The sequence below is a fragment of the Pseudomonas sp. FFPRI_1 genome (assembly GCF_055384485.1).
Window position 1 is genome coordinate 1,237,739 of sequence record NZ_AP029168.1, and the last position, 113,767, is coordinate 1,351,505.

103 protein-coding genes and 3 tRNA genes (2 of these 106 cut by a window edge) are annotated in these 113,767 nt (G+C 62.1%); 63 read left to right on the forward strand and 43 right to left on the reverse strand.

Annotation, left to right across the window (positions count from 1 at the left end; genetic code table 11):
• From ftsH to ACZ5BO_RS05595, 17 genes are all read left to right on the forward strand, one after another.
• Nucleotides 1-1,675 carry the 3' portion of an ATP-dependent zinc metalloprotease FtsH gene (ftsH, locus tag ACZ5BO_RS05515; RefSeq protein ID WP_029978716.1) on the forward strand. 230 nt of this gene lie to the left of the window's left edge, so the window shows 1,675 of its 1,905 coding nt (coding positions 231-1,905); the start codon falls outside the window, past its left edge; the stop codon is at nt 1,673-1,675.
• 8 nt (nt 1,676-1,683) lie between these two features.
• Nucleotides 1,684-2,535, forward strand: coding sequence for a dihydropteroate synthase (gene folP, locus ACZ5BO_RS05520; RefSeq protein ID WP_025131415.1), 852 nt, complete (start codon nt 1,684-1,686; stop codon nt 2,533-2,535).
• Nucleotides 2,536-2,551: 16 nt separating this feature from the next.
• The gene (gene glmM, locus ACZ5BO_RS05525; protein ID WP_464698651.1) at nt 2,552-3,889 is read left to right on the forward strand and encodes a phosphoglucosamine mutase; all 1,338 of its coding nucleotides are present in this window, start codon (nt 2,552-2,554) and stop codon (nt 3,887-3,889) included.
• 66 nt (nt 3,890-3,955) lie between these two features.
• The gene (tpiA, locus tag ACZ5BO_RS05530) at nt 3,956-4,711 is read left to right on the forward strand and encodes a triose-phosphate isomerase (protein WP_464698653.1); all 756 of its coding nucleotides are present in this window, start codon (nt 3,956-3,958) and stop codon (nt 4,709-4,711) included.
• Nucleotides 4,712-4,715: 4 nt separating this feature from the next.
• The gene (secG, locus tag ACZ5BO_RS05535) at nt 4,716-5,099 is read left to right on the forward strand and encodes a preprotein translocase subunit SecG (RefSeq protein WP_081818720.1); all 384 of its coding nucleotides are present in this window, start codon (nt 4,716-4,718) and stop codon (nt 5,097-5,099) included.
• Between the two features lie 29 nt (nt 5,100-5,128).
• A tRNA-Leu gene (locus ACZ5BO_RS05540) sits at nt 5,129-5,214 on the forward strand.
• A gap of 96 nt (nt 5,215-5,310) precedes the next feature.
• A tRNA-Met gene (locus ACZ5BO_RS05545) sits at nt 5,311-5,387 on the forward strand.
• Nucleotides 5,388-5,517: 130 nt separating this feature from the next.
• A complete protein-coding gene (gene rimP / locus ACZ5BO_RS05550; RefSeq protein WP_025131411.1) occupies nt 5,518-5,976 on the forward strand; it encodes a ribosome maturation factor RimP in 459 nt (152 codons plus the stop codon).
• Nucleotides 5,977-6,023: 47 nt separating this feature from the next.
• Entirely contained in the window at nt 6,024-7,505 is a 1,482-nt protein-coding gene (gene nusA / locus ACZ5BO_RS05555; RefSeq protein ID WP_025131410.1) for a transcription termination factor NusA, read from the forward strand.
• A 27-nt stretch (nt 7,506-7,532) separates the two neighbouring features.
• Nucleotides 7,533-10,052: a translation initiation factor IF-2 gene (gene infB / locus ACZ5BO_RS05560; protein WP_025131409.1), complete on the forward strand. Its 2,520-nt coding sequence runs from the start codon at nt 7,533-7,535 to the stop codon at nt 10,050-10,052.
• 159 nt (nt 10,053-10,211) lie between these two features.
• Nucleotides 10,212-10,613 (forward strand): 30S ribosome-binding factor RbfA, encoded by a 402-nt coding sequence (rbfA, locus tag ACZ5BO_RS05565; protein ID WP_025131408.1) that lies wholly within the window; start codon nt 10,212-10,214, stop codon nt 10,611-10,613.
• A gap of 3 nt (nt 10,614-10,616) precedes the next feature.
• Nucleotides 10,617-11,534 (forward strand): tRNA pseudouridine(55) synthase TruB, encoded by a 918-nt coding sequence (gene truB / locus ACZ5BO_RS05570; RefSeq protein ID WP_025131407.1) that lies wholly within the window; start codon nt 10,617-10,619, stop codon nt 11,532-11,534.
• A gap of 140 nt (nt 11,535-11,674) precedes the next feature.
• A complete protein-coding gene (gene rpsO / locus ACZ5BO_RS05575; protein WP_011059205.1) occupies nt 11,675-11,944 on the forward strand; it encodes a 30S ribosomal protein S15 in 270 nt (89 codons plus the stop codon).
• 194 nt (nt 11,945-12,138) lie between these two features.
• The gene (gene pnp / locus ACZ5BO_RS05580; RefSeq protein ID WP_025131406.1) at nt 12,139-14,244 is read left to right on the forward strand and encodes a polyribonucleotide nucleotidyltransferase; all 2,106 of its coding nucleotides are present in this window, start codon (nt 12,139-12,141) and stop codon (nt 14,242-14,244) included.
• Nucleotides 14,245-14,363: 119 nt separating this feature from the next.
• Nucleotides 14,364-14,439: transfer RNA gene (locus ACZ5BO_RS05585), tRNA-Thr, on the forward strand.
• 419 nt (nt 14,440-14,858) lie between these two features.
• Nucleotides 14,859-15,389: a hypothetical protein gene (locus ACZ5BO_RS05590; protein ID WP_464698657.1), complete on the forward strand. Its 531-nt coding sequence runs from the start codon at nt 14,859-14,861 to the stop codon at nt 15,387-15,389.
• Between the two features lie 321 nt (nt 15,390-15,710).
• A complete protein-coding gene (locus ACZ5BO_RS05595; protein ID WP_464698659.1) occupies nt 15,711-16,007 on the forward strand; it encodes a DUF6388 family protein in 297 nt (98 codons plus the stop codon).
• Nucleotides 16,008-16,078: 71 nt separating this feature from the next.
• On the opposite strand, the gene nadC is transcribed toward ACZ5BO_RS05595, so the two are convergent.
• Entirely contained in the window at nt 16,079-16,927 is an 849-nt protein-coding gene (nadC, locus tag ACZ5BO_RS05600; protein WP_025130745.1) for a carboxylating nicotinate-nucleotide diphosphorylase, read from the reverse strand.
• A 362-nt stretch (nt 16,928-17,289) separates the two neighbouring features.
• Here nadC and ACZ5BO_RS05605 point away from each other — a divergent pair, with 362 nt between their 5' ends.
• The 5 genes from ACZ5BO_RS05605 to ACZ5BO_RS05625 all read left to right on the forward strand — a co-directional run bounded on the left by ACZ5BO_RS05605 (nt 17,290) and on the right by ACZ5BO_RS05625 (nt 23,860).
• Nucleotides 17,290-19,518: a DUF1631 domain-containing protein gene (locus ACZ5BO_RS05605; RefSeq protein WP_025130746.1), complete on the forward strand. Its 2,229-nt coding sequence runs from the start codon at nt 17,290-17,292 to the stop codon at nt 19,516-19,518.
• A 64-nt stretch (nt 19,519-19,582) separates the two neighbouring features.
• On the forward strand, nt 19,583-20,143 hold the full coding sequence (gene ampD / locus ACZ5BO_RS05610) for a 1,6-anhydro-N-acetylmuramyl-L-alanine amidase AmpD (RefSeq protein ID WP_464698661.1): 561 nt from the start codon (nt 19,583-19,585) through the stop codon (nt 20,141-20,143).
• Entirely contained in the window at nt 20,140-20,976 is an 837-nt protein-coding gene (ampE, locus tag ACZ5BO_RS05615; protein ID WP_464698663.1) for a regulatory signaling modulator protein AmpE, read from the forward strand. Before ampD ends, ampE begins: the two co-directional genes overlap by 4 nt.
• Nucleotides 20,977-22,585: 1,609 nt before the next feature.
• The gene (locus tag ACZ5BO_RS05620; protein WP_371261348.1) at nt 22,586-23,290 is read left to right on the forward strand and encodes a methyl-accepting chemotaxis protein; all 705 of its coding nucleotides are present in this window, start codon (nt 22,586-22,588) and stop codon (nt 23,288-23,290) included.
• Between the two features lie 198 nt (nt 23,291-23,488).
• Nucleotides 23,489-23,860, forward strand: a complete 372-nt coding sequence (locus ACZ5BO_RS05625; protein WP_025130750.1) for a hypothetical protein — start codon at nt 23,489-23,491, stop codon at nt 23,858-23,860.
• Here the strand turns inward: ACZ5BO_RS05625 and ACZ5BO_RS05630 are convergent.
• Both ACZ5BO_RS05630 and cra read right to left on the reverse strand, forming a co-directional pair.
• On the reverse strand, nt 23,846-24,637 hold the full coding sequence (locus ACZ5BO_RS05630; protein ID WP_464698665.1) for a TatD family hydrolase: 792 nt from the start codon (nt 24,635-24,637) through the stop codon (nt 23,846-23,848). The genes ACZ5BO_RS05625 and ACZ5BO_RS05630 overlap by 15 nt on opposite strands.
• 3 nt (nt 24,638-24,640) lie before the next feature.
• Nucleotides 24,641-25,636 (reverse strand): catabolite repressor/activator, encoded by a 996-nt coding sequence (gene cra, locus ACZ5BO_RS05635; RefSeq protein ID WP_464698667.1) that lies wholly within the window; start codon nt 25,634-25,636, stop codon nt 24,641-24,643.
• Between the two features lie 297 nt (nt 25,637-25,933).
• On the opposite strand from cra, the gene ptsP reads away from it, so the two are divergent.
• From ptsP to ACZ5BO_RS05660, 5 genes are all read left to right on the forward strand, one after another.
• Nucleotides 25,934-28,795, forward strand: a complete 2,862-nt coding sequence (gene ptsP / locus ACZ5BO_RS05640) for a phosphoenolpyruvate--protein phosphotransferase (protein WP_464698669.1) — start codon at nt 25,934-25,936, stop codon at nt 28,793-28,795.
• The gene (gene pfkB / locus ACZ5BO_RS05645; protein WP_464698671.1) at nt 28,795-29,736 is read left to right on the forward strand and encodes a 1-phosphofructokinase; all 942 of its coding nucleotides are present in this window, start codon (nt 28,795-28,797) and stop codon (nt 29,734-29,736) included. Before ptsP ends, pfkB begins: the two co-directional genes overlap by 1 nt.
• An 11-nt stretch (nt 29,737-29,747) precedes the next feature.
• A complete protein-coding gene (locus ACZ5BO_RS05650; protein ID WP_464698673.1) occupies nt 29,748-31,490 on the forward strand; it encodes a PTS fructose-like transporter subunit IIB in 1,743 nt (580 codons plus the stop codon).
• 258 nt (nt 31,491-31,748) lie between these two features.
• Entirely contained in the window at nt 31,749-32,042 is a 294-nt protein-coding gene (locus ACZ5BO_RS05655; RefSeq protein ID WP_464698675.1) for a hypothetical protein, read from the forward strand.
• Nucleotides 32,043-32,146: 104 nt separating this feature from the next.
• Nucleotides 32,147-33,688, forward strand: coding sequence for an alkaline phosphatase D family protein (locus tag ACZ5BO_RS05660; RefSeq protein ID WP_464698677.1), 1,542 nt, complete (start codon nt 32,147-32,149; stop codon nt 33,686-33,688).
• 433 nt (nt 33,689-34,121) lie between these two features.
• Here the strand turns inward: ACZ5BO_RS05660 and ACZ5BO_RS05665 are convergent, their stop codons facing one another.
• Entirely contained in the window at nt 34,122-36,653 is a 2,532-nt protein-coding gene (locus ACZ5BO_RS05665) for a PepSY domain-containing protein (protein WP_464698679.1), read from the reverse strand.
• A 242-nt stretch (nt 36,654-36,895) separates the two neighbouring features.
• A complete protein-coding gene (locus ACZ5BO_RS05670) occupies nt 36,896-39,193 on the reverse strand; it encodes a TonB-dependent receptor (RefSeq protein ID WP_464698681.1) in 2,298 nt (765 codons plus the stop codon).
• A 208-nt stretch (nt 39,194-39,401) separates the two neighbouring features.
• Between ACZ5BO_RS05670 and ACZ5BO_RS05675 the strand changes: the two genes are divergently transcribed.
• From ACZ5BO_RS05675 to ACZ5BO_RS05690, 4 genes are read left to right on the forward strand one after another with little or no spacing between them, the layout of a single operon-like run.
• Nucleotides 39,402-40,082 (forward strand): Fe2+-dependent dioxygenase, encoded by a 681-nt coding sequence (locus ACZ5BO_RS05675; RefSeq protein ID WP_025132038.1) that lies wholly within the window; start codon nt 39,402-39,404, stop codon nt 40,080-40,082.
• A 3-nt stretch (nt 40,083-40,085) separates the two neighbouring features.
• A complete protein-coding gene (locus ACZ5BO_RS05680) occupies nt 40,086-40,871 on the forward strand; it encodes a tetratricopeptide repeat protein (RefSeq protein WP_464698683.1) in 786 nt (261 codons plus the stop codon).
• 55 nt (nt 40,872-40,926) lie between these two features.
• On the forward strand, nt 40,927-41,190 hold the full coding sequence (locus ACZ5BO_RS05685; RefSeq protein WP_025132036.1) for a CopG family ribbon-helix-helix protein: 264 nt from the start codon (nt 40,927-40,929) through the stop codon (nt 41,188-41,190).
• Nucleotides 41,187-41,465: a type II toxin-antitoxin system RelE/ParE family toxin gene (locus ACZ5BO_RS05690; protein WP_081818739.1), complete on the forward strand. Its 279-nt coding sequence runs from the start codon at nt 41,187-41,189 to the stop codon at nt 41,463-41,465. Before ACZ5BO_RS05685 ends, ACZ5BO_RS05690 begins: the two co-directional genes overlap by 4 nt.
• A gap of 84 nt (nt 41,466-41,549) precedes the next feature.
• Here the strand turns inward: ACZ5BO_RS05690 and ACZ5BO_RS05695 are convergent, their stop codons facing one another.
• From ACZ5BO_RS05695 to ACZ5BO_RS05715, 5 genes are all read right to left on the reverse strand, one after another.
• Entirely contained in the window at nt 41,550-42,713 is a 1,164-nt protein-coding gene (locus ACZ5BO_RS05695) for a type III PLP-dependent enzyme (RefSeq protein ID WP_025132035.1), read from the reverse strand.
• A 634-nt stretch (nt 42,714-43,347) separates the two neighbouring features.
• Nucleotides 43,348-44,505, reverse strand: a complete 1,158-nt coding sequence (locus tag ACZ5BO_RS05700) for an osmoprotectant ABC transporter ATP-binding protein OsmV (protein ID WP_025132034.1) — start codon at nt 44,503-44,505, stop codon at nt 43,348-43,350.
• Nucleotides 44,502-45,155 (reverse strand): ABC transporter permease, encoded by a 654-nt coding sequence (locus ACZ5BO_RS05705; protein ID WP_025132033.1) that lies wholly within the window; start codon nt 45,153-45,155, stop codon nt 44,502-44,504. Before ACZ5BO_RS05705 ends, ACZ5BO_RS05700 begins: the two co-directional genes overlap by 4 nt.
• A gap of 12 nt (nt 45,156-45,167) precedes the next feature.
• Nucleotides 45,168-46,061, reverse strand: coding sequence for a glycine betaine ABC transporter substrate-binding protein (locus tag ACZ5BO_RS05710; protein ID WP_464698686.1), 894 nt, complete (start codon nt 46,059-46,061; stop codon nt 45,168-45,170).
• A gap of 24 nt (nt 46,062-46,085) precedes the next feature.
• Nucleotides 46,086-46,802 carry an ABC transporter permease gene (locus ACZ5BO_RS05715; RefSeq protein WP_025132031.1) on the reverse strand — a complete coding sequence of 239 codons (717 nt, stop codon included), beginning with the start codon at nt 46,800-46,802 and terminating at the stop codon, nt 46,086-46,088.
• A gap of 350 nt (nt 46,803-47,152) precedes the next feature.
• Here ACZ5BO_RS05715 and ACZ5BO_RS05720 point away from each other — a divergent pair, with 350 nt between their 5' ends.
• Both ACZ5BO_RS05720 and ACZ5BO_RS05725 read left to right on the forward strand, forming a co-directional pair.
• A complete protein-coding gene (locus tag ACZ5BO_RS05720) occupies nt 47,153-48,736 on the forward strand; it encodes a peptide chain release factor 3 (RefSeq protein WP_025132030.1) in 1,584 nt (527 codons plus the stop codon).
• A 373-nt stretch (nt 48,737-49,109) separates the two neighbouring features.
• On the forward strand, nt 49,110-49,355 hold the full coding sequence (locus tag ACZ5BO_RS05725; protein ID WP_025132029.1) for a hypothetical protein: 246 nt from the start codon (nt 49,110-49,112) through the stop codon (nt 49,353-49,355).
• 123 nt (nt 49,356-49,478) lie between these two features.
• Here the strand turns inward: ACZ5BO_RS05725 and ACZ5BO_RS05730 are convergent, their stop codons facing one another.
• From ACZ5BO_RS05730 to ACZ5BO_RS05780, 11 genes are all read right to left on the reverse strand, one after another.
• Nucleotides 49,479-50,450 carry a peptide ABC transporter ATP-binding protein gene (locus ACZ5BO_RS05730; RefSeq protein ID WP_025132028.1) on the reverse strand — a complete coding sequence of 324 codons (972 nt, stop codon included), beginning with the start codon at nt 50,448-50,450 and terminating at the stop codon, nt 49,479-49,481.
• Nucleotides 50,450-51,418, reverse strand: coding sequence for an ABC transporter ATP-binding protein (locus tag ACZ5BO_RS05735; protein WP_025132027.1), 969 nt, complete (start codon nt 51,416-51,418; stop codon nt 50,450-50,452). The genes ACZ5BO_RS05730 and ACZ5BO_RS05735 overlap by 1 nt, the downstream gene beginning before the upstream one ends.
• A 10-nt stretch (nt 51,419-51,428) precedes the next feature.
• Complete coding sequence (locus tag ACZ5BO_RS05740; protein ID WP_025132026.1) at nt 51,429-52,340, reverse strand: ABC transporter permease subunit; 912 nt, start codon at nt 52,338-52,340, stop codon at nt 51,429-51,431.
• An 11-nt stretch (nt 52,341-52,351) separates the two neighbouring features.
• Complete coding sequence (locus ACZ5BO_RS05745) at nt 52,352-53,362, reverse strand: ABC transporter permease subunit (RefSeq protein WP_025132025.1); 1,011 nt, start codon at nt 53,360-53,362, stop codon at nt 52,352-52,354.
• Nucleotides 53,363-53,435: 73 nt separating this feature from the next.
• The gene (locus ACZ5BO_RS05750; RefSeq protein WP_025132024.1) at nt 53,436-55,031 is read right to left on the reverse strand and encodes an ABC transporter substrate-binding protein; all 1,596 of its coding nucleotides are present in this window, start codon (nt 55,029-55,031) and stop codon (nt 53,436-53,438) included.
• Between the two features lie 78 nt (nt 55,032-55,109).
• On the reverse strand, nt 55,110-56,516 hold the full coding sequence (locus tag ACZ5BO_RS05755) for an OprD family porin (RefSeq protein ID WP_025132023.1): 1,407 nt from the start codon (nt 56,514-56,516) through the stop codon (nt 55,110-55,112).
• Nucleotides 56,517-56,681: 165 nt separating this feature from the next.
• Nucleotides 56,682-58,283, reverse strand: a complete 1,602-nt coding sequence (locus tag ACZ5BO_RS05760; RefSeq protein WP_464698689.1) for an ABC transporter substrate-binding protein — start codon at nt 58,281-58,283, stop codon at nt 56,682-56,684.
• 308 nt (nt 58,284-58,591) lie between these two features.
• A complete protein-coding gene (locus tag ACZ5BO_RS05765) occupies nt 58,592-60,217 on the reverse strand; it encodes an ABC transporter substrate-binding protein (protein ID WP_025132021.1) in 1,626 nt (541 codons plus the stop codon).
• Between the two features lie 113 nt (nt 60,218-60,330).
• Nucleotides 60,331-60,768 (reverse strand): hypothetical protein, encoded by a 438-nt coding sequence (locus tag ACZ5BO_RS05770; RefSeq protein ID WP_464698691.1) that lies wholly within the window; start codon nt 60,766-60,768, stop codon nt 60,331-60,333.
• A 264-nt stretch (nt 60,769-61,032) separates the two neighbouring features.
• Nucleotides 61,033-61,596: a helix-turn-helix domain-containing protein gene (locus tag ACZ5BO_RS05775; RefSeq protein WP_025132020.1), complete on the reverse strand. Its 564-nt coding sequence runs from the start codon at nt 61,594-61,596 to the stop codon at nt 61,033-61,035.
• Nucleotides 61,597-61,817: 221 nt separating this feature from the next.
• Nucleotides 61,818-62,534: an SIMPL domain-containing protein gene (locus ACZ5BO_RS05780; protein WP_025132019.1), complete on the reverse strand. Its 717-nt coding sequence runs from the start codon at nt 62,532-62,534 to the stop codon at nt 61,818-61,820.
• A gap of 260 nt (nt 62,535-62,794) precedes the next feature.
• On the opposite strand from ACZ5BO_RS05780, the gene ACZ5BO_RS05785 reads away from it, so the two are divergent.
• The 3 genes from ACZ5BO_RS05785 to ACZ5BO_RS05795 all read left to right on the forward strand — a co-directional run bounded on the left by ACZ5BO_RS05785 (nt 62,795) and on the right by ACZ5BO_RS05795 (nt 66,435).
• Nucleotides 62,795-64,057 carry an ATP-binding protein gene (locus ACZ5BO_RS05785; RefSeq protein ID WP_464698693.1) on the forward strand — a complete coding sequence of 421 codons (1,263 nt, stop codon included), beginning with the start codon at nt 62,795-62,797 and terminating at the stop codon, nt 64,055-64,057.
• Complete coding sequence (locus tag ACZ5BO_RS05790) at nt 64,050-64,610, forward strand: response regulator transcription factor (RefSeq protein WP_025132017.1); 561 nt, start codon at nt 64,050-64,052, stop codon at nt 64,608-64,610. The genes ACZ5BO_RS05785 and ACZ5BO_RS05790 overlap by 8 nt, the downstream gene beginning before the upstream one ends.
• A gap of 97 nt (nt 64,611-64,707) precedes the next feature.
• Nucleotides 64,708-66,435 (forward strand): ABC transporter ATP-binding protein/permease, encoded by a 1,728-nt coding sequence (locus ACZ5BO_RS05795; protein WP_025132016.1) that lies wholly within the window; start codon nt 64,708-64,710, stop codon nt 66,433-66,435.
• A 176-nt stretch (nt 66,436-66,611) separates the two neighbouring features.
• Here ACZ5BO_RS05795 and ACZ5BO_RS05800 read toward each other — a convergent pair whose 3' ends face one another.
• The gene (locus tag ACZ5BO_RS05800; RefSeq protein ID WP_025132015.1) at nt 66,612-66,803 is read right to left on the reverse strand and encodes a hypothetical protein; all 192 of its coding nucleotides are present in this window, start codon (nt 66,801-66,803) and stop codon (nt 66,612-66,614) included.
• Nucleotides 66,804-66,816: 13 nt separating this feature from the next.
• A complete protein-coding gene (locus ACZ5BO_RS05805) occupies nt 66,817-68,448 on the reverse strand; it encodes a phospholipase (protein WP_464698696.1) in 1,632 nt (543 codons plus the stop codon).
• A gap of 302 nt (nt 68,449-68,750) precedes the next feature.
• Between ACZ5BO_RS05805 and ACZ5BO_RS05810 the strand changes: the two genes are divergently transcribed.
• Nucleotides 68,751-69,692, forward strand: a complete 942-nt coding sequence (locus tag ACZ5BO_RS05810) for an AEC family transporter (protein WP_025132013.1) — start codon at nt 68,751-68,753, stop codon at nt 69,690-69,692.
• Nucleotides 69,693-69,746: 54 nt separating this feature from the next.
• On the opposite strand, the gene ACZ5BO_RS05815 is transcribed toward ACZ5BO_RS05810, so the two are convergent.
• The 6 genes from ACZ5BO_RS05815 to gatC all read right to left on the reverse strand — a co-directional run bounded on the left by ACZ5BO_RS05815 (nt 69,747) and on the right by gatC (nt 75,014).
• Nucleotides 69,747-70,127: a carboxymuconolactone decarboxylase family protein gene (locus ACZ5BO_RS05815; protein WP_464698698.1), complete on the reverse strand. Its 381-nt coding sequence runs from the start codon at nt 70,125-70,127 to the stop codon at nt 69,747-69,749.
• Complete coding sequence (locus tag ACZ5BO_RS05820; protein ID WP_464701192.1) at nt 70,124-71,188, reverse strand: calcium/sodium antiporter; 1,065 nt, start codon at nt 71,186-71,188, stop codon at nt 70,124-70,126. The genes ACZ5BO_RS05815 and ACZ5BO_RS05820 overlap by 4 nt, the downstream gene beginning before the upstream one ends.
• A 50-nt stretch (nt 71,189-71,238) precedes the next feature.
• Nucleotides 71,239-71,613, reverse strand: coding sequence for a septal ring lytic transglycosylase RlpA family protein (locus tag ACZ5BO_RS05825; RefSeq protein WP_025132010.1), 375 nt, complete (start codon nt 71,611-71,613; stop codon nt 71,239-71,241).
• Nucleotides 71,614-71,802: 189 nt separating this feature from the next.
• Complete coding sequence (gene gatB / locus ACZ5BO_RS05830) at nt 71,803-73,248, reverse strand: Asp-tRNA(Asn)/Glu-tRNA(Gln) amidotransferase subunit GatB (RefSeq protein WP_464698700.1); 1,446 nt, start codon at nt 73,246-73,248, stop codon at nt 71,803-71,805.
• Between the two features lie 10 nt (nt 73,249-73,258).
• Nucleotides 73,259-74,710 carry an Asp-tRNA(Asn)/Glu-tRNA(Gln) amidotransferase subunit GatA gene (gatA, locus tag ACZ5BO_RS05835; RefSeq protein ID WP_025132008.1) on the reverse strand — a complete coding sequence of 484 codons (1,452 nt, stop codon included), beginning with the start codon at nt 74,708-74,710 and terminating at the stop codon, nt 73,259-73,261.
• Nucleotides 74,711-74,726: 16 nt separating this feature from the next.
• Nucleotides 74,727-75,014 carry an Asp-tRNA(Asn)/Glu-tRNA(Gln) amidotransferase subunit GatC gene (gene gatC, locus ACZ5BO_RS05840; RefSeq protein WP_464698702.1) on the reverse strand — a complete coding sequence of 96 codons (288 nt, stop codon included), beginning with the start codon at nt 75,012-75,014 and terminating at the stop codon, nt 74,727-74,729.
• A 211-nt stretch (nt 75,015-75,225) separates the two neighbouring features.
• Here gatC and mreB point away from each other — a divergent pair, with 211 nt between their 5' ends.
• The 8 genes from mreB (at nt 75,226) to tldD (ending at nt 86,399) form a co-directional block, all read left to right on the forward strand.
• Entirely contained in the window at nt 75,226-76,263 is a 1,038-nt protein-coding gene (gene mreB, locus ACZ5BO_RS05845) for a rod shape-determining protein MreB (RefSeq protein WP_002555108.1), read from the forward strand.
• 141 nt (nt 76,264-76,404) lie between these two features.
• The gene (mreC, locus tag ACZ5BO_RS05850; RefSeq protein ID WP_464701194.1) at nt 76,405-77,499 is read left to right on the forward strand and encodes a rod shape-determining protein MreC; all 1,095 of its coding nucleotides are present in this window, start codon (nt 76,405-76,407) and stop codon (nt 77,497-77,499) included.
• Nucleotides 77,499-77,990: a rod shape-determining protein MreD gene (gene mreD, locus ACZ5BO_RS05855; RefSeq protein ID WP_011059252.1), complete on the forward strand. Its 492-nt coding sequence runs from the start codon at nt 77,499-77,501 to the stop codon at nt 77,988-77,990. The genes mreC and mreD overlap by 1 nt, the downstream gene beginning before the upstream one ends.
• Before the next feature lie 43 nt (nt 77,991-78,033).
• Nucleotides 78,034-78,639, forward strand: coding sequence for a Maf family protein (locus ACZ5BO_RS05860; RefSeq protein ID WP_025132005.1), 606 nt, complete (start codon nt 78,034-78,036; stop codon nt 78,637-78,639).
• A gap of 56 nt (nt 78,640-78,695) precedes the next feature.
• Entirely contained in the window at nt 78,696-80,153 is a 1,458-nt protein-coding gene (gene rng, locus ACZ5BO_RS05865) for a ribonuclease G (protein ID WP_025132004.1), read from the forward strand.
• A 75-nt stretch (nt 80,154-80,228) separates the two neighbouring features.
• The gene (locus tag ACZ5BO_RS05870) at nt 80,229-84,032 is read left to right on the forward strand and encodes a YhdP family protein (protein WP_464698703.1); all 3,804 of its coding nucleotides are present in this window, start codon (nt 80,229-80,231) and stop codon (nt 84,030-84,032) included.
• 58 nt (nt 84,033-84,090) lie between these two features.
• Nucleotides 84,091-84,930 carry a carbon-nitrogen hydrolase family protein gene (locus ACZ5BO_RS05875; RefSeq protein WP_464698704.1) on the forward strand — a complete coding sequence of 280 codons (840 nt, stop codon included), beginning with the start codon at nt 84,091-84,093 and terminating at the stop codon, nt 84,928-84,930.
• A 26-nt stretch (nt 84,931-84,956) separates the two neighbouring features.
• Nucleotides 84,957-86,399: a metalloprotease TldD gene (gene tldD / locus ACZ5BO_RS05880; protein WP_025132001.1), complete on the forward strand. Its 1,443-nt coding sequence runs from the start codon at nt 84,957-84,959 to the stop codon at nt 86,397-86,399.
• Nucleotides 86,400-86,447: 48 nt separating this feature from the next.
• Here the strand turns inward: tldD and yjgA are convergent, their stop codons facing one another.
• Entirely contained in the window at nt 86,448-86,969 is a 522-nt protein-coding gene (yjgA, locus tag ACZ5BO_RS05885; protein WP_025132000.1) for a ribosome biogenesis factor YjgA, read from the reverse strand.
• A 108-nt stretch (nt 86,970-87,077) separates the two neighbouring features.
• On the opposite strand from yjgA, the gene pmbA reads away from it, so the two are divergent.
• The 6 genes from pmbA (at nt 87,078) to ACZ5BO_RS05915 (ending at nt 92,432) form a co-directional block, all read left to right on the forward strand.
• Nucleotides 87,078-88,424, forward strand: a complete 1,347-nt coding sequence (gene pmbA / locus ACZ5BO_RS05890; RefSeq protein ID WP_025131999.1) for a metalloprotease PmbA — start codon at nt 87,078-87,080, stop codon at nt 88,422-88,424.
• A 226-nt stretch (nt 88,425-88,650) separates the two neighbouring features.
• Nucleotides 88,651-89,046 (forward strand): hypothetical protein, encoded by a 396-nt coding sequence (locus ACZ5BO_RS05895; protein ID WP_025131998.1) that lies wholly within the window; start codon nt 88,651-88,653, stop codon nt 89,044-89,046.
• Nucleotides 89,039-90,415, forward strand: a complete 1,377-nt coding sequence (locus ACZ5BO_RS05900) for a class II fumarate hydratase (protein ID WP_025131997.1) — start codon at nt 89,039-89,041, stop codon at nt 90,413-90,415. The genes ACZ5BO_RS05895 and ACZ5BO_RS05900 overlap by 8 nt, the downstream gene beginning before the upstream one ends.
• A 27-nt stretch (nt 90,416-90,442) precedes the next feature.
• A complete protein-coding gene (locus tag ACZ5BO_RS05905; RefSeq protein ID WP_025131996.1) occupies nt 90,443-90,892 on the forward strand; it encodes a hypothetical protein in 450 nt (149 codons plus the stop codon).
• A gap of 1 nt (nt 90,893) precedes the next feature.
• Entirely contained in the window at nt 90,894-91,505 is a 612-nt protein-coding gene (locus ACZ5BO_RS05910) for a superoxide dismutase (RefSeq protein WP_464698706.1), read from the forward strand.
• Nucleotides 91,506-91,538: 33 nt separating this feature from the next.
• Nucleotides 91,539-92,432, forward strand: a complete 894-nt coding sequence (locus ACZ5BO_RS05915; RefSeq protein ID WP_464698708.1) for a ZIP family metal transporter — start codon at nt 91,539-91,541, stop codon at nt 92,430-92,432.
• A gap of 33 nt (nt 92,433-92,465) precedes the next feature.
• Here the strand turns inward: ACZ5BO_RS05915 and ACZ5BO_RS05920 are convergent, their stop codons facing one another.
• The 10 genes from ACZ5BO_RS05920 to ACZ5BO_RS05965 form a co-directional block, all read right to left on the reverse strand.
• Nucleotides 92,466-92,738, reverse strand: coding sequence for an HPr family phosphocarrier protein (locus ACZ5BO_RS05920; RefSeq protein WP_025131993.1), 273 nt, complete (start codon nt 92,736-92,738; stop codon nt 92,466-92,468).
• Nucleotides 92,739-92,754: 16 nt separating this feature from the next.
• Entirely contained in the window at nt 92,755-93,612 is an 858-nt protein-coding gene (gene rapZ / locus ACZ5BO_RS05925; RefSeq protein ID WP_025131992.1) for an RNase adapter RapZ, read from the reverse strand.
• A 2-nt stretch (nt 93,613-93,614) separates the two neighbouring features.
• Complete coding sequence (ptsN, locus tag ACZ5BO_RS05930) at nt 93,615-94,079, reverse strand: PTS IIA-like nitrogen regulatory protein PtsN (RefSeq protein WP_011059267.1); 465 nt, start codon at nt 94,077-94,079, stop codon at nt 93,615-93,617.
• A 12-nt stretch (nt 94,080-94,091) separates the two neighbouring features.
• Nucleotides 94,092-94,397 carry a ribosome hibernation-promoting factor, HPF/YfiA family gene (gene hpf, locus ACZ5BO_RS05935; RefSeq protein WP_011059268.1) on the reverse strand — a complete coding sequence of 102 codons (306 nt, stop codon included), beginning with the start codon at nt 94,395-94,397 and terminating at the stop codon, nt 94,092-94,094.
• Between the two features lie 136 nt (nt 94,398-94,533).
• A complete protein-coding gene (locus ACZ5BO_RS05940; RefSeq protein ID WP_025131991.1) occupies nt 94,534-96,027 on the reverse strand; it encodes an RNA polymerase factor sigma-54 in 1,494 nt (497 codons plus the stop codon).
• A 181-nt stretch (nt 96,028-96,208) separates the two neighbouring features.
• Nucleotides 96,209-96,934 carry an LPS export ABC transporter ATP-binding protein gene (gene lptB, locus ACZ5BO_RS05945; protein ID WP_025131990.1) on the reverse strand — a complete coding sequence of 242 codons (726 nt, stop codon included), beginning with the start codon at nt 96,932-96,934 and terminating at the stop codon, nt 96,209-96,211.
• Entirely contained in the window at nt 96,934-97,479 is a 546-nt protein-coding gene (gene lptA, locus ACZ5BO_RS05950; protein ID WP_025131989.1) for a lipopolysaccharide transport periplasmic protein LptA, read from the reverse strand. Before lptA ends, lptB begins: the two co-directional genes overlap by 1 nt.
• Nucleotides 97,466-98,038: an LPS export ABC transporter periplasmic protein LptC gene (gene lptC / locus ACZ5BO_RS05955; protein WP_025131988.1), complete on the reverse strand. Its 573-nt coding sequence runs from the start codon at nt 98,036-98,038 to the stop codon at nt 97,466-97,468. The genes lptA and lptC overlap by 14 nt, the downstream gene beginning before the upstream one ends.
• Nucleotides 98,039-98,047: 9 nt before the next feature.
• Nucleotides 98,048-98,572, reverse strand: a complete 525-nt coding sequence (locus ACZ5BO_RS05960; protein WP_025131987.1) for a KdsC family phosphatase — start codon at nt 98,570-98,572, stop codon at nt 98,048-98,050.
• Nucleotides 98,572-99,546 carry a KpsF/GutQ family sugar-phosphate isomerase gene (locus ACZ5BO_RS05965; protein ID WP_025131986.1) on the reverse strand — a complete coding sequence of 325 codons (975 nt, stop codon included), beginning with the start codon at nt 99,544-99,546 and terminating at the stop codon, nt 98,572-98,574. Before ACZ5BO_RS05965 ends, ACZ5BO_RS05960 begins: the two co-directional genes overlap by 1 nt.
• Before the next feature lie 264 nt (nt 99,547-99,810).
• Here ACZ5BO_RS05965 and ACZ5BO_RS05970 point away from each other — a divergent pair, with 264 nt between their 5' ends.
• From ACZ5BO_RS05970 to hisC, 10 genes are all read left to right on the forward strand, one after another.
• Nucleotides 99,811-100,620, forward strand: coding sequence for an ATP-binding cassette domain-containing protein (locus tag ACZ5BO_RS05970; protein WP_025131985.1), 810 nt, complete (start codon nt 99,811-99,813; stop codon nt 100,618-100,620).
• Nucleotides 100,620-101,417, forward strand: a complete 798-nt coding sequence (mlaE, locus tag ACZ5BO_RS05975; protein ID WP_025131984.1) for a lipid asymmetry maintenance ABC transporter permease subunit MlaE — start codon at nt 100,620-100,622, stop codon at nt 101,415-101,417. Before ACZ5BO_RS05970 ends, mlaE begins: the two co-directional genes overlap by 1 nt.
• On the forward strand, nt 101,417-101,884 hold the full coding sequence (mlaD, locus tag ACZ5BO_RS05980; RefSeq protein WP_011059277.1) for an outer membrane lipid asymmetry maintenance protein MlaD: 468 nt from the start codon (nt 101,417-101,419) through the stop codon (nt 101,882-101,884). The genes mlaE and mlaD overlap by 1 nt, the downstream gene beginning before the upstream one ends.
• A gap of 11 nt (nt 101,885-101,895) precedes the next feature.
• Complete coding sequence (locus ACZ5BO_RS05985) at nt 101,896-102,549, forward strand: MlaC/ttg2D family ABC transporter substrate-binding protein (protein ID WP_464698714.1); 654 nt, start codon at nt 101,896-101,898, stop codon at nt 102,547-102,549.
• Complete coding sequence (locus tag ACZ5BO_RS05990; protein WP_025131982.1) at nt 102,546-102,851, forward strand: STAS domain-containing protein; 306 nt, start codon at nt 102,546-102,548, stop codon at nt 102,849-102,851. The genes ACZ5BO_RS05985 and ACZ5BO_RS05990 overlap by 4 nt, the downstream gene beginning before the upstream one ends.
• 193 nt (nt 102,852-103,044) lie before the next feature.
• Nucleotides 103,045-103,284, forward strand: a complete 240-nt coding sequence (locus ACZ5BO_RS05995) for a BolA family protein (RefSeq protein ID WP_011059280.1) — start codon at nt 103,045-103,047, stop codon at nt 103,282-103,284.
• 22 nt (nt 103,285-103,306) lie between these two features.
• Nucleotides 103,307-104,572, forward strand: coding sequence for a UDP-N-acetylglucosamine 1-carboxyvinyltransferase (gene murA / locus ACZ5BO_RS06000; protein ID WP_025131981.1), 1,266 nt, complete (start codon nt 103,307-103,309; stop codon nt 104,570-104,572).
• A 128-nt stretch (nt 104,573-104,700) separates the two neighbouring features.
• Nucleotides 104,701-105,336, forward strand: a complete 636-nt coding sequence (gene hisG, locus ACZ5BO_RS06005) for an ATP phosphoribosyltransferase (RefSeq protein ID WP_025131980.1) — start codon at nt 104,701-104,703, stop codon at nt 105,334-105,336.
• Nucleotides 105,337-105,490: 154 nt separating this feature from the next.
• Entirely contained in the window at nt 105,491-106,819 is a 1,329-nt protein-coding gene (gene hisD, locus ACZ5BO_RS06010) for a histidinol dehydrogenase (protein WP_025131979.1), read from the forward strand.
• A 2-nt stretch (nt 106,820-106,821) separates the two neighbouring features.
• Nucleotides 106,822-107,874: a histidinol-phosphate transaminase gene (gene hisC / locus ACZ5BO_RS06015; RefSeq protein ID WP_464698718.1), complete on the forward strand. Its 1,053-nt coding sequence runs from the start codon at nt 106,822-106,824 to the stop codon at nt 107,872-107,874.
• Nucleotides 107,875-107,936: 62 nt separating this feature from the next.
• Here the strand turns inward: hisC and ACZ5BO_RS06020 are convergent, their stop codons facing one another.
• From ACZ5BO_RS06020 to algW, 3 genes are all read right to left on the reverse strand, one after another.
• Nucleotides 107,937-108,665: a DUF4198 domain-containing protein gene (locus ACZ5BO_RS06020; RefSeq protein ID WP_464698720.1), complete on the reverse strand. Its 729-nt coding sequence runs from the start codon at nt 108,663-108,665 to the stop codon at nt 107,937-107,939.
• A gap of 12 nt (nt 108,666-108,677) precedes the next feature.
• Nucleotides 108,678-110,783, reverse strand: a complete 2,106-nt coding sequence (locus ACZ5BO_RS06025; protein WP_464698722.1) for a TonB-dependent siderophore receptor — start codon at nt 110,781-110,783, stop codon at nt 108,678-108,680.
• A gap of 85 nt (nt 110,784-110,868) precedes the next feature.
• Nucleotides 110,869-112,023, reverse strand: a complete 1,155-nt coding sequence (gene algW, locus ACZ5BO_RS06030; RefSeq protein WP_025131975.1) for a Do family serine endopeptidase AlgW — start codon at nt 112,021-112,023, stop codon at nt 110,869-110,871.
• A 102-nt stretch (nt 112,024-112,125) separates the two neighbouring features.
• Between algW and ACZ5BO_RS06035 the strand changes: the two genes are divergently transcribed.
• Both ACZ5BO_RS06035 and cysD read left to right on the forward strand, forming a co-directional pair.
• Nucleotides 112,126-112,884: a Nif3-like dinuclear metal center hexameric protein gene (locus ACZ5BO_RS06035; RefSeq protein WP_464698724.1), complete on the forward strand. Its 759-nt coding sequence runs from the start codon at nt 112,126-112,128 to the stop codon at nt 112,882-112,884.
• Between the two features lie 247 nt (nt 112,885-113,131).
• Nucleotides 113,132-113,767 carry the 5' portion of a sulfate adenylyltransferase subunit CysD gene (gene cysD / locus ACZ5BO_RS06040; RefSeq protein ID WP_025131973.1) on the forward strand. Its footprint extends 282 nt past the window's final position, so 636 of the gene's 918 nt are visible here — the first part of the coding sequence; the start codon lies at nt 113,132-113,134; its stop codon lies beyond the right edge, outside the window.

Here is a 113,767-nt window from a genome sequence, read left to right on the forward strand (position 1 = left end):
GATCGGAGACCTGGTGGATAACCATGTTGTGGTCGAAGGCAAGCAGCCTGAACAGCAAAGCATCTGGACTCAACTGCTGGTGGCCAGCTTCCCGATTCTGGTGATCATTGCGGTCTTCATGTTCTTCATGCGCCAGATGCAAGGCGGTGCCGGTGGTAAAGGCGGGCCGATGAGTTTTGGCAAGAGCAAGGCGCGCCTGCTCTCCGAAGACCAGGTGAAGACTACTTTGGCTGACGTTGCCGGTTGCGACGAGGCTAAGGAAGAAGTGGGCGAGTTGGTTGAGTTCCTCCGTGATCCGGGCAAGTTCCAGCGTCTGGGCGGTCGTATTCCTCGCGGTGTGCTGATGGTGGGCCCACCAGGTACCGGTAAGACCCTGCTGGCCAAGGCCATTGCTGGCGAAGCCAAGGTGCCGTTCTTTACCATTTCCGGTTCCGACTTCGTCGAGATGTTTGTCGGCGTCGGCGCGAGCCGTGTTCGTGACATGTTCGAGCAGGCCAAGAAGCACGCGCCTTGCATCATCTTCATCGACGAAATCGATGCGGTAGGCCGTCACCGTGGTGCCGGCATGGGCGGCGGTCATGACGAGCGTGAGCAGACCCTCAACCAGTTGCTGGTAGAGATGGATGGCTTCGAAATGAACGATGGCATCATCGTTATCGCCGCGACCAACCGCCCTGACGTACTGGACCCTGCGCTGCTGCGTCCGGGCCGTTTCGACCGTCAGGTAGTGGTGGGGTTGCCGGACATCCGTGGTCGCGAACAGATTCTCAAGGTGCACATGCGCAAAGTGCCAATGGGTGATGACGTTGCTCCGGCCGTTATTGCCCGTGGTACCCCGGGTTTCTCCGGTGCCGACCTGGCTAACCTGGTGAACGAGGCCTCGCTGTTTGCGGCTCGTACCGGCAAGCGCATCGTCGAGATGAAAGAATTCGAACTGGCCAAGGACAAGATCATGATGGGCGCCGAGCGCAAATCCATGGTCATGTCCGAGAAGGAAAAGCAGAACACCGCTTATCACGAAGCAGGCCACGCCATTGTCGGTCGCGTCGTGCCAGAGCATGACCCGGTCTATAAGGTGTCAATCATTCCTCGTGGTCGGGCATTGGGTGTAACCATGTTCCTGCCGGAAGAGGACCGTTACAGCCTTTCCAAGCGCGCCTTGATCAGCCAGATCTGTTCGCTCTACGGTGGCCGTATCGCCGAAGAGATGACCCTGGGCTTTGACGGTGTAACCACTGGCGCCTCCAACGACATCATGCGTGCCAGCCAGATTGCCCGGAATATGGTCACCAAGTGGGGGCTTTCCGAAAAGCTGGGCCCGCTGATGTATGCCGAGGAAGAAGGCGAGGTGTTCCTGGGTCGCAGTGCGGGCAGTCAGCATGCCAGCCTGTCTGCCGAAACGGCGAAGCTGATCGATTCTGAAGTGCGCAGCATCATTGACCAGTGCTATGGCACTGCCAAGCAGATCCTGACCGACAACCGTGACAAGCTGGATGCCATGGCGGACGCCTTGATGAAGTATGAAACCATCGATGCCGATCAGATCGACGACATCATGGCTGGTCGTCCCCCGCGTGAACCTCGTGATTGGGAGGGCGGCTCGGGTACTACTCCTCCAGTAGTGCAGAACGAACGTCCGGAAACACCCATCGGCGGCCCTGCTGCCGACCATTAAGGTTTTAAATGACTTCAGTTCCTGTCTCCACCCGGTTGCCTTGCGGCAACCGGGTTCTTGATTTGGCCCATGCGCATGTCATGGGCATCCTGAATGTAACCCCAGATTCCTTTTCCGATGGCGGGCGCTTCAGCCAGGTGGATGTCGCGTTGCGGCATGCCGAAGCCATGGTTGTGGCCGGTGCTACGCTGATCGATATCGGTGGTGAGTCGACTCGGCCTGGTGCACGTGCGGTATCGCCCCTGGAGGAGTTGGAGCGTGTTGCGCCTGTCGTTGAGCGGATTAACCGCGAGTTGGATGTGATCATCTCCGTTGATACGTCGACGCCTGCGGTGATGCGTGAAACCGCCCGCTTGGGTGCTGGCTTGATCAATGATGTGCGCTCGCTACGTCGTGATGGCGCCCTGGATGCGGCGGCTGCCACTGGTTTGCCGGTGTGCCTGATGCATATGCTCGGGGAGCCGGGAGATATGCAGGACAATCCGCATTACCAGAATGTCACTCAGGAAGTGGCGGCGTTCCTGCTCGAGCGCATGGCCCAGTGTGCCGCGGCCGGCATCGGTGCCGAGCGGATAGTCCTCGATCCCGGTTTTGGTTTCGCCAAGACCCTGCAGCACAACCTGAGCCTGTTCAAGCATATGCAGGAGTTGCATGGCCTTGGGCGACCGCTGCTGGTTGGTGTGTCGCGCAAGAGCATGATTGGCCAGGCGTTGAATCGCCCGGTGGCCGAGCGACTGCATGGAAGCCTGGCGTTGGCGGCACTGGCAGTGACCAAGGGGGCGAAAATTATCCGCGTCCATGATGTTGCCGAGACGGTGGATGTAGTGCGAATGATTGCGGCAGTGGAATCCGCCGAATAAGAATGATGGAGTACTTATGACTAAGAAATATTTTGGCACCGACGGCATTCGTGGTCGTGTGGGCGAATTCCCTATTACTCCTGATTTCATGCTCAAGCTCGGTTGGGCGGCGGGCATGGCCTTTCGCAGCATGGGCGCCTGTCGGGTGCTGGTGGGCAAGGACACACGTATCTCCGGGTACATGTTCGAGTCTGCACTGGAAGCCGGGCTGTCGGCTGCCGGTGCCGATGTGCTCCTGCTGGGACCGATGCCGACTCCGGCCATTGCCTATCTGACGCGTACCTTCCATGCGGAAGCCGGCATCGTCATCAGCGCCTCGCACAATCCCCATCATGACAACGGCATCAAGTTCTTTTCGGGCGAGGGCACCAAGCTGCCTGACGAAGTCGAGCTGATGATCGAAGAATTGCTGGATGCGCCAATGACCGTGGTGGAGTCGAGCAAGCTCGGCAAGGTGTCCCGGATCAATGATGCCTCTGGACGCTACATCGAGTTCTGCAAGAGCAGCGTGCCCTCCAGCACCAGCTTTGCGGGTTTGAAGGTCGTGCTCGACTGTGCTCACGGTGCAACCTACAAGGTGGCCCCCAGCGTTTTCCGGGAGCTGGGCGCACAAGTGACCGTGCTCTCTGCTCAGCCCGATGGCTTGAATATCAACGAAAACTGCGGCTCGACCCATATGGGGCAGTTGCAGGCTGCCGTCCTGGCTGAGCATGCTGACCTGGGCATTGCCTTTGACGGCGATGGTGATCGGGTGTTGATGGTCGATCAGACCGGCGCGATTGTTGATGGTGACGAGTTGCTGTTCATCATCGCTCGGGACCTGCATGAGCGTGACAAGCTGCAAGGCGGCGTAGTAGGCACTCTGATGAGTAATCTCGGCCTGGAGCTGGCGCTGGCGGACTTGGGCATTCCTTTTGTCCGGGCCAATGTTGGCGACCGTTATGTAATCGCTGAATTGTTGGAGCGTAACTGGCTGGTGGGGGGCGAGAACTCCGGGCATATCGTGTGCTTCCGTCATGCCACCACGGGTGATGCGATCATCGCCGCACTGCAGGTGCTGATGGCACTCAAGTCCCGTGGTGAAAGCCTGGCCCAATCACGTCAGGGGCTGCGCAAGTGCCCTCAGGTGCTGGTCAACGTGCGTTTTGGCGGGGGCGACAACCCGGTTGAGCATCCTGCTGTGAAAGAGGCTTGCGAGCGCGTTACTGCTGCTATGGCGGGGCGTGGCCGGGTTCTGTTGCGCAAGTCTGGCACCGAGCCTTTGGTCCGCGTCATGGTCGAAGGTGATGATGAGGCACTGGTTCGCGCTTATGCCGATGAGCTGGCAAAACTGGTTGCAGAAGTTTCTGCCTGATTTCGGCTTGCCAGTGTTGTTTTGGTTGGGTAACATCTGCGCCCACTTTGACCGACGAGGTACAGCATGCGTCGCCCTATGGTAGCTGGTAACTGGAAGATGCACGGTACCCGCGCCAGCGTCGCTGAGCTGATCAATGGCCTTCGTCATCTGGCCTTGCCAAGCGGTGTTGATGTCGCGGTATTCCCGCCTTGCTTGTATATCAATCAAGTGATTGATGGCTTGAAAGGCAAGTCGATTTCGGTCGGCGCGCAAAATTCTGCGGTGGAGTCCATGCAAGGTGCACTGACGGGTGAGATTGCCCCGAGTCAATTGGTGGATGCAGGTTGTTCCCTGGTGCTGGTTGGGCACTCCGAACGCCGCCTGATCATGGGCGAGCGTGACGCGACTCTCAACCGCAAGTTCGCGGCCGCACAGGCTTGTGGCTTGAGGCCGATTCTGTGTGTAGGGGAAACCCTCGAGCAGCGTGAGGCCGGGAAGACTCTTGAGGTTGTCGGGCGTCAGCTGGGCAGCATCATCGAAGAGTTGGGTGTTGGTGCGTTCGCCAATGCTGTTATTGCTTACGAGCCGGTCTGGGCCATTGGTACCGGGCTGACTGCGACACCGCAACAAGCGCAGGATGTGCATGCAGCCATTCGCGCACAGTTGGCGGCAGAGAATTCTGAAGTGGCACGAGGTGTGCGGCTTCTATACGGCGGCAGCGTGAAGGCGGCCAATGCGGTCGAACTGTTCGGCATGCCGGATATCGATGGGGGGCTCATTGGTGGAGCTTCCCTGAACGCAGATGAGTTCGGTGCGATTTGTCGCGCCGCGGGAAACTGAAAAAATGCTGGAAACAGTCGTAGTCGTTTTTCATCTGCTGGGTGCCTTGGGCGTAGTTGCTCTGGTTTTGCTGCAGCAGGGTAAAGGTGCGGATGCTGGCGCGTCTTTCGGTGCAGGTGCTTCAAATACTGTGTTCGGAAGCCAAGGTTCCTCTACCTTTCTTAGTAAGTTTACTGCTATACTTGCCGCCGGTTTCTTCATAACCAGCTTGGGGTTAGGTTACTTTGCTAAAGAGAAAGCTCATCAGCTGACTCAAGTAGGTTTGCCAGATCCAGCAGTGTTGGAAGTACCAAAGCAAAAACCGGCTTCTGATGATGTCCCGGTGCTTCAAGAGCAAAAGTCGGCAACCAGTGCGACTGACGTACCTCCAGCTCAAGAGCAGAAGTAAGAAGAGTTTCACGCAGTAATGCAGTCTATGCCGAGGTGGTGGAATTGGTAGACACGCAACCTTGAGGTGGTTGTGCCCATAGGGTGTAGGGGTTCGAGTCCCCTTCTCGGTACCAATTATCAGGAGAGCCCGCTGTTGCGGGCTTTCTTGTAGGTGGAAGGTTACATTGACCCTAAAAGGGATCGGTCGTATACTTCCGCCCCAGCTTTGTCGCGGGGTGGAGCAGTCTGGTAGCTCGTCGGGCTCATAACCCGAAGGTCGTCGGTTCAAATCCGGCCCCCGCAACCAGTTTTAGCGGAGCCCCTTTTCAGGGGCTTTTTGTTAGCTGGACTCTTTATAACGCCGCTATTCGACGGCGTTTCCGGGATGGGCGTTTCGCCCATTTTTTATTTGCACAAGCATGCACGAGGGGGTTCAGGTGTCGAGCAAGCTAGAACAGTTGCAGGCCTTGTTGGCCCCGGTGGTCGTGGCCCTTGGCTATGAATGCTGGGGTATTGAGTTTTCGGCTCAGGGTCGCCACTCAATGTTGCGCGTTTATATCGATAAAGAAGGCGGTGTACTGGTGGACGATTGCGCCATCGTCAGCCGCCAGATCAGTGGTGTTCTCGACGTAGAAGATCCGATCTCCGTTGAATACACCCTTGAAGTTTCCTCTCCAGGCATGGAACGCCCGCTGTTCACCCTTGAACAGTTTGCCAAGTATGTCGGTGAGCAAGTGAAGATCAAGCTGCGCTCGCCTTTCGAAGGCCGGCGTAACTTCCAGGGCCTTCTCCGCGGGGTGGAGGAACAGGACGTCGTGGTGCAGGTGGATGACCACGAGTTCCTGTTGCCGATCGATATGATCGACAAGGCCAACATAATTCCCAGTTTTGACTGAGACGCGGATCCCGCGGATCCAATGGCTTGCGAAAGGCGAGGCGTACGATGAGCAAAGAAGTACTGCTGGTTGTTGAGTCGGTATCCAATGAAAAGGGCGTACCGGCAAGCGTGATTTTTGAAGCGCTGGAGCTGGCCCTGGCCACTGCTACCAAAAAGCGTTTTGAAGACGAAGTGGACCTGCGTGTGGAGATCAATCGCCACACCGGTTCCTACGAGACTTTCCGTCGCTGGACGGTGGTCGACGAAGCCGACCTGGATGATCCAGCGGTTGAGACCTGGTTGAGCAAGGCTCGCGAGACTCATCCCGATGCGAAAGTCGGTGATGTGATCGAAGAGAAGATCGAATCCATCGAGTTCGGCCGCATCGCTGCCCAGACTGCCAAGCAGGTCATTGTGCAGAAGGTTCGCGAGGCCGAGCGCGCGCAGGTGGTTGACGCCTATCGCGAGCGCCTGGGAGAAATCATCTCCGGCACCGTGAAAAAAGTGACCCGTGACAACGTGATCGTCGATCTGGGCAACAACGCCGAGGCGCTGCTGGCCCGTGAAGACATCATCTCCCGTGAGACTTTCCGGGTTGGCGTGCGTCTGCGTGCGCTGCTCAAGGAAATCCGCACCGAGAACCGCGGCCCGCAGTTGATCCTGTCGCGTACCGCACCGGAAATGCTGATCGAGCTGTTCCGTATCGAAGTGCCGGAAATTGCCGAAGGCCTGATCGAAGTCATGGCCGCCTCCCGTGATCCGGGTTCGCGGGCCAAGATCGCCGTCCGTTCCAAAGACAAGCGCATCGACCCCCAGGGCGCGTGCATTGGTATGCGCGGTTCGCGCGTCCAGGCCGTTTCCGGCGAGTTGGGTGGCGAGCGTGTGGACATCGTCCTGTGGGACGAGAACCCCGCGCAGTTCGTGATCAACGCCATGTCGCCGGCTGAAGTCGCGGCAATTATCGTCGACGAAGATGCCCATGCCATGGACATCGCCGTAGGCGCAGACAATCTGGCTCAGGCCATCGGTCGCGGTGGTCAGAACGTGCGTCTGGCTAGCCAGTTGACTGGCTGGACCCTGAACGTGATGACCGAATCGGACATCCAGGCCAAGCAGCAAGCAGAAACCGGCGATATCCTGCGCAACTTCATCGACGAGCTGGAAGTCGACGAAGAGCTGGCGCAGGTGCTGGTGGATGAAGGCTTCACTAGCCTGGAAGAGATTGCCTACGTACCGCTGGAAGAAATGCTCAACATCGACGGCTTTGACGAAGACATCGTCAACGAGCTTCGCGCTCGGGCCAAGGATCGCTTGTTGACTAAAGCCATCGCTACTGAGGAAAAGCTGGCAGACGCCCATCCGGCCGAAGACCTGCTCTCGCTTGAGGGTATGGACAAGGATTTGGCGATGGAACTGGCGGTGCGCGGCGTAATTACCCGCGAAGACCTGGCCGAGCAGTCTATTGACGACCTGCTCGACATCGACGGCATTGACGATGATCGTGCCGGCAAGTTGATCATGGCCGCCCGAGCCCACTGGTTCGAGTAATTAGGCGCGGCCTGAGGAGAGAAGTGCATGACGCAAGTCACGGTGAAACAACTGGCCGATGAGGTCAAAACACCGGTAGAGCGCCTGCTGCAGCAGATGCGTGAGGCAGGTCTGCCGCACACCGCCGCCGAGGAACATGTGAGCGACAGTGAGAAGCAATCCTTGCTGACTCATTTGAAGAGCAGCCACAAGGCGAAAGTGGAAGAACCACGCAAGATCACTTTGCAGCGCAAGACCACCAGCACCCTGCGTGTTGCCGGCAGCAAGAGCATCAGCGTTGAAGTGCGCAAGAAGAAAGTCTTCGTGCAGCGCAGCCCGGAAGAAATCGAAGCCGAGCGTCAACGTGAACTGGAAGAACGTCGCGCAGTAGAGAATGCTGCCCGTCAGAAGGCTGAAGAAGAAGCCAAGCGTCGCGCCGAAGAAGAAGCGCGTCGCCAGCCAGCAGCTGCTCAGCCAGCAGTGGCCGAAGCAGTGGCAGCTCCTGCTCCTGTGGCTGCTGAACCTGTGCAAGACGCACCGGCAGCGGCACCTGCTCCAGCAGCGGACGCCCGCAAGCGCGAAGAACCACGTCGCCCTGACAAGCCTCGCAGCGACGATAGCAATCGTCGTGGCAACAGTGACGGTGAGCGCAAAAACGCTCCGCACCGTGCTTCGGTCAAGGAAAAGGCGCCTGCGCCACGCGTGGCTCCACGCACTACCGACGAAGAAAGCGACGGTTTCCGTCGTGGTGGTCGCGGCAAGGCCAAGCTGAAGAAGCGCAACGCCCACGGTTTCCAGAGCCCTACCGGCCCTGTCGTGCGTGAAGTGAAGATCGGCGAGACCATCACTGTGGGCGATCTCGCCCAGCAGATGTCGGTCAAGGCTGCTGAAATCATCAAGTTCATGTTCAAGCTGGGTACTCCAGCCACCATCAACCAGGTACTGGATCAGGAAACTGCCCAGTTGGTTGCTGAAGAACTGGGCCACAAAGTGACCCTGGTCAGCGATACCGCCCTGGAAGATTCCCTGGCCGAGTCCCTGAAGTTCGAAGGTGAAGCGGTTGCCCGTGCGCCGGTCGTGACCGTAATGGGCCACGTTGACCACGGTAAGACCTCGTTGCTGGACTACATCCGTCGCGCCAAAGTGGCCGCGGGCGAAGCCGGTGGCATTACCCAGCACATCGGTGCCTACCACGTAGAAACCGAGCGTGGCATGGTCACCTTCCTCGATACCCCTGGTCACGCCGCGTTTACCGCGATGCGTGCCCGTGGTGCCAAGGCGACTGACATCGTGATCCTGGTGGTTGCAGCGGACGACGGCGTGATGCCGCAAACCGTTGAAGCCGTTCAGCACGCTCAGGCCGCTGGCGTACCGCTGGTTGTCGCAGTGAACAAGATCGACAAGCCGGGCGCCGACCTGGACCGTATCCGCAGTGAGCTTTCGGTTCACGGCGTAACGTCCGAGGATTGGGGTGGCGATACTCCATTCGTACCGGTTTCCGCGAAAATGGGTACAGGTGTCGACGACCTGCTGGAAGCTGTACTGCTGCAGGCCGAAGTCCTGGAACTCAAGGCCACTCCTTCGGCTCCTGGCCGTGGTGTGGTGGTTGAGTCCCGCCTGGACAAGGGCCGTGGCCCGGTTGCCACCGTTCTGGTTCAAGACGGTACCCTGCGCCAAGGCGACATGGTGCTGGTCGGTTCGAACTATGGCCGCGTGCGCGCCATGCTCGACGAGAACGGCAAGCCAATCAAGGAAGCCGGTCCTTCCATCCCGGTCGAGATCCTCGGCCTGGACGGTACCCCGGACGCTGGCGACGAGATGAGCGTAGTGGCCGACGAGAAGAAAGCCCGTGAAGTGGCTCTGTTCCGTCAAGGCAAGTTCCGCGAAGTCAAGCTGGCCCGTGCTCACGCCGGCAAGCTGGAAAACATCTTCGAGAACATGGGCCAGGAAGAGAAGAAGACGCTTAACATCGTCCTCAAATCTGACGTCCGTGGTTCGTTGGAAGCGCTGCAAGGCGCTCTGAATGGCCTGGGCAACGACGAAGTGCAAGTGCGCGTAGTCGGCGGCGGCGTCGGTGGTATCACCGAGAGCGACGCCAACCTGGCACTGGCCTCCAACGCAGTACTGTTCGGCTTCAACGTGCGTGCCGATGCTGGCGCACGCAAGATCGTCGAGCAGGAAGGTCTGGATATGCGTTACTACAACGTGATCTACGACATCATCGAAGACGTCAAGAAAGCCCTGACCGGTATGCTGGGCAGCGACGTTCGGGAGAACATCCTGGGTGTTGCCGAAGTTCGCGACGTGTTCCGCTCGCCGAAGTTTGGCGCGATCGCCGGTTGCATGGTCATCGAAGGTGTCGTGCACCGTAACCGTCCAATCCGCGTACTGCGCGAAGACATTGTTATCTTCGAAGGCGAGCTGGAATCCCTGCGCCGCTTCAAGGATGACGCGTCCGAAGTGCGTGCCGGCATGGAATGCGGTATCGGCGTGAAGAGCTACAACGACGTCAAAGTCGGCGACAAGATCGAAGTCTTCGAGAAGGTCCAGGTTGCTCGCAGCCTCTAACTCGCGCACTTCAAGAGCCCTGGTGGTCAGCCCCATGCAATTGCACGGCGCCTCCAGCGGATTCTAAACGCAACGCCCGGTCTGGCTTCCGTCAGGCCGGGCGTTTGCCGCTTTCAGACCACACGGGTTTCACCGTGGGGCAGTAACAGGTAACAAGACATGGCAAAAGAATACAGCCGTACCCAACGTATCGGTGATCAGATGCAGCGTGAGCTGGCGCAACTGATCCGTCGTGAAGTCAAGGATCCACGCGTCGGCCTGGTGACCATCACCGCTGTGGAAGTCAGCCGCGACGTCGGTCACGCGAAGATCTTCATCACTGTGATGGGCCAGGAAAACGCCGAAGAGATCGCCCAGAGCATCAAGGTGCTGAACTCGGCCGCAGGCTTCCTGCGCATGCAGTTGGCCCGCGAAATGAAGCTGCGCAGTGTGCCGCAACTGCACTTCCATTACGACGAGAGCGTGGCCCGCGGGGCGCACCTGTCGGCCCTGATCGAGCGTGCCGTGGCTGAAGACAGCCAGCATGGCGACGCGCCAGCCCCTGAAGACGCCAAGGAGTAAGCGGTGGCTCAGGTCAAGCGTATCCGTCGTAACGTCAGCGGCATCATCCTGCTGGACAAGCCCCTGGGCTTCACTTCCAACGCGGCGCTGCAAAAGGTCCGTTGGTTGCTCAATGCCGAGAAGGCCGGTCATACCGGCAGCCTCGATCCCTTGGCTACCGGCGTGCTGCCGTTGTGCTTTGGTGAAGCCACCAAGTTCTCGCAATACCTGCTCGATTCCGACAAGGGTTATGAAACCCTGATGCAGATGGGCAAGACCACCACCACCGCCGATGCTGAAGGCGAAGTTTTGCTGGAACGGCCGGTGACCGTTGGTCGTACCGATATTGAAGCGGTATTGCCGGAATTTCGCGGTGAAATCAAACAGATACCGCCGATGTACTCCGCCCTCAAGCGTGATGGCCAGCCGCTGTACAAACTGGCTCGCGCAGGGGAAGTAGTGGAGCGCGAACCGCGTTCTGTTACTATTGCGCGCTTGGAATTACTCGCCTGTGAAGGCGACACTGCCCGCCTGGCGGTGGACTGCAGCAAAGGCACCTATATCCGCACCCTGGTGGAGGATATTGGTGAAAAACTCGGCTGCGGTGCCTACGTTGCAGAGCTGCGACGGACCCAGGCCGGACCTTTCAGCCTGGCCCAGACGGTCACTCTGGAAGAGCTTGAAGCTGTACATGCCGAAGGCGGCAACGAAGCGGTAGATCGCTTCCTCATGCCATCGGACAGCGGCTTGCTGGATTGGCCGCTGCTGCAGTTCTCGGAACACAGCGCGTTCTATTGGCTCAACGGCCAGCCAGTTCGCGCTCCCGATGCCCCGAAGTTCGGCATGGTTCGGGTACAGGATCACAACGGTCGCTTCATCGGTATCGGTGAAGTGAGCGAAGACGGGCGCATCGCGCCGCGTCGCTTGATTCGGTCAGAATGACCGGAACCAGCCTGTGTCATAGCAGGCTGGAGAGGGTGGCTGTTAGCAGGCACGGTCACTACTCATTTTTAGATACAGGGATTTGTCCCTGGCCTGTTGAAACTGTTCTTGAACAGTTTCCTGATATAAGGAATGCCCACATGGCACTCAGCGTTGAAGAAAAAGCTCAGATCGTAACCGACTACCAGCAAGCTGTTGGTGACACTGGTTCGCCAGAAGTGCAAGTTGCACTGCTGACCGCCAACATCAACAAACTGCAAGGTCACTTCAAGGCCAACGGTAAAGACCACCACTCCCGTCGTGGCCTGATCCGCATGGTAAACCAGCGTCGTAAGCTGCTGGACTACCTGAAAGGCAAGGACCTGAGCCGTTACAGCACCCTGATCGGTCGTCTGGGTCTGCGTCGCTAATCAGCGATTGCGCTATGAGGTTGGTTGTTTGCCATGCGTCAGCGGTTTTTCCGCCGGCGTATGGCAGGCTCCCAGCCTCAAGTTTTATCTGCAGCACCGTTTTACCTGGACAAAGGCTGGGCCGATTCCCCGCATTGCCCAAGAATTTCGCAAGAAGCAAGTTTCCCCAAGAGCCACAAAGAAGGTAGGACACCGTGAACCCGGTAATCAAAAAATTCCAGTTCGGTCAGTCGACCGTTACCCTCGAGACTGGCCGCATCGCCCGTCAGGCCTCCGGCGCAGTATTGGTCACCGTTGACGACGACGTCAGCGTATTGGTGACCGTGGTTGGCGCCAAGCAAGCCGATCCAGGCAAGGGTTTCTTCCCTCTGTCTGTTCACTACCAGGAAAAGACTTACGCTGCCGGTAAGATCCCTGGCGGTTTCTTCAAGCGTGAAGGCCGTCCTTCCGAGAAAGAAACCCTGACCTCGCGTCTGATCGACCGTCCGATCCGCCCTCTGTTCCCAGAAGGCTTCATGAACGAAGTGCAGGTTGTCTGCACCGTGGTTTCCACCAGCAAGAAGACCGATCCGGACATCGCTGCGATGATCGGTACCTCGGCTGCCCTGGCGATCTCCGGCATTCCTTTCGACGGCCCGATCGGTGCCGCTCGCGTGGCATTCCACGAAAGCACCGGCTACCTGCTGAACCCGACCTACGAGCAGCTTCAGGCATCTAGCCTGGACATGGTCGTGGCCGGTACCGAAGAAGCCGTACTGATGGTTGAATCGGAAGCCAAAGAGCTGACCGAAGACCAGATGCTGGGCGCGGTACTGTTCGCCCACGACGAATTCCAGTCGGTGATCAAGGCTGTCAAAGAGCTGGCCGCCGAAGCTGCCAAGCCGACTTGGGACTGGGCTGCTGCTCCAGAAGCCACCGCACTGCTGGGCGCTATCCGTGCCGAGTTCGGCGAAGCCATCTCCCAGGCCTACACCATTACCGTCAAGGCCGATCGCTATGCCCGTCTGGGCGAGCTGAAAGACCAAGTGGTCGCCAAGCTGTCCGGTGAAGAAGGCCAGCCTTCCGCCAGCGAAGTCAAAGCGGCTTTCGGCGAGATCGAATACCGCACCGTTCGCGAAAACATCGTTAACGGCAAGCCACGTATCGACGGCCGCGACACTCGCACCGTACGTCCGCTGAACATTGAAGTCGGCGTTCTGCCGAAGACTCACGGTTCGGCCCTGTTCACCCGTGGCGAAACCCAGGCCCTGGTCGTTGCGACCCTGGGTACTGCCCGTGACGCACAGCTGCTGGACACCCTGGAAGGCGAGAAGAAAGACCCCTTCATGCTGCACTACAACTTCCCTCCGTTCTCGGTGGGCGAGTGTGGTCGCATGGGCGGCGCTGGTCGTCGTGAAATTGGCCACGGCCGTCTGGCTCGTCGTTCGGTCCAGGCCATGCTGCCAGCCGCTGACGTGTTCCCGTACACCATCCGTGTGGTTTCGGAAATCACCGAGTCCAACGGTTCCAGCTCCATGGCTTCCGTTTGCGGTGCTTCCCTGGCCCTGATGGACGCGGGTGTACCGATGAAGGCGCCGGTTGCCGGTATCGCCATGGGCCTGGTTAAAGAGGGCGAGAAGTTCGCCGTCCTGACCGACATCCTGGGTGACGAAGACCACCTGGGCGACATGGACTTCAAGGTAGCCGGTACCGCCAAAGGCGTGACCGCGCTGCAGATGGACATCAAGATCAAGGGCATCACCGAAGAAATCATGGAGATCGCCCTGGGCCAGGCCCTGGAAGCTCGCCTGAACATCCTCGGCCAGATGAACCAGATCATTGGCCAGTCGCGTACCGAACTGTCGGCCAACGCTCCGACCATGATCGCGATGAAGATCGACACCGACAAAATCCGTGATGTCATCGGTAAAGGCGGCGCCACCATTCGTGCGATCTGCGAAGAGACCAAGGCTTCGATCGACATCGAAGACGACGGCTCGATCAAGATCTTCGGCGAAACCAAGGAAGCTGCAGAGGCCGCGCGTCAGCGCGTTCTGGGCATCACCGCGGAAGCCGAGATCGGCAAGATCTACGTCGGCAAGGTTGAGCGCATCGTCGACTTCGGCGCCTTCGTCAACATCCTGCCGGGCAAGGACGGTCTGGTGCACATCTCGATGCTGAGCGACGCTCGCGTTGAGAAAGTCACCGACATCCTCAAAGAAGGTCAGGAAGTGGAAGTGCTGGTACTGGACGTGGACAACCGCGGCCGTATCAAGCTGTCCATCAAAGACGTGGCAGCAGCCAAGGCTTCGGGCGTTTAATCGCTCTTTGACCTTACGCTGAACAAGCAAACGCCCCGACTGGTTCGGGGCGTTTTGCTATCTGCGCTAAAAGCCTCTCGGTTGCCGGCCCAGGGGACTGGTGCTAGGTTTTAGCCCACGCCGGTGTAGCTCAGTCGGTAGAGCAGCGCACTCGTAACGCGAAGGTCGCAGGTTCGATTCCTGTCACCGGCACCACATTTCAGCTTTGGAGCAGTTTATGGCTGCCTCCACCCTCCCAACAAAACTTGTCAGGCTTTGAGTGAGCGCCATTGAAAGGCAGAGGGCGACGAAGCGCTGGCAGAAGTGTGCTCTGGAAGTTTCAGAGGTCCTCGGTACTACTCAATTGAGCGCTCTTGTAGTTGTTGGTTGAAGCGTGGCTCATTGTTTATGGGGAATTGGCTGTCAGAGAGATTTGTCTCAACGAAAACCTTCCACGTCTGTATTCAGCATCCTGTACTGAGTTTCTGGCGGTTTGCTCGGCGCTATCTGGTTTCGGTTTTTTGTGGCTGGACGAGGTTGGTGCCGGTTGTTCACGCCTGCGCGAGTCATGAGCCGGGTAGTACCAGCCAGGGGCATTGCGCATAATGACGCCCGAAAATCATGGAGTGACCGCGGTGAAGAAGTGGAAGTTGGTTTTGGCCGGCGTAGTGTCGCTGTCCCTTGCAGCCTGTGAGAAAGGGCCCTCTTATGAGTTTGAGGGGGAATATTTTGCCGCTGAAGGCGAAGACTGCACGACACCAACGAATACGAAAGACCTGGAGCAATATTTCTTAAGAATAACCAAGCAGGTACAGGGTGGAAGTGTGTTGTATTCCGCTGAGTTTCCTTCCGCTTCAAAGGCACGGCTGCCTGTTGTCAGCGCGCAAAGCGTTTCACCAAGCGATGATAATGAACTGACTTTCAATTTCTCTGAAACCAAGGCTCCGGAAAGTCGTCCACAGGACCCGACATTAAATATCGTCGTGACTGTCATCCCTAATCAAAGCAAGGAAGGTTATCTATGGCTGACTAAAGCCGGGATCCTCATCGCTAAGGATGGAGAAGTAAAGGAGTTCGATATTCTCGATAATCTGAGAAGGCTTATCGATGTCGGGCAGACAGGAGCTTGCTTGAGAAAAGGAACAGATACGGCTGTGGGTTCCTAGCTCAGGAACCTGGGGAAACACCGGCATGAAATATCGCCACGGCAGTATCTGCGAAATCTCGCTCTCTGAGGGTTCTGCCGGGTTGGCGTTTGCCGATGGCTGGGAAAACCTGCGGTTTTTCTCCAATGGGTGCATCAGGTCATATAAATCGTGGGCCAAAGGTCCTATATTCGGTCCCTGTCTGAGTACCAGCATGCTGTTTTCAGATGATCCAGAATGGTTCTGAAGGCCAGATAAATCGAAGCTCACAACGGTTTTTTGCGGCAGAGAGATCCCAACGATCCAGATCCATCTTCCATTCCCACGATCAGAGAGAACGAGATGATTCCTAAAGAGGCAAGAATCGACGTAGCGCTTGAAAGGTACCTGGCTGCCACGCCTTCCTTGCAAGAAGAAATCAGCGCCCTGAGCCCGGAAGAGCAGAAGCAGCAGGCGCAATGGGCGTTCGAGGACGAGGCGGAGTCCCGCGGCATCGAGCCGTGGGAGTTGGTGCTCGATCTGGTGGCCGAGACACCGGAAGAACTGAAGGCCATGCGCCTGGAGGTGCATCAGGAGGTCGCTGAAGCGCTGGGCATGGACCTTGAGGATTATCTGCAGCTCAACGAAATCGAAGGTTGAGGGCAGTTACAAGGCGCAAGCTTCAAGCTGTATGACACTTGAAGCTTGCGGTTTTAGGCCTGCCGCTGTTTTCAGATGCTCAGGCGCATCGACAGGTCGAGAGCCTTGACGTCCTTGGTCATGGCGCCAATGGAGATGTAGTCCACCCCGGTTTCGGCGATCGGACGCAAGGTGCTTTCGTTGATCCCGCCACTGGCTTCGAGCTTGGCCTTGCCGGCATTCAGGCGCACGGCTTCGCGCATGTCATCCAGGCTCAATTCGTCGAGCATGATGATGTCGGCCCCGGCAGCCAGGGCCTCTTTCAATTCCGCAAGACTTTCCACTTCCACTTCCACGGGCTTGCCCGGGGCGATCTTGTGGGCGGCGCTGACGGCCTGGGCGATGCCGCCACAGGCGGCGATATGGTTTTCCTTGATCAGGAAGGCGTCATACAGGCCGATCCGGTGATTGTGGCAGCCACCGCAGGTGACGGCGTACTTCTGGGCCAGGCGCAGGCCGGGCAGTGTCTTGCGGGTATCGAGCAGCTTGACCTGGGTATCGGCGACAAAGTCGGCCAGGTAACGGGCGCGGGTGGCCACGCCGGACAGCAGCTGCAGGAAGTTCAAGGCGCTGCGTTCGCCGGTGAGCAGCGAGCGGGCCGGGCCTTCGAGGTGGAACAGCACCTGGTTGGGCGCTACCCGCTCTGCGTCGGCCACCTGCCAGTGCACCGCGACCCGGGGATCCAACTGGCGGAATACCGCGTCGACCCAGGCGGTACCGCTGATCACTGCAGCTTCGCGAGTAATGATGGTGGCTTTGGCCAGACGTTCGGCCGGGATCAATTGCGCAGTGATGTCGCCGCTGCCGATGTCTTCGAGCAACGCACGGCGTACGTTGGCTTCGATTTCGGCGGTCAGGTCGGCGAGGCGTAGATTCGGCATAACGGGCTCCACAAACAAGGTGCGCCGATTATAGGGCCATGGGATCAGCGAACCCAAGGTGGCAAATGCCTGGGAGATCTGGGCGAACCTGTCCTTGGTCGTTTTGTCTGATGGGATGCAAAGACTTTTCTTTATTTGTTCAGGGTTATTTCAGGAGGGGCGACAGAGTCTGCTGGCGCAAGAGGGGGCTTTTACAAGATAATATGCCTTGTAATTGACGTCATAGCTTTGACGTATCTTTGGCCCCCCTTGAATGAAGTGCAGTGGCGTGCATCTGCCTCCGCTGAGAGCCGACTGTGAGCGTCGCCGGCTTGACTGAACCTTGATACCGAACCGAAGAAACACCTTTCCAGGAGGCTTGGATGCACAACGACGGGAATGTAGTGCCTTTGCACAAGGCCGCTACAGATCAGGCGACCGCGTCGCCGCTAGCCCGCCTGCCTGTGATTCTGCTTCAGGTTCGTGACAAGGCGGCCCAGCAATTGCGCCACGGCTTGCAGGAGCTGTTCGATAACGCCGACGACACTCTGTTCGAAATGGCCGACCGGGCACAGAACAACGTCGAGCAGAACACCTTGTTCGAAGCCATGCGCGACCTGCGCCTGAAGCGCAAGAGCATCGAGCGCGGCTTCATGGAAGCCTACTTCCAGGCTTTTGCCAGCCTGGTCCAGTACGACCCGGCCCTGGTCATACCCCATGCCGTCGCGTACGACCCCTCCCTTGATCCGTCCAGTGACGACCTGGAAAAGACCGTGGCGGTGGATGCCATGGTGGCCAAGGTGCTCAACCGTGACGGCTTCGTCCTGGGGCAATTGACCGCGCGCCTGGCGGCCTTGCTGGGCAGGCGCCTGCTGGATGCGGAGAACCCCTTGGGGCCAGCGCTGTTGTGTGGGTACTTTCTCCAGGCCGGGCGCAGCCTGGGGGTCGAGATCAAGGTCAAGCTGATCATCCTCAAGCTCTTTGAGCGCTATGTGCTCCGCGAAGCCGAGCAGTTGTATGCCGAAGCCAACCAGTTGCTGATCGCTACCGGGATCCTGCCGGAGCTGATGCCGGCACCGGCGCGACGGGCTACGGACCGGCCCCCGGCTGATGCGCAGGCAGCGCCAGCCGAGGGGGGCTCGGCCAAGCCCGGCCAGTACCCGCTCGATGAGAGCGTGCAGGAAGTGTTCGCGGCCCTGCAGACCTTGCTCCTGCACGTGCGCGGCAGTGTGGCGCCGACCCTGGAAGCCAGTGCCGAAACCCAGCCGATCTCGACCCGCGACCTGATGCGCCTGCTGTCGCACTTGCAGCAATACGTGCCGGCACCCAGTGCCCAGGACGATTTCGACCTGCGCAACCAGCTCGAACAGCTGCTGACCCGGGTCAGCGTCAAGAGCGGCAAGTCCCGAGTGGTAGGGGTGGCCGACGAGGACGTGATCAACCTGATCGCCATGCTCTTCGAGTGCATCCTCGATGACCGCAACCTGCCGGACTCCCTCAAGGCGCTGATCGGGCGTCTGCAGATTCCCATGCTCAAGGTGGCGGTGCTGGACAAGAGCTTCTTCAGCCGCAGCAACCATCCAGCCCGGCGCCTGCTCAATGAAATCGCCGCCGCAGCCCTGGGCTGGGGCGGCTGCGACGACCACCAGCGCGACAGCCTGTACCTGCGCATTGAACAGGTGGTGCAGCGTCTGCTGAGCGAGTTCAGCGACGATCCGGCGATCTTTTCCGAGCTGTTGGCCGACTTTCTCGCCTTCACTGCCGACGAGCGGCGCCGGGCCGAGCTGTTGGAACAGCGCACCCGTGATGCCGAGGAGGGCCGGGCCAAGGCCGAGCTGGCCCGGCGCCGGGTGGAACAGGCATTGAACGACGCACTGTTGGGCAAAGTGCTGCCGCAGAAGGTGGTGGACTTTGTCCGCGATGCCTGGAGCCAGGTCCTGCTGCTCAGTTGCCTCAAGCACGGTGACCAGTCCGTCGAATGGCAGACCGCCGAGCAGACCATGGCCCAATTGATCTGGAGCGTGCAGCGCCACGAGCAGCCGGACACCGCCATGCGCTTGCTGGCACTGGTGCCGGGGCTGCTCAAGGGCCTGCGTGAGGGCCTGAGCAGCGCGGCCTTCGACCCCTTCGCCACCAGCGAGTTTTTCAGCCAGCTGGAGGCCCTGCACCTGCAGGCGTTCGAGCACGAGGCCCTGGCTCCGCAGCAACGCGTGGTGGCCCTGGCGGCCGAGCGCGCAGAGATGATCGTGGTGGCCCAGGAGATCGTCCTGTCATCTGCCGAAGAAGGGCCGCTGGAGGCGGCGCCCCTGGCCCTGCCGGCGAACGACCCCAGTGTGCTGCTGGTCGATCAGTTGCGATTGGGCGCCTGGGTCGAGTTCCAGGAAGACGAAGACAACACCCTGCGCTGCAAGCTGGCGGCGATCGTTGCTCATCCGGTGGCCAAGTACGTGTTCGTCAACCGTACCGGGATGAAGGTGCTGGAACGCACGCGGATGGGCCTGGCCCTGGAGTTTCACCGCGGCGCCGTGCGTGCCCTGGACGATCGATTGCTGTTCGACCGGGCTCTGGAGTCGGTGATCGGCAACCTGCAACGGCTCAATCACGGCAAGTGATCGCAACCTGAGGGGGTAACGCGGCATACTGGGTCACTCAAGGCTTTCAGTTGAAGGAATCGGTATGCGGCTGGACCCTGCCACGGGGTGGTGTCATGGCGTAAGGCACTGCCCGTCACCCAATTTCAATCAACGCCCGGCACACGAGATCTCGCTGCTGGTGATCCATAACATCAGCCTGCCGCCGGGGCAGTTTGGCACCGGCAAGGTGCAGGAATTCTTCCAGAATCGCCTTGATGTCACCGAGCATCCCTATTTTGCCGGGATCGCCGACTTGCGCGTGTCTGCGCATTTCCTGATCGAGCGTGACGGTGTGGTCACCCAGTTTGTTTCCTGTCTGGACCGGGCCTGGCATGCCGGGGTATCGAGCTTCGAGGGGCGCGAGACCTGCAATGACTTTTCCCTGGGTATCGAACTGGAAGGCACCGACGAGTTGCCCTTCACCGACGCCCAGTATCGATCCTTGAGTGCCTTGACCGAGCAATTGCAGGCAGTTTTCTGCGCCATCACGCCACAACGGATTTGTGGTCACAGCGACATCGCACCCGGGCGCAAGACCGACCCGGGCCAGGCTTTCGACTGGGCACGCTATCGTGCCGCCTTGGAGAAGGGGGAAGGACAATGAGTTTTCTGGTGTTGCTGCTGGCGGTGTGGATCGAGAAGTTCTCGGCCTTGCGCCAGCGGGTGCAGCGCGACGGCGCCTGGCTGGGGCAACTGGCACGCCTGGAGTCGAACCCGCGCATGGCTGGCCACCCCTGGTGGGTGCTGATGCTGCTGGTGTTGCTGCCAGTGGCCTTGCTGGGAGGGCTGCTGTTGCTGCTGGAGCCGCTGGCCTATGGCTTGCTGGCCTGGCCGGTGCACCTTTTGGTGGTGATCTATGCCCTGGGCCGAGGTGACCTGCTGGGCGGCCTGGGGCCGTTTCGCGATGCCTGGCGACGCGAGGATCTGCAAGCCGCGGCCCATGTCGCCAAGCGTGACCTGGACATCTGCGCCGACAGCGGCGAGCAGTTGCTGGAAGGCGTCCAGAGCCACCTGCTGTGGCAGGCCTACCAGAGCTTCTTTGCGGTGATCTTCTGGTACTTCCTGCTGGGGCCGGTGGCGGCCCTGAGCTATCGCCTGCTGGCCCTGGCTGCCGAACACAGCAAGCAGCCGGCCCTGGTGGAACGTGCCGCGCAACTGCGTCACGCCTTCGACTGGCTGCCGGTACGCCTGCTGGCGGCAAGCTTCGCCCTGGTGGGTAACTTCGTGGCGGTCAGCCGGGTGATGCTCCATGAGCTGCTCAACTGGCACATCAGTGCGGCGCAACTGGTGGAAAAGGTCGGGCGGGTGGCCGGTGAAATTCCGCCGCCGGTGGCGGGGCCCGAAGGCATCAACAGCCTGGATCGCATCTGGGAATTGCTTTTACGGGCCGCAGTGCTCTGGTATGCCGGGTTTGCCCTGTGGACCGTTCTGGCCTGAGGCGACAACCAAACCTGCTCCCTCGGGGCTGCCCAGCGGCCCCAACCCGACAGCCCGGCGCAGGAGTTGCGATGGCGGCGTCGCCGAACGGGGGCAAGCGCCCTCGCCACATGGGTCTTGTGCCATCCACTGAAGAAGCGCCTCTGCGGGGCGCTCTTTAGCGGTTAACTTTAAGTTACAAAGCCTCCCCCAAAATTGAGCTATACAGACGAAGCGCCGAATAGTGGCTTTGTGCTGCCTTCGTCTGCCTGCCAATAACAATAAAGAAAAGGGAGACTTCTTTGTGAAGAGCTTGCTCTATCCCGCTGTCGCGCTGATGAACCGCCTGAGCTTCGGCATGAAGTTCAGCCTGATCAGCGTGCTGTTCTTTCTACCCATGCTGGTGACCAACTTCTATCTGGTACGCGACTCCTATCGCGAGTTCCAGGGCACCCGGGTCGAGCTGCAGAGCCTCGACCTGCTGGGTAGCAGCCTGGCCTTGCGCCGGGACCTGGAGACCCTCAACAACCTGGTGCAGATCAACGCCAGCCTCGGCCAGTCCGGCAAGGCCGGGGACCTGGAAGGCAAGATCGTCGCCCTGGAAGCGTCGGTGCTGGAGCGCTTGCAGGCCATGCAGGCGGTGACCGTGGATCCCCAACAGGTGGAAGCGTTCAACGCCAAGCGCGATGAGTTGATCGCCGCCTTCAAGATCCAGCAGGTGGAAAGCTCGCTGCTGAACAAGAGCGGGCTGATCGGCAAGCTGCTGGGCAGCGCCCAATTGTTCAGCCAGATCATCGCCAGCCAGTCGGGCCTGAGCCGCGATGGCCAGGGTGATATCCGCCAGCTCAGCGAGTTGATCACCAGCGTCACTCCGCAGGTCACCCAGACCCTGGGCGAAGGCCGGGCCATGGGCGCCTACTCCCTGGGTCAGGGATTTCTCAACTCATCCTCCAGCACCCGCTTTGACGAACTGCTGGTGCAGATCGAAAAGCTGCAGGCCGAATACGGACTCAAGCTCCAGGATGCCCTGGGCTCCAGCCGTGCAGCCCACGATGCCCTGGACGGCCAGGCCGTCAGCAGCAAGGGCAGCCTCAAGCAGGCCAGTGAACTGTTCGAGGAGCAGGTGGTGATGGCCGACACCCTGGACGCCCCCTGGCAAGGGTTCTACGACCAGGTCAGCGGCCTGATGGCGCAAACCTACCAGCTCAACGAAGCCACCTTGAAGTTTCTCGATGTCGAGTTGCAAACGCGCCTGGAGCAGAACCGCCGGCACATGGTGCTGCTGGTGGCGGCCCTGGCCCTGGTGTTCTTGTCGATCGTCTACCTGTATGGCGGTTTCTACGCCTCGACCCGCACCACCCTGCGCCGTCTCGGCGCGATGATGGACAAGGTGGCAGCGGGGGACATGACCGTCACCTTCACCGCCCACAGCCGTGATGAGTTGGGTGAGCTGGGGAGCGTGTTCAATGGCACGGTGCTGAAGATCCACGACCTGATCGAGCGAGTCGGCCAGACCGTCAGCGAGGTCGAGCGCCAGGCCGGGCAGGTGGAAAACGTCTCGGCCCAGAGCAACCAGGCGGTGGCCGGCCAGCGCAGCCAGATCGAGCAGGTGGCCACGGCGATGAACCAGATGTCCGCCACCTCCCAGGAAGTGGCCCGCAGTGCTGCCGCAGCGGTCAGCAGTGCCCACAGCGTCAATGATGAGACCATCAGCGGCCGCGGGCTGGTGGAGTCCCAGCAGGGCAGCATCGCCCGGTTGGCCAGCGAGATCGACCAGTCGGTGCTGGTGATCAACCAGTTGGCCGATGACAGCCAGTCCATCAGCCGGGTGCTGGAGGTGATCAAGAGCATCGCCGAGCAGACCAACTTGCTGGCGCTCAACGCCGCCATTGAGGCGGCCCGGGCCGGGGAGCAGGGGCGGGGCTTTGCGGTGGTGGCCGATGAGGTGCGGACCCTGGCCAAGCGCACTCAGCAGTCCACCGAGGAAATCGAGCAGATGATCGGCAAGCTCCACGGCGGCGTCAGCGCGGCGGTCAAGGCCATGGGTAGCAGCCACGCCATGGCCAATGGCACGGTTGGGCAGTCGGAAAAGGTCCAGCAGGCCCTGGAAAACATCCTTGGCGCCGTCGGCATGATCGTCGACCAGAACCAGCAGATTGCCGCGGCGGTGGAGCAGCAGACCGCAGTGGCCCACGATATCGACCAGAACATCGTCGAGATCAACCGGGCCGGTGAACGCACTGCCGAGGGCGCGCACCAGACCGAGGATGCCAGCCGCCAACTGTCGGCCCAGGTGGTGCAGCTCAAGCAATTGATCGGTGCCTTCCGGGTCTGATCAAGCCAGGACGGCAGGTCGGCAAAGCCCCTGACCCATCGGGGGCTGCGTTGTCTTGCACACAATCGGTAGTCAATAAGTGCTTTGTTTACAGCGAGTTTCCTGTTTTCCTGCGCGTCTGTTTTTGCAGCCCCGTTAATCCCGGAGGCTGTTCGACCCGTCGGCCATGCCCCAGCATGGCCCCGAGGAAATTTGCTGATGACTGTCACCTCTGGAGTCCAGGGCCGCTGCGCCCATTGCCAGACCCTTCTGGACCTCGAACCCTGGCAACTCAATGCCATGGCCATGCAGGAACACTTCAACTGCAAGCATTGCCAGCGCCCCCTGAAGCTCAGCTGCCCGGAGCAGATCAGGCGCTTCAAGGCCCTGGGGTCGCTCGCCACCGTGCGTGCGACGATGATCGTGCTGTGTGCCACGGTGCTGTTGGTGACCCTGGTGCTGGAGTGGGTCGGGTTGGTGAGCCTGGCCCAGCAATTGAGCATTTCGGCACTGATGCTGGCGAGCTACTTGCTGGTCATGGGGATTGCCCGCCGCCGGCTGCGTCGGCCGTTGCTGCTACAGGTCGCCTGACGACCAGCCGAACAGCTCGCAGGCGTTGCGGGTACTGGCGCTGGCCAGTTGCTCGGGAGCGATACCGATGATTTCGGCCAGGGCGGCGCAAATCGCCGGCAGGTGCTGGGGGCTGTTGCGCTGGTTGGGGAACATGGCAGGCGCCATGTCCGGCGAGTCGGTTTCCAGCACCAGGGATTCCAGGGGCAGGTCGGCAAGCACCTTGCGCAGCCGCAGGGCCTGAGGCCAGGTGGCAGCCCCGCCCAGGCCCAGCTTGAACCCCAGCTTGAGGTACTCCCGGGCCTCCTCGCGGCTGCCGGCGAAGGCATGGATGATGCCGCCACGCCGGGGCTTGAAGCGCTTCAAGGTGGCGATCACCGCCGCGTGGCTGCGTCTTACATGGAGCAGGGCGGGCAACTGGAAATCCACTGCCAGCTGCAATTGGGCTTCAAACAGCGCTTGCTGGCGCGGGCGGTCCAGGTGCTCGAGAAAATAGTCCAGGCCGATCTCGCCCACTGCACAGAGCTGTGGATGGCCGGCCAGCCGCGTCAGCCAGTCGCCCAATACCTTGAGATCGGCAGGCTGATGATCGTCGAGGTAGACCGGGTGCAGGCCAAAGGCTGCGTACAACTGCGCATCGCTCTGCACCAGGTCCCAGACCCGCTGCCAATTGGCCTCATAGACCCCCAGCACCACCATTCGCTTGACCCCGCGGGCGCGGCTATCACTCAGCAGCGCCTCGCGGTCGGCATCGAAATCCGCAAAATCCAGATGGGTGTGCGTGTCGATCAGCTCCACGGCTCAGCCCTGCTGGATGCGCTGTTTGAAGGTCCGAGGAATGGCCTGTACGCCAGGCTGGTAATGGGACTCCTCAATGGCCGCCAGGGCCAGTTGCAGGGCCTTTTCGGCGATCAGTTGATGCTGCTGGGCCATGGCGTTGACCGGCAGCGGCAGGAAATCCAGCAACTGGGTATCGCCAAAGGTGCCCAGGCGCAGTGGCCGGGACTTCAGCGGGAAGTCGTGGAGCGCGTCGAACACCCCTTGCAGCAGCACATAGGAGGTGGTCACCAGGGCGTCCGGCAGATGGCCCAGGCGCTGCAGCAACTCTTCCATGAGTTGCCGGCCGCAGTCGCGGCTGAAGGCATCACCCTGTTCGATCAGCACATCACCGCTGAAACCTTGCAAGGCCTGGCGGAACCCCGCGGCCCGTTCCTGGCTGATGCTCAGTTCCGGGCGGGCGCCAATCAGCGCGATCTGCCTGGGCTGCGGTTGCAGCAGGCTCTGGGTCAGGTGCAGGCTGGCCTGCAGGTCATCGCTGATTACCGAGCAGAACAGCTCGGGCGGCATCACCCGGTCGATGGCGATGATCGGCAGCCCCTGTGCCTGCAGCTGTCGATAGCTGTCATCTTCGGCTGGCAGGCAACTGGCGACGAACAACGCATCGCAGCGCCGGGCACGGAACAGCTGGAGCAATTGTCGCTCGCTGTCCGGGGCGTCGTCGGAGCTGGCGATCAGCAACTGATATCCCCGGGCCCGGGCACCTTGTTCCAGCAGTTTGGCGATGCGCGCGTAGCTGGGGTTCTCCAGGTCAGGGAGAATGAAGCCCAGGGTACGGGTGTGCCGGCTGCGCAAGCCGGCGGCCTGGGGATTGGGCGTGAAGCCATGCTCCTCGACCACCGCCCGCACCCGTTCCACGGTGGCGTTGCTGATGCGTTGTTGTTCGGCCTTGCCGTTGATGACGTAACTGGCGGTGGTGACGGACACACCAGCCAGGCGAGCGATATCACTGAGTTTCAACCCGGGATTTCCTTGTTATTGATGCTTGCCCCGACATTTTCGCCAATCCTACCCGATCTGGGCAGGCGACCATTGTCGGAATCTGCAAACGACCGGAAGGGCTTCAAGGATGGAAGATTATCGAGTAACGTGCCAAACATTCTAGATTAAACGTTTCAGCAGGCGTATTTTCTGGACTTGAAGACAAGCGCCGATCTGCCCCTGCCGGGCATTGGGTCCCGTTTGTGGCGTTTAAGACGCCTAGGCTGACTATTTAAAACAATACCTAGCGCCGCCCCGCGCTAAATAGGAGAACGCATGCTCGAGCTCACTGTAGAGCAGATATCCATGGGCCAATCGGCTGTGGACAAATCTGCGGCGCTGCATTTGCTGGCCGACAGGCTGGTGGCGGACGGCCTGGTGGCCGAGGGTTACCTGGCCGGCCTCCAGGCTCGCGAAGCCCAGGGCTCGACCTTTCTCGGGCAAGGTATTGCCATCCCCCATGGCACCCCGGAAACCCGCGACCAAGTGTTCGCCACCGGTGTGCGCCTGCTGCAGTTCCCGGACGGCGTGGATTGGGGCGACGGCCAGATCGTCTACCTGGCCATTGGCATTGCCGCCAAGTCCGACGAGCACCTGCGCCTCCTGCAATTGCTGACCCGGGCCCTGGGTGAGACCGACCTGGGTCAGGCTCTGCGTCGCGCCAGCTCTCCCGAGGCCTTGTTGAAACTGCTGCAGGGGGCGCCCCAGGAACTGGCGCTGGATGCTCAGATGATCAGCCTCGGGGTGGCCGCGGAAGATTTCGAAGAGCTGGTATGGCGTGGTGCGCGCCTGCTGCGCCAGGCCGAATGCGTGAGCAACGGTTTTGCCGCGGTGCTGCAACAGGTGGAGGCCCTGCCCCTGGGGGATGGCCTGTGGTGGCTGCACAGCGAGCAGACCGTGCTGCGCCCCGGGCTGGCCTTCGTCACCCCGGACAAACCCTTGCGTTACCTGGGCCAGCCGCTGAACGGGCTGTTCTGCCTGGCCAGCCTGGGGGAAGCCCACCAGGCCCTGCTGGAGCGCCTGTGCGCACTGCTGATCGAAGGCCGTGGCCATGAACTGGGTCGCGCCACCAGCAGCCGCGCGGTGCTGCAAGTGCTCGGTGGTGAAGCGCCGGCGGACTGGCCCAGCGCGCGCATCGCCCTGGCCAACGCCCACGGCCTGCATGCCCGGCCGGCCAAGGTACTGGCGCAGTTGGCGAAGCAATTTGACGGTGAGATCCGCATTCGCCTCGCCGAGGGCAAGGAGTCTGCGGTTTCGGTAAAAAGCCTGAGCAAGCTGCTGAGCCTCGGTGCCCGGCGCGGTCAGGTGCTGGAGCTGATCGCTGAACCGAGCATCGCCGCCGACGCTTTGCCCGCGTTGCTGGCCGCTATCGAGGAAGGCCTGGGCGAGGAAGTCGAGCCCTTGCCGGCTGTCAGTGCCCCTCGGGAGGAGCCGCAAGCAGTCGTCGAGCCGATCAGCGCCCCGGCTTCCGGCAGCCTGATCCAGGCCATCGCCGCTGCCCCCGGCATCGCCATCGGCCCGGCCCATGTCCAGGTTCAGCAAACCATCGATTACCCACTGCGCGGCGAGTCCACCGCCATCGAGCGCCAGCGCTTGCAGCAGGCCCTGGCCGAGGTGCGCGAGGACATCCAGGGGCTGATCCAGCGCAGCCAGGCCAAGGCCATCCGCGAGATCTTCATCACCCACCAGGAAATGCTCGACGACCCCGAGCTGAGCGACGAAGTGGACACCCGCCTCAAACAGGGCGAAAGCGCCGAAGCGGCCTGGATGACCGTGATCGAGGCCGCGGCCAAACAACAGGAAGCCCTGCAGGACGCCTTGCTCGCCGAGCGCGCCGCCGACCTGCGGGACATCGGCCGCCGGCTGCTGGCCCAACTCTGTGGCGTCGAAACCCCGGCTGAACCGGAGCAGCCCTACATCCTGGTAATGGACGAAGTCGGCCCTTCGGATGTGGCGCGCCTGGACCCGCACCGCGTGGCCGGGATTCTCACCGCTCGCGGCGGTGCCACCGCCCACAGCGCTATCGTTGCCCGGGCCCTGGGCATTCCGGCCCTGGTGGGCGCCGGCGCCTCGGTGCTGCTGATCCAGCCCGGCACACCGCTGCTGTTGGATGGCCAGCGTGGCCGCCTGCACGTCGACGCTGACCTGGCGACCCTGCAGCGCGCCACGCAAGAGCGCGACAGCCGCGAACAACGCCTCAAGGCCGCCGCCGAGCTGCGCCATCAACCGGCCCACACCACGGATGGCCACGGGGTCGAGGTGTTTGCCAATATCGGCGAAAGCGCCGGCGTCGTCGCCGCCGTGGAAAACGGCGCCGAAGGCATCGGCCTGCTGCGCACCGAACTGATTTTCATGGCCCATCCCCAGGCGCCGGACGAAGCCACCCAGGAAGCCGAATACCGCCGTGTGCTCGACGGCCTCGCCGGGCGTCCGCTGGTGGTGCGCACCCTGGATGTGGGCGGCGACAAACCGCTGCCTTACTGGCCGATCGCCAAGGAGGAAAACCCCTTCCTCGGCGTGCGCGGCATCCGCCTGACCCTGCAACGGCCGCTGATCATGGAAGCGCAGTTGCGTGCCCTGTTGCGCTCGGCGGACAACCGCCCGCTGCGCATCATGTTCCCCATGGTCGGCAGCGTCGAAGAGTGGCGCCAGGCCCGGGACATGACCGAGCGCTTGCGCCGGGAAATCCCCGTGGCCGACCTGCAGCTGGGGATCATGATCGAAGTGCCGTCCGCCGCCCTGCTGGCGCCGGTGCTGGCCAAGGAAGTGGACTTCTTCAGCGTTGGCACTAACGACCTGACCCAATACACCCTGGCCATCGACCGTGGCCACCCGACCCTTTCCGCCCAGGCCGACGGCCTGCACCCGGCGGTGCTGCAACTGATCGACATCACCGTGCGCGCCGCCCATGCCCATGGCAAATGGGTCGGCGTGTGCGGCGAGCTGGCGGCCGACCCGCTGGCGGTGCCGGTGCTGGTGGGCCTGGGGGTGGATGAACTGAGCGTCTCCGGCCGCAGCATTGCCGAGGTCAAGGCGCGGATCCGCGAACTCAGCCTGGGCCAGGCCCAGACCCTGGCTCAACAGGCCCTGGCCGTCGGCAGCGCTCACGAAGTGCGTGCCCTTGTGGAGGCCATGTAATGGCGAAGATTCTCACCCTGACCCTCAATCCGGCCCTGGACCTCACCGTCCCGCTGGCCCATCTGGAAGTGGGGCAGGTCAACCGCAGCGAGGCCATGCACAGCCACGCCGCCGGTAAGGGCGTGAACGTGGCCCAGGTGCTGGCTGACCTAGGCCATCAACTGACCGTCAGCGGCTTTCTCGGCGCCGACAATCCCCAGGCGTTCGAGGCCTTGTTCGCCAGCCGCGGGTTTGTCGATGCCTTTATCCGCGTGCCCGGCGACACCCGCAGCAACATCAAGCTGGCCGAAAGCGACGGCCGCATTACCGATATCAACGGCCCCGGGCCCCAGGTCAGTGAAGCCGCGCAACAGGCCCTGCTCGAGCGCCTGGAGCAGATCGCACCCGGGCATGACGCGGTGGTGGTGGCCGGCAGCCTGCCGCGTGGGGTCAGCCCCGAATGGTTCCAGGCCCTGCTGCTGCGCTTGAAAGCCCTGGGCCTGAAAGTCGCCCTCGACACCAGCGGCGCCGCCTTGCGTGCCGGCCTGGCGGCGGGCCCCTGGCTGGTCAAGCCCAACACTGAAGAGTTGGCGCAGGCCCTGGGCAGCCCGGTGGTTTCAGTGGCCGGGCAGGCCGAAGCCGCGCGCCAGTTGCACGCCCAGGGCGTGGAGCACGTGGTGGTGTCTCACGGCGCCGAAGGGGTCAACTGGTTCAGCGCCGCGCCATCCCTGCAGGCCCTGCCGCCCAGGGTCAGCGTGGTCAGCACCGTGGGCGCCGGCGACTCGTTGCTGGCGGGCATGCTCCACGGCCTGCTCAGTGCCCAGCCTTTCGAGCAGACCCTGCGCACCGCCACGGCGATTGCCGCCCTGGCCGTGACCCAGATCGGTTTCGGCATCAGCGACAGGGCGCAACTGGCCCGGCTGGAGCAGGGGGTGCGCGTGCACCCCCTCATAGAACAATAAGAGGGTTGCCCATGAAGTTAGCCATAGTTACCGCCTGCCCCAACGGCATGGTCACCAGCGTGCTCTGCGCCCGCCTGCTGGACGCCGCGGCCCAGCGCCAGGGCTGGAGCACCAGCGTTGAAGTACATGATGCGGCGCACCCTGAGCGGCAATTGTCGGCGGCCACCATCGAGGCTGCCGAGTGGGTGCTGGTGGTCAGCACCGGGCCGCTGGATCTGTCGCGTTTTGTCGGCAAGCGGGTGTATCGCAGCACGCCGTCCCAGGCCCTGCAGGATGTCGATGCGGTGCTACGGCGCGGCGCCGAAGAAGCCCAGGTATATGCCGCGGCCGAGGCCAGTGCCGAGCCCGTGGTCGAGACCGGCAAGCGCGCCCCGCGGCTGGTGGCGATCACCGCCTGCCCGACCGGCGTGGCCCACACCTTCATGGCCGCCGAGGCCTTGCAGCAAACCGCCAAGCGCCTGGGCTACGACCTGCAAGTGGAAACCCAGGGCTCGGTGGGGGCGCGCAATCCCCTGAGCCCCGAGGCCATTGCCGAGGCCGATGTGGTGCTGCTGGCGGCGGACATTGAAGTGCCCACTGAGCGGTTTGCCGGCAAGCGCATTTATCGCTGCGGCACCGGCGTGGCCCTGAAACAGTCCGAAGCGACCCTGAACAAGGCCCTGGCCGAGGGCCAGCTGGAGTCCACCGCCACCGGCGCCCAGCCCCCGGTCAAGCAGGACAAGACCGGGGTCTACAAGCACCTTCTGACCGGCGTGTCGTTCATGCTGCCGATGGTGGTGGCGGGCGGCCTGATGATTGCCCTGTCTTTTGTCTTCGGCATCACCGCGTTCAAGGAGCAGGGCACCCTGGCCGCGGCGCTGATGCAGATCGGTGGCGAAACCGCCTTCAAGTTGATGGTGCCGTTGTTGGCCGGCTACATCGCCTATTCCATCGCCGACCGTCCGGGGCTGGCGCCAGGGATGATTGGCGGCATGCTCGCCAGCACCCTGGGCGCGGGTTTTATCGGCGGCATCGTCGCCGGTTTCCTGGCGGGCTATGCGGCCAAGGCCATCAACAAATATGCGCGCTTGCCACAGAGTCTGGAGGCACTGAAACCGATCCTGATCATCCCGCTGCTGGCCAGCCTGTTCACCGGGCTGGTGATGATCTACGTGGTGGGCAAGCCGGTGGCGGGCATGCTCGAAGCCCTGACCCACTTCCTCGACAGTATGGGCACCACCAACGCCATCCTCCTGGGGGTACTGCTGGGCGGGATGATGTGCGTCGACCTGGGCGGGCCGATCAACAAGGCCGCCTACGCGTTCTCGGTGGGGCTGCTGGCCTCCCAGAGCTATGCACCGATGGCCGCCACCATGGCCGCCGGCATGGTGCCGCCCATTGGCCTGGGCATCGCCACCTTTATTGCCCGGCGCAAATTTGCCCAGACTGAACGCGAAGCCGGCAAGGCCGCCCTGGTATTGGGCCTGTGTTTTATCTCCGAAGGCGCGATCCCATTCGCTGCCAAAGACCCACTGCGGGTGATCCCGGCGAGCATTGCCGGCGGCGCCCTGACTGGCGCCCTGTCGATGTACTTCGGCTGCAAACTGATGGCGCCCCACGGCGGCCTGTTCGTCATGCTGATCCCCAATGCCATCAACCATGCGCTGCTGTACCTGCTGGCGATTATTGCCGGCAGCCTGCTGACCGCCGTGGTGTATGCACTGGTAAAACGGCCTGAAACGGCGGAACTGGCCCTGCAACCCGCCGCCTCGTAGGAGCCGGCTTGCCGGCGAAGAGGCCCTCAAGCCTTGCGCCGTTCTGGCCGACGCCTTCGCTGGCAAGCCAGCTCCTACGGAGCAGGCGGCAGCACCGCAGCCCTGTAGGAGCCGGCTTGCCGGCGAATAGGCCCTAAGCCTTGCGCTGTTCTGGCCGACGCCTTCGCTGGCAAGCCAGCTCCTACGGAGAAGGCGGCAGCACCGCAGCCCTGTAGGAGCCGGCTTGCCGGCGAATAGGTCCTTAAGCCTTGCGCTGTTTTGGCCGACGCCTTCGCTGGCAAGCCAGCTCCTACGGAGGAGGGCCAGCACCCCACCGCCGCTGGCCCCGCGGGCAGCGACTCGCTCTACACCGTCCGCCCTGGCATCAGCGCCGAGAAAGCCTTGCTCCACGTTTCCATGCTGCTCAAAGCTGCCGAGGAGGTGTCCGACGAGATCACCGAACACGCCAGCGGCATCGAGCGCGGGCTGATCTGGTCGCTGGTGCATTCGGTGGAAATGGCCCGTGGTGTGGTGGATGTCTTGCTCGACGGTCATCGTCACGCTCCCGGTTGAGCAAGTAGCTGGCCACTACGCCACCGAGTTCGCCAGCGGCCTGTCACACCCCCTTCATCCCCGCTGTCTAAGGTGGGCTTTTTGACCATTGTCAGGGAGTCACCATGAGCGAGTTCAACCTCGGCCGTCGTCGGATCATGCAAATCGCCGGGGCGGGGCTGTTGATGCCGAGCCTCGCGCCGGCGGTGATCGCTTCGGTCAAGGATCGGCCGCAGCTCACCGATGGGGTGCAGTCCGGGGATCTGCTGGGAGATCGGGCGATGATCTGGAGTCGCAGTGACCGTCCGGCGCGGATGGTGGTGGAGTGGGACACCCGCAGCGTGTTCAGCAACCCCCGGCGTTCTGTTTCGCCCCTGGCCGATGCCCGCACCGACTTCACCGCGCGGGTCGAGTTGACCGGGCTGCCGGCCAACCAGGCGATCTTCTATCGGGTGACCTTCGAGGATGCGCAGTCCGGTGTGGCCAGTGAGCCTTGGTTCGGCCATTTGCGCAGTGCGCCGTCGCAACGCCGGGACATTCGTTTTGTCTGGAGCGGCGACACGGTGGGCCAGGGTTTCGGCATCAATCCTGATATCGGCGGGATGCGCATCTATGAGGCGATGCGCCTGCGTCTGCCGGACTTTTTCATCCACAGCGGCGACACCATCTACGCCGACGGCCCGGTGCCGGCGCAGTTGACCGTGGAAGACGGGCGCATCTGGCGCAACCTCACCACCGAGGCCAAGAGCAAGGTGGCCGAGACCCTCGATGAATACCGGGGCAACTACCGCTACAACCTGATGGACGAGAACCTGCGCCGTTTCAATGCCCAGGTGCCGCAGATCTGGCAGTGGGACGACCACGAGGTGGTCAACAACTGGTCGCCGAGCAAGCAGCTGGACGAGCGCTACGTGGTCAAGGACATCCAGACCTTGGTGGGCCGCGCGCGCCAGGCGTGGCTGGAGTATTCGCCGATGCGCCGGCAGAGCGCCGATGGCGGCGGGCGCATCTATCGCAAGCTCAGTTATGGGCCGTTGCTGGATGTGTTCGTGCTGGACATGCGCAGCTATCGCGGGCCCAACGATGACAACCTGGGTGGCGAGAAACCCTTCCTCGGTCGTGAACAGTTGGATTGGCTCAAGCGTGAGCTCAAGGATTCTTCAGCCCAGTGGAAGGTGGTGGCCGCCGACATGCCCATTGGCCTGGGTGTACCCGACGGTGAGGTCAGCCCTGGCGTGCCGCGTTGGGAGGCGATTGCCAATGGCGATCCGGGCCCGGCCCAGGGGCGCGAGCTGGAGATTGCCGAGCTGCTGGCGTATTTGCGCAAGCATCGGGTGCGCAACCATGTGTGGCTGACGGCGGATGTGCATTACTGCGCCGCTCACCATTACCACCCGGATCGGGCGGCGTTTCAGGATTTCGAGCCGTTCTGGGAGTTTGTCGCCGGCCCCTTGAATGCCGGGAGCTTCGGGCCCAATGCACTGGACAAGACCTTCGGCCCCGAGGTGGTGTTCCAGAAGGCGCCGCCAACTCAGAACGCCTCGCCCTTCGCCGGCTTCCAGTTCTTCGGTGAGGTGCAGATCGATGGGCAGACGGCCGAGTTGAAGGTGATCCTGCGGGACCTGGATGGGGTGTCTGTGTACGAGCACAATCTGCAGCCGGTGTAACCCTTGCCGGCGAAGAGGGCCTTGAGTCTTGCGCCGTACTGGCGGGTGCCTTCGCTGGCAAGCCAGCTCCTACGGGGGGGCGATATGAGTGGTGTAGGAGCCGGCTTGCCGGCGAAGAGGACCTTGAGCCTTGCGCCGTGCTGGCGGGCGCCTTCGCTGGCAAGCCAGCTCCTACGGGGGGGGCGATATGAGTGGTGTAGGAGCCGGCTTGCCGGCGAAGAGGGCCCTGAGCCTTGCGCCGTACTGGCGGGCGCCTTCGCTGGCAAGCCAGTTCCTACGGGGGGCGATACGAGCGGTGTAGGAGCCGGCTTGCCGGCGAAGAGGGCCCTGAGCCTTGCGCCGTACTGGCGGGCGCCTTCGCTGGCAAGCCAGCTCCTACGAGGTGCGATACGAGCGGTGTAGGAGCCGGCTTGCCGGCGAGGCGTTCGGCTGGTCAGTAGACGTCGCGGCGGTAGCGGCCCTGTTCGATCAGGCGCTCCACCTGCTCGGCACCGAGGAGGTCGTTGAGCACCTGGTCCACTCCTGACGCCATGCCTTGCAGGCTGCCGCAGATGTAGATCGATGCGCCCTCGGCCAGCCACTTGTGCAGCTCATCGGCGGCGGCCCGCAAGCAGTCCTGGACGTAGATCTTCTGTGCCTGGTCCCGGGAGAACGCCAGGTCCAGGCGGCTCAGGTCGCCTCGGGTCAGCCACTCTTGCAGTTCATCCTTGAAGTAGAAGTCGTGCTCGGCATTGCGTTCGCCAAAGATCAGCCAGTTGCGTTGCTGGTCGTCGGCGATCCGTGCCTTGAGCAGGCTGCGCAGGCCGGCGAGGCCGGTGCCATTGCCCAGCAGGATCAGCGGGCAAGGCTCGGCCGGCAGGTGGAAGCCGCTGTTGCGCCGCACCCGCAGGCTGATGGCAGCGCCTTGCGGTGCGTGCTCGGTGAGCCAGCCGGAACCGATGCCCAGGCTGCCGTCGGGGTGACGCTCCTGGCGCACCAGCAATTCCAGGCAGCCGTCGGCGGCGATCGAGGCGATGGAGTATTCGCGCATGTTCAGGGGCACTAGGGCATCCAGCAGGGCCTGGGCGTGCAGCCCCACCAGGTGGGCGCGGTTCTCCGGCAGTTGGCGGCTGCCCAGGGCCTGTTCGAGGCTTTCTTCCAGGCCGTCGAGCTGCACCTGGGTAGCGCCGGAAAGTCCCAGGCCATCGAGGAAGTACTCGACCGCCCAGGGGCTGTTGCGTGGCATGACTTCCACCAGATCGCCCGCCAGCCAGCTGCTGGCGCTCGGGGCCTGCAGTTGCAGCAGGTAGACCCCGGAGCCGCTGCTTTCAGGGTTGAGCAGGGTGCGTTGGGTCAGGGTCCAGTTGTCGAAGGCCGGGGCCTGCCACAGGTCCACCGGTGCATGGCCGGTGAGCTGGCCAAGTTGCTGCTGCCAGTGGCGCAGGGCGTAGGTGTCGCCGCTGTCCACTTCGATGGGCGCGAACAGGGTGTGGCCCCCCTGGCTCGACAACCAGTCGTGCAGGCGCCGGGCAAAGCCGCAGAAGTGCGGGTACTGGCGGTCGCCGAGACCGAGCACGGCGTATTGCAAGCCAGGCAGTGACAGTTCTCGGCCCAGCAGTTTGCGTTCGAAAGCCCGGGCACTGTCCGGGGCTTCGCCGTCGCCGAAGGTGCTGACCACGAACAGCGCCCGCTGGGCGTCGCGCAGGTCCTGCTCGCTGAGGCTGCCCAGGGGCAGGACCTTGGCGCCGACCCCGGCGGCCTGCAATTGCCCGGCGGTCTGCCAGGCCAGTTGCTCGGCAAAACCGCTCTGGCTGGCGAACCCGATCAGCCATGCCGACGCATTCTCGGCAGAAGCCTCCAGGCCCCGGCGGGCGTGCTTGATCTGGCGCTTCTTGCGCCGCCGGTCCAGGTACAGCAGCCAGCCGGTGATGAAGAACAGCGGCATGCTCAGGGACGCGAGGGCCAGCACGATGCGGCCGATCAGGCCGAAGTAGCTGCCCACGTGCAGGGCGTAGACGCTGGTGAGCAATTGCGACTTGAAGCTCTTGTCGGCGTAGCGATCGTGGCGGCTGATGGCCCCGGTGACGGGGTCCAGGGTGATCTGGTTGAAGGCCCGCTCGTGGGGCGAGGTCTTGAGCAGATAGAACACGGTCGCCGGTTGCCCGGCCACTGGCGGCATGCGCACGTTGTAGGCATTGAGGTCCTTGCCGGCGGCGCTGTAGAGGCTGCTCCACAGGGCGTTGTAGTCCGCCACCGGGGCCGGGCCCTTGGGCGCCGGGCCGCCGCGGCCGCCACGCTGGCGTTCGCTGTGCGGCGCATCGGAGAGCAGCTTGGTTAGGCCCTCGCGGTACCAATCGTAGGACCAGTACAGGCCGGTGAGGGCGAACAGCAGGTAGAACAGCAGGCACCAGGTGCCGAATACCGCGTGCAGGTCCCAGTTGAAGCCGCGGCCTTTCTTGGCCCAGTCCAGGGTCAGCCACACCCGCCAGTTGCCGACCTGGCGCGGCCAGCGCAGGTACAGCCCGGACAGGCAGAAGAAGATCAGAATCAGGGTGCAGGCGCCGGTGATCTGCCGGCCGGTGTCACCGATGGCCAGGAAGCGGTGCAACTGCAGCATGAAGCCGAAGAAGTCCTGGCCGACGGCGTCGCCCAGCAGTTGCGCGGTGTAGGGGTCGAAGTAGCGCATCGGCCCGCGACGCTCACCCGGCGCTGGGGTGAAGAACACCCGCGCAGCGTTGCCGCTGTCGGTTTCCACCCAGAGCATGGACACCGTCTTGCCTTCGGCGGCCTGGATCTTCTCCACCAGTTCGGCAGGTGGCAGTGCCCCGGCGGGGAGTTTCTGGACTTGCAGCACCGATGGGTTGAGGGCACGCAGGATCTCGTCCTCAAACGAGACCGTCGCGCCGGTAATGCCCATCAGGGCCAGGATCAGCCCCGCGCTGATGCCGAAGAACCAGTGCAGCTGGAACAGGGTTTTCTTCAACACGTCACTCGCCTTGTTCGTCCAGAGAGGTGAAACACGGCGCGCATTATGCCGTGTGTTGTCGAGAAGCATTCGTTTTTACATGCAAAAGCCCCAGGCATTCAGATGCGTGGGGCTGGGTGCTGTAGCGGCTACCGAGGGCACGGGCTGTATCCGCAGGGGCGGGTTTGCAGAGTCTTCGGCAAAGCCAAGACCCTGCCCCGGTGCCCGGGTGAATGCAGCCTGCCGGCGGCCACAGGCCGGCGTCAGAAGTGGAAGTTGGCACTCATCAGCGCGGTACGGCCGGCCGCCTGGTTGGCGAAGTGCGCCGCATAGGCCTTGTCGTAGTAGGTCTTGTCGGTCAGGTTTTGCACGTTCAACTGCAGGTCGACGTTCTTGGTCAGCTTGTAGCTGGCCATGGCGTCATAGCGGGTGTAGGACGGCACGTAAACCGTGTTGGCGGTGTCGCCGTACACTTCGTCGACGTAGAAGGCGCCACCACCCACAGTCAGTTTCGAGGTGATGTCGTAGGTGCTCCAGAGGCTGAAGGAGTTCTTCGGCGTGTTCGGCATCTGATTGCCGCTCGCCGATGCAGCGCCTGCGGTGATGGCCCCGTTGCGCCCCGTCAGGCCGGCGTCCACCAGCTCACTCTTGAGGTAGCTGTAGCCGGCGAAGACTTGCCATTTGTCGGTGATCTTGCCGCTGGCGCCCAACTCCAGGCCATCGACACGGGACTCGCCCGCATTCTGATAGGTCATGGCATCAACCAGGACCCGGGTGTTCTTCTTCTCTGTACGGAATACCGCAGCGGTCAGCGCCAGGCGATCGTTGAACACGTTCCACTTGGTACCCAGCTCGTAGTTGACGGTTTCTTCAGGCTGCAGATCGCTGGTGCTGGCGCCGGCCGCCAAAGGATTGCCTTCCGCACCTTCACCCACCAGAGCGCCGGCTGGAGTGGCCGAGGTCGCGTAGGAGGCATAGACGCTGCCGTTCTCCATTGGCTTCCACACCAGGCCTGCCTGCCAGTTCCAGAACTGGCTGCTGTCCTTGAGCTTGCTCCTGGCCTTGACCGTCGCAGTCGGCACGGCATTGGTGTTGGCCACGGTGTCGAAGGTGTCGTAGCGCAGGCCAACGTTGAGCAGCCATTGCGGGTCGAGTTCGATGGTGTCGAAGACGTAGGCGGCGCGGCTGGTGGCTTTGGTGTTGGTGCCGTTGTAGTTGCGCGTGATGCTGCCGGTCCACGGATCGTTGGGGTTCGGGTTGCTCAGCGAAGTACAGCTGGGCGTCGCGCCCGGGTTGCACACCTGGCTCGAGTTGCCGGCAATGTTGTAGCTGCTGACGCGGGTTTCTTCACCGGTGAACTCGAGCCCGGTGGAGTAGTTGTGCTTGAAGCCCAGTGCATGGAACTCGCCAAACAGATCGGTCTGGTTGGTGGTGGTTTCCGTGGTGGAAACGCGGCTGTTGGCACGGCGCCAAACAGTGCCGAACTGGCTGACGTTGTGCTGGCTGTCATCCGGTTGGGTGAGGATGTAGTCCTGGCCGGTGTTGCCATGACGCAGGGTGTTTTTCAGCGTCATGTTTTCGTTCAGGTCGTGCTCGATGGAAACGGTGCTGATGTCTGCACGAGTCTTGCGATAGTCACGGTCCTTCAGGCCGTAGAAGTTGTTGCTGTCGCCGCCATCGGTGGGTTTGTCATGGACATGCGGAGCCTTGGGGGCGTTCGAGCCGTAGCCGTAGGGAATGCCCGAATCCGGCAGGTCGTCGCTTTCCATGTGGTAGTAGCTGACGTTGACCCGGGTCGGAGTGCCAAGACCGAAGGTCAGCGAAGGCGCCACGCCCCAGCGGTCGTAGTTGACGGAATCCCGACCGGCCACGTTCTGCTCGTGGCTCATCAGGTTCAGGCGGAACGCCGCACCTTCGAGGAACTGACGGTTGACGTCCAGGGTGTAGCGGCGGGTCTGGTCGGAACCGTAGGTGAACCCGCCATTGAGGAAGTCTTGCTGCTTGGGCAGCTTGCTCACCAGGTTCAGGCTGCCGCCTGCCGAACCGCGTCCGCCGAAGGAGGAGTTCGGGCCTTTGCTGACCTCTACCGATTCGATGTCGAAGATTTCACGGCTCTGGCCGCCGGTGTCGCGCACGCCGTCGAGGTAGGTATCGCCCTGGGCGTCGAAGCCACGGATGAACGGACGATCGCCCTGGGGGTTGCCGCCTTCACCGGCACCGAAGGTAATCCCCGGAACGGTACGCAATGCATCTTGCAAGGAGGTTGCAGCGGTGTCCTTGAGCACTTGCTGGGGAATCACCGTGACCGACCTGGGGGTATCCACCAGCGGAGCGGTGTACTTCTGCGAGGATGCCTTCTCCACCTGATAGGACGTCGAGTCCTGCGCTTCACCGGTAATGCTGGTGGCGTCCAGGGCAATCGCCTTGCTCGGGGCTTTCGGGTTGGTGTCTTCGGCGGCCTGGACCATATGGCCTGCGGAGCCGGCGGTGATCGCCACGCCAATCGCAGAGGCCAGCAGGCGCGGTGAACTGACAGCGGACAGTGGTTGTTGACGTGACATTTTTATTCCCCTCCCCAGGGATTTGAGGCGGCGGAATATAGGGGATGAAAGTATTGGTTATCAATTGCGAAACATTACTATTCGCACCAAATTTACATTCTTTACAATTTATCTTTACGGTTTTTTCAGTCTCGTTCGTCCCTTGGGTTTTACACAGTCAATAAGAATCAATATCATTGGCGGTCTTTTGGTTCTCAGGTACCTGGCCATGCTGCTGCACATTCCTGGCGTATTCACCCGTGATGAAGTGGGGCGCATTCGTGAAGCCCTGGAGCAGGCCGATTGGGCGGATGGCAAGATCACCGCCGGGTACCAGTCGGCCAAGGCCAAGCACAACCTGCAATTGCCCGAAGGGCACCCGCTGGCCCAGGAGATCGGCGCGGCGATGCTGGACCGGCTGTGGAAGAACCCGTTGTTCATGTCCGCCGCCTTGCCGCACAAGGTGTTCCCGCCGCTGATCAACTGCTACACCGCCGGTGGCAGCTTCGACTTCCACATCGACAACGCCGTGCGCCAGCCCAAGGGCAGCCCGGAGCGGGTGCGCACCGACCTGTCGTCGACCCTGTTCTTCAGCGACCCCGAGGACTACGACGGCGGCGAGCTGGAGATCCAGGACACCTACGGCCTGCAGCGGGTCAAGCTGCCGGCGGGGGACATGGTGCTGTACCCCGGCACCAGCCTGCACAAGGTCAACCCGGTGACCCGCGGCGCCCGCTACGCTTCGTTCTTCTGGACCCAGAGCCTGGTGCGCGAGGACAGCCAGCGGGCCTTGCTGTTCGAAATGGACGGGGCGATCCAGGAACTGACCCGGGACATGCCCGACCATCCTTCACTGATCCGCCTGACCGGCACCTACCACAACCTGCTGCGTCGCTGGGTCGAGGTGTAAGCCGTGACTTTTCAACTTCGCCGCGAGGAATTCCTCGACGGCGCGCAACTGAGCGCCATGCTCGAAGAGAGCCCGGCCCGTGCCGCCCAGGCAGTGCTGGTTGCCGCTTCCGAGGGCTTGCTGGAGGCCCAGGCATTGCTGGGGCAGATCCTCCTCGACGGTCGGGGCATTCAGCAGGACCCGCCCCTGGCCGTGCGCTGGTTCGAGATCGCCGCGCAGCGCGGGCACCTGATGGCGCGCAACATGCTCGGGCGCTGCCTGGAGCATGGCTGGGGCTGTACGGCGGATGCCGCCTTGGCTGCCGGGCATTATCGCCAGGCGGCCGAAGGGGGGCTGGACTGGGGCTTGTACAACTACGCCAACCTGCTGGCCACCGGCCGCGGCGTGGCGCAGAACCATGTCCTGGCCCTGGCCTGCTACCGCCGTGCGGCGGACCTTGGGCATGCCAAATCGATGAACCTGCTGGGGCGCTACCTGGAAGAAGGTCTGGTCTGTCCGGCGGACCCTGATGCGGCCCGGGACTGGTATCGGCGCTCGGCCGAAGGCGGGGATTTTCGCGGGCAGTTCAGTTACGCCGCAGTGCTGGCCGATGCCGGGCGTGTTGGCGAGGCGGTGGAGTGGCTGCAACGGGCCCTGGCCGGCGGCAACCTGAATTTCCTCCGGGTGGCCTGCGCCGCGCTGCTCAATGCCACGCACCCGGAGATTCGCGAACTGGCTCTGGCCTATCATCAGCGCGCAGCGCAATTGGGTGATGAACGGGATGTAGAGCGGCTTGCTGTCTTGGCTTAAATCACTATGATTCAAAACAAATCGCTTTTAATCATTCTGATGCAGGTCTTGCCTCATGCCCTCGACAAAAGTACTGACCGCTCATATTCCCTTGGATCTGGCTGATAAGGTCGATCAACTGGCTTCTCGCCTGGAGCGCTCCCGTGCCTGGATCGTGAAGCAAGCGTTGGTGGCCTGGGTTGACCAGGAAGAAGAGCGCCGCCGACTGACGCTTGAGGCCTTGGCAGATGTTGATGCTGGAAGGGTTGTCGATCATCAGTCAGTGCAGGCTTGGGCGGAGAGTCTGTCTGGGGACAACCCTCTACCGTTACCGCAATGAGACAGCTGCAATGGACGAGCAAGGCCTTGTCCGATCTGGCTCGGCTTTTTGAGTTTCTCGCTCAGGTCAATCGCTCCGCTGCTGCTCGGACCGTGCAATCTCTCGTACAGACTCCAGATACTCTTCTATATAACCCTCGATTGGGGGAACAGTTGGAGGAGTTCAAACCAAGGGATGTTCGACGACTGCTGGTGGGGCATTACGAGATACGTTATGAGATTCAAGGCATGACCTTGTCCATCCTGCGTATTTGGCATACCCGGGAAGATCGTTGAACCGTTGAGCCACGCTTATAAAAAAGCCCATGACACGTCATGGGCTTTTTCTTACCGCTGGCAGTTCAAGGCTTGCCGCTGCCGTCAGACGTAGAAGGCCTTCAGCGGTGGGAAGCCGTTGAATTCCACGGCGCTGTAGCTGGTGGTGTAGGCACCGGTGGACAGCCAGTACAGGCGGTCGCCGATGGCCAGGTTCAGCGGCAGGCCGTACTTGTAGTTCTCGTACATGATGTCAGCGCTGTCGCAGGTCGGACCGGCGATCACCACTTCTTCCACTTCACCTTTCTTCTCGGTCCAGATCGGGAACTTGATGGACTCGTCCATGGTTTCGATCAGGCCGGAGAACTTGCCCACGTCGGTGTACACCCAGCGCTCCACGGCGGTGCGGGATTTGCGCGCCACCAGCACCACTTCACTGACCAGGATGCCGGCGTTGGCGATCAGCGAACGGCCAGGCTCAAGGATGATTTCCGGCAGTTCGTCGCCGAAGTCTTCCTTGAGGAAGCGGATGATTTCCTCGGCATAGGTTTCCAGGCTGTTGGTGCGGGTGATGTAGTTGGCCGGGAAGCCGCCACCCATGTTGATCAGCTTGAGGTGGATGCCGTCTTCTTCCTTGAGGCGCTCGAAGATCACCTTGACCTTGGCGATCGCCGCGTCCCAGACGCTGATGTCGCGCTGCTGGGAGCCGACGTGGAAGGACACGCCGTAAGGCACCAGGCCCAGGTCGCGGGCGAGGATCAAGAGGTCCATGGCCATGTCGGTCTGGCAGCCGAACTTGCGCGACAACGGCCAGTCGGCGGTGGTCGAGCCTTCGGTGAGGATGCGCACGTAGACCTTCGAGCCCGGGGCGGCCTTGGCGATGTTGCGCAGGTCGGCTTCGGAGTCGGTGGAGTACAGGCGCACGCCCTTCTCATAGAAGTAGCGGATGTCCTTGGATTTCTTGATGGTGTTGCCGTAGCTGATGCGGTCGGGGCTGACGCCCTGGTTCAGCACTTTGTCCAGTTCGTAGATCGAGGCGATATCGAAGCTCGAGCCCTTGTCACGCAGCAGGTCGATGATCTCGACGGCCGGGTTGGCCTTGACCGCGTAGTAGACCTTGGCGAATTCGAAACCGGCGCGCAGGTCGTCGTAGGCCTGGGCGATCATCTGGGTGTCGATGACCACGAACGGGGTTTCTTGCTGGTCGGCGAAGGCTTTCATCTTTTGAAAGGTTTCGCGCGCGAAATAGTCTTCGACGTTAATCGACATGCGTTGGAAGCTCCTACTGGCAAACATTGATCATCAATGGGTGTAAGGAGGTGTCATGAATGACTCCTCCTAGTGAACGTCCTCCGTATCCCCACTTTGGTTCGCCTACTTCCCAAGGCATGTCGCCGAAAGCAAAAAGGCCATGGGAAATCTGCCCTTGGCCTTGCTGTCTCGTCGTCAGTACTTGAGCCGGATGGATCGTTTCCAGCATGGACGTTCGGCGCGAACTTTAGGCGGTGAGGGGGCTGAGATCAACAAAAAATGTCGCGTTTTTGCACTTGTCTGACGTGCGTTATCGACACCTCTCTTTGTAGCCGACTCAGATGACGGACAGATGTTCCCGAAGAATTCCCGGGTGTTAAAAATACCTGCACGTTCGACGCCTTTGTCTACCTGATCACCGTAAACAACGAAGTCGCCAACATCGGCGACGTTGCCTGCGAAACGCTCCATCAGAGGGTCATTTTGATCATTGCGGCCCCTGCTTGACGTGGCCGCGACAGGTCCGGGTGTTCATATTTCTTGCCGCCCCCGTAGGTGCCGGCTTGCCGGCGAAAAAGGCCCTTGAACCTTGCGCAGTTCTGGCGGGCGCCTTCGCTGGCAAGCCAGCTCCTACGGGGGAGGGCTGTGGCTATCAGGCAGAGGCTGTTTCCGCGGGGGAAACGATGCTGGTCTTGGCCCCTCGCGAACGCCCGGAGCTCAGGTAGGCCGCAATGGATTCCTGGGTCACCTCGCCGAGGAACACCCGCTCGGCGTCCATTACCGGCAGCCATGAGCGGTTGAACTCGTACATGCGCGACAGCAGGATGCGCAGGTGTTCGTCGTAGGCTGCGGTGGCGTTGAACTCGCGCAGGTACTGCTGGCAGGTGCCGGTCTGACGATGCAGGTCACGGCGGCGTACATAGCCCAGGGCCTTGTTCTCGGCGCAGGTCACCACCACGTAGCGGCGGTCGTGCTCGTCCATCAGTTCCAGGGCCTCGGCCACCGGGGTTTCCGGGCTCACCGACGGCGCGTTGTCGGCGGCGTCCTCGGCCTTGACCAGCAACAGGCGTTTCAAGGTGCTGTCCTGGCCGACGAAGTTGCTGACGAAGTCGTCCGCCGGGTGCGCCAGCAGGGTGTCCGGGTGGTCGATCTGCAGCAGTTTGCCGGCACGGAAGATGGCGATCTTGTCCCCCAGCTTGATGGCTTCGTCGATGTCGTGGCTGACCATGATCACGGTCTTGTTCAGCGCCCGCTGCATCTCGAAGAACTCGTTCTGGATCATCTCGCGGTTGATCGGGTCCACGGCGCCAAAGGGCTCATCCATCAACAGCAACGGCGCGTCGGCCGCCAGGGCGCGGATCACCCCGATGCGTTGCTGCTGGCCCCCGGACAGCTCCCGTGGGTAGCGGTGCAGGTACTGCTTGGGTTCGAGCTTGATCATGCTCATCAGCTCGCGGGCTCGGTCGTGACATTTCTGCTTGTCCCAGCCCAGCAGCTTGGGCACCACCACGATGTTTTCCTCGATGGTCATATTGGGGAACAGGCCGATCTGCTGGATCACGTAGCCGATGTTGCGGCGCAGGGTCACTTCATCCAGGTCGGTGGTGTCTTCGCCGTTGATCAGTACCTTGCCCGAGGTGGGCATGATCAGGCGGTTGATCATCTTCAGGGTGGTGCTCTTGCCGCAGCCCGAAGGTCCGAGGAACACGCAGATCTCGCCTTCGTTGACGGTCAGGCTTACCGAGTCGACGGCTTTGACATCTTTGCCGTTGCTGCGAAAGGTCTTGGTCAGGTTTTGAAGTTCGATCATTTCAGGAGTCCTTTTGGAGTCAGCGTGCGTTGCAGCCATTGCAGAAGCAGGTCGGCGAAGATGGCCAGGAGACTGACCAGCACCGCGCCGACGATCAGCATCGACATGTCGCTGCGGCTGATGGAAGCAAGAATGAGTACGCCCAGGCCGCCGGCGCCGATGGTGGCGGCGATGGTCATGACGCCGATGTTCATCACCACCGCGGTGCGGACCCCGGCCAGGATTACCGGCACCGCGATCGGCAATTCGACCATGCGCAGGCGCTGGCCGAAGGTCATGCCGATGCCCCGGGCGGCTTCACGGATGCCCGGTTCGACGCCGGTCAGTGCCAGGTAGGTGTTGCGCATGATCGGCAGCAGGGAATAGAGGAACACCGCGGTGATCGCCGGCAGCGGGCCCAGGCCTTGGCCGAACTTGGAATAGAACGGCAGCAGCAGGCCGAACAGGGCGATGGACGGAATAGTCAGCAGTACGGTGGCGCTGGCCTGCAGAGGGCCGGCGAGGGCCGGGAAGCGGGTCATCAGCACGCCCAGCGGTACGCCGAAGACGATGGCCAGGGTCACGGCGATGCCCACCAGGGTGATGTGCTGCCAGGTCAGTTGCAGGACTTGGGCCCAATCGAGATGGGAAAAGGCGTTCAGGAATTCCATGTCTTCTCCTCTTTAGTTGATCGGGTGCTGGCGCAGGAAATCTGCGGCCACGGCGGAGGGGCTTTCATGGTCGACGTCGACCCGCGCGTTCAGCTGGCGCATGGTTTCATCGTCGAACAGCGCCGCCAGCGGCTTGAGCTCGGCAGCCAGTTGCGGGTGGGCGTCGAGGTAGACCTGACGCACCACGGGAGCGGCGGTGTAGTCCGGGAAGTAGTGCTTGTCGTCGTCCAGCAGTTTCAGCTTGAAGGCGTTCAGGCGCCCGTCGGTGGTGTACACCAGGCCGGCAAACACCTGGCCATTGCGCAGGGCGGTGTAGACCAGGCCGGCGTCCATCTGCCGGGTGTTCTTGCGGGTCAGGGCCATGTCGTAGAGCTTGACCATCCCCGCCATGCCGTCGGAACGGTTGGCGAACTCGGTGTCCAGGGCCACCAGACGGTTTTCCTTGGTGTTTTCGGCCAGGGCCTGGGTCAGGTCGCTGATGCTGTTGATCTGTGGATATTCCTTGGCCACGTTTTCTGGCAGCGCCAGGGCGTAGGTGTTGCTGAACTTGGACGGCGACAACCAGACCAGGCCTTTTTTCGCGTCGAGTTCTTTCACTCGGGCGTAGGACTGTTCGCTGTCGAGTTTTTCGTCCACATGGTTGTAGGCCACCAGGGACACACCGGTGTATTCCCAGATGAGGTCCAGTTGCCCGCTTTCCTGGGCGCTACGCGCCAGGTTGCTGCCCAGCCCGCCGGTGACACGGGTGTCATAGCCCTTGCTGCGCAGGTACTGGGAGGTGATTTCCGCCAGCAGGGTCTGTTCGGTGAAGACCCGGGCACCAATGCGGATCAGCGGTTTTTCCGCGGCTTGAGCCAGTCCGGCGAGGAGCAGGACGCAGCCGAGTATCAGGCTTGTTTTCTTCATGTCATTTCCTTGGCTGAGGCCGGCTTAAGAAGGTCGCAGACCACGTTCCAGCCAGAGGCGGCTGGCCAGGGTCACCAGGCCGTCGAGGAGCAGGGCCAGCAAGGCGGTACAAGCGGCGCCGAGCAGCAGTTGCGGCTGATTGTTCAGGGCGATGCCGGGGAAGATCAGGCTGCCCAGGCTGTTGGCACCGATCAAAAAGGCCAGGGGCGCGGTGCCGACGTTGATCGCCAGGGCCACCCGCACGCCACCGACGATGATCGGCACGGCGTTGGGCAGTTCAACTTTCCACAGCACCTGGCGCGGGGTCATGCCGATGCCGACGGCAGCTTCCTTGAGTGAACCCTGGACGTTTTTCAGACCTTCGAAGGTGTTGCGCACGATGGGCAGCAAGGAGGCGAGGAACAAAGCGAAGATGGCCGGCCCGGCGCCGATGCCAAGGATCCCCAGGGCGATGGCCAGGACGGCCAGAGGGGGAACGGTGTTGCCAATGTTGAAGATTTGCATGAAACGTTCGGCGCGCCCGACCATCGAGGGTCGGCTGAGCACAATGCCGGCGGGGACTCCCACCACCAGGGCGGCGAACATTGAAGCGAGTACCAGGTACAGGTGGGCTTGCAGGTAAAACAACAGATCGTCGCGGTAATGTTCGATCGTACTGATGCCGATCCAGTGGACCAGCAGGGCCAGGAGGGCGATTACCGCAGCGCCTCCTATCAGCCCTTTGCCATAGCGAATAGCCACAGGCGGACTCCTTTTTGTCGGTCGGCGGGCACTTTCCCGTGTGGCAGGGCCATTCCTGGCTGCCGGGAAAATACGCGCGAAAAGCAGCTCGTCGAGCGCCGGCAGAGCGGCGGGTGAACGAGCCATGAGCGCAGCTTCGTCAAGCTAACTTGCTGATATTTCAGCCCCTGACGACAGCGCGTGACAGGGGAGTGGACGTCTCCACGTTTTAAAAGGTTCCATAATTGGCAGCATTTAGCCACCGTTAATCTGCCGTCCGGTCGCCCGGGCGACGGGGGCAGCTGTGGCCCGCAAGGCTATGTCTGGGCTATAATCTGCGCCCTTTTTTGATCACCGCCAGGCGATTTCCCATGACCCAACAGGCCGCCGAAGTCGCGAAACGCCGCACTTTCGCCATTATTTCCCACCCGGATGCGGGTAAGACCACCATCACCGAGAAGCTGTTGCTGATGGGCAAGGCCATTGCGGTGGCGGGTACGGTCAAATCGCGTAAGTCCGACCGCCACGCCACTTCCGACTGGATGGAGATGGAGAAGCAGCGGGGTATTTCCATTACCACGTCGGTCATGCAGTTCCCCTACCGCGAACACATGATCAACCTGCTGGACACCCCCGGCCACGAAGACTTCTCGGAAGACACCTACCGCACCCTGACCGCGGTGGACTCGGCGCTGATGGTGCTCGACGGCGGTAAGGGCGTTGAGCCACGGACCATCGCCCTGATGGACGTCTGCCGCCTGCGGGACACGCCGATCGTCAGCTTCATCAACAAACTCGACCGGGACATTCGCGACCCGATCGAACTGCTGGACGAGATCGAAGCGGTCCTGAAGATCAAGGCTGCGCCCATCACCTGGCCGATCGGTTGCTACCGCGACTTCAAGGGTGTGTACCACCTGGCAGGCGACTACATCATCGTCTACACCCCGGGCCACGGCCACGAGCGCACCGAAACCAGGATCATCGAGAAGCTCGATTCCGACGAAGCCCGCGCCCACCTGGGTGACGAATACGAGCGCTTCATCGACCAGCTGGAGCTGGTACAGGGCGCCTGCCACGAGTTCAACCAGCAGGAATTCCTCGACGGTCACCTGACCCCGGTGTTCTTCGGTACCGCCCTGGGCAACTTTGGTGTCGATCATGTGCTCGACGCCGTGGTCGACTGGGCGCCGTTGCCGTTGCCGCGGGTGGCCAACGAGCGCACCGTGGCGCCCCAGGAAGAGAAATTCAGCGGTTTCGTGTTCAAGATCCAGGCGAACATGGACCCCAAGCACCGCGACCGTATCGCCTTCATGCGCATCTGCTCGGGCAAGTACGAGAAGGGCATGAAGATGCGCCACGTGCGTACCGGCAAGGACGTGCGCATCGGTGACGCCCTGACCTTCTTCTCTTCCGAGCGTGAGCAGTTGGAAGAGGCCTATGCCGGCGACATCATCGGCCTGCACAACCACGGCACCATCCAGATCGGCGACACCTTCACCGAAGGCGAGGCCCTGGGGTTCACCGGGATCCCGCACTTTGCCCCGGAACTGTTCCGCCGCGTGCGCCTGAAGGACCCGCTCAAGTCCAAGCAGTTGCGCCAAGGCCTGCAACAGCTGGCCGAAGAGGGCGCGACCCAGGTGTTCTTCCCGGAGCGCAGTAACGACATCATCCTCGGCGCCGTCGGTGTGCTGCAGTTCGATGTGGTGGCCAGCCGCCTGAAAGAAGAATACAAGGTCGAGTGCTCCTACGAGCCGATCACCGTGTGGTCAGCACGCTGGATCGACTGCAGCGACAAGAAGAAGCTGGAGGAATTCTCCAACAAGGCGGTGGAGAACCTCGCCCTCGACGGCGGTGGCCACCTGACCTACCTGGCCCCGACCCGGGTCAACCTGGCGTTGATGGAAGAGCGCTGGCCGGACGTGAAATTCCGCGCCACTCGCGAACACCACTAAGTTCGCCGGTCACCCCGAGCCCCGCTGTGCAGACAGCGGGGCTTTTTTTTACCCGATGGATTCCCCGATCGGTTTGGCACCTCTCGCTGTAGGCGCTGGCTTGCCAGCGAAAAGGGCCAACGGGACGCAACACAAGCCATGGCCTGTAAAGGCAATGGCCGCGGGTCTTTCGCCGACAAGCCGGCTCCTGCGGGTTGCGGTGTTTTCAGGGGCTGGACGCCGTTAGTCGGAAGGGCCTGGCAGGTTGGGCTATCGATAGCCTGCTATCTGGAAAAGCCGGGATATCGAGACTAGGTTTCAGTCAGTGCTGCGGCCACTGCAGGGCAGGGCTAGCAGCCTTCGATGATTCACCTACGTAAGGATGGAATCGGCTATGAGAATTTTCCAACGCGTTGTGCTGCTGATCAAAGTGCTGGTGATGCTGTCGTTGGGCACCTCGGCGGCCTGGGCCCATAACCTGATGCAGGTCAGCGAGCCCGGTTACTCCTCTACCAAGAGCATGCCGGTGCAGATGTTGGCCAAGTCCGAGTCGGAGCCGGGCGATGAAGGGCAGGGCGGCAGCAAGGGCGACGATGACCAGACCACCGATGATGACGATGATGGTGAAAGCCAGGGCTGAGAGGGTTTTCGGAGGTAAAAAAACCTCTCCAGCCGGACTGATGCGCAATCCTGAAGGAGAGGGGGTTGGAACAGGCTTCAAGCGCCTTCGGCGGTTCTGCGAAGGCGCTTTTTCATTGGCGCTTCAGACGACGAACTGCTCGGCGAAATGGCAGGCCACCTGACGGCTGTCGAGCTGGCGCAGGGCCGGCTCTTCCTTGCTGCACAGCTCGGTGGCATAGGGGCAGCGCTTGTGGAAGGCGCAGCCGGGCGGCGGGTTCAGCGGGTTGGGCAGCTCGCCGACGATCTTGATCTTCGGCTTGTCCGGGTCCGGGTGAATGGTCGGGGTCGCCGACAATAGCGCCTGGGTGTAAGGGTGCAGGGGCCGGGTGTAGATGTCCTCCTTGGGGCCCATTTCCACCGGCCGGCCGAGGTACATCACCAGCACCTGGTCGGCGACGTGGCGCACCACTGCGAGGTTGTGGGAGATGAACACGTAGGCAGTGTTGAACTCCTGCTGCAGGTCCATGAACAGGTTCAGCACCTGGGCCTGGATCGATACGTCCAGGGCCGAAGTGGGCTCATCCGCCACCAGCACCTTGGGTTGCAGCATCATGGCCCGGGCCAGGGCGATGCGCTGGCGCTGGCCGCCGGAAAACATGTGGGGGTAGCGCTGGTAGTGCTCGGGGCGCAGACCCACTTGCTTCATCATCGCCTGGACCTTTTCCCGCCGCTCGGCCGCCGACAGCTTGGTGTTGATCAGCAGCGGCTCGGCCAGCTGATCGCCAATCTTCTGCCGTGGGTTGAGCGAGGCGTAAGGGCTCTGGAACACCATCTGCACATCTTTGCGCAGTTGCTTGCGCTGGGCCTTGTCAGCGCCGGCGACTTCCTGGCCGGCGATTTTCAGCGAGCCCGACGAGGGTTCTTCGATCAGGGTCAGGGCCCGCGCCAGGGTCGACTTGCCACAGCCGGACTCGCCGACCACGGCCAGGGTCTTGCCGGCTTCCAGCTCAAAGGACACGCCGTTGAGGGCGCGCACGGTGGCGTGGCCCTTGAACAGGCCTCGGGACACTTCGTAGTGACGGGTCAGGTCGCGGGCGGTAAGAACGACGGCCATTACGCCACCTCCTGATTGAGCGGATAGAAGCAGCGCACCAGGCTGGCGGCTTTCGGATCAAGGCTGGGGCGCTGCTGGCGGCAGCTGTCCTGCACATAGGGGCAGCGCGGCGACAGCAGGCAGCCCTGGGGCCGGTCGTAGCGACCGGGAACGATGCCCGGCAGGGTCGACAGGCGCGAGGCGCCCAGGCTGTGCTCGGGAATTGCCGCCAGCAAGGCTTCGCTGTAGGGGTGGGCCGGGATGTCGAACAGTTCTGGCACCTGGCCCACTTCCACGGCCTGGCCGGCGTACATCACGCACACCCGCTGGGCGGTCTCGGCGACCACGGCGAGGTCGTGGGTGATCAGCACCAGGCCCATGTTCTGCTCTTTCTGCAGGTTGAGCAGCAACTCCATGATCTGCGCCTGGATGGTCACGTCGAGGGCGGTGGTGGGTTCGTCGGCGATCAGCAGCTTGGGTTCGCCGGCAATCGCCATGGCGATCGCTACCCGTTGGCTCATGCCGCCGGACAGTTGGTGCGGATAGGCATCCATGCGGCTCGCGGCGCCGGGGATCTCGACCTTCTCCAGCAGTTCGATGGCGCGCTTGCGGGCTGCCTTGCCGGACATCTTCAGGTGCAGGCGCAGCACTTCCTCGATCTGGAAGCCCACGGTGTAGCTGGGGTTGAGGGCGGTCATCGGGTCCTGGAAGACCATGGCCAGGTCCTTGCCGACGATCTGCCGGCGCTGGCGGGCGCTGAGCTTGAGCATGTCGCGGCCGTCGAAGCTCAAGGCATCGGCGGTGACGATGCCGGGGTGCTCGATCAGGCCCATCAGGGCCATCATGGTCACCGACTTGCCGGAGCCGGACTCGCCGACGATGGCCAGGACTTCGCCCTTGTCGACCTTGAGGTCGAGGCCGTCGACTACTGGCACGGCGGTGGCGTCGCCGAAGCGGACATTGAGATTCTTGATTTCTAGCAATGACATGGGAATCTCCTCAGGCGGCGTTCTTGAGTTTCGGGTCCAGCGCATCGCGCAGGCCGTCGCCCATCAGGTTGATTGCCAGCACGCTGAGCAAAATGGTCAGGCCGGGCAGGCTCACCACCCACCAGGCGCGTTCGATGTAGTCGCGGGCCGAGGCCAGCATGGTGCCCCACTCGGGGGTCGGCGGTTGCACGCCGAGGCCGAGGAAGCCCAGGGCGGCGGCGTCGAGAATTGCCGAGGAAAAGCTCAGGGTGGCCTGGACGATCAACGGCGCCATGCAGTTGGGCAGCACGGTGATGAACATCAGGCGCGGCAGGCCGGCACCGGCCAGGCGGGCAGCCGTCACGTAGTCGCGGTTCAGCTCGCCCATGACCGCGGCACGGGTCAGGCGCACATAGGACGGCAGGGACACCACGGCGATGGCGATCACGGTGTTGATCAGGCCTGGGCCGAGGATGGCGACGATGGCCACGGCCAGCAGCAGGGACGGCAGGGCCAGCATGATGTCCATCAGGCGCATGATGGTCGGGCCCAGCAGGCGCGGGAAGAACCCGGCGAACAGCCCGAGGAGGATCCCCGGGATCAGCGACATCACCACCGACGACAGGCCGATCAGCAGCGACAGGCGCGAACCCTGGATCAGTCGCGACAGCAGGTCGCGGCCCAGCTCGTCGGTGCCCAGCAGGAATTGCATCTGTCCGCCTTCAAGCCAGGCTGGCGGCGTCAGCAGGAAGTCGCGGTATTGCTCGCTGGGGTTGTGCGGGGCGACCCAGGGCGCGAACAGCGCGCAGAAGACCACCAGCAACATGAACATCAGTCCGGCCACTGCGCCCTTGTTGCGGGAGAAGTGCTGCCAGAATTCTTTGTACACGGACGGATAGAGCAGGCTTTGATCGACTGCTACTGAGGGAGTTTGAGTGCTCATTAGTCTTGATCTCAGCGCTGGTGACGGATGCGTGGGTTGGCAAAGCCGTAGAGGATGTCCACCACGAAGTTGACCATGATCACCAGGCAGGCGATCAGCAGGATGCCGTTCTGCACCACGGGATAGTCCCGGGCGCCGATGGCTTCGATCAGCCACTTGCCGATGCCCGGCCAGGAGAAGATGGTTTCGGTCAGGACCGCACCGGCCAGCAGGGTGCCGACTTGCAGGCCGACCACGGTCAGCACCGGGATCAGCGCATTGCGCAGGCCGTGGACGAACACCACTCGCGCCGGCGACAGGCCCTTGGCCTTGGCGGTGCGGATGTAGTCTTCACGCAGCACTTCGAGCATCGAGGAACGGGTCATCCGGGCGATCACCGCCAAAGGAATGGTGCCCAGGACGATGGCCGGCAGGATCAGGTGGTGCAGGGCGTCGAAGAAGGCCCCGGTGTCATCGGCCAGCAGGGTGTCGATGAGCATGAAGCCGGTCCTGGGCTCGATGTCGTAGAGCAGGTCGATGCGCCCGGATACCGGGGTCCAGCCCAGGCTGACGGAGAAGAACATGATCAGGATCAGGCCCCACCAGAAGATCGGCATCGAGTAACCGGTGAGGGAGATGCCCATCACCCCATGGTCGAACAGCGATCCTCGCTTCAGGGCGGCGATCACCCCGGCCAGGAGCCCGATGACACCGGCGAACAACAGGGCGGCCATGGACAGTTCCAGGGTCGCGGGGAACAGCGAGGTGAATTCGCTCCAGACACTGGTGCGCGTGCGCAGGGACTCGCCCAGGTCTCCGTGGGCGAGCTTGCCGATGTAGTCCAGGTACTGGGCGTACAGCGGTTTGTTCAATCCAAGGCGTTCCATTGCCTGGGCATGCATCTCAGGGTCGACCCGACGTTCGCCCATCATGACTTCCACGGGATCGCCGGGAATCATGCGTATCAAGGCAAAGGTCAGCAAGGTGATGCCGAAGAATGTGGGGATCAACAACCCCACACGGCGGGCAATAAAACTAAACATCTTCTGAAGTACCTCAGTCAGCCGGTTAGGCGTTCCTGCCGCCCCTGGGGTCAGGGGCGGAGGGCGTTTCTTATTACTTCACTTGGGTGGTAGCGAAGTTGTTCGTGGTCAAGGGACTGATGTGATAGCCCTCGACGTTCTTGCGCATGGCGGTGAACATTTTCGGATAGGCCATGGGAATCCATGGCTGGTCCTGGTCGAACACCAGCAAGGCTTTTTCATAGAGCTCTGCACGCTTGGCAGGTTCAGATTCGCCCCGGGCCTGATCGATCAGCTCCTGGAACGACTTGTTGCACCAGCGGGCGTAGTTTTCGCCGTTCTTCGCCGCGTCACAACTCAGGTTCGGGGTCAGGAAGTTGTCCGGGTCACCGTTGTCCCCGGCCCAGCCGGCCGACACCATATCGTGTTCGCCGTTTTTCGCACGCTTGAGCATCTCGCCCCACTCCATGACGCGGATGTCGAGCTTGAGGCCGATTTTTGCCAGGTCGGCTTGCATCATCTGGGCGCCGAGCAGTGGGTTGGGGTTGGTTGGGCCGCCGCCATTGCGAGTGAACAGGGTGATCACCGTGCCTTCCGACACACCGGCTTCCTTGAGCAGGGCGCGTGCCTTGTCCAGGTCGCGGGGCGGGTTCTTCAGGCTGGAGTTGAAGCCCAGCAGGGTCGGCGGATAAGGGCCGGTGCCTACCAGGGCATTGCCCTTGCCGTACAGGCTGTTGACGTAGGCTTCCTTGTCGAAGGCGATGTCGATGGCTTTGCGCACCCGCACATCGCTCATGTATTTGCGGGTGGTGTTCATGGCGATGTAGGCGGTGGTCATGGCCGCCAGTTCGTCGACCTTGAGGTTGGTGTCGGCCTTGATGCTGGGAATGTCATCGGGCTTGGGATAGAGGGCGATCTGGCATTCGTTGGCCTTGAGTTTCTGCAGGCGCACGTTGTTGTCGACGGTGATCGCCAGTACCAGCGGGTCGGCCGGTGGCTTGCCGCGGAAGTAGTCGGGGTTGGCCTTGAAGCGTACCTGGGCGTCCTTGGCATAGCGGGTGAAGATGAAGGGGCCAGTGCCGATGGGCTTGCTGTTGAGGTCGGCGGTCTTGCCTTCCTTGAGCAGCTTGTCGGCGTACTCGGCCGGGAAGATCGACGAGAAGGCCATGGCGATGTCGGCCAGGAAAGGGGCTTCGCGACGGGTCAGGGTGAAGACCACGGTGTGGTCGTCGGTCTTCTCGACGCTTTTGAGCAGTTCCTTGAAGCCCATGCTTTCGAAATAGGGGAAGCCCACGCTGGACTTGTCATGCCAGGGGTGCTTCGGGTCCAGCTGGCGCTGGAAACTCCAGAGCACGTCGTCGGCATTCAGGTTGCGGGTCGGGGTGAAATAGTCGGTGCTGTGGAACTTGATGTCGTTACGCAGGTGGAAGGTGTACTGCAGGCCGTCCGGGCTGATGTCCCAGGATTCGGCCAGGGCCGGCTGGATATCCGTGGTGCCTGGCTTGAAGTCCACCAGGCGGTTGAAGATGGTTTCCGCCACTGCATCGGCCGTGACTGCTGTCGTGTACTGGACCATATCGAAGCCTTCCGGGCTGGCTTCGGTACAGACCACCAAGGGCTTGGCTGCCGCGCCCAGGGCGACGCTCAGCAGGGCGGCGCCAACGGCCGCTTTCAGGGGAAGCATTTTCATCAGTTACCCTCTGCAATCGATTGAACCAGATTAGCTTGAATGGCGGATTCGTCATGAATCCGCCCTTCAACTGGTGGCTTAGAGAATATTGAACGGGATGGTGGTCACCAGACGGAACTCGTTGATGTTGCCGTCGGCCTGGTTCTCGCTCGCGCGGTGGGTGGTGTAGGTGGCACGGATCGCGGTGGCTTTCAGGGGGCCGCTCTGTACGGCGTAGGAAGCACCGATGCCGTATTCGTAGTGGTGCTCGCCGTCCATGGTGCGTACGCCATAGACCGTACCGTCTGCCTTGACGCCGCTGTAGGCGGTGCCGTTGTAGTGGGTACCGTCGATGCCCCAGCCACGGGCCTGGTAGATGTTGAACTTGAGGCCGGGCACGCCGTACTCGGCCATGTTCAGGCCGTAGGCGATCTGGAAGGATTTCTCGTTCGGGCCGTTGAAGTCCGAGAGCAGGGAGTTGGCCAGGTAGATGCCGTTGGTTTCGTGCAGGTAGTCGAAGTACTCGTTACCGTTAATTTCCTGGTACGAGAAGGTCAGGCTGTGGGCCTGGTGGGTCAGCCCCAGGGACAGCGAGTAGGTGTCGTTGTCGATCTCGCCCATCTTCTTCTTGCCGGTATCGACGGTCTTGTAATAGTTCAGGCCGGTGGTCAGGCTCAGCACCGAGCTGTCGCCCAGCTCGTGGGTGGCGCCGAAGTAGTACTGGTTCCAGAAGTCTTCCACCTTGGAGGCGTAGAGGCTGGTCTTCAGGCTTTTCAGCGGCTGGTAGTTGGCGCCGACCAGGCTTACGCGATCGGTCTCGGCACCGTTGCTGTTGTACTCGGAGCTGAACTTGGACAGGCTCTGTTCGGTCCGTGGCGATACCCGGTCGAAGCTGCCGGCGTCGAACGACAGGTTGTTGAACTCTTCGCTGTGGATGCTCACCCCTTCAAAGCTCGAAGGCAGCGGACGGTTGCCGATGACGTCGACGATCGGCGTGCTGAAGTTCTGCCGGCCGGCGGTCAGGGTGGTGTTGGACACGCGGAACTTGACGTTGGCCAGGCCCAGCTTGCTCCACTGGCCCACGGCGTCGCCGTCGGAGTGGGTCAGGGTGCGGTTGTTCTTGCCGGCGATGTCCTTGCGGTCACGATCCAGAGCAATAGCGTTGTAGGCGGCGACTTCGGTGCTGACGCCCACGGTGCCTTCAGTGAAACCCGAGGTGTAGTTGAGGATAGTGCCCTGGACCCAGTTGATACGGCGCGGGGTCGAGGTATCTACACCATTGTGCTGGTACGAAAAACGGTCGTTACGACGCTTCAGCTCGTTGGCGTACCAGTTGCGCGTGGTACCCGACAGGCTCTGCCCTTCGATAAAACCCTTGGTCTCAGCCTGGGCACTGGTGGCGTTCAGTTCAGTCGGGACGAAGTCCTGGCTGACATTCTCCGCATAGGCCGTGGCGGTGATGCTACTGATAGCCAAGGCTAACAATGCGCTGCTGCTCAGTTTCATGGGTGACGCTCCTTTGCTTTCTTTTTTAAATGCCGGTTTTTTTGGGCCGGCTGTTTTTTGGAACTCATTCAAGGCATCGCAAACGTTTGCATGGGGCTTGTTCACCAAATTCAGGCAAAGCGTCTGCGTGAGGGCGAAAATCGCCCTCAGGGTTTTTGCTCACGGTTATGGGGCTAGGCTGACACCCGAGAAGTTGTTGCGGCCGAAGGGGCTGACCTTGAAACCTTCGACTTTCGCGCTCAACGGCTGGTTGATTGTCGAGTGGGCCACGGGGGTGATCGGCACTTGCTGCTTGAGCAATTGCTGGGCCTGCTGGTAGAGCGCGGTGCGCTGCCCAATGTCGGTGACGGCCTTGGCCTGCTTGACCAGCTTGTCGTACTGCGGGTCGCACCACATGGAGTAGTTGTTGCCACCGATGGCGTCGCAGCTGTACAGGGTGCCGAGCCAGTTGTCGGGGTCACCGTTGTCGCCGGTCCAGCCGATCAGGCTGATGTCGTGCTCGCCGTTCTTGGTGCGCTTGATGTACTCGCCCCATTCGTAGCTGACGATCTTCACCTTGAGGCCGATCTTCGCCCAGTCAGACTGCAGCATCTCGGCCATCAGCTTGGCATTGGGGTTGTACGGGCGTTGTACGGGCATCGCCCAGAGGGTGATCTGCGTGCCTTCCTTGACTCCGGCGGCCTTGAGCAGCTCACGGGCTTTTTCCGGGTTGTAGGGGGCATCCTTGATGGTTTCGTCGTAGGACCACTGGGTCGGCGGCATGGCGTTGACCGCCAACTGGCCGGCGCCCTGGTAGACGGCGTTGAGGATGCTGGCTTTGTTCACCGCCATGTCCAGGGCCTGGCGCACTTCGAGGCGGTCGAAGGGTTTGTGCTGCACGTTGTAGGCGATGTAGCCGAGGTTGAAGCCGGGTTTCTCGATGACCTGCAGCTTTGCGTCGCTCTTCAGCGCGTCGATGTCCGCGGGGCGTGGGTGCAGGGTCACCTGGCATTCGCCGGCGCGCAGCTTCTGCACGCGCACCGAGGCGTCGGTATTGATGGCGAAGATCAGCCGGTCAAGCTTGACCCGGCTCGGGTCCCAGTAGTGTTTGTTGGCGGTGTAGCGAATCTGCGAGTCTTTCTGGTAGCGCTGGAACACGAACGGCCCGGTGCCGACGGGTTTCTGGTTGATCTGGCTGGGGGTGCCGGCCGCGAGCAGTTGCTCGGCGTACTCGGCGGAGAGGATGGCGGCGAAACTCATGGCCAAGTTCTGGATGAACGCGGCGTCCACGCTGTTCAGGGTCATGATCACGGTCAGCGGCCCGGTCTTCTCCACCTTGGCGATGTTCTTGTTCAGGCTCATGCCGGTGAAATAGGGGAACTCCGTCGGGTAGGCCTTACGGAACGGGTGTTCGGCATCGAGCATGCGGTTGAAGGTGAACAGCACATCGTCGGCGTTGAGGTCGCGGCTCGGCTTGAAATACGCCGTGCTGTGGAACTTCACTCCTTCGCGCAGGTGGAAGCTGTACTGGAGGCCGTCCTCGGAAATGTCCCAGCTCTTGGCCAGGGCGGGCACCACATTGGTCGCGCCCTTTTCGAACTCCACCAGGCGGTTGTACAGCGGCTCGGCTGCATCGTTGTCGGTGGCGGTGGTGTATTGCGCGGTATCGAAGCCTGCCGGGCTGCCTTCGGAACAGAACACCAGGCTACGGTCTGCGGCGGCACTGAACGAACTGGCGGCCAGCAGGCCAGTGCCCAGCAGGGCCGAGAAAATCAGGGAATGACGCATGACGCTCCTTCTCCATTTTTATTGTGATGATCAATGGACCATGGCTCCTTCCTGGAACCTGAACAGGTCACTGATGCCAACCCATGGCTTGCAGCAAATGCCCGCCGGCAGACGCAGGTTTGCCTCACGTCGACCCTAGGGATCGAGGGCTGGGCCGTACATGCGTTGAACCTGAAAGCCTTGTAGGAATCGGCCCTAAACTCGGTAACCCCCGTACTGAAGGACGGTGTTTCGAAAATGCGGGCGGATTCTTCCGGCGCGGGCCGGTCAAACAACGGCGACGTCAGGGACGCCGCCGTTGCATAACCTTATTTGCCGATGCTCACGCCGTAGAAGGAGTTCAAGCCAAAGGGGCTGATCTTGAAGTCCTGCACGTTGGCGCGCATGGGTTGGAACACCGTCGAGTGTGCGATAGGTGTCATCGGGACTGCATCTTTGAGGATGTGTTGCGCCTGCTTGTACAGCTCGGTGCGTTTGGCCACGTCCGAGGTGGACTTGGCTTGCTTGATCAGCGCGTCGTAAGGCTTGTCGCACCATTTCGAGAAGTTGTTGCCATTCATGGCGTCGCAGCCGAACAGGGTGCCGAGCCAGTTGTCGGGGTCACCGTTGTCGCCGCTCCAGCCGATGATCATCGCCTGGTTCTCACCGCCCTTGGAACGCTTGATGTACTCGCCCCACTCGTAGCTGACGATGTTCACCTTGAGGCCGATCTTGGCCCAGTCGGACTGCAGCATTTCGGCCATCAGCTTGGCGTTCGGGTTGTACGGACGCTGTACCGGCATGGCCCACAGGGTGATCTGGGTGCCTTCCTTGATGCCGGCTTCCTTGAGCAGTTGCTTGGCTTTCTCGGGGTCGTACTTGGCATCCTTGATGGTGGTGTCGTAGGACCACTGGGTCGGCGGCATGGCGTTGACCGCCAGCTGGCCGGCGCCCTGGTACACCGAATCGATGATCTGCGGCTTGTTCACCGCCATGTCCAGCGCCTGGCGCACCTTGAGGTCGGCCAGCGGGTTGGCGTCGGTGCGGCCCTTGAGCACCGGCATCACGTTGTAGGCGATGTAGCCGAGGTTGAAGCCTGCCTGTTCAGGCATCTTCAGGGTCTTGTCTTCCTTGAGGGCCTTGAGGTCGGCCGGACGCGGGAAGAGGGTGACCTGGCATTCGTTCTTCTTCAGCTTCTGGATGCGCACCGAGGGGTCGGTGGTGATGGCGAAGATCAGGTTGTCGATCTTCACGTCTTCAGGCTTCCAGTAGTCCTTGTTGCCGGTGTAGCGGATGTTCGAGTCTTTCTGGTAGCTCTTGAACACGAAGGGGCCAGTGCCGATCGGCTTCTGGTTGATGTCGCTGGCCTTGCCTTCCTTGAGCAGCTTGTCGGCGTACTCGGCGGACTGGATCGAGGCGAAGCTCATGGCCAGGTTCTGGATGAACGCAGCGTCCACGGTCTTCAGGGTGAACTTGACGGTCTTGTCGTCGACTTTCTCCACCTTGGTGATGTTGGTGTCCATCCCCATGTCGGTGAAGTACGGGAATTCGGTGGGGTACGCCTTACGGAAGGGGGTGTCCTTGTCGATCATGCGATTGAAGGTGAACAGCACGTCGTCGGCGTTGAAGGTACGAGTCGGGGTGAAGTACGGCGTGGTGTGGAACTTGACGCCTTCACGCAGGTGGAAGGTGTAGCTCAGACCGTCGTCCGAGATGTCCCAGCTGGTGGCCAGGCCTGGAATCACTGCGGTGCCGCCACGTTCGAACTGGCTCAGGCGGTTGTAGAGGGTTTCGGCTGAGGCGTCGAAGTCGGTTCCGGTGGTGTACTGGCCAGGGTCGAAACCGGCTGGGCTCCCTTCAGAGCAGAACACCAGGTTAGTCGCCGCTTGGGCGAAGGGTGCGCTGGCGAGTAGGCCGGCGCTGACTAAAAACGGAAGGACTGCTTGTTTGAACATGGTGGCCTCATGATTTGTTGTCATTTTTGGTGTAGAGGGCGACCTTGTGAGTCGACCCATCGATACTTATGCAGGCCCCATACCCAATGCAAGATGCAGGGCCGACACAAGTCTCAAAGAGTGGAACGGACGTACAAGAATGACGCATTTGTATAAATTTTGACGCATTTGACCGTTTGCGCAGGGTTTTTATGCTGCATTTGCCGCCCTGTTAGGAGGCGCGCCGCGACCGCAGTGCTGCCCGCTGGTGCGCCGCTGCTGGCGCTGGCCGGCGGTGTCTGCGGGCGTTGCACGGCCTTGCTTTCCTTGCGCACAGGGCTGGCGTAATTGCCTGGCCGAGTAAAGCAGGGCGACTGGGATGCACAGAGCGTAGGCAACGAATGCCCGGGTGTGGGCTGGCGTTGGCGGGGAAACAGCATATCGTCGGCGACGTTGGCGTCGCGGTACGCAGTGAAAGCGCCGGCGTGGAGGTTGCTGGTGGCGCGTGATCGCGGGGTGCCGAGGATCAGACCAGCTGTCTGCCAAACCTGAAGCGAAAAGGTCTTACGCATGCAAACCTCATTTCTTCTTTTTCTAGGGCATACCTGAGGATTGGCCTTGTGGGCCATGGCAACTCGCCTATTCATGGGGAGTGGATGCAGCCCCATGGACCCTGTGCGGCGACGGCGATCGCTTTTTGTGTTCTTGGTTGTCGATTCGCCGATGCCGAAATTAAGTCATGCTGAAATCAGGGTCAACGAAAATTAAGCGTGACTAACATTTCTCCTTGCGCAAAGGCTTGTCATCGAGGTCAGTCAGGCTTTCATGGGGTGGGCTCAGGCCGCCGAATGGTCATCGAACAGGCCCATGGTCGTAACGGTCAGGACTTCCGCCGGACCGTTGCCGACGTTGGCCAGGCAATGCTGCTTGGTGGCGTCGAAGTGCACCGAGTCGCCGGCGCCGAGGGGGTATTGGCGGCCCTCGATGGTGTAGATGATCTGTCCCGAAAGGACGTAGGAGAACTCCGAACCGTCGTGGGAAATCAGTTCCGATTGGTAGCCCACGGAGATGTTCATCTTCACCGCGTTGATCAGGTTGCCAGGAAAGGAACTGGACAGTCGCTCGTAGGCCAGTGGCTGGCCTTCGATGGTGTAGCGCACTCGCTTGCCGTCGTGGGAGTCGGGTTGTACCTGGGTCGGCTGGTCGAACAGGGCGTTTAGCGGAACGTTCAGGGACTTGGCGATATTGACCAAAGAAGAGATAGAAACACCGGTGAGATTGCGCTCGGCCTGGGAGAGGAAACTGGCGGTAAGGCCGGATTCACTGGCAATCTGGCGCAGGGTTTTCTTGGCGGCGCGACGATAGCGGCGCAGGCGTTCGCCGATGCGGTCTGCGGTCATTGAAGAGACTCTTATAGGAAAGGAGTTGTTAACCCAACGGACGTCAATGACGCCTGGCAGGTGCAATACCAAGGTTCGTCACTTTAGCATCACCGATGCAGCGAACTCATGCCTGCGGCGCTGAGCTCCCCGGTTTGGGGTGAAATGGTTGGTAACGAAAAACGGCGGTAACCTCAGCTTCATGCTGAAGGTTACCGCCGTTGGGGGAGGCTGGGAAAACTTTATGGCATCAACACTTCGATGGCGCCATCGGCCGTCATGCTGACCTGGCTGGTGCCGGCTTCCACTTCCGGGGTTACCGGCGCCGAATCCATGCTGGCGGCTTTCATCATCATCGGCGCACGCAGGTAGGGCTGTGGATAACCGTTGCTGTTGAGGTTCAGGTTGACGATCTTGTAGCCCTTGCCGCCCAGGGCCTCGGTGGCCAGCTGCGCGCGGGCCTTGAACGCCTTGACCGCATCCTTGAGCAGTGCGTCTTCGCTGGCCTTGCGGGTCGGATCGGCGATGGCGAAGTCCATGCCGCCCATTTTCAGGTCCGTCAGCAGCTCGCCGGTGAGTTTGGACAGGGCGGCAAAATCGGCACTTTCCAGGCGCAGCTCGGCACGTTCGCGCCAGCCGGTGATCTTCTGGCCCTTGCCGTCGTAGATCGGGTAGCTGTTGCGGCTGCCCTGGCGCAGGGTCACGTCCTTGACCTGGCGTGCCTGGCCCAGGGCCTTGTTCATGGTGGTGGTGACTTCGGCGGCCAGCTTGGCCGGGTCGGTGTTCTGCGACTCGCTGTAGAGGGTCACGATCATCAGGTCGCGTGCCACTTCCTGGCTGACTTCAGCGCGCAGGGAAATCTGGTTGTAGTGCAGTTCATCGGCGGCCAGGGCGGGCAGGCTGGTGAGAGTGCCGACGCTGAGGGCGAGAAGGGCGACGCTACGACTGAATTGCTGCATGGAAACTCCTTGAGTGCGATCTGCAAGCCTAAGGTTCGCGCCTGCGTGAGCGATAAGACTCTAGCTTTTATTCCTCGTTGCAGCCCATTACAACTTTGATACACATCAGCCCTCTCTTGCTTCAAGGCTTGAAGCTTGTAGCTTAAAACCAGCCGCTTGCCGCAGCTTTTCCTGTGGCGCTTTGCCGCAGTTTTGCCTGTGCCGGGGGCTGCTTGGTTATACTCCCGGCGATTGCCCTGGAGCGCTCATCAGGAGAGCTCATGCTCGCCCCCGTAAAATTGCTGTCCGCGACCCGTCAGAACCTCTGGCGCCTGACCTTCATCCGCACCCTGGTGCTGGCTGCCCAGGCCGGTTCGGTGGGGATCGCCTATTGGCTGGACCTGCTGCCGCTGCCCTGGCTGCAGCTTGCCATCACGCTGATCTTCTCTACGGTGCTCTGCGCCTTCACCGCCATTCGCCTGCGTACCTCATGGCCGGTGACGGAGCTGGAATATGCCCTGCAATTGGCTTGTGACCTGTTTATCCACAGCGTACTGCTGTATTTCTCCGGCGGTTCCACCAACCCCTTCGTCTCCTATTACCTGGTGCCCCTGACCATTGCCGCGGTGACCTTGCCCTGGCGCTACTCGGTGGTCCTGTCGGGAATTGCCCTGACCCTCTATACCCTGTTGCTGGCGCGCTTCTACCCCTTGCAGACCTTCCCCATCGCCCGGGAGAACCTGCAGGTCTATGGCATGTGGCTGAGTTTTGCCCTGGCCGCCGCAGTGATCACCTTCTTTGCTGCGCGCATGGCCGAAGAGCTGCGCCGCCAGGAAGAACTGCGGGCGATTCGCCGCGAAGAAGGGCTGCGCGACCAGCAACTGCTGGCCGTGGCAACCCAGGCCGCCGGCGCTGCCCATGAACTGGGCACGCCGCTGGCAACCATGAGCGTGCTGCTCAAGGAAATGCGCCAGGACCATTCCGATCCGCTGTTGCAGGATGACCTCAGCGTGCTTCAGGACCAGGTCAAGCTGTGCAAGGAAACCCTGCAGCAACTGGTGCGCGCCGCTGAGGCCAATCGGCGTCTGGCAGTAGACATGCAGGACGTCACCCAGTGGCTGGACGAGGCCTTGAATCGCTGGCACCTGATGCGTCCCGAGGCCAGCTATCGCTTCCACCTGCTGGGCGAAGGGCCGATACCACGCCTGGCGCCACCGCCAGATTTGACCCAGGCCCTGCTCAACCTGTTGAACAATGCAGCCGATGCCTGCCCCGAGGGCCTGGAAGTGCGCCTGGACTGGGACATGGAAAATATCACCATCAGTATTCGTGACCACGGCCCCGGAGTACCCTTGGCTATCGCCGAGCAGATCGGCAAACCGTTTTTTACCACCAAGGGCAAAGGCTTCGGCCTGGGCCTGTTTTTGAGCAAGGCCAGCGTGACCCGTGCTGGCGGCTCAGTGAAACTCTACAGTCACGAGGAAGGCGGCACGCTCACCGAGCTGCGCCTGCCCCGTGCGGCCCGAGGAGACGACCATGAGTGAAGAGATCCAAGTCGAAGGCGAGGAACTGCCGCATCTGTTGCTGGTGGATGATGACGCTACCTTTACCCGCGTGATGGCCCGTGCCATGAGCCGCCGTGGCTTTCGTGTCAGTACCGCAGGTTCTGCCGAGGAAGGCCTGACCATCGCCCAGCAGGATCTGCCGGACTACGCGGCACTGGACCTGAAGATGGACGGCGACTCCGGCCTGGTGCTGCTGCCCAAGCTGCTGGAGCTGGACCCGGAAATGCGCGTGCTGATCCTCACCGGCTACTCGAGCATCGCCACTGCGGTGGAGGCGATCAAGCGCGGTGCCTGCAACTACCTGTGCAAGCCGGCGGACGCCGATGACGTGCTGGCCGCGCTGCTTTCCGAACACGCCGACCTGGACACCCTGGTGCCGGAAAACCCGATGTCCGTGGACCGTCTGCAGTGGGAGCACATCCAGCGCGTGCTGACCGAGCACGAAGGCAACATCTCCGCCACTGCCCGGGCCCTGGGCATGCATCGCCGCACTTTGCAGCGCAAATTGCAGAAACGTCCGGTCCGTCGCTGAATCGCGACTGAACGAATGTCCGCTGGACGTCGTGAAAAAGCGTGCCGATCTACTATGATCGGCTCAACGCTTGCCCTCTCCCAATCGAGCCTCAACGATGAATCAGAACGCTGAATACTCTGCGGTCAACGATGCTGTGCGCGGGCAATTCTTTCGCCGGGTCTGGGCCATGACCACGCCCTACTGGCGCAGTGAAGAGAAGGGCAAGGCCTGGCTGCTGCTGATTGCCGTGATTGGCCTGTCGCTGTTCAGCGTGGCGATCTCGGTGTGGATCAACAGCTGGTACAAGGACTTCTACAACGCCTTGCAGAAGAAGGACGAAGCGGCGTTCTGGCATCTGATCCTGTATTTCTGCGGCATTGCCGCGGTAGCGATCCTGGGGGCGGTGTACCGCCTGTACCTGACCCAGATGCTGACCATCCGCTGGCGGGCCTGGCTGACCGAGAAGCACTTTGCCCGTTGGCTGGGCAACAAGAACTACTACCAGCTGGAGCAGGGCGGCTACACCGACAACCCGGACCAGCGGATTTCCGAAGACCTCAACAGTTTCACCAGCAATACCCTGTCCCTGGGCCTGGGGCTGATTCGCAACGTGGTCAGCCTGGTGTCGTTCTCGATCATTCTCTGGGGCGTGTCGGGCAGCATCGAGGTACTCGGCTACACCATTCCCGGCTACATGTTCTGGTGCGCGCTGGTGTATGCCGCCGTCGGCAGCTGGCTGACCCATCTCATCGGCCGCCGCCTGATCGGCCTGAACAACCAGCAACAGCGCTTCGAGGCCGATCTGCGTTTCTCCATGGTGCGGGTCCGCGAGAACGCCGAAAGCATCGCGCTGTACGACGGCGAGAAAAACGAGAACCAGCGCTTGAGCAGTCGTTTCGGCAAGGTCTGGCACAACTTCTGGGACATCATGAAGGTGTCCAAGCGCCTGACCTTTTTCACCGCCGGTTATGGCCAGATCGCGATCATCTTTCCCTTCATCGTTGCGGCGCCCCGTTATTTCGCCGGCAAGATCGAGCTGGGCGAGCTGATGCAGATCAACTCGGCCTTCGGCAACGTCCAGGAGAACTTCAGCTGGTTCATCAGCGCCTATTCGGACCTGGCGGCCTGGCGCGCCACCTGTGACCGCCTGCTGAGTTTTCGCCAGGCCATGAGCGACAACGAGGAGCGTCCGCCGGCCATTGATGTGCAGCATCAGGGGGAGCAATTGCAGGTGCGTGACCTGGGCCTGGATCTGGCGGATGGCCGTCATTTGCTGGCCGGGGCGCAGATGACCGTGAACCCTGGCGAGCGCCTGATGCTCAGTGGCCGCTCCGGCAGTGGCAAGAGCACCTTGCTGCGGGCGATGGGGCGGCTGTGGCCTGCCGGGCAGGGGAGCATCCTGTTGCCGGCCCAGCGTTACCTGTTCTTGCCGCAAAAGCCGTACCTGCCCATTGGCAGCCTGCGTGAAGCCTTGAGTTATCCACAGTCCGGCGACAGCTACCCCCAGGAGCGCTACGAGCAGGTCCTGGAAACCTGCCGCCTGCCCCATCTGGTAGCACGCCTGGATGAGCACAATCACTGGCAGCGCATGCTGTCTCCAGGCGAGCAGCAGCGCCTGGCGTTTGCCCGGGCACTGCTCTATGCGCCGCAATGGCTGTATATGGACGAGGCCACTTCGGCCATGGATGAGGAAGATGAAGCGACCTTGTACCAGGCACTGATCGACCAGTTGCCGGGCTTGAGCATCGTCAGCGTCGGCCATCGCAGCAGCCTCAAGCGTTTCCACCCGCGGCATATCCGTATCGACCAGGGGCATCTGGTGGATCAGGGCCTGACGGCCTGAGTGATAGCTTCGCTCAGGCCGCCACAGGCTGTTGCCTGACCTGTGCTCGCAGGCGTTTGCCTAGGGCTTGCGCAACGGTGCGCCAGGGAACAGGTACAGCACTAGATTGCAGGAGGGTACGAGGTGGCCCGCTTGCGGGCCATCCGGCGCCTGCAACAGGGGCGGGTAGGCCTGGATCAGGACGTATGCAGGATCGTGCGATCTACCCTCACGGCCAGCTGGCCGCTCCCCGGCTTGGCGTTGAAGGCCACATTGCCTTGCTCATCCACGCGAGCCCGGGCAATGGGGGCGCCATTGAGCAACAGCTCCAGAGGTGCGTCCTTGAGGGATTGGCCCGAGGCCAGTTGCAGTTTCAGGTTGATAGCCATGGTGATCTCCTTGTCAGGCGTTGCTGTCGATGAAACGGTTGGCGTTCTTGTCGATGGAGCCGATCAGCTCCGGCGAGCCGCCGCGGAACTGGCGGAACACATTGCGCCCGGTGGCGCTGCTGTTGCTGGTGCCGGCTGGGATTGCCAGGGTCGGCTGGAAGCTGTCGCTCAGTTCCACATAGGCTGACCAGGGACCAATGTAGGACTCGTTCAGGCCGTTGGTTTCGCTCAGCGCATAACGCACGCCATGACCCGGCAGCCAGTTGGGCTCACTGGGGGTGTGGCTTTGCCAGCCGTCGGCCAGCACCACGGGTACAGCGCTGGGGGTCTCCAGGTAGCCCGCCGGCTTGTTCGGGCTGTAGTTCTGCAGCAGCAGGTAGGTGCTCCAACCCCACCAGTTGTCGATGGTCTTGCTGTCGTTGAGGTTGTTGACGTCGCTGCGGCGCAGCACCTTGTTGCCACTCATCACGAACAGCGGTGAAAAGTTGCCGGTTTTCGCGGCATTCAGGTCCGGCAACGCTTTCAGTGCTGCATAGCTGCCCGGAGCCGGGAGGCTGCCGCTCAGGTAGCTGGCAAAGACTTCGTCTGCCGAGCTCTGCACGGCAAGCTTCACTTGCTGGCGATTGCGATGGTCGACGCTGTCGAAGTAGCGCTTGTCGCCATAGGCATGCCAGCGTTCGCCCTGGGCGTTGCTGACGTCGAGCCCGAACTTGCTGTCTTCGTCGTGCATGAAACGGGTGATCAGCGAACCCAGGTCGCTGGGAGTGACCACCGCTGCCAGCTGTTTGCGCGGTACACGCACATGGCCCGCGGAAAACAGGTCCGTGAGGAAGTGGTCGGCGAAGGCGTTCATCGCGTAGGCCAGTTCCAGTTGCTTGTCGTCGGCACTCTTGCCCGCCAGTACCGCTTGCTGCAGGGCTGCCGTGTGCCCGGCGATGTAGGCGGCCAGTGCCCATTCGCCAAAGTGGTCGGCGTTGTTGGCCGCGAGCTTCAGGTAGCGGCCCAGTGGGAACAGGGCGGAGACCAGGCTGCCCCCGCCGGTGATCTTGTTCCACTCTTCGGACAAGGTGTCGCCCAGGGCGTCATAGGCTTCGTGAGGTTGCTTGCCGTCGCGGATCGCCTGGTTGGCGGCGAGGATTTCCTTCTGCATCACGGCGAGGATCTGCCGGGCTTCGTCTTTGGCCGCTGGCAGCACGGCAAGGGAATTGAAAGCCGCGCTAAAGCGTTGCACGCGCTCGACCGGTGTCGCGCCCTCGCAGATCGGCTGGTCGGGAATGCCGTAGAAATCGCCGCCCAGGGCAACCACCTGGCCATAGGTCAGGGCCAGGCCGTTGGGCAGGTGCAGTTCGACCTGCCAGGCGGGAATGGCCGGTGCATCCTTGACGAAGCGCAGCAGGGTGCTGTCACCGATGGCGGTGTGTTCGCCACCCTCGAAACGCAGTTGTGGCCCAGCGGCTTTTTGCACGGCGCGGGGCAGGCCCTCCGGGCGGTGGTACTTGATGGTGTGATGGCCGTCGGCGACCAGCACCAGGGTGTCGCCATCGCCCGAGATGGCAATGCCCTGTTCGCTGAACAGGCGGTCCAGGTCGGCAATGATCTTGCCGGCATGCTGCGGTTGTTGCTTGTGTGCAGAGAGTCCTGACATTTCTAGCTCCTTGATATGTCATGGGGATACTGTGGATTTAACTGTATATATATACAGTTGCTATCGATAATAGATGAAGACTTTGCGCCGTCAAGAGGGGAATGATCTGTTCCTGTAACCAGTGTCGCGAAAGGTGTTTGCGCAGCAGCGAATCCGGCTTGCTTCGCCGGGCCAGGAGGCCGCCCGGAGTCGCAACCGCAAGCCTTGGGCAAGCGGCCTCCCGGGCCAAGCAAGATCAGGCGGTAGCCTGTGGATTGGATTATCATTAGCGCCCTAACGACAGGCTCTGGATTCATTCGCGCATGCTGGCCATTTTCTTCGAGACGCTGACGATCACCGCGCCCGTCTTCGCCATGCTGTTTCTTGGGCTGCTGCTCAAGCGGGTAGGGTGGATCAACGACAACTTTATCCACACCGCCTCGGCACTGGTGTTCAACGTCACCATGCCGGCCCTGCTGTTTCTGGGGATCGTGCATGCGGATCTGCACTCTTCGTTGAAGCCTGGTGTGCTGATCTATTTCTCCGTGGCGACCCTGGCGTGTTTTGCCCTGGCCTGGGCCTGGGCCATCTGGCGTTGCCCGCAAGCCGATCGCGGGATCTACACCCAGGGGGCGTTTCGCGGCAATAACGCGATCATCGGCCTGGCCCTGGCGGCGAGCATGTACGGCGACTACGGCATCTCCCTGGGGGCGGTGCTCGCGGCCCTGGTCATCCTCTTTTACAATACCTTGTCGACCATCGTCCTGGCGGTCTACAGCCCGGTGATCAAGTCCGATCCCTGGAGTATCTTCAAGAGCGTGATCAGCAATCCGCTGATTGTCAGCGTGCTGGTCGCGGGGCCGTTCGCCTATTGGCAGATCGGCCTGCCCGGCTGGCTGGAGACCTCGGGCAAGTACCTGGCGCAAATGACCCTGCCCCTGGCCCTGATCTGCATTGGCGGCACTTTATCCATTGCGGCCTTGCGCAACAGTGGCGAGTTGGCGATGAGTTCGAGTTTGCTGAAGATGGTCAGCCTGCCAGCGCTGGCGACCTTTGGCGCGTGGTTGTGCGGGTTTCGCGGAGCGGAGTTGGGGATCCTGTTCCTGTATTTCGGTAGCCCTACCGCGGCGGCAAGCTTTGTCATGGCCCGGGCGGCCAATGGCAATCATGAGTTGGCGGCGGCGATCATCGTCATCACCACGGTGATGGCGGCGCTGACCACCAATATCGGGATCTTCCTGTTGCAGTGGGGCGGCTGGATCTAAGGCCGCGCGCCGGCCGAGCGGTTCCTGCGCCGTGGGGCAGGAACCGCAGGCTGTTCATTGCGGCGGCTGATAGGCGTCAATCACTTCCTGGGCTGCGCGGAACGCATCGATGGCCGCCGGCACGCCGGCATACACCGCGCAATGCAGCAGTGCCTCGCGAATTTCCTCCACGCTGCAACCGTTGTTCAAGGCGCCGCGCACGTGGCCTTTCAGCTCCTGGGGGCATTTCAGCGCCGTCAGGGCCGCGAGGGTGATCAGGCTGCGGGTTTTCAGTGGCAGGCCTTCACGGTTCCACACCCCGCCCCAGGCATGTTCATTGACGAAGTCCTGCAATGGCTGGGTGAATTCGGTGGCGTTGTCCAGGGCACGATCGACAAACGCGTCGCCCATCACCTGACGACGCATCTGCACTCCGCTTTGCTTGTTCTCGCTCATGGCGTTTCTCTCTTGTGTTGGCGGCGCCAGGCCCGTAGCGAACTGAACAGCAGAAACGCCACCAGCGCTGGCAGGACGAAAAACAGCATCAAGTGTTCCAGCTTGCCCGCCAGGGGCATGCCGGTGGTGAAGGACACCACGTGCAGTCCATAGGCCAGGTACAGGCCGAGAAACAGCAGGCCCTCGGCGCGGGTCACGCGGTACCCCGAATAGAACACCGGCAGGCACAATACCGCGACGCCGAGCATCACCGGCAGATCGAAGTCCAGGGCATTGGGCGAGACCGAGAGCGGTGTCGGCGCCATCAGGGCGGTGAAGCCCAGCACCCCCAGCAGGTTGAACAGGTTGCTGCCGATAATGTTGCCCACGGCAATCTCTCGCTGGCCACGCAAGGCGGCCAGCAGCGAGGTGGCCAGTTGCGGCAGCGAAGTACTGACGGCTATCACCGTCAGCCCCATGACCCGCTCCGACAGCCCCAGGTCGTCGGCCACGGTGACCGCGGCTCCCAGCAGCAGATGCCCGGCCAGAACCAGCAGCCCCAGGCCGAGGAGCACCAGGAGCATGCTGCTGAACCGGGGCAAGAAGCTGCGCTGGCCGGCAGGGGCGGGGGAGTGAGGGCGCTGAGCGTGCTTGGACTGGCGCAACAGCAGCACCAGGTACAGCGCCAGGGCCGCCAGCAGGATCAGGCCGTCGGCTGGCGTGAGGTGTTCGTTGTAGGCCAGGACATAGACCAGCAGGCTGGCGCCGATCATCAGCGGGATGTCCAGGCGCACCAGTTGCCGGGACACCCGCAGGGGGATGATCAGGGCCGAGAGGCCAAGGGTCACCAGGATGTTGAAGATGTTGCTGCCAATCACGCTGCCCACGGCGATGTCGGTGTTGTCGGCCAGGGTCGCTTGCAGGCTGATGGCCATCTGTGGCGCGCTGCTGCCGACGGCAACGATGCTCAGGCCGATGATCAGCGGACGCACATGCAGGCGCGCGGCCAGGCGTATGGCGGCGCGTACCAGCAGCTCGGCACCGGCGATCAGCAGCACCAGGCCGCAGATGAGCTGGATCAGGCTGAGCAGGGGCAGTTCGGCGAAGGCGGTAATGGCGCAGGCTCCGTGGGTCAGTCGCTGAGGGCTTGGACGCGTACTTTTGCGGTACCGCTGCGCAGCATGCCCAGTTGTTGGGCGGCGGCGCGGGACAGGTCGATCAGGCGGCCGCGGGTATGGGGGCCACGGTCGTTGATGCGAACCACGACGCTCTGGTCGTTGCCCAGGTTGGTGACTTGCACCCGAGTGCCGAACGGCAGCTCGCGGTGGGCCGCGGTGAGGCCGTTCTGGTCGAAGGCTTCGCCGCTGGCGGTGCGCTTGCCGTGATGGCGGGCGCCGTAATAGGAGGCAGTGCCGGTTTCGTCATAACCCCGAGGGTCGATGAGGTGGTTGCTGGCACAGCCGCAGAGCAGAGCGAGCAGGGCGCTAGTGGTTACCAGACGCTTCATTCATTGGCTCCGATGGTCGATGCAGAGAGCGCGGTTGCTCTCGTCGTCTGTCTGGCTGACCGCAAACCGGCGAATGCGTTCCTGAAAGGAGTGCGTGGACGGTTGGCGGTGGCCCTGGGAGCGGACGAGAGCGGGCCTCCCCATCACCAGGAAGGCGCCTGCGGAGGGCGCCTTCTGGTTGGGTTGCAATCAGCCTTCGAGCTTGCTTTTCAGCAGTTCGTTGACCTGTTGCGGGTTGGCCTTGCCCTTGGACGCCTTCATCGCCTGGCCGACGAAGAAACCGAACATCTTGCCGCGCTTGGCCTCATCGGCAGCGCGGTATTGTTCGACCTGCTCGGCGTTGGCTGCGAGCATTTCGTCCAGCACCGCGGAGATCGCGCCGCTGTCGGTGACTTGCTTGAGGCCGCGCTTGTCGATGATCTCATCGGCGCTGCCTTCACCATTGGCCATGGCTTCGAATACGGTCTTGGCGATCTTGCCGGAGATGGTGTTGTCCTTGATCCGCAGGAGCATGCCGCCCAGCTGTTCGGCCGATACCGGTGCCTGGTCGATTTCCAGGCCCTGCTTGTTCAGCAGGCTGCCCAGCTCAACCATGACCCAGTTGGCTGCGAGCTTGGCGTCGCCGGCGATGCGGGCGACCTGCTCGAAGTAGTCGGCTTGCTCACGGCTGGTGGCCAGCACGCTGGCGTCGTAGACCGAGAGGCCGAACTGCTCCTGGAAGCGCTCGCGTTTCTGCGGCGGCAGTTCCGGCAGGGTGGCGCGTACCTGGTCGAGGAAGCTGTCCTCGATGACCACGGGCAGCAGGTCCGGGTCGGGGAAGTAACGGTAGTCGTTGGCTTCTTCCTTGCTGCGCATCGGACGGGTCTCGTCCTTGTTCGGGTCGTACAGGCGAGTCTGCTGGATCACCTTGCCGCCGTCCTCGATCAGTTCGATCTGGCGACGGATCTCGCTGTTGATCGCCTTCTCGATGAAACGGAACGAGTTGACGTTCTTGATTTCGCAGCGAGTGCCGAACTCGGCCTGGCCCTTGGGACGGATCGAGACGTTGCAGTCGCAACGCAGGGAGCCTTCGGCCATGTTGCCATCGCAGATGCCCAGGTAGCGCACCAGGGCGTGGATCGACTTGACGTAGGCCACGGCTTCCTTGGCGCTGCGCATGTCAGGCTCGGAAACGATTTCCAGCAGCGGCGTACCGGCACGGTTCAGGTCGATGCCGGTGGCACCGCTGAATTCTTCGTGCAGGCTCTTGCCGGCGTCTTCTTCCAGGTGCGCGCGGGTGATCCCGACGCGTTTTACCGTGCCGTCTTCCAGGGGGATGTCCAGGTGGCCCTTGCCGACGATCGGCAACTCCATCTGGCTGATCTGGTAGCCCTTGGGCAGGTCCGGGTAGAAGTAGTTCTTGCGGGCGAACACGTTGTGCTGGCCGATCTCGGCATCGATGGCCAGGCCGAACATCACGGCCATGCGCACGGCTTCCTGGTTCAGCACCGGCAGCACGCCGGGCATGCCCAGGTCGATCAGGCTGGCCTGGGTGTTGGGCTCGGCACCGAAGGCGGTGGAGCTACCGGAGAAAATCTTCGACTGGGTGGTGAGCTGGGTATGAATCTCCAGCCCGATCACGACTTCCCATTGCATGTGTGTCTCCTCAGAAGCCGGTTGGGGTGCGGGTGTGCCAGTCAGTGTTGAGCTGATACTGGTGGGCAACGTTCAACAGGCGACCTTCCTGGAAATACGGCGCGAGCAACTGCACGCCCACCGGCAGGCCATCGACGAAACCTGCAGGCATGGACAAGCCCGGCAGACCGGCGAGGTTGGCGGTGATGGTGTAGACGTCTTCCAGGTACGCAGCGACCGGGTCGCTGCTCTTGGCGCCGAGCTTCCAGGCCGGGTTGGGCGTGGTCGGGCCGAGGATGATGTCGACTTCATTGAAGGCGCTCATGAAGTCGTTCTTGACCAGGCGCCGGATCTTCTGTGCCTTGAGGTAGTAGGCATCGTAGTAGCCGGCGGACAGCGCGTAGGCGCCGACCATGATCCGGCGCTGCACTTCGCTGCCGAAGCCTTCGCCACGGGAACGCTTGTACAGGTCCTCGAGGTTGCTCGGGTTGTCGCAGCGGTGACCGAAGCGCACGCCGTCGAAACGCGACAGGTTGGAGGAGGCTTCTGCCGGGGCGATCACGTAGTAGGCGGGAATCGCGTGCTGCATGTTCGGCAGGCTGATTTCCTTGATTACCGCGCCGAGCTTCTCCAGCTCCTTGATGCTGTTGTGGATCAGCTCGGCGATGCGCGGGTCGAGGCCGGCGCTGAAGTATTCCTTCGGCACGCCGATGCGCAGGCCCTGCAGCGAGCCATTGAGGCCGGCACTGTAGTCCGGCACCGGTTCATCGATGCTGGTGGAGTCGTTCGGGTCGAAGCCGGCCATGCCTTGCAGCAGGATCGCGCAGTCTTCGGCAGTGCGGGCCAGCGGGCCACCCTGGTCGAGGCTGGAGGCGTAGGCGATCATGCCCCAGCGGGAAACGCGACCGTAGGTCGGCTTCAGGCCGGTGAGGTTGGTGAAGGCGGCGGGCTGGCGGATCGAGCCGCCGGTGTCAGTGGCCGTGGCGGCCGGCAACAGGCGCGCGGCAACGGCGGCGGCGGAGCCACCGGAAGAACCACCCGGTACGTGTTCCAGGTTCCACGGGTTTTTCACCGCGCCGTACCAGCTCGATTCGTTGGCCGAACCCATGGCGAATTCGTCCATGTTGGTCTTGCCCAGGGTGACGGCCCCGGCAGCGGCCAGCTTGGCAACCACGGTGGCGTCGTAGGGCGCCTTGAAATTGTCGAGCATCTTCGAGCCGCAGCTGGTGCGGATGCCCTGGGTGCAGAACAGATCCTTGTGAGCGATCGGTGCGCCCAGCAGGGCGCCGCTCTCACCGTTGGCGCGACGGGCGTCGGCGGCCTTGGCCTGGCTCAGCGCCAGGTCCTGGGTGAGGCTGATGAAGCTGTTGATCTGCGGATCCAGCTGAGCGATGCGCGCCAGCAGGGTCTGGGTCAGTTCTTCGGAGGAAAACTTCTTGTCGGCGAGTCCGCGGGCGATCTCGGCCAGAGTCATGTGATGCATTGCAGGCTCTTTCCCTTTAGTCGATGACTTTCGGAACCAGATACAGGCCGTTTTCGACCGCTGGCGCGATGGACTGATAGGCCTCGCGGTGATTGGACTCGGTCACAACGTCTGCGCGCAGGCGCTGGCTGGCTTCCAGAGGGTGGGCCTGGGGCTCGATACCGTCGGTATCGACTGCCTGCATTTCATCCACCAGCCCGAGAATGCTGTTCAGGGCCGAGGTGATGTGTGGAAGATCGCCTTCATTGAGCTTGATGCTGGCCAAATGAGCGATTTTTTCCACGTCGGAGCGTTCAAGCGCCATGGGATTCTCCAGTGGAAAACAAAAACGGATTTCGTCCGCGTGTTAGATTGTCGGAACACTACCGCATTTCTACGGTCTTATGGCCGCGATTGTGGGGGTTGGTGCACAGAAAAGCGGCCAATTTAACATATTGGCGCCTTGCCCAAAATCCCTGTCGTTGTTAGAGTTTGCCGCACTTTTTTACCCACGCGTTGCCTAGGGTCCCTTTCCCATGTTCAAGAAACTGCGTGGCATGTTTTCCAGCGATCTTTCCATTGACCTGGGCACTGCCAACACCCTTATTTACGTGCGCGAGCGCGGTATTGTCCTGAATGAACCATCGGTTGTGGCCATTCGGACCCACGGTAATCAGAAAAGTGTTGTCGCGGTTGGTACTGAGGCCAAGCGCATGCTCGGTCGTACCCCGGGCAACATCGCAGCCATTCGTCCGATGAAAGACGGCGTGATCGCCGACTTCAGCGTCTGCGAAAAGATGCTGCAGTACTTCATCAACAAAGTTCATGAAAACAGCTTTCTGCAGCCCAGCCCTCGTGTGCTGATCTGCGTTCCATGCAAGTCCACCCAGGTTGAGCGTCGTGCCATCCGTGAATCGGCCCTTGGCGCCGGTGCTCGTGAGGTGTTCCTGATCGAAGAGCCGATGGCTGCTGCGATCGGTGCCGGCTTGCCGGTGGAAGAGGCCCGCGGCTCGATGGTCGTGGACATCGGTGGCGGTACCACTGAAATTGCCCTGATCTCCCTGAACGGTGTGGTCTACGCCGAGTCCGTACGTGTGGGCGGCGACCGTTTCGACGAAGCCATCATCACCTACGTGCGTCGCAACTACGGCAGCCTGATCGGTGAGTCCACCGCCGAGCGCATCAAGCAGGAAATCGGTACGGCCTACCCGGGCGGCGAAGTGCGTGAAGTCGACGTGCGTGGCCGTAACCTGGCCGAAGGCGTGCCACGTGCCTTCACCCTGAACTCCAACGAAGTGCTGGAAGCTCTGCAGGAGTCCCTGGCAACCATCGTTCAGGCGGTGAAGAGCGCCCTGGAGCAATCGCCTCCGGAATTGGCTTCGGATATCGCCGAGCGTGGCCTGGTGCTGACCGGTGGTGGCGCCCTGCTGCGCGACCTGGACAAGCTGCTGGCCCAGGAAACCGGCCTGCCGGTGATCGTCGCCGAAGACCCGCTGACCTGCGTTGCTCGCGGCGGTGGCCGTGCATTGGAAATGATGGACAAGCACACCATGGACCTGCTCTCCAGCGAATAACTTCGCTGCGGGGTCTATGCTGATGCGCCCACAGGCAGCACTTTGCAGTGCTGCCTGTGGCGTTTATCTTCTGTCAATCTGCATCCAGGCCGGTTTGATGCCGTATGAATAAACACAACATTTGCCTGGGAGGAGCGGCTTATTAAACCGCTTTTCGCCAAGGGCCCCTCATTAGGCGTACGCCTCCTGGTGCTGGTCGTACTCTCGGTCGCACTGATGGTGGTCGATGCCCGCTTCACACTGCTCAAGCCAGTGCGTAGCCAAATGTCGCTGGTGTTGATGCAGTCCTACTGGATCACCGACCTGCCGCAGCGGCTATGGCAAGGCGTGGCCAGTCAGTTCGGCAGTCGTACCGAGCTGGTCGCCGAAAACGAAAAACTCAAGACCGAGAACCTGCTGCTGCAGGGGCGCATGCAAAAGCTCGCGGCCCTGACCGAGCAGAACGTGCGCCTGCGCGAATTGCTCAACTCCTCGGCGCTGGTCAACGAGAAGGTCGAAGTGGCCGAGTTGATCGGCATGGACCCGAACCCCTTCACCCATCGCATCATCATCAATAAAGGCGAGCGCGATGGGGTGTTCCTCGGCCAGCCGGTGCTCGATGCCCGCGGCCTGATGGGCCAGGTGGTCGAGCTGATGCCTTATACCTCGCGCGTGCTGCTGCTCACCGACACCACCCACAGCATTCCGGTGCAGGTCAATCGCAACGGCCTGCGCGCCATCGCCAGCGGCACCGGCAATCCGGAACGTCTGGAGCTGCGTCACGTGGCCGATACCGCCGATATCAAGGAAGGCGACCTGCTGGTCAGCTCCGGCCTTGGCCAGCGCTTCCCTGCCGGTTACCCGGTGGCCACGGTCAAGGAAGTGATCCATGACTCCGGCCAGCCCTTTGCCATTGTGCGGGCAGTGCCCACCGCTGCGTTGAATCGCAGTCGCTACCTGCTGCTGGTGTTCAGCGATCCGCGCACCGCCGAAGAGCGGGCCAATGACGCGGCTCAGGCCCAGGAAGCCCAGGACCAGCAGGGCGGCAGTGCCGGGCCTGTGGTACCGGCCACGGTGCCCAAGCCTGCGGTGGCACCTGCGGCGAACGCGGCACCTGCTGCTCCGGCTGCAGCGCCAGCGACCCCGGTCAAGCCCACGGCCCATGCTCCGGCCAAGCCGGTCAATAAACCTGTGGTGAAACCTGCGGCTGCCAAACCACCGGCAGCGGCCCCGGCCACCACCGGAGGAAGAGAATAATGGCGGGCAGTACCTATTCACGTAATGGCTGGATCGTCTGGCTGACGTTCCTCATCGGCTTGTTGCTCAGCGTCTCGCCGTTGCCCCAGTTCATGGAGATCCTGCGCCCATTGTGGCTGGCCCTGTTGCTGGCATTCTGGGCCCTGGCCCTGCCGCACAAGGTCGGCATGGTCACCGCCTGGTGCCTGGGGCTGGCCGAGGATGTGCTCTACGGCACATTGCTGGGGCAGAACGCCTTGATCCTGACCCTGATCACCTTCCTTGTACTGTCCTTGCAGCAGCGCCTGCGGATGTTCCCGATGTGGCAGCAAAGCCTGGTGATCCTGGTGATCTTCGGCCTGGCGCAACTGGTGCAACTGTGGCTCAGCGCCCTGACCGGCAATCGCCAGCCGACCCTGGCCCTGGTCCTGCCGGCCCTGGTCAGTGCCTTGTTGTGGCCTTGGGTCAGCTTTGGCCTGCGCGGCCTGCGTCGGCGTTTCAAAATCAATTAATCCGGTCAGGCATTGGCCCGCACCTCGACAGGGAGATGTCTTGATGAATCGGCTTTACCTCGCTTCCGGTTCGCCTCGTCGCCGTGAACTGCTCACGCAGATCGGCGTGCCCTTCACCGCCATCAGCGCGGACATCGATGAAACCCCGCTGGCCGACGAATCCCCAGCCACTTATGTCGAGCGCCTGGCCCGTGGCAAGGCGGCGGCCGGTCGTGCGTTGATCAGCAGTAGCGACTCCCAGGCTCCGGCCTGCGTGCTGGGGGCCGATACGGCCGTGGTGCTGGAGGGACGGATTCTTGGCAAACCCCTGGATCAGGCGGATGCCCAGGCCATGCTCATGGCGCTTTCGGGGCGTGAGCACGAAGTGCTGACGGCCATTGCTCTGCTCGACGGCGAACGCTGCGAGTCACTGGTTGTGCGCAGCCTGGTGCGTTTTCGCCCGGTCTCGGTGGCGGAGGCGGCCGCCTACTGGGCCAGTGGCGAGCCTCGTGACAAGGCCGGTGGTTATGCGATCCAGGGGCTTGCGGCGGTGTTTGTGGCAGGGCTCAATGGCAGTTATTCCGCCGTGGTCGGCTTGCCGGTGTGCGAAACCGCAGAACTGCTGGGCCATTTCGGCATACCCTGTTGGCAAAACCTTCCAGTGCGCTAAGGCGCCGTACCCGACTGATGCGGCCCTCTATGAACACGCCTGAACGAGACACTGCCATGAGTGAAGAGATTCTGATCAACATCACGCCGATGGAATCACGGGTGGCGGTGGTGGAAAACGGCGTGCTGCAAGAGGTCCACGTCGAGCGGACCCAGCGTCGCGGCATCGTCGGCAACATCTACAAGGGCAAGGTGGTCCGCGTGTTGCCGGGCATGCAGGCGGCGTTTGTCGATATCGGCCTGGATCGCGCGGCGTTCATCCACGCTTCGGAGATTTCTACCCGCGAAGGCACGGCCGTCGAGAGCATCAGTGCCCTGGTGCACGAAGGGCAGAGCCTGGTGGTGCAAGTCACCAAGGACCCCATCGGTTCCAAGGGCGCACGCCTGACGACCCAGTTGTCGATCCCTTCCCGCTACTTGGTGTACATGCCGCGCACCGCCCACGTCGGGATCTCGCTGAAGATCGAGGACGAGGCCGAGCGCGAGCGCCTGAAGCAGGTGGTCAGCGATTGCGTGGCCCAGGAGGGCATCAAGGAGGCCGGCGGATTTATCCTGCGCACCGCCGCCGAAGGTGCCGGGGTCGACGAGATCATGATGGACATTCGCTACCTGCGAAGGCTCTGGGATCAGATCGGTGCGCAGATCAAGACCATTGGCGCACCGAACGTGATCTACGAGGACCTGGGGCTGGCGTTGCGCACCCTGCGCGACCTGGTGAGCCCGAAGATCGAGAAGATTCGCATCGACTCCCGGGAAACCTTCCAGAAGACCACGCAGTTTGTCGCCGAGCTGATGCCGGAAATCGCCGATCGCCTGGAGCACTACCCGGGCGAGCGGCCGATCTTCGACCTGTACGGCGTCGAGGATGAAATCCAGAAAGCCCTGGAGCGCAAGGTGCCGCTCAAGTCCGGCGGCTACCTGGTGGTGGACCCGGCGGAAGCCATGTCGACCATTGACGTCAACACCGGGGCGTTCGTTGGTCACCGCAATCTTGAGGAGACCATCTTCAAGACCAACCTCGAGGCTGCGACCGCCATTGCCCGGCAACTGCGTCTACGCAACCTGGGCGGGATCATCATCATCGACTTCATCGACATGGAAGATGAAGAGCATCAGCGCCAGGTCCTGCGCACGCTGGAAAAGCAGCTGGAGCGCGACCACGCCAAGACCAACATCATCGGCATCACCGAACTTGGCCTGGTGCAGATGACTCGCAAGCGCACCCGGGAAAGCCTTGAACAGGTGCTGTGCGAACCCTGCAGCAGTTGCCAGGGACGGGGTAAGTTGAAGACTCCGGAAACCGTCTGTTACGAAATATTCCGTGAAATCCTGCGTGAGGCCCGGGCTTATCAGGCAGAAGGGTATCGAGTGCTGGCCAATCAGAAAGTGGTGGACCGACTGCTGGACGAAGAGTCGGGCAACGTTGCGGAGCTGGAAGGTTTTATCGGCCGGACCATCAGGTTCCAGGTCGAAACCATGTATTCCCAGGAACAATATGACGTGGTGCTGCTCTGATTCCGCGTGTTGTACATGACTGGAAACGGCTGGCTTCAGCTTTTTGCATGACTTTTGCCCTGGGAGCCAACTGAAATGGAGCGGCTGATTCGCCTGTTCACCACGCTGACACGCTGGGGGCTGGGCCTCTGCGCGTTGGCGCTGGTGGTGACGGCCTTGTACGTCAGCCTGGGCCGGGAACTGACTCCGCTGGTGGCGGAGTATCAGGCCGAGGTCGAGGCCAAGGTCCAGCAGGCTGTGGGCCTGCCGGTGCACATCGGCAGCCTGGAGGGCCGCTGGAGCGGGCTATCGCCCGTGTTGCTGGCCCACGACGTAATGGTCGGCGAGGGCGCCAATGCCTTGCGCCTGGATCAGGTCAGCGTGGCGCCGGACATGCTGGCTAGCCTGCTGGCCCGCGACCTGAGAATCGGCCGCCTGGAGCTCAGCGGCCTGAGCCTGAGCCTCAAGGAAGGCGCGGACGGTCAATGGCAGCTCGAAGGCCTGCCGGTGCAGAACGACCAGCCGATGGACCCCGAGCAACTGCTGACCCGCTTGCAGCAGGTGGCGGAGCTGTCGCTTCTGGACAGCCAGGTCAGCTTGCTGCCGCAGAATCACCAGCCTATCGCCCTGACCTATGTCGGACTCAACCTGCGCACGGGCCCCAGCCGCCAGCGCCTGGACCTGCGCCTGACCCTTCCGGATGGCCAGCCCCTGGCCCTGAACCTGCGCAGCCGAGTGCGTGCCAATGCCTGGCGTGATGGCCAGGCCGATCTGTACCTGAGCTTGCCGCAAAGCGATTGGTCGCGCTGGCTGCCAGCCGGTCTGACCCAGCAGTGGAAGCTGTCCGAGCTCAAGGCCGGTGGCGAATTGTGGTTGAGCTGGGGCAAGGGCACGGTGCAAAGCGCCGCGTTGCGCCTGAATGCGCCGCAGTTCACCGGTGCTTATGCCGACCGCACGCCGGTCGACCTGAAGAACCTGGCCCTGAATGCCTACTTCCAGCGCAGTGAGCAGGGCCTCAAGGTACAACTCGATTCCCTGGCTCTGAATCTCGGTGAGACGCGCTGGGAGTCTCGCTTGCAACTGCAGCAGAGCAAGGCCGGCGATCCGGCGGATGAGTTGTGGCAACTGCAGGCCGATCGCCTGGACCTGGCGCCGATCACGCCGATCCTCGATGCGCTGGTGCCCTTGCCGGAAGGCCTGGCCACGACCATCGATCACCTGAAGGCGACTGGCGGGCTGCGCAACGTACTGCTCGACTACCGCCCCCAGGCGACCGGCGACCAGCGCCTGAGCTTTGCCGCCAATCTTGATCGGGTCGGCTTCGATGCCTATCACGGTGCTCCGGCAGCACGCAATGTCAGCGGCAGCATCAGTGGCGACCTGGGCAAGGGTGAGCTGCGCATGGACAGCAAGGATTTCTCCCTGCACCTGTTCCCGATTTTCGCCAAGCCCTGGCAGTACATCCAGGCCAACGCAACCCTGACCTGGAAGCTGGACAAGGACGGCTTCACCCTGATTGCTCCCTACCTGAAGGTGCTGGGCGAAGAGGGCAAGATCGCTGGTGATTTCCTGATTCGCCTGCATTTCGACCACACTCAGGAAGACTACATGGACCTGCGGGTCGGCCTGGTGGAGGGTGATGGGCGCTATACCGCCAAGTACCTGCCCCAGGTACTCAGCCCGGCCCTGGACCAGTGGTTGCGCACGGCGATTCTCAAGGGCGCGGTGGACCAGGGCTTCTTCCAGTACCAGGGGTCACTGAATCACGATGCCGTCGAGGCGGCCCGCAGCATCAGCCTGTTTTTCAAGGTGCACGATGCCGAGCTGGCATTCCAGCCGGGCTGGCCACACTTGAGCAAGGTCAGCGGCGATGTGTTCGTCGAAGACAGCGGTGTGCGCATCGTCGCCAGCAAGGGGCAGTTGCTGGAGACCCAGGTGCGCGATGTGTTCGTCAACATTCCCCATGTACCAGCCGGGCAGAGCAGCCACATGTTCATCGACGGCGCTTTTGCCGGCGGCCTCGGGGACGGGCTGAAGATTCTGCAGGAGGCGCCGATCGGTACCGCCTCGACCTTTGCCGGCTGGCAGGGCGAAGGTGACCTGCAAGGCAAGCTGAACCTCGACATCCCGCTGGTCAAAGGTGAAGAGCCGAAGATCGTGGTGGATTTCAAGACCGACAAGGCGCGCCTCAAACTCAGTGAGCCCGAGTTGGAATTGACTCAGCTCAAGGGCGATTTCCGTTTTGACAGCGCCAGGGGCCTGAGTGGCGAGGGCATCAGCGCCCAGGCTTTCGACCGGCCGGTGACGGCGCAGATTTTTGCCGACGGCAAGCCGGGCAAAGCCAATACGCGAGTGGTTGCCAAGGGCCAGGTCACGGTCAAACGGCTCACCGACTGGCTCAAGGTCAGCCAGCCGCTGCCGGTGTCCGGCGAAGTGCCCTATCAGTTGCAGCTGAACCTCGATGGCGCCGACAGCCAATTGATGGTCAGCTCCAGTCTCAAGGGCGTGGCGGTGGACCTGCCAGCACCCTTCGGCATGCCGGCCAGCACCGGGCGCAACAGTGTGTTCCGCATGACCCTGCAAGGGGCCGAGCGACGTTACTGGTTCAATTACGGTGAGTTGGCCGACTTCACTTTTGCGGCGCCCAGCGGCAAGTTCTCCGAGGGCCGGGGCGAGTTGTTCCTCGGAAATGGCACCGCTTTGCTGCCCACGGTCAAGGGCTTGCGGGTACGCGGGATCCTGTCCGAGCTGGACGTCGAGCCCTGGAAGGCCCTGGTGGACCGCTATGCCGGGCAGGACCCGGGAGGCAGTGCCAAGCAGTTGCTCAGCAGTGCGGATTTCAAGGTCGGCAAGCTCAGTGCCTTCGGCACCACCCTGGATCAGGTCAACCTGCTGCTGACGCGCAAGCCCAGTGCCTGGGAGCTGCAGATCGACAGCCAGCAGGCCAAGGGCAGCGTCGGCATTCCTGATGCCAAGGCGACCCCCCTGGCTATCAACATGCAGTACGTGCGCCTGCCGGCGGTCGATCCTGCGGCGCAGACCGACGAGAACGCCCCCGACCCGCTGGCGTCGGTGGACCCGAGGAACATTCCGCCGCTGGATATTTCCATCGCCCAGCTGTTCCAGGGCCCGGACTTGATCGGGCGCTGGGCGCTCAAGGTGCGGCCGACGGCCAAGGGCATGACCTTCAACAGCCTGGACCTGGGGCTCAAGGGCATGCAGTTGCAAGGTGAGGGCGGCTGGGAAGGCCTGGCCGGTGCCAGCAGCAGTTGGTATCGCGGCCGGATTGGCGGCAAGAACCTGGCGGATGTGCTCAAGGGCTGGGGGTTTGCGCCGACGGTAACCAGTGAGGATTTCCATCTGGACGTTGATGGCCGCTGGCCGGGCTCGCCGGCCTGGATCGGCCTCAAGCGTTTCTCCGGCAGCCTGGATGCCACCTTGCGCAAGGGCCAGTTCGTCGAGGTTGACGGGAGCGCCCAGGCGTTGCGAGTGTTTGGTCTGCTCAACTTCAACTCCATCGGTCGCCGCCTGCGCCTGGACTTCTCCGACCTGTTCGGCAAGGGCCTGAGCTATGACCGGGTCCGCGGTGTGCTGGCGGCGAGCAATGGCGTGTACGTCACTCGCGAGCCCATCACGCTGACCGGGCCGTCGAGCAATCTGGAGCTCAATGGCACCCTGGACATGGTCGGTGATCAGGTGGACGCCAAGTTGCTGGTGACCTTGCCGGTGACCAACAACCTGCCGATTGCCGCGCTGATTGTCGGGGCACCTGCCGTGGGCGGCGCCTTGTTCCTGATCGACAAGTTGATCGGTGATCGCGTGGCGCGCTTTGCCAGCGTCAAGTACAACGTCAAAGGCCCGTGGAAAGAGCCGAAAATCACCTTCGACAAGCCGTTTTGAGAATCCTCGATTCGCGCCCATGGAGTAGCATGGCGGCCTACCCAATACGGAGTGCGCCATGTCTCTTGCAGTGATTCAAATGGTCAGCCAGAGCGATGTGCTGGCCAATCTGCTGCAGGCCCGGGGCCTGCTTGAACAAGCTGCTGCCGCCGGTGCGCGACTGGCGGTGTTGCCGGAAAACTTCGCCGCCATGGGCCGCCGTGACATGGCCGCCATTGGTCGCGCGGAAGCGCTCGGCGAAGGGCCGATCCTGCCCTGGTTGAAACAGGCCGCCTGCGACCTCAAGTTATGGATTGTGGCCGGCACCTTGCCCTTGCCACCCGCAGGACAGCCCGAGGCCAAATCCAACGCCTGTTCGTTGCTGGTGGACGACCAGGGACAGTTCGTGGCGCGCTACGACAAGCTGCACCTGTTCGATGTCGACGTGGCGGACAATCGCGGACGCTATCGCGAATCCGATGACTATGCTCATGGAAACCATGTAGTGGTGGCGGATACACCGGTGGGGCGCCTGGGGCTGACGGTCTGTTATGACCTGCGTTTTCCCGAGCTGTACAGCGAACTGCGGGCTGCCGGGGCCGAGTTGATCACCGCGCCTTCGGCCTTTACCGCCGTGACCGGTGCCGCCCATTGGGAGGTGCTGATTCGCGCCCGGGCCATCGAGACCCAGTGCTACCTGCTGGCGGCGGCCCAGGGTGGGGTGCATCCCGGCCCACGGGAAACCTACGGCCATGCGGCGATCGTCGACCCATGGGGGCGGCTGCTGGCACAACAGGATCAAGGTCAGGGCGTGCTGCTGGCCGAGCGCGACAGCAGCGAACAGGCGTCCATTCGGGCGCGGATGCCGGTGTTCAGTCACCGGCGCATTTTCTCGCAAGGCGTCCAACGACTTGCATAAGTACGACGAATTTAAGGCCAAAGCATATGAGCGGGTTGTTGTCCTCAGTCAGTGAACACCTTCTAGCCCCTGGCGGCGTGACCATCGAAAGCCTGCAGGGCGTGCTGGGGGATCTGGCCGGCCCGGGCATCGATGCCGCCGACCTGTATTTCCAGGGACAGATTTCCGAGTCCTGGTCCCTGGAGGACGGAATCGTCAAGGAAGGCAGTTTCAACCTCGACCAGGGTGTCGGGGTGCGCGCCCAGTCCGGTGAGAAGACCGGCTTTGCCTACAGCAACGCCATTACCCTGGAAGCCCTGGGACTGGCGGCCCGTGCGGCCCGTTCGATCTCCCGGGCCGGGCAGAACGGTACTGTGCAGGCCTTCACCTGCCAGGATGTGGCGCAACTCTATGGGCCGGACAACCCCCTGGAAGTCATGACCCGTGCCGAGAAGGTCGAGCTGCTCAAGCGTGTGGACGCGGCAACCCGGGCCCTGGACCCGCGTATCCAGCAGGTCAGCGTGAGCATGGCCGGGGTTTGGGAGCGGATCCTGGTGGCTTCCACCGATGGCGGCCTGGCGGCGGATGTACGGCCGCTGGTGCGCTTCAACGTCAGCGTCATCGTCGAGCAGAACGGCCGTCGCGAGCGCGGCGGCCACGGCGGCGGCGGGCGTACCGACTACCGCTATTTCCTTGGTGAAGACCGCGCCATGGGCTATGCCCGTGAAGCGTTGCGCCAGGCTCTGGTTAATCTCGAAGCGATTCCGGCACCGGCTGGCACCTTGCCAGTGGTGCTGGGTTCGGGCTGGTCCGGGGTGCTGCTGCACGAGGCCGTGGGCCACGGCCTGGAAGGCGACTTCAATCGCAAGGGCAGTTCGGCCTACAGCGGGCGCATGGGCGAGATGGTTGCCTCCAAGCTGTGCACCATCGTCGACGACGGCACCCTGGCCGGGCGTCGCGGCTCCTTGAGCGTGGACGATGAAGGCACCCCGACCGAATGCACCACGCTGATCGAGAATGGCGTGCTCAAGGGGTACATGCAGGACAAGCTCAATGCCCGCCTGATGGGCGTGGCCCGCACCGGCAACGGTCGTCGCGAGTCTTACGCGCACCTGCCGATGCCGCGCATGACCAATACCTACATGCTGGGTGGTGAAAGCGACCCGGCGGAAATCATCGCTTCGGTGAAGAAAGGCATCTATTGCGCCAACCTCGGTGGTGGCCAGGTGGACATCACCAGCGGCAAGTTCGTGTTCTCCACCAGCGAGGCCTACCTGATCGAAGACGGCAAGATCACTGCGCCAGTCAAGGGCGCGACGCTGATCGGCAATGGCCCCGAGGCCATGAGCCGGGTGTCGATGGTGGGCAATGACCTGTCCCTGGACAGCGGCGTCGGTACTTGCGGCAAGGACGGGCAATCGGTGCCGGTAGGCGTCGGCCAGCCGACCCTGAAGATCGATGCGATCACCGTCGGGGGAACAGGGGCGTAAGAGAGGGGCGTGCCGGGTGAGTTGCTGGGCAACTCACCCTTGGAGGGCTCAGCGCAGGCCGCGTTGAGTCTCGTCCAGCTCGCGAATGTACTTGAAGATTTTACGGCTGGAGGCCGGCGCCTTGTTATGGGCCACCTCATGCTGGGCCTGACGGATCAGGGAGCGCAGTTGCTGGCGATCGGCTTCCGGGTAGTCGTTGACGAACTTTTCCAGCACGTCGTCCCCGCCGCCGATCAGGCGGTCACGCCAACGTTCCAGGTTATGGAAGCGTTCGTTGTACTGCCGGGTGGAGGCATCGAGTTGATCAAGCAGTTGCAGAATCGCGTCGGTGTCCTGGTCCCGCATCAGCTTGCCGATGAATTGCAGGTGGCGTTTACGGGCGATATGGGCGACATGCTTGGGTGCATCCGCCAGGGCCCGGCGCATGGCGTCGGTCAAGGGCAGTTTGGCCAGCAAGTCAGGCTTGAGAGTGGTAAGGCGCTCGCCGAGATCAACCAGAGCATGCAGCTCGCGTTTGACCTGGGATTTGCTTTTCTCCCCATCGAGGGAGTCGTCGTAAGAATCAACCATGGTGGCAGTCCGCAAAGAAACGCCGCCATGATAACCAGTCGAGGGCCGCTTGTCCGGCCCGGTCGCTCGCCGGCCTTAATCGAAAGCAGAATTTGAGTGGAGAACACCATGAGTGCAGCACAAAGCGTCGGCCCACAGGCTTTGCCGGCCCTGCAGGAGCAAGTCGAGCAGATCATCGCCGAGGCCAAGCGCCAGGGAGCCAGTGCCTGTGAAGTGGCGGTGTCCCTGGAGCAGGGCCTGTCGACCTCGGTGCGCCAGCGGGAAGTGGAGACCGTGGAGTTCAACCGCGACCAGGGCTTTGGCATCACCCTGTATCTGGGCCAGCGCAAAGGGTCGGCCAGTACTTCCGCCAGCGGCCCTGAAGCCATCCGCGAAACCGTGGCCGCGGCATTGGCCATTGCCAAGCACACCTCCGAAGACGAAGCCTCGGGTCTGGCCGATGCGGCATTGATGGCCCGTGACCTGCAGGATTTCGATCTGTTTCACGCCTGGGACATCACCCCTGAACAGGCCATCGAGCAGGCCTTGACCTGTGAGGCGGCGGCGTTTGCCGCGGATGCCCGGATCAAGAATGCCGACGGCACCACCCTGAGCACTCACCAGGGCTGCCGGGTGTATGGCAACAGCCATGGTTTCATTGGCGGTTATGCGTCCACTCGCCACAGCCTGAGCTGCGTGATGATCGCCGAGGCCGAGGGGCAGATGCAGCGTGACTACTGGTACGACGTCAACCGCCAGGGGCAATTGCTGGCTGATCCGGCGAGCATTGGCCAGCGCGCCGCCCAGCGTGCCGCCAGTCGCCTGGGCGCGCGCCCGGTACCGACCTGCGAGGTGCCGGTGCTGTTTTCCGCGGAACTGGCCGGTGGGCTGTTCGGCAGCTTTCTCGGGGCGATCTCCGGCGGCAATCTGTATCGCAAGTCATCGTTCCTGGAAGGCGCCCTGGGCCAGCAACTGTTTCCCGAGTGGCTGACCATCGATGAGCGTCCGCACTTGATGCGCGCCATGGGCAGCTCGGCTTTCGATGGCGACGGCCTGGCGACTTACGCCAAGCCATTCGTCAAGGACGGTGAACTGGTGTCCTATGTGCTGGGCACCTACTCCGGGCGCAAGCTGGGCCTGCCGAGTACTGCCAACGCAGGCGGTGTGCACAACCTGTTCGTCACCCACGGCGATGAAGACCAGGCGGCCCTGCTGCGTCGCATGGGGCGTGGCCTGCTGGTGACCGAGTTGATGGGGCATGGTCTGAACATGGTCACCGGGGATTATTCGCGCGGCGCCGCAGGGTTCTGGGTGGAAAACGGCGAGATCCAGTTTGCGGTGCAGGAAGTGACCATTGCCGGCAATCTGCGGGACATGTTCAAGCAGATCGTCGCCGTGGGCAGCGACCTGGAACTGCGCAGCAACATCCGCACCGGTTCGGTGCTGATCGAACGCATGACCATCGCCGGCAGCTGAGCGGTACGGCGGGAATAAACAACGCGTCACCGTCGCCGGTGGCGCGTTTTTTTATGCCTGGGCTTTTCCGATCCTGGCAGGGGGGAGGGGCGTGCGTGCCGGATGTCCAATCGTGTTTCCGCTCCCGCGGCTGTCCCCCTTGAGTGGACAGAAATCATACAAGCCAGATTGATTTGATTCTCAATATCATTTAATAATGAAAATCATTATTCGATGAGCCCAGGTCATGAGTTCTGCCTTGCACGAGCAGCCTTACCTCGAAAGCTGGCGCTGGATGAGCCGCCAGATCCGTTGCGCACTGGAACCGGACGAGCCCCGTCTGATCGAGCATTACCTCGCCGAAGGCCGCTACCTGGCGTGTTGCACCGCCATGTCAGCCTGGACTGTCGCCGAAACCTCCTTTCGTTTGTTGATCGATACCGCTACCGATACCGCATTGCCCTGGCATTGGCGTAGCCAGTGCCTGGACCAGGCCTGGCGCCCGCTTCGCGACATGGAGCGATTGTCACTGTGCCAATGCCGGCTCAAGCGCTGGCAAAGCCATGCCTGGCAGTTGGCCACCTGCTCGCTGCTGCCTTCCATTCCCCTGATAGAACTGGTGCAAGGATTTCCCGATGAGTAATACCCGTATCGAACGCGACAGCATGGGCGAACTGCAGGTACCGGAATTGGCCCTGTACGGCGCCCAGACCCAGCGCGCGGTGGACAACTTTCCCATCAGCGGCCAACGCATGCCGGCGGCCTTCATTCGGGCCCTGATCCTGGCCAAGGCGGCCGCGGCCCGGGCCAACGTCGAACTCGGGCAGATCAGCGAAGCCCAGGGCAAAGCCATCGTCGATGCCGCCCAGGGCCTGCTGGAGGGCGACTTCATGCAGCACTTCCCGGTGGATATCTTCCAGACCGGTTCCGGTACCAGTTCCAACATGAACGCCAATGAAGTGCTGGCCACCCTGGCCACGCGCCTGCTGGGCGAGCCGGTCAACCCCAACGACCACGTCAACTGTGGCCAGAGCAGCAACGACATCATCCCGACCACTATCCACGTCAGCGCAGCTTTGACGCTGCACGAGCAACTGCTGCCGGCACTGGTGCACCTGGTGGAGGTCATCGAGCGCAAGGCGGTGCAGGTCCATCCCTTCATCAAGACCGGCCGTACCCACCTGATGGATGCCATGCCGGTGCGCATGAGCCAGGTGCTGGAAGGCTGGGCGCAGCAGCTCAAGGCCAACATCAGCCACCTGCAGGATCTGCTGCCGAGCCTGCAATCCCTGGCCCAGGGCGGCACCGCCGTAGGAACCGGGATCAACGCCCACCCGGAATTCGCCGGGCGTTTCAGCCAGCAACTGAGCAAGCTGACCCAGGTGCAATTCACGCCGGGCAAGAACCTGTTCGCCCTGATTGGCTCCCAGGACACCGCCGTGACAGTGTCTGGGCAGCTCAAGGCCACGGCCGTGTCATTGATGAAGATCGCCAACGACCTGCGCTGGATGAACTCCGGCCCATTGGCGGGGCTGGGTGAAATCGAGCTGGAAGGCCTGCAGCCGGGCTCCTCGATCATGCCGGGCAAGGTCAACCCGGTGATTCCGGAAGCCACGGCGATGGTCGCCGCCCAGGTTATCGGCAACGACAGCACCATCACTGTGGCCGGGCAATCGGGCAACTTCGAACTCAACGTGATGCTGCCGATCATCGCCCAGAACCTCTTGAGCAGCATCGAGTTGCTGGCCAACTCCAGCCGCCTGCTGGCGGACAAGGCCATCGCCAGCTTCAAGGTCAATGAGCCCAAGCTCAAGGAAGCGCTGTCGCGCAATCCGATCCTGGTCACGGCCCTGAACCCGATCATCGGCTACCAGAAGGCCGCCGAGATCGCCAAGACCGCCTACAAGCAAGGTCGCCCGGTGATCGACGTGGCACTTGAACACACCGACCTGCCACGCAGCCAGCTGGAGATCCTGCTGGATCCGGAAAAACTCACCGCGGGCGGCGTGTAACCCTCGACACCGCTTTGGAGGCTCACCATGGAGCACTGGAAACGCACGATCGAAAGGGCCAACCGCCTGTTCATGCAAGGCGAACTGGTGGATGCCCGCGAGTTCTACCTGCAGGCGCTGGCCCTGGCCCAGGTGTTGTTCGAGCGCTGGTCGAATCCCGACGAAGCGGTGGCAGCCTGTGTGATCTCCCATCACAACCTGGCAGACCTGCATTTGCGCCTGAACCAGCCGGAGGAGAGCGCGGAATACCTCTGTGCGATCCACCAGCGTCTGTTGCAGACCATGCAGGACAGCCGCCTGCCCCTGGCACTGCGGGAGGCCGCCCTGCGCCAGAGCAGCAAGACCTACGTCGAGCTGCTCAACTTCATCGGTGACCACGGCGAATACCCCCGTACTCACCGCTTGCTGGACAGCAACGTCGCGCGCTTGTCCCTGGACAGCGCGTCCCCCGACAGCCCCTTACATGGAGTGCACTGATATGTCCTTTACCTTGCCTGCCTTGCCTTACGCCTATGACGCCCTGGAACCGCACATCGATGCGCAAACCATGGAGATTCATTACAGCAAGCACCACCAGACCTACATCAACAACCTCAATGCGGCGGTGGAGGGCACCGAGTGGGCGGGCTGGGAGGTGGAAAAACTGGTGGCCAGCGTGCAGCACCTGCCGGAGCAACTGCGCGCTGCGGTGATCAACCAGGGGGGCGGCCATGCCAACCACTCATTGTTCTGGGCGGTCATGACTCCCGCCGGTGGTGGCAAGCCGGATGGCCCGCTGGGCCAGGCGATCGAGCAGCAGTTGGGCGGTTTCGAGCGGTTCAAGGAGTCGTTCACCAAGGCTGCGTTGACCCGTTTCGGCAGTGGCTGGGCCTGGCTCAGCGTGACCCCGGAGAAAAAACTGGTGGTGGAGAGCAGCGGCAACCAAGACAGCCCGCTGATGAATGGCAATACCCCGATTCTCGGCCTGGACGTGTGGGAGCACGCCTACTATCTGCGTTATCAGAACCGTAGGCCGGAATACATCAATGCCTTCTACAACGTGATCAATTGGCCGGAAGTTGCCCAACGCTACCAGGCCGCGATGGCCTGATCCTCTCCCTCAAAACAAGATCTAAGGCCGACTATGGGCACTGAAACACTGGCGATCAGCAGCGGACGGATGTTTCGTTATGCCTTCGGTTCGCTGTTGCTGTTGGCGGGCACCGCATTGCTGGTGGCTCAAGGGCTGAGCTGGCTTGACCTGGAGCCACGACTGCTGCGTGCATTGCAGGGTGGATCTATCTGCGCCCTGGGCACGGCGCTGGGGGCGGTCCCGGTGCTGGTGATCCGCAGGATGCCAATCGCCGTGAGTGACACTCTGCTGGGTTTCGGTGCTGGTGTGATGCTGGCGGCGACGGCGTTTTCACTGATCGTTCCCGGCATTGCCGCCGCCCAGGACCTGGGGTTGTCTGCCTGGGGGGCCAGCGGTCTGATCTGCTTCGGCATCCTGTTGGGAGCCTTTGGTCTGTTTCTGGTGGATCGCAAAGTTTCCGGGGGCTGCCCGGAGGTCCTGGTAGGGACGCCGGAGCATCCGGTGATTGCCCCGCGCATCTGGCTGTTTGTGTTTGCGATCATTGCCCACAACATTCCGGAAGGGATGGCGGTGGGGGTGTCGGCCGGCGGCGGCATGCCCGATGCGGACAGCCTGGCCATGGGCATTGCCCTGCAGGACGTACCAGAAGGCCTGGTGATTGCACTGGTGCTGGCGGGGGCGGGAATGTCGCGGGTCAAGGCGTTCCTGATCGGTGCGGCTTCAGGTCTGGTGGAGCCGGTCTTCGCCCTGTTGTGCGCATGGCTGGTAAGCCTGGCGGAGTTGCTGTTGCCATTGGGCCTGGCCCTGGCCGCGGGTGCCATGCTGTTGGTGGTGACTCACGAAGTGATTCCCGAGTCGCGGCGTAACGGGCATGAGAAGTTGGCCAGCCTTGGCTTGTGTATCGGTTTCTGCCTGATGATGGTGATGGACACGGCACTCGCCTGAGTGCCTTGTGGCGAGCGAGTGCCCGGTTCGGGGTTACTCGCCTTCGTCGAAGAAGTTGTTGATCAATGCCACCAGCGCGTCCAGCGCTTCCTGTTCCTGCTCGCCTTCGGTTCTCAGATGGATCTTGGTGCCCTTGCCGGCGGCCAGCATCATCATGGCCATGATGCTCTTGCCGTCGACCATGGATTCCGGGGTCCTGCCGGCGCGGATCTGGCAGGGGAACTGGCCGGCCACGCCGACAAATTTGGCTGAGGCTCGGGCATGCAGGCCCAGTTTGTTGATGATCTCAATTTCCAGAGCTGGCATCGCGGGGTAGATCCTTTCAGCTAAGGTCGCGGTGGCGAACCTGGACGTTCTTCAGGGGTTTTTGCAGGACCTGGCCCAGGCGCTCGGTCAGGTACACGGAACGGTGGTGCCCACCGGTGCAGCCGATGGCGATGGTCACATAGGCGCGGTTGCTGGCGGCAAAGCGTGGCAGCCACTTGAGCAGATAGCTGGAGATGTCCTGGAACATTTCCTCGACATCGGGCTGCGCGGCCAGGTACTCGGCCACCGGGGCGTCCAGGCCGGATTGAGCGCGCAGTTCGGGTTTCCAATATGGATTGGGCAGGCAGCGCACATCGAACACCAGGTCGGCATCCACCGGCATGCCGCGCTTGAACCCGAAGGACTCCACCAAAAACGCGGTACCGGGCTCGGGCTGGTTCAGCAGCCGCAGCTTGATGGTGTCGCGCAGTTGGTAGAGGTTCAGATTGGTGGTGTTGACCTTGAGGTCCGCCAGATCGACGATCGGCCCCAGCAACTGGGTTTCATCGTGGATGGCCTCTGCCAGCGAACGGTTGGCACTGCTCAGTGGGTGGCGGCGACGGGTTTCCGAGAAGCGCTTGAGCAGGGTCTCCTCGTCGGCGTCCAGATAAAGCACATCGCACTGGATGTGCCGGCTGCGCACTTCTTCGAGCAACTCGGGGAAACGCGACAAGTGGCTGGGCAGGTTGCGTGCGTCGATGGACACCGCCACCAGCGGTTGGGCCAGTTCGGTGTGAATCAGCGCACGTTCGGCAAGCTCGGGCAGCAGCCCGGCCGGCAGGTTGTCGATGCAGTAGTAGCCGTGGTCCTCGAGAACATCGAGGGCGGTGCTTTTACCTGAGCCGGAGCGGCCGCTGACGATGATCAAGCGCATGATTACTGACCGTTTTGCTCGTCCAGGACAACCTGATACAAGGCTTCGTTACTGGTGGCACTGCGCAGCCGATCACGAACTTCCTTGCGATCGAGCATGCTGGCGATCTGCCGGAGCAGCTCCAGGTGTGCATCGGTGGCCGCTTCCGGGACCAGCAGGACGAACAGCAGGTCCACCGGTGCGCCGTCGATGGCGTCGAAATCGATCGGAGCGTCCAGGTGCATCAAGGCACTGATGGGCGACTCGCAGCCTTTGAGGCGGCAGTGGGGAATGGCGATGCCGTTGCCAAAACCGGTGGATCCCAGTTTTTCACGGGCAATCAAGCTCTCGAAGACATCCTGCATCTCCAGATCAGGCACTTCGCGGCTGATCAGGTTGGCAATTTGTTCGAGGGCGCGTTTTTTACTGCCGCCCGGCACGTTCACGAGGGAACGGCCGGGGGTCAGGATGCTTTCAAGTCGGATCATGGGAGGGGAGTGTTAGCGACCCGTACCTTGGAGAAGGTGGAGTTGCTTTTCCTTATGCTTTTTCAGTTGGCGGTCAAGCTTGTCGGTGAGCAGGTCAATTGCGGCATACATATCGTCATGTTCTGCATTGGCGACGACCTCCCCACCGTGGATGTGCAGGGTGGCTTCGATTTTCTGCTTGAGCTTCTCGACAGCCATGGTGACCTGCACATTGGTAATCTTGTCGAAGTGGCGCTCCAGCCGGTCGAGTTTTTCGCCGATGTAGACGCGCAGGGGTTCAGTCACTTCGAGTTGGTGTCCACTGATGTTGACTTGCATACAGCTTCTCCTTCGTTGCCAGTGCATAACGCGGCAGGCTGGGTTGCCTGCCACCTAGACTGTGTCCGAACCCGCTGCGCCTGAATGCGGCCCGGAAGGTTCGGCACACCCTGAAACGCTGTGGCCAGCCCGGCGGCTACATCAACCGCTTGCGTTCGCTGGAAGGCGCGATCCCAAGGGATTCGCGGTACTTGGCGACGGTGCGACGGGCTACCTGAATGCCTTGTGCCTCCAGTAAACCAGCGATCTTGCTGTCACTCAACGGCTTTTTCTGATTTTCCGCCGCGACCAGTTTTTTGATGATTGCGCGGATCGCCGTGGACGAGCATTCACCGCCTTCAGAGGTGCTGACGTGGCTCGAGAAAAAGTATTTCAGTTCATATATGCCCCGTGGGGTATGCATGAATTTCTGCGTGGTCACCCGGGAAATCGTCGATTCATGCATGCCCACCGCTTCAGCGATGTCATGCAGAACCAGGGGCTTCATGGCTTCATCGCCGTACTCGAGGAAGCCGCGCTGGTGCTCGACGATCTGGGTGGCGACCTTCATCAGGGTTTCGTTGCGGCTCTGCAGGCTCTTGATGAACCAGCGGGCTTCCTGCAACTGGTTGCGCATGAAGGTGTTGTCGGCGCTGGTATCGGCACGGCGAACGAAACCGGCGTACTGCGCGTTGACTCGCAGGCGCGGTACGGATTCCTGGTTCAGCTCCACCAGCCAGCGCTCGTTGTCCTTGCGCACGATGACGTCCGGGACCACGTATTCAGCTTCACTGGATTCGATCTGCGAGCCGGGGCGCGGGTTGAGGCTTTGCACCAGCTCGATGACCTGGCGCAGCTCGTCTTCCTTGAGTTTCATGCGGCGCATCAACTGGCTGTAGTCGCGGCTGCCCAGCAGGTCGATGTAGTCGCCGACCAGGCGCTGTGCTTCGGTCAGCCAAGGGGTTTTCGCCGAGAGCTGACGCAACTGCAGCAACAGGCATTCGCCCAGGTTGCGGGCAGCGATGCCGGCCGGTTCGAATTGCTGGATGCGGTGCAGGACGGCTTCGATCTCGTCCAGCTCGATATCCAGTTCAGGATCGAAGGCTTCGAGAATTTCCTCGAGGGTCTCCTCGAGGTAGCCCTGGTTGTTGATGCAGTCGATCAGGGTCACGGCGATCAGGCGATCGGTGTCCGACATCGGTGCAAGGTTCAACTGCCAGAGCAGGTGGCTTTGCAGGCTCTCGCCAGCCGAGGTGCGGGTGGTGAAGTCCCACTCGTCATCATCGTTGCTCGGCAGGCTGCTGGCGCTGGTCTGGTAGACGTCTTCCCAGGCGGTATCCACCGGCAGTTCGTTGGGAATGCGTTCGCTCCACTCGCCGTCCTCGAGGTTGTCCACCGTGGGGGCGGCTTCCTGGTAGGAGGGTTCCTGGATCTCGGTATTGGGTTTGGACTCGGGGTTGTCGGCCAGGGGGTCGCTGTTGTCGAAGTCGTCGCCTTCTTCCTGGCGTTCGAGCATCGGATTGGACTCCAGGGCTTCCTGGATTTCCTGTTGCAGGTCCAGGGTCGACAATTGGAGCAGGCGGATGGCCTGTTGCAGCTGCGGTGTCATCGTCAGCTGCTGGCCCATTCTCAGGACTAGCGATGGTTTCATGGCAGGGGCTTAACACCTTATTTGCCGGCGCGCATGCGCCATCCACTACAGGGCGCCGGAGCGCCAAACATAAGCAAATTATATGCCTGAAACTGAAGTGTTTGCCTAGAGCGCGGTAACAATAAAATTTGTAGGGTTTATTGTTCCCGGCGCTCTGGCGTCTAGCCCTACACCTCAGCCCTTACAGGCGGAACTCATGGCCCAGATAGACTTCCTTGACCAGTTCATTGGCCAGGATGGTCTCGGAATCGCCTTCAGCGATCAGTTGCCCGTCGTTGACGATGTAGGCGGTCTCGCAGATGTCCAGGGTTTCCCGGACGTTGTGGTCGGTGATCAGCACCCCGATGCCCTTGGCCTTCAGGTGGTGGATGATCTGCTTGATGTCGCCGACCGAGATCGGGTCGACACCGGCGAAGGGTTCGTCCAGCAGGATGAACTTGGGTGCGGTGGCCAGGGCCCGGGCGATCTCCACTCGGCGGCGTTCGCCACCGGACAGGCTCATGCCGAGGTTGTCGCGGATATGGTTGATATGGAATTCCTGCAGCAGGCTTTCCAGTTCCTGGCGACGGCCGGCCTTGTCGAGTTCCTTGCGGGTCTCGAGGATGGCCATGATGTTGTCGGACACCGAGAGCTTGCGGAAGATCGAGGCTTCCTGGGGCAGGTAGCCGATACCGGCACGGGCGCGGCCGTGCATCGGCTGGTGGCTGACATCCAGGTCGTCGATCAGGACGCGGCCCTGATCGGCCTGGACCAGGCCGACGATCATGTAGAAACAGGTGGTCTTGCCGGCACCGTTGGGGCCGAGCAGGCCGACGATCTGCCCGCTGTCGATGGACAGGCTGACATCACGCACGACCTGGCGGCTCTTGTAGCTCTTGGCCAGATGCTGAGCTTTCAGAGTTGCCATTACTGGGCCTTTTGCTCGTCGGTTTTCTTTTTCGGCTGGATGACCATGTCGATCCGCGGACGTGGCGCGGTGACCGAGCTGCCATTGGCGCGACCGGCGTTGGCCACTTGCTTGACGGTGTCGTAGACGATTTTCTCGCCTTCGGTGGTGTTGCCGTCGTTGATCACCTTGGCCTTGTCGATCAGTACGATGCGGTTCTGCTGGGCATGGTACTGGATGGTCACGGCGTAGGCCTGGACCGGCTTCGGATCGGTCTGCTTCTGCAGTTGCTCGAAGTACGCCAGGTTGCCCACCGACGTCACCACGTCGATCTCGCCGGTCTTGGACCGGGTGATGGTCACGGTGTTGCCGGTGATCTTCATCGAGCCCTGGGTGATGATCACGTCGCCCCTGTAGGTGGCCACGCCGTTCTTGTCATCGAGCTGGGCGTCGTCGGCCTGGATGCGGATGGGCTGTTGGCTATCGTTCGGCAGAGCCCAGGCGCTCACGCTTCCCAGTGCTGCGCCCAGACTGAGCAAAATAGGGAGGGTTTTAACGAGCCTCATACTGTCCTCTTACGTTCGATAGCAGGTTCATCCTGCCGTCTTTCAAATACGCTTTCATTCCCTTGGCCGTAGTCACGCCGCCGGCGCCGTCGATTCTAACGGCTTGCTCGGTCTGCGCATATTGCTTCTGCGGGAATACTGTCATGCGGGTGGTGGTGATCAGCAGATTGCGGTTGTGCTCGTCGGTGCGGGACACCCGTACCGAATCGATCAGCTCGACTTCGGTGCCGTCCGGATTGACCTCGCCGCGCTCGCTCTGGACGTGCCAGGGAAAGGTGGTGCCACGGTACATCTGCAGGTCCGGCTTGGTCAGCAGGGTCACTTCGCTGGATTTGACGTGCTCGACCTTGTCCGAGGTCATTTCGTACTGCAGTTTGCCGTCGGGCAGGTACTGCACGCTGCGGGCGTTGATCACGTAATAGTCGATGGCGCTTTCGTCGACCTGGGCCACGGGCTTGTCGAGGAAGCGTTCGGGGCTGATGTTCCAATAACCGACCGCCGCGAACAGCAGGGCGATGGTTCCGAAGACCAGAATGTTGCGAATCTTTTTGCTCAGCATGGTCGGGCTCTATAAGTAAGCGGCATTGGCTGCTTCAAGGCGATCCTGGGCACGCAGGATCAGCTCGCAGAACTCCCGGGCAGCGCCTTCGCCGCCACGGGCAATGGTGACGCCATGGGCATGTTCGCGGACAAAGCCTGCCGCGTTGGCGACCGCCATGCCCAGGCCGACGCGGCGGATCACCGGCAGGTCGGGCAGGTCGTCACCCAGGTAGGCGACCTGTTCATAGCTTAGGTTGAGTTGGGCAAGAAGTTCGTCCAAAACCACCAGCTTGTCTTCACGGCCCTGGTACAGGTGAGGAATCCCCAGGTTCTTGGCCCGGCGCTCTACCACCGGGGTCTTGCGCCCGCTGATGATCGCCGTCTGTACGCCGGCAGCCATGAGCATCTTGATGCCCTGGCCATCGAGGGTGTTGAAGGTCTTGAATTCACTGCCGTCTTCGAGGAAGTACAGGCGGCCGTCGGTCAGGACGCCGTCGACGTCGAACACCGCCAGCTTGATGTGTTTGCCGCGTTGCAGCAGGTCGGTACTCATTACATGACTCCCGCGCGCAGCAGGTCGTGCATGTTCAAGGCGCCGATCGGCCGGTCTTCCTTGTCCACCACCACCAGGGCGCTGATTTTATGGTCTTCCATGATTTTCAGGGCTTCAGCGGCCAGCATGTCGGCACGGGCAGTCTTGCCATGAGGGGTCATGACCGAGTCGATGGTGGCGTGATGAATATCGATGGCGCGATCGAGGGTGCGACGCAGGTCACCGTCGGTGAAGATCCCGGCCAGGCGGCCATCGGCCTCCAGAATCACGGTCATGCCCAGGCCCTTGCGGGTCATTTCCATGAGCGCGTCCTTGAGCAGGGTGCCGCGCTGCACCTGCGGCAGGTCCGAGCCTTCGTGCATGACGTTCTCGACCTTGAGCAGCAGCCGGCGGCCCAGGGCGCCTCCCGGATGGGAGAATGCGAAGTCTTCGGCGGTGAAGCCGCGGGCTTCCAGCAGGGCCACGGCCAGGGCATCGCCCATGACTAGTGCGGCGGTAGTCGAGGACGTCGGTGCCAGGTTCAATGGGCAGGCTTCGTGCTCGACATGAACGTTGAGGCTGACATCGGCAGCCTTGGCCAGCGGCGACTCCGGGTTGCCGGTGAGGCTGATCAACTGGATGCCCAGGCGCTTGATCAGCGGCAGCAGAGTGACGATTTCGTTGGTCGAGCCGGAGTTGGAGAGGGCCAGGATCACGTCGTCGCGGGTGATCATGCCCATGTCGCCATGGCTGGCTTCGGCGGGATGCACAAAGAAAGCCGTGGTTCCGGTGCTGGCCAGGGTAGCTGCAATCTTGTTGCCGACGTGCCCGGACTTGCCCATGCCGACCACGACCACGCGGCCTTTGCTGGCCAGAATCATCTCGCAAGCGCGTACGAAATCTGCGTCGATATGGGGCAGCAAGCCTTCTACTGCTTGAAGTTCGAGGCGGATGGTGCGTTGTGCTGATTGAATCAGGTCGCTGGATTGGCTCATGTCTGAAATCGTATAGCCCGATGAAAAGGCGGCGATTATAGCGGTAATGAACAAATCCCTCACGCAAGTTCGTCAGACTTTGCCCAAGGCGCCTGAGCAATCTTCCGGTTTTGCCTGTCGTAGACCTGAACGTTCACGGCTTCGGCCTTGGGGGCTCCGTATCAGCAGTGATATAGTTCGCCGCCAGTTCGGCCTGCGCAGGGGCACGTGCTCCCGGCAGGGAGCCAAGCGTCCGAGTGAAAGGCTGCATCGCAAGGAGTTTAGATGAGTGCCGATAACGCCTACGCGGTCGAGCTGAAGGGATTGTCCTTCAAGCGCGGTGCGCGCAGCATTTTCAATAATGTGGATATCCGTATTCCGCGGGGCAAGGTCACCGGCATCATGGGGCCTTCCGGCTGTGGGAAAACCACCCTGTTGCGCTTGATGGGCATGCAGTTGCAGCCCAGCAGCGGCGAAGTGTGGGTGAACGGCCAGAATCTACCGACCCTTTCACGCAGCGATCTGTTCGACGCACGCAAGCAAATGGGCGTGCTGTTCCAGAGTGGCGCACTGTTCACCGACCTGGATGTGTTCGAGAACGTGGCCTTTCCGCTGCGGGTGCACACCCAACTGCCCGATGAAATGATTCGTGACATTGTCCTGCTCAAGCTGCAGGCGGTGGGGCTGCGCGGCGCTGTCGACCTGATGCCCGATGAGCTGTCCGGTGGCATGAAGCGCCGTGTCGCCCTGGCCCGGGCAATTGCCCTGGACCCGCAGATTCTGATGTATGACGAGCCGTTCGTAGGCCAGGACCCCATTGCCATGGGGGTCCTGGTGCGCCTGATCCGCCTGCTCAATGACGCCCTGGGCATCACCAGCATCGTGGTTTCCCACGACCTGGCGGAAACCGCGAGCATTGCCGATTACCTCTATGTCGTCGGTGATGGCCAGGTATTGGGCCAGGGAACTCCTGCCGAATTGATGGACTCCGACAATCCGCGTATTCGTCAATTCATGAAGGGCGATCCTGACGGCCCGGTACCGTTTCACTTTCCAGCGCCGGATTACCGCGCAGATCTTCTGGGGAAGCGCTGATGCGCAAAATATCGCTAATCGAGAGGGTTCGCCTCTTCGGTCGCTCAGGCATCGATGTCCTGGCGGTACTGGGGCGTTCCACCCTGTTCCTGTTCCACGCCTTGCTCGGGCGCGGCGGCATCGGCGGCGGCTTTGGCCTGCTGGTCAAGCAATTGCACTCAGTGGGCGTGATGTCCCTGGTGATCATCGTCGTGTCCGGGATCTTCATCGGCATGGTGCTGGCGTTGCAGGGCTTCAATATCCTCTCCAGCTACGGTTCGGAGCAGGCGGTCGGGCAGATGGTGGCCCTGACCCTGCTGCGGGAGCTGGGGCCGGTGGTCACTGCGCTGCTGTTCGCCGGGCGTGCCGGTTCGGCGCTGACCGCGGAGATCGGCAACATGAAGTCCACCGAGCAGCTCTCCAGCCTGGAGGTGATCGGCGTCGACCCGCTCAAGTACATCATCGCCCCGCGCCTGTGGGCCGGCTTCATTTCCCTGCCATTGCTGGCGATGATCTTCAGCGTGGTGGGCATCTGGGGCGGATCCTGGGTGGCTGTCGACTGGCTGGGGGTCTATGAGGGCTCCTACTGGTCGAACATGCAGAACAGCGTGACCTTCAGTGGCGACGTGCTCAACGGCGTGATCAAAAGCATTGTTTTCGCGTTTGTAGTGACCTGGATTGCCGTATTCCAAGGCTACGACTGTGAGCCCACTTCAGAGGGGATCAGCCGTGCCACTACCAAGACCGTGGTGTATGCCTCGTTGGCCGTACTCGGCTTGGACTTTATTCTGACCGCCTTGATGTTTGGAGATTTCTGATGCAAAACCGCACCCTGGAAATCGGTGTCGGCCTTTTCCTGCTGGCCGGCATCCTGGCTTTGCTGTTGCTTGCCCTGCGCGTCAGTGGCTTGTCTCCGACCGCGAGCACCGATACTTATAAACTTTATGCCTACTTCGACAATATCGCCGGTTTGACGGTCAGAGCTAAGGTGACCATGGCCGGTGTGACCATCGGCAAGGTCACGGCGATCGATCTGGACCGTGACAGTTTCACCGGCCGGGTGACCATGCAACTGGAAAAGCGTGTGGATAATCTGCCGACCGACTCCACTGCATCTATCCTGACTGCTGGCCTGTTGGGTGAGAAATACATCGGCATCAGCGTGGGCGGGGAAGAAGCCTTGCTCAAGGATGGTGGAACCATCCACGACACCCAGTCGTCGCTGGTACTGGAGGACCTGATCGGTAAATTCCTGCTCAATACCGTTAGCAAAGACGCCAAATGAGGAGTTTTTCGATGATCTCTATCTTGCGACGTGGCCTGTTGGTGCTGCTGGCGGCCTTGCCGTTGCTGGCCAGCGCGGCGAGCGCACCTTCCGCGCATGATCTGGTGCAGGACACGACCACCCGTCTGCTCGCGGACTTGGCGGCCAATAAAGAGAAGTACAAGCAAAGCCCGAGCGATTTCTACAATGCCTTGAACAGCATTGTCGGTCCGGTGGTGGATGCCGATGGCATTTCCCGCAGCATCATGACCGTGAAGTATTCGCGCAAGGCCACGCCGGAGCAGATGGCGCGCTTCCAGGAAAACTTCAAGCGCAGCCTGATGCAGTTCTATGGCAACGCACTGCTCGAGTACAACAACCAGGGCATCAGCGTCGGCCCGGCCAAGGATGAAAGCGGTACCCGTACCAGCGTCGATATGCAGGTCAAGGGCAACAACGGGGCGATCTACCCGGTGTCCTATACCCTGGAAAAGATCAGCGACGAGTGGAAAGTGCGTAACGTGATCATCAACGGCATCAACATTGGCAAGCTGTTCCGTGATCAGTTCGCCGACGCCATGCAGCGCAACGGCAACAACCTGGACAAGACCATCGACGGCTGGGCTGGCGAAGTGGCCAAGGCCAAGGAAGTCACTGAAGACGCTGCACAAAAGGCTGCGCAATGAGTGCATCGGGCGTACGCCTCGGTGATGCCGGGGAGTTGTTGATCAGTGGCGTGCTGGACTACCGCAGCGGCCCGGACCTGCGCAAGCAGGGCCGGGCGCTGATCAAGTCCAGCCAGGCGCCGGCGGTGGTGCTGGACTGTTCGGCAGTGGAGAAATCCAGCAGTGTCGGCCTGGCCTTGCTGCTGGCCTTCATGCGTGATGCCCAGGCCCTTGGCAAATCGGTGAGCGTTCGCGCGCTACCCGAGGGCATGCGGGAAATTGCCGAGGTGTCCGGGGTCACCGAGATCCTCACCCAGCCCTAGGCTATTGCGAAAACGGGTTGCACATCGAGCTCGCTGGGCTGACAACAGGCCCGGCGAGTGCATATAAAGAGCCCGATAACCCTCATCTATACAGAAGCCCCCCGTCAGAGTCCTGCTATGCGGGGTTCGCAGGCGCGGGGCTTTTTTGTATGATGTCCGACCCGTGCGCACAGGGCGCCGATTGAGGTTGAGCATGCAGGCCAACGAAGTGAAGAGCTTTCTTGAGGGAAAGCTGCCCGGAGCTCAGGTAGAAGTTGAGGGCGAAGGCTGCAACTTTCAGCTGAACGTGATTAGCGACGAACTGTCGGCCTTGAGCCCGGTGAAGCGTCAGCAGAGCATCTATGCCCATTTGAATCCATGGATTGCCGATGGCAGCATCCATGCGATCACCATGAAATTTTTCAGCCGCGCGGCCTGGGCCGAGCGCACCTGAGCCCAAGGGCGTCGAGACTGTTATGGATAAATTGATTATTACCGGCGGCGTTCGTCTTGATGGCGAGATCCGCATTTCCGGGGCCAAGAACTCCGCGCTGCCAATCCTGGCGGCAACCCTGCTGTGCGATGGCCCGGTCACCGTGGCCAACCTGCCGCACCTGCACGACATCACCACCATGATCGAGCTGTTCGGTCGCATGGGCATCGAGCCGGTGATCGACGAGAAGCTTTCCGTCGAGATCGACCCGCGCACCATCAAGACCCTGGTGGCGCCCTACGAGCTGGTGAAGACCATGCGCGCCTCGATCCTGGTGCTGGGCCCGATGGTTGCCCGTTTCGGCGAAGCCGAAGTGGCCCTGCCTGGCGGTTGCGCCATCGGTTCGCGTCCAGTGGACCTGCACATCCGTGGCCTGGAAGCCATGGGCGCAGTGATCGATGTCGAAGGCGGCTACATCAAGGCCAAGGCGCCTGAAGGCGGCCTGCGCGGTGCGAACTTCTTCTTCGATACCGTGAGCGTGACCGGTACCGAGAACATCATGATGGCCGCTGCCCTGGCCAAGGGCCGCAGCGTGCTGCAGAACGCCGCTCGCGAACCTGAAGTGGTCGACCTGGCGAACTTCCTGATCGCCATGGGCGCGAAGATTTCCGGCGCCGGCACCGACACCATCACCATCGATGGGGTAGAGCGCCTGCACTCGGCAGTCTACAAAGTCATGCCCGACCGGATCGAAACCGGTACCTACCTGGTGGCCGCAGCGGTCACCGGCGGCCGGGTCAAGGTCAAGGACACCGATCCGACCATCCTTGAAGCCGTACTGGAAAAACTCAAGGAAGCCGGCGCCGAGGTCACCACCGGCAGCGACTGGATCGAGCTCAACATGCACGGCAAGCGGCCCAAGGCGGTCAACGTGCGTACCGCTCCGTACCCGGCATTCCCGACCGACATGCAGGCGCAGTTCATTTCCCTGAACGCGATTGCCGAAGGCACCGGCGCTGTGATCGAGACCATCTTCGAGAACCGCTTCATGCACGTGTACGAGCTGCACCGCATGGGCGCCAAGATCCAGGTCGAAGGCAACACCGCGATCGTCACCGGTACCGAAATCCTCAAGGGCGCGCCGGTCATGGCCACCGACCTGCGGGCTTCGGCCAGCCTGGTGATCTCGGCCCTGATGGCCGAAGGCGATACCCTGATCGACCGCATCTACCACATCGACCGTGGCTACGAGTGCATCGAAGAGAAACTGCAGATGCTCGGCGCGAAAATCCGCCGCGTACCGGGCTAGTGGCCCTGGGGGCACAGGGAGGTGCCCACACCGATTCAGTTCCACGTCGAGCCTGTCATCAGGCTCGACGCATGTCTGGCGCCATTTGCGTCCGGGCATCAGTCGCCGCATAAGGACTTACGTTACTCATGTTGACCATCGCACTGTCCAAGGGCCGTATCCTCGACGACACGCTGCCGCTTCTGGCTGAAGCGGGCATCGTGCCAACCGAGAATCCGGACAAGAGCCGCAAACTGATCATCCCCACGACCCAGGACGATGTACGCCTGCTGATCGTGCGTGCCACCGACGTGCCGACCTATGTCGAGCATGGCGCCGCCGACCTCGGGGTGGCCGGCAAGGACGTCCTGATGGAGTACACCGGCCAGGGCCTGTACGAGCCCCTGGACTTGCAGATTGCCCAGTGCAAGCTGATGACCGCCGGTGCCATCGGTGCGCAGGAGCCCAAGGGCCGCCTGCGGGTGGCGACCAAGTTCGTCAACGTGGCCAAGCGTTACTACGCCGAGCAGGGCCGTCAGGTAGACATCATCAAGCTCTACGGCTCGATGGAGCTGGCACCGTTGATCGGCCTGGCAGACAAGATCATCGACGTGGTCGACACTGGCAATACCCTGCGGGCCAATGGCCTGGAACCTCAGGAACTGATCGCCACCATCAGCTCCCGCCTGGTGGTCAACAAGGCCTCCATGAAGATGCAGCACGCGCGCATCCAGGCCTTGATCGATACCCTGCGCAAGGCAGTGGAATCGCGACACCGCGGCTGACTCACATGCGTGGCCCTGAGCCGCGCCCATCTATCCGCGTCATAGCCAGAATCCTCAGGTGCCCACGCGGATGGCTTGGTAGTCTTGCGGCGCCTGAGTTTTGCAAAATCCAGCTTGTCCTTTTGTGCACTCGCCAATCAATGAGGCCTTCGCTATGACCGCTCCCACTGCAATTCGCCGACTCAACGCTGCCGACCCGGATTTCGCCCAGCATCTGGATCATCTGCTGAGCTGGGAAAGTGTCTCTGACGACTCGGTCAATCAGCGGGTGCTGGACATCATCAAGGCGGTACGCGAGCGCGGCGACGCGGCGCTGGTGGAGTTCACCCAGCGCTTCGATGGCCTGGAAGTGGCCTCCATGGCCGACCTGATCCTGCCGCGCGAGCGCCTGGAACTGGCCCTGACGCGGATTACCACCGTGCAGCGCGAAGCCCTGGAAAAAGCCGCGGCGCGGGTGCGCAGCTACCACGAGAAACAGAAGCAGGATTCCTGGACCTACACCGAGGCCGACGGCACGGTACTCGGGCAGAAGGTCACGCCGCTGGACCGCGCCGGCCTGTATGTGCCGGGGGGCAAGGCATCCTACCCGTCCTCGGTGCTGATGAACGCGATCCCGGCCAAGGTCGCGGGCGTCACCGAAGTGGTGATGGTGGTGCCGACCCCCCGTGGCGAGGTCAATGAACTGGTGCTGGCCGCCGCCTGCATCGCCGGGGTCGACCGGGTGTTCACCATCGGTGGCGCCCAGGCCGTGGCCGCGCTGGCCTATGGCACCGAAAGCGTGCCCCAGGTGGACAAGGTGGTCGGCCCGGGCAACATCTATGTAGCCACCGCCAAGCGCCACGTGTTCGGCCAGGTGGGTATCGACATGATTGCCGGTCCGTCGGAGATCCTGGTGGTCTGCGATGGGCAGACCGATCCGGACTGGATCGCCATGGACCTGTTCTCCCAGGCCGAGCATGACGAAGACGCCCAGGCGATCCTGGTCAGCCCGGATGCCGAGTTCCTCGACAAGGTGGCCGCGAGCATCGCCAAGCTGCTGCCGACCATGGAGCGCGCCGAGATCATCAACACCTCGATCAACGGCCGTGGCGCCCTGATCAAGGTCCGCGACATGCAACAGGCCATCGAAGTGGCCAACCGCATCGCTCCCGAGCACCTGGAGCTGTCGGTGGCCGACCCGCAGGCCTGGCTGCCGCAGATTCGCCACGCCGGGGCGATCTTCATGGGCCGTCACACCTCCGAAGCCCTGGGCGACTACTGCGCAGGCCCGAACCATGTGCTGCCGACTTCCGGAACCGCGCGTTTCTCTTCGCCGTTGGGCGTGTATGACTTCCAGAAGCGCTCGTCGATCATCTTCTGCTCCGAGCAGGGGGCGTCCGAGCTGGGCCGCACCGCCTCGGTGCTGGCCCGAGGCGAGTCGCTGACCGCCCATGCCCGCAGCGCCGAATACCGTATCGTCGACGACCAAGATCAGGGGCAATGAACATGAGCAAATTCTGGAGTCCGTTGGTCAAGAACCTGGTGCCCTACGTACCGGGCGAGCAACCCAAGCTGACCAAGCTGGTCAAGCTCAACACCAATGAAAACCCCTACGGTCCCTCGCCCAAGGCCCTGGCGGCGATGCAGGCCGAGCTCAACGACAACCTGCGCCTGTACCCCGATCCCAACAGTGACCTGCTCAAGCAGGCAGTGGCCAGCTACTACGGGGTGCAGGGCAACCAGGTGTTCCTCGGCAACGGCTCCGACGAAGTCCTGGCGCACGTTTTCCATGGCCTGCTGCAGCAGCAACTGCCACTGCTGTTCCCGGACATCAGCTACAGCTTCTATCCGGTGTACTGCGGCTTGTACGCTATCGATTTCGAAGCGGTGCCCCTGGACCAGCAGTTCCAGATCCGCGTGGACGACTACGCCAAGCCCAACGGCGGGATCATCTTCCCCAACCCGAATGCGCCCACCGGCTGCCTGCTGGCCCTGGACGCGGTCGAGCAGATTCTCAAGGCCAGCCCGGATTCGGTGGTAGTGGTCGACGAAGCCTACATCGACTTTGGCGGCGAGAGTGCCATCAGCCTGGTGGATCGCTACCCGAACCTGCTGGTCACCCAGACCCTGTCCAAGTCCCGTTCCCTGGCCGGGCTGCGGGTGGGCCTGGCGGTGGGGCATCCGGACCTGATCGAGGCCCTGGAGCGGGTCAAGAACAGCTTCAACTCCTACCCGCTGGATCGCCTGGCGATCGTCGGCGCGGCAGCAGCCTTCGAGGATCGCGAATACTTCGCCAAGACCTGCCAGCAGGTCATCGACAGCCGCGAGTGGGTCGTAGCGCAACTGCAGGCCAAGGGGTTTGAAGTACTGCCATCGGCGGCCAACTTCATCTTCGCCCGGCACCCGCAGCACGACGCAGCGGGCCTGGCGACCAAACTGCGTGAGCAAGGGGTGATCGTGCGTCACTTCAAGCAGGAACGGATCGCCCAGTTCCTGCGCATCAGCATTGGCACGCAGGAGCAGAACCAGGCCCTGATCGACGCTCTGGGAGAGCTCTAAGCCGCAAGCCGCAAGCTTCTAGCTAGAAACTTGCCGCTTGCAGCTGCTGCCCCCGGCAGCCCTCATTCGTGATGCGGCTGGCCAAGGAAGGTCAGGGAACTGAACAGTCCGCGGGAGGCTACATCGGGGTTGTCCTTGAGGGGCACTTCGACTTGCGCGGCAATCACGTTCAACCCCTCGTTGCGCACCACCACCTGGGCACGGCCCTGGGCATCGGTCTCGGTGCTCAGGGTGTTCGGTGCATTGCGGTAGTCACCCACCAACTTCACCCCTGCGGCGGGCTGGCCATCGAGCAGCACCCGCACCGGCAGGCTGTTGCCTGGCCCCACCAGCAGCGGGTCGGTCTCGGGAATGATCACCAGCTTGAGCTGATCAAGCTTGGGCAGCTTTGCCGCGGGCTGATAGATCGCCAGGCTGTACTTGAAGGTCTGGGTCGACTCGATGGCATCGGGCACTTTGCTGCGGCCCAGGTTGACCCAGCGCTTGTCTGCGGTTTGCGACCACATGCCATTGTCGAGTGCGACCGCAAGGGTCGCAGGCGGTTTGAGCGGCTGCAGGCGCGCATGGTCCGCCAGGCGCTGTACCGTCACCGGGATCATTTTTGCGCTGCTGTCGTAGGCCCAGGCCCCGCTGATCTTCTGTGCCTTGAAGGCATCATCCTCGGCGCCATGGCCGTAGATCACCTCGATGTTGCCTCGTCGTTGTTCGGTCCACAGGCCATGGGCCGAGGCCTGGCTGGCGCTCAAGACGCCCAGCAGTCCCAGCAGGAAGATTGATTTGCGCTGTTGCATGGGGATTCCCTTCTACAGGTTGAGTGTCAGGCTGACGGTGAAGTTGCGCGGTTCGCCGGGGTTGACCCAGTAGTTGCTGTAGGAACGCTCGTAGTACTTCTCGTCGAACAGGTTGTTGAGGTTCAGGCCCAGGGTCAGGCTGTCGCTGGCCTTGTAGTGGGCCAGCAGGTCCAGGGTGCGATAGGCCGGGAGTTCGAAGCGGCCACCCGCCTCGCCCGAGCGATCACCGACATAGGTCAGGGCCGCGCCGATATCCGAGCCTCGCAGCAGGCCGTGCTGGAATTCATAGACCCCGAGCAGGCTGCCGCTGTGCTTGGCCACTCCGAGAATTCTGCTGCCGGCGGGGATCGTCGGATCGCCCTTGGTGACTTCGGCATCGATCAGCGCGTAGGCGCCTATCACTCGCACGGCGTCGGTCAACTGGCCGCTGAACTGCAGGTCGAAGCCCTGGCTGCGGGCCTTGCCCATGGCGCGGCTGGAGTCGGTGCCGGGGTCCAGGGCCAGAACGTTTTCCTTGTCGATGTGGAAGGCGGCGAGGGTGGCGCTCAGGCGCTCGTCGAACAGTTCGCTCTTGATGCCCACTTCATAACCTATGCCCTCTTCTGGCTTGAACGACTTGCCGCCGGCATCCAGCCCATTGTTGGGTTTGAACGAGGTGGAGGCGTTGGCGAACAGGCCCACTTGCGGGGTCAATTGGTACAGCAGGCCGGCGCGCTGGGTGAGGGCGTCGTGGGTCTGGCGGCTGCGGTTGCCGTTGGTGTGATCGTCGATCCTCTGCTCGAAATGCTCGAAGCGTGCCCCGAGCATGCCTCGCCAGCGCTCGGTGAAGATGATCTGGTCCTGCAGGTTCAGTGCCTGGCTGTGCACCTGCTCGAAGAAGTCGCTGCCCGAGCGTTTGCCGTTGGGCTTGGGCTGCCCGTAGATCGGGTCGTAGATGTCGATCGGGTAGGTGCCCCCGGCGATGGTGGTGACCCGTTCGTTCTTGCGATAGTTCTCGTATTCGCTGCCGATCAGCAACTGGTGCTGCCAGCTGCCAAGGTCGAACAGGCCATGCAGCTCCAGCTGGGTGATGCTGTCGTGCCAGTTGTTGTCCCGTTCGCGGTAGCGTCGGTTGACCGTGTGCAGGTTACTGTTCAGCGGGCGCGATTCCGAGGCAAAGCCCCACAGCTTGCCTTCCTTGTAATGGCTGGCCAGACGCAGCTTCCAGTTGTCGTCGAGGTGATGCTCCAGCGTCGCCTGGAGCAGGTTGTTGTGGTTGTCGATATTGCCGTCGTTGGGTTCGCCAAGGAAGGTCGAGCGGGATACGCCGCTCCAGCGATTACCGGGCGCGACGATGCCGCGATCGAAAGTCGAGCTATGACGCACGAACTCGCTTTCCAGCAGCAGGCTGGTGTCCGGATTCAATTGCCAACTGAAGGAGGGGGCGACCAGCACTCGGCGGCTGTCCACGTGGTCGCGGAAGCTGTGGTTGTCCTCCACCGCCAGGTTGACCCGTGACAACAGCTGGCCTTCGGCGTCCAGTGGGCTGTTGAGGTCCAGGGCGGTTCGGTAGCGATCCCAGCTGCCGGCGCTGGTCTGCAAGGTGGCGAAGGCTTCGGGTTGGGGTTTCTTGGTCACGATGTTGACCGTGCCGCCCGGGTCGCCACGACCGTAGAGGCTGGCAGCCGGCCCCTTGAGCACTTCGATGCGCTCGATGGTGGCGGCGTCCGGGGTACTGGGATAACCCCGGTTGGCGCTGAAGCCATCCTTGTAGAACTCCGAGGTGGTGAAACCACGGATGCTGTACTCATACAAGGTCAGGCCGCCGAAGTTGTTCTGCTTGGAAACGCCACCGGCGAACTCCAGGGCGCGCTCGACATTGCTGCTGCCCAGGTCCTTGAGCACGCTGGCGGGGATCACGCTGATGGACTGCGGGATATCGCGGATCGCCGTATCGGTCTTGGTGGCGCTGGCCGAGCGCGTGGCCCGGTAGCCCTTGACCGGCCCCGTTGCGGACTCGTATTCGGTACTGATACGGGTGGTTTCGAGTTCGAGGGGCCGGGGCTCTTCAGCCAGCAGGGGATCGGCCAGCAGGCCCAGGGCCAGGCCTGCCAGGGGAAGTATTGTTCGGGACGTCATGGGGCTGTTCCAATAGCGATATTGAAACAATATAACATGACTAATGAGAATGTATGCTTTTAGCCCGGCCTGGCCGGGCGCAGCGTCACTCTTCTTCTTTGACCGGCGCGGGCGGTGGCCGTAGACCGATTTCCGCGGTCAGCTTGAGTTCCTTGCCGTTGCGCATCACCTGGATCGCGACTTTCTCGGTGGGCTTGATCCGTGCCACCTGGTTCATCGAACGGCGGCCATCACCGGCAGGTTCACCGTCGATGCTGAGGATCACGTCACCCAGTTGCATGCCGGCCTTCTGTGCCGGGCCATCACGGAAGATACCGGCCACGACGATGCCCGGGCGTCCGGCCAGGCCGAAGGACTCCGCCAGCTCCTGGGTCAGGGGTTGTACTTCGATGCCCAGCCAGCCACGGATCACTTGGCCGTGCTCAATGATCGACTTCATCACCTCCATGGCCAGCTTGATCGGGATGGCGAAGCCAATGCCCTGGGAGCCGCCGGACTTGGAGAAGATCGCCGTGTTGATCCCGGTCAGGTTGCCGTTGGCGTCCACCAGCGCGCCACCGGAGTTGCCCGGGTTGATCGCGGCGTCGGTCTGGATGAAGTCTTCGTAGTTGTTCAGGCCCAGCTGGTTGCGCCCGGTGGCACTGATGATGCCCATGGTCACGGTCTGGCCGACGCCGAACGGGTTGCCGATGGCCAGCGCGACGTCACCGACGCGCACGTTTTCCGAGCGCCCGACGGTGATCGACGGCAGGTTCTTCAGGTCGATCTTGAGCACTGCCAGATCGGTCTCCGGGTCGCTGCCGATGACTCGGGCCAGGGTTTCACGGCCGTCCTTGAGCGCTACCACAATCTGCTCGGCACCGGAGGTCACGTGGTTATTGGTCAGCAGATAGCCTTCGGGGCTCATGATCACCCCGGAGCCCAGGCTTGACTCCATGCGCTGCTGCTTGGGCAGGTTGTCACCGAAGAAACGCCGGAACTGCGGGTCTTCGAACAGCGGATGAGCGGGTTTGTTGATGACCTTGGTGGTGTACAGGTTGACCACCGCAGGCGCCGCGATCACCACCGCATCGGCGTAGGACACCGGGCCCTGCTGGGTGCTGGTGGTTTGCGGAGCTTGCTGCAGGTTGACGTCCAGGCTGGGCAGGCCGACCCATTGCGGGTAACGCTGGATGATCAACAACGCGATAAGCACGCCGGCCAGTAGCGGCCAGCCAAAAAAACGCAGAGCCTTGAGCATTGAGCAAGTCCTGGGTGGTTACGAAGGGCTGCGCACGGCCCATAATGTCGCGCATTATACGAGGCCGCGCGCGCCTCTGAACGGGATATTTAGGAGTCTTTTATGGCCGTTGCCCTGAGCACACTGGTGGAAGAAGCGGACCGCTACCTGGGCAGTTCACGCATTGCTGACTATTGCCCCAATGGCCTGCAGGTCGAAGGGCGGCCGCAGGTGATGCGCATCGTCAGCGGCGTCACAGCCAGCCAGGCGCTGCTGGACGCGGCAGTGGAGGCCAAGGCCGATCTGGTGCTGGTGCATCACGGCTACTTCTGGAAAGGCGAGAACCCCTGCATCACCGGCATGAAGCAGCGTAGGTTGAAAACCCTGCTCAAGCACGACATCAGCCTGCTGGCCTATCACCTGCCCCTGGACCTGCACCCGGAGGTGGGCAACAACGTGCAGTTGGCCCGGCAGCTGGAGATTACCGTCGAAGGCCCGTTGGACCCGGAAAACCCCAAGGTCGTCGGCCTGGTAGGGTCGCTCGGCGAGCCCATGACCCCGCGGGACTTTGCCCGCCGGGTACAGGAAGTCATGGGCCGCGAGCCCTTGCTGGTCGAAGGCAGCAAAATGATCCGCCGGGTCGGCTGGTGCACCGGTGGCGGCCAGGGCTACATCGACCAGGCGGTGCAGGCCGGCGTCGACCTGTACCTGAGCGGCGAAGCCTCGGAGCAGACCTTCCACAGCGCCCGGGAAAACGACATCAGCTTCATTGCTGCCGGTCACCACGCCACTGAACGTTATGGCGTCCAGGCCCTGGGCGACTACCTGGCCCGGCGCTTCGCCCTGGAGCACCTGTTCATCGACTGCACCAACCCAATCTGAGCCCATGCGGGAGCCGGCTTGCTGGCGAAAAGATCTTCAGCCTTGAGGTGCGCTCGCAAGCGCCTTCGCTGGCAAGCCAGCTCCTACGCCGGCCTTTGGCTCAGGGGCTTTGGTGCCTAACCGGGCGGTATATTCATATATCGTTTCGTTCTAGTTGGCGTCCTGATTAGAAGCAGGTCGCTGTGCTAGCATGCCCCGCTCGAACACGGCCCGATGGCCGTCCATAAGAAAGCTTTCGTGAGTAGCCATGGTCGACAAACTGACGCATCTGAAACAGCTGGAGGCGGAAAGCATCCACATCATCCGCGAGGTGGCCGCCGAGTTCGACAACCCGGTGATGCTGTACTCCATCGGTAAAGACTCCGCCGTGATGTTGCATCTGGCCCGCAAGGCGTTCTTCCCCGGCAAGCTGCCGTTCCCGGTGATGCACGTCGACACCCAGTGGAAATTCCAGGAAATGTACAAGTTCCGCGACCGCATGGTCGAGGAACTGGGCCTGGAGCTGATCACCCACGTCAACCCGGATGGCGTGGCCCAGGGCATCAACCCCTTCACCCACGGCAGTGCCAAGCACACCGACATCATGAAGACCGAGGGCCTCAAGCAGGCCCTGGACAAATACGGCTTCGATGCCGCCTTCGGTGGTGCTCGTCGCGATGAAGAGAAGTCCCGCGCCAAGGAGCGCGTCTACTCGTTCCGCGACAGCAAGCACCGCTGGGACCCGAAGAACCAGCGCCCCGAGCTGTGGAACGTCTACAACGGCAAGGTCAACAAGGGTGAGTCGATCCGCGTGTTCCCGCTGTCCAACTGGACCGAGCTGGACATCTGGCAGTACATCTACCTGGAAGGCATCCCGATCGTGCCGCTGTACTTCGCCGCCGAG

Coding starts and splice junctions, on each gene's coding strand:
- folP (WP_025131415.1), top strand. CDS start 1,684: ATGACTTCAGTTCCTGTCTCCACCCGGTTGCCTTGCGGCAACCGGGTT.
- glmM (WP_464698651.1), top strand. CDS start 2,552: ATGACTAAGAAATATTTTGGCACCGACGGCATTCGTGGTCGTGTGGGC.
- tpiA (WP_464698653.1), top strand. CDS start 3,956: ATGCGTCGCCCTATGGTAGCTGGTAACTGGAAGATGCACGGTACCCGC.
- secG (WP_081818720.1), top strand. CDS start 4,716: ATGCTGGAAACAGTCGTAGTCGTTTTTCATCTGCTGGGTGCCTTGGGC.
- nusA (WP_025131410.1), top strand. CDS start 6,024: ATGAGCAAAGAAGTACTGCTGGTTGTTGAGTCGGTATCCAATGAAAAG.
- infB (WP_025131409.1), top strand. CDS start 7,533: ATGACGCAAGTCACGGTGAAACAACTGGCCGATGAGGTCAAAACACCG.
- rbfA (WP_025131408.1), top strand. CDS start 10,212: ATGGCAAAAGAATACAGCCGTACCCAACGTATCGGTGATCAGATGCAG.
- rpsO (WP_011059205.1), top strand. CDS start 11,675: ATGGCACTCAGCGTTGAAGAAAAAGCTCAGATCGTAACCGACTACCAG.
- ACZ5BO_RS05595 (WP_464698659.1), top strand. CDS start 15,711: ATGATTCCTAAAGAGGCAAGAATCGACGTAGCGCTTGAAAGGTACCTG.
- nadC (WP_025130745.1), bottom strand. CDS start 16,927: ATGCCGAATCTACGCCTCGCCGACCTGACCGCCGAAATCGAAGCCAAC.
- ACZ5BO_RS05605 (WP_025130746.1), top strand. CDS start 17,290: ATGCACAACGACGGGAATGTAGTGCCTTTGCACAAGGCCGCTACAGAT.
- ampD (WP_464698661.1), top strand. CDS start 19,583: ATGCGGCTGGACCCTGCCACGGGGTGGTGTCATGGCGTAAGGCACTGC.
- ampE (WP_464698663.1), top strand. CDS start 20,140: ATGAGTTTTCTGGTGTTGCTGCTGGCGGTGTGGATCGAGAAGTTCTCG.
- ACZ5BO_RS05620 (WP_371261348.1), top strand. CDS start 22,586: ATGTCCGCCACCTCCCAGGAAGTGGCCCGCAGTGCTGCCGCAGCGGTC.
- ACZ5BO_RS05625 (WP_025130750.1), top strand. CDS start 23,489: ATGACTGTCACCTCTGGAGTCCAGGGCCGCTGCGCCCATTGCCAGACC.
- ptsP (WP_464698669.1), top strand. CDS start 25,934: ATGCTCGAGCTCACTGTAGAGCAGATATCCATGGGCCAATCGGCTGTG.
- pfkB (WP_464698671.1), top strand. CDS start 28,795: ATGGCGAAGATTCTCACCCTGACCCTCAATCCGGCCCTGGACCTCACC.
- ACZ5BO_RS05650 (WP_464698673.1), top strand. CDS start 29,748: ATGAAGTTAGCCATAGTTACCGCCTGCCCCAACGGCATGGTCACCAGC.
- ACZ5BO_RS05660 (WP_464698677.1), top strand. CDS start 32,147: ATGAGCGAGTTCAACCTCGGCCGTCGTCGGATCATGCAAATCGCCGGG.
- ACZ5BO_RS05670 (WP_464698681.1), bottom strand. CDS start 39,193: ATGTCACGTCAACAACCACTGTCCGCTGTCAGTTCACCGCGCCTGCTG.
- ACZ5BO_RS05675 (WP_025132038.1), top strand. CDS start 39,402: ATGCTGCTGCACATTCCTGGCGTATTCACCCGTGATGAAGTGGGGCGC.
- ACZ5BO_RS05685 (WP_025132036.1), top strand. CDS start 40,927: ATGCCCTCGACAAAAGTACTGACCGCTCATATTCCCTTGGATCTGGCT.
- ACZ5BO_RS05690 (WP_081818739.1), top strand. CDS start 41,187: ATGAGACAGCTGCAATGGACGAGCAAGGCCTTGTCCGATCTGGCTCGG.
- ACZ5BO_RS05695 (WP_025132035.1), bottom strand. CDS start 42,713: ATGTCGATTAACGTCGAAGACTATTTCGCGCGCGAAACCTTTCAAAAG.
- ACZ5BO_RS05700 (WP_025132034.1), bottom strand. CDS start 44,505: ATGATCGAACTTCAAAACCTGACCAAGACCTTTCGCAGCAACGGCAAA.
- ACZ5BO_RS05705 (WP_025132033.1), bottom strand. CDS start 45,155: ATGGAATTCCTGAACGCCTTTTCCCATCTCGATTGGGCCCAAGTCCTG.
- ACZ5BO_RS05710 (WP_464698686.1), bottom strand. CDS start 46,061: ATGAAGAAAACAAGCCTGATACTCGGCTGCGTCCTGCTCCTCGCCGGA.
- ACZ5BO_RS05720 (WP_025132030.1), top strand. CDS start 47,153: ATGACCCAACAGGCCGCCGAAGTCGCGAAACGCCGCACTTTCGCCATT.
- ACZ5BO_RS05725 (WP_025132029.1), top strand. CDS start 49,110: ATGAGAATTTTCCAACGCGTTGTGCTGCTGATCAAAGTGCTGGTGATG.
- ACZ5BO_RS05730 (WP_025132028.1), bottom strand. CDS start 50,450: ATGGCCGTCGTTCTTACCGCCCGCGACCTGACCCGTCACTACGAAGTG.
- ACZ5BO_RS05735 (WP_025132027.1), bottom strand. CDS start 51,418: ATGTCATTGCTAGAAATCAAGAATCTCAATGTCCGCTTCGGCGACGCC.
- ACZ5BO_RS05740 (WP_025132026.1), bottom strand. CDS start 52,340: ATGAGCACTCAAACTCCCTCAGTAGCAGTCGATCAAAGCCTGCTCTAT.
- ACZ5BO_RS05745 (WP_025132025.1), bottom strand. CDS start 53,362: ATGTTTAGTTTTATTGCCCGCCGTGTGGGGTTGTTGATCCCCACATTC.
- ACZ5BO_RS05750 (WP_025132024.1), bottom strand. CDS start 55,031: ATGAAAATGCTTCCCCTGAAAGCGGCCGTTGGCGCCGCCCTGCTGAGC.
- ACZ5BO_RS05755 (WP_025132023.1), bottom strand. CDS start 56,516: ATGAAACTGAGCAGCAGCGCATTGTTAGCCTTGGCTATCAGTAGCATC.
- ACZ5BO_RS05760 (WP_464698689.1), bottom strand. CDS start 58,283: ATGCGTCATTCCCTGATTTTCTCGGCCCTGCTGGGCACTGGCCTGCTG.
- ACZ5BO_RS05765 (WP_025132021.1), bottom strand. CDS start 60,217: ATGTTCAAACAAGCAGTCCTTCCGTTTTTAGTCAGCGCCGGCCTACTC.
- ACZ5BO_RS05770 (WP_464698691.1), bottom strand. CDS start 60,768: ATGCGTAAGACCTTTTCGCTTCAGGTTTGGCAGACAGCTGGTCTGATC.
- ACZ5BO_RS05775 (WP_025132020.1), bottom strand. CDS start 61,596: ATGACCGCAGACCGCATCGGCGAACGCCTGCGCCGCTATCGTCGCGCC.
- ACZ5BO_RS05780 (WP_025132019.1), bottom strand. CDS start 62,534: ATGCAGCAATTCAGTCGTAGCGTCGCCCTTCTCGCCCTCAGCGTCGGC.
- ACZ5BO_RS05785 (WP_464698693.1), top strand. CDS start 62,795: ATGCTCGCCCCCGTAAAATTGCTGTCCGCGACCCGTCAGAACCTCTGG.
- ACZ5BO_RS05790 (WP_025132017.1), top strand. CDS start 64,050: ATGAGTGAAGAGATCCAAGTCGAAGGCGAGGAACTGCCGCATCTGTTG.
- ACZ5BO_RS05795 (WP_025132016.1), top strand. CDS start 64,708: ATGAATCAGAACGCTGAATACTCTGCGGTCAACGATGCTGTGCGCGGG.
- ACZ5BO_RS05800 (WP_025132015.1), bottom strand. CDS start 66,803: ATGGCTATCAACCTGAAACTGCAACTGGCCTCGGGCCAATCCCTCAAG.
- ACZ5BO_RS05805 (WP_464698696.1), bottom strand. CDS start 68,448: ATGTCAGGACTCTCTGCACACAAGCAACAACCGCAGCATGCCGGCAAG.
- ACZ5BO_RS05810 (WP_025132013.1), top strand. CDS start 68,751: ATGCTGGCCATTTTCTTCGAGACGCTGACGATCACCGCGCCCGTCTTC.
- ACZ5BO_RS05815 (WP_464698698.1), bottom strand. CDS start 70,127: ATGAGCGAGAACAAGCAAAGCGGAGTGCAGATGCGTCGTCAGGTGATG.
- ACZ5BO_RS05825 (WP_025132010.1), bottom strand. CDS start 71,613: ATGAAGCGTCTGGTAACCACTAGCGCCCTGCTCGCTCTGCTCTGCGGC.
- gatB (WP_464698700.1), bottom strand. CDS start 73,248: ATGCAATGGGAAGTCGTGATCGGGCTGGAGATTCATACCCAGCTCACC.
- gatA (WP_025132008.1), bottom strand. CDS start 74,710: ATGCATCACATGACTCTGGCCGAGATCGCCCGCGGACTCGCCGACAAG.
- gatC (WP_464698702.1), bottom strand. CDS start 75,014: ATGGCGCTTGAACGCTCCGACGTGGAAAAAATCGCTCATTTGGCCAGC.
- mreB (WP_002555108.1), top strand. CDS start 75,226: ATGTTCAAGAAACTGCGTGGCATGTTTTCCAGCGATCTTTCCATTGAC.
- mreD (WP_011059252.1), top strand. CDS start 77,499: ATGGCGGGCAGTACCTATTCACGTAATGGCTGGATCGTCTGGCTGACG.
- ACZ5BO_RS05860 (WP_025132005.1), top strand. CDS start 78,034: ATGAATCGGCTTTACCTCGCTTCCGGTTCGCCTCGTCGCCGTGAACTG.
- rng (WP_025132004.1), top strand. CDS start 78,696: ATGAGTGAAGAGATTCTGATCAACATCACGCCGATGGAATCACGGGTG.
- ACZ5BO_RS05870 (WP_464698703.1), top strand. CDS start 80,229: ATGGAGCGGCTGATTCGCCTGTTCACCACGCTGACACGCTGGGGGCTG.
- ACZ5BO_RS05875 (WP_464698704.1), top strand. CDS start 84,091: ATGTCTCTTGCAGTGATTCAAATGGTCAGCCAGAGCGATGTGCTGGCC.
- tldD (WP_025132001.1), top strand. CDS start 84,957: ATGAGCGGGTTGTTGTCCTCAGTCAGTGAACACCTTCTAGCCCCTGGC.
- yjgA (WP_025132000.1), bottom strand. CDS start 86,969: ATGGTTGATTCTTACGACGACTCCCTCGATGGGGAGAAAAGCAAATCC.
- pmbA (WP_025131999.1), top strand. CDS start 87,078: ATGAGTGCAGCACAAAGCGTCGGCCCACAGGCTTTGCCGGCCCTGCAG.
- ACZ5BO_RS05895 (WP_025131998.1), top strand. CDS start 88,651: ATGAGTTCTGCCTTGCACGAGCAGCCTTACCTCGAAAGCTGGCGCTGG.
- ACZ5BO_RS05900 (WP_025131997.1), top strand. CDS start 89,039: ATGAGTAATACCCGTATCGAACGCGACAGCATGGGCGAACTGCAGGTA.
- ACZ5BO_RS05905 (WP_025131996.1), top strand. CDS start 90,443: ATGGAGCACTGGAAACGCACGATCGAAAGGGCCAACCGCCTGTTCATG.
- ACZ5BO_RS05910 (WP_464698706.1), top strand. CDS start 90,894: ATGTCCTTTACCTTGCCTGCCTTGCCTTACGCCTATGACGCCCTGGAA.
- ACZ5BO_RS05915 (WP_464698708.1), top strand. CDS start 91,539: ATGGGCACTGAAACACTGGCGATCAGCAGCGGACGGATGTTTCGTTAT.
- ACZ5BO_RS05920 (WP_025131993.1), bottom strand. CDS start 92,738: ATGCCAGCTCTGGAAATTGAGATCATCAACAAACTGGGCCTGCATGCC.
- rapZ (WP_025131992.1), bottom strand. CDS start 93,612: ATGCGCTTGATCATCGTCAGCGGCCGCTCCGGCTCAGGTAAAAGCACC.
- ptsN (WP_011059267.1), bottom strand. CDS start 94,079: ATGATCCGACTTGAAAGCATCCTGACCCCCGGCCGTTCCCTCGTGAAC.
- hpf (WP_011059268.1), bottom strand. CDS start 94,397: ATGCAAGTCAACATCAGTGGACACCAACTCGAAGTGACTGAACCCCTG.
- ACZ5BO_RS05940 (WP_025131991.1), bottom strand. CDS start 96,027: ATGAAACCATCGCTAGTCCTGAGAATGGGCCAGCAGCTGACGATGACA.
- lptB (WP_025131990.1), bottom strand. CDS start 96,934: ATGGCAACTCTGAAAGCTCAGCATCTGGCCAAGAGCTACAAGAGCCGC.
- lptA (WP_025131989.1), bottom strand. CDS start 97,479: ATGAGGCTCGTTAAAACCCTCCCTATTTTGCTCAGTCTGGGCGCAGCA.
- lptC (WP_025131988.1), bottom strand. CDS start 98,038: ATGCTGAGCAAAAAGATTCGCAACATTCTGGTCTTCGGAACCATCGCC.
- ACZ5BO_RS05960 (WP_025131987.1), bottom strand. CDS start 98,572: ATGAGTACCGACCTGCTGCAACGCGGCAAACACATCAAGCTGGCGGTG.
- ACZ5BO_RS05965 (WP_025131986.1), bottom strand. CDS start 99,546: ATGAGCCAATCCAGCGACCTGATTCAATCAGCACAACGCACCATCCGC.
- ACZ5BO_RS05970 (WP_025131985.1), top strand. CDS start 99,811: ATGAGTGCCGATAACGCCTACGCGGTCGAGCTGAAGGGATTGTCCTTC.
- mlaE (WP_025131984.1), top strand. CDS start 100,620: ATGCGCAAAATATCGCTAATCGAGAGGGTTCGCCTCTTCGGTCGCTCA.
- mlaD (WP_011059277.1), top strand. CDS start 101,417: ATGCAAAACCGCACCCTGGAAATCGGTGTCGGCCTTTTCCTGCTGGCC.
- ACZ5BO_RS05985 (WP_464698714.1), top strand. CDS start 101,896: ATGATCTCTATCTTGCGACGTGGCCTGTTGGTGCTGCTGGCGGCCTTG.
- ACZ5BO_RS05990 (WP_025131982.1), top strand. CDS start 102,546: ATGAGTGCATCGGGCGTACGCCTCGGTGATGCCGGGGAGTTGTTGATC.
- ACZ5BO_RS05995 (WP_011059280.1), top strand. CDS start 103,045: ATGCAGGCCAACGAAGTGAAGAGCTTTCTTGAGGGAAAGCTGCCCGGA.
- murA (WP_025131981.1), top strand. CDS start 103,307: ATGGATAAATTGATTATTACCGGCGGCGTTCGTCTTGATGGCGAGATC.
- hisG (WP_025131980.1), top strand. CDS start 104,701: ATGTTGACCATCGCACTGTCCAAGGGCCGTATCCTCGACGACACGCTG.
- hisD (WP_025131979.1), top strand. CDS start 105,491: ATGACCGCTCCCACTGCAATTCGCCGACTCAACGCTGCCGACCCGGAT.
- hisC (WP_464698718.1), top strand. CDS start 106,822: ATGAGCAAATTCTGGAGTCCGTTGGTCAAGAACCTGGTGCCCTACGTA.
- ACZ5BO_RS06020 (WP_464698720.1), bottom strand. CDS start 108,665: ATGCAACAGCGCAAATCAATCTTCCTGCTGGGACTGCTGGGCGTCTTG.
- ACZ5BO_RS06025 (WP_464698722.1), bottom strand. CDS start 110,783: ATGACGTCCCGAACAATACTTCCCCTGGCAGGCCTGGCCCTGGGCCTG.
- algW (WP_025131975.1), bottom strand. CDS start 112,023: ATGCTCAAGGCTCTGCGTTTTTTTGGCTGGCCGCTACTGGCCGGCGTG.
- ACZ5BO_RS06035 (WP_464698724.1), top strand. CDS start 112,126: ATGGCCGTTGCCCTGAGCACACTGGTGGAAGAAGCGGACCGCTACCTG.